General features: G+C 63.0%; 89 protein-coding genes. 45 read left to right on the top strand and 44 right to left on the bottom strand.

The window, feature by feature from the left end:
* Positions 1 to 499: 499 nt before the first annotated feature.
* From tcuB to F758_RS0127400, 8 genes are all read right to left on the bottom strand, one after another.
* The gene (tcuB, locus tag F758_RS0127440) at positions 500 to 1,618 is read right to left on the bottom strand and encodes a tricarballylate utilization 4Fe-4S protein TcuB (protein WP_024510893.1); all 1,119 of its coding nucleotides are present in this window, start codon (positions 1,616 to 1,618) and stop codon (positions 500 to 502) included.
* Positions 1,605 to 2,993, bottom strand: a complete 1,389-nt coding sequence (gene tcuA, locus F758_RS0127435; RefSeq protein ID WP_024510892.1) for an FAD-dependent tricarballylate dehydrogenase TcuA — start codon at positions 2,991 to 2,993, stop codon at positions 1,605 to 1,607. Before tcuA ends, tcuB begins: the two co-directional genes overlap by 14 nt.
* A 59-nt stretch (positions 2,994 to 3,052) precedes the next feature.
* Positions 3,053 to 3,817 carry an IclR family transcriptional regulator gene (locus tag F758_RS0127430; RefSeq protein WP_024510891.1) on the bottom strand — a complete coding sequence of 255 codons (765 nt, stop codon included), beginning with the start codon at positions 3,815 to 3,817 and terminating at the stop codon, positions 3,053 to 3,055.
* Positions 3,818 to 3,825: 8 nt separating this feature from the next.
* Positions 3,826 to 4,716: an NAD(P)-dependent oxidoreductase gene (locus F758_RS0127425; protein WP_024510890.1), complete on the bottom strand. Its 891-nt coding sequence runs from the start codon at positions 4,714 to 4,716 to the stop codon at positions 3,826 to 3,828.
* Positions 4,717 to 4,780: 64 nt separating this feature from the next.
* A complete protein-coding gene (locus F758_RS0127420) occupies positions 4,781 to 5,977 on the bottom strand; it encodes an ABC transporter substrate-binding protein (protein WP_024510889.1) in 1,197 nt (398 codons plus the stop codon).
* Between the two features lie 15 nt (positions 5,978 to 5,992).
* Positions 5,993 to 6,850 carry an alpha/beta fold hydrolase gene (locus tag F758_RS0127415; RefSeq protein ID WP_024510888.1) on the bottom strand — a complete coding sequence of 286 codons (858 nt, stop codon included), beginning with the start codon at positions 6,848 to 6,850 and terminating at the stop codon, positions 5,993 to 5,995.
* A 723-nt stretch (positions 6,851 to 7,573) separates the two neighbouring features.
* Positions 7,574 to 8,908: an MFS transporter gene (locus F758_RS0127405; RefSeq protein WP_024510886.1), complete on the bottom strand. Its 1,335-nt coding sequence runs from the start codon at positions 8,906 to 8,908 to the stop codon at positions 7,574 to 7,576.
* Between the two features lie 152 nt (positions 8,909 to 9,060).
* Complete coding sequence (locus F758_RS0127400) at positions 9,061 to 9,960, bottom strand: transcriptional regulator GcvA (protein ID WP_024510885.1); 900 nt, start codon at positions 9,958 to 9,960, stop codon at positions 9,061 to 9,063.
* Positions 9,961 to 10,076: 116 nt separating this feature from the next.
* Here F758_RS0127400 and F758_RS0127395 point away from each other — a divergent pair, with 116 nt between their 5' ends.
* From F758_RS0127395 to F758_RS0127375, 5 genes are all read left to right on the top strand, one after another.
* Positions 10,077 to 10,280, top strand: coding sequence for a DUF1127 domain-containing protein (locus F758_RS0127395; RefSeq protein ID WP_024510884.1), 204 nt, complete (start codon positions 10,077 to 10,079; stop codon positions 10,278 to 10,280).
* Positions 10,281 to 10,349: 69 nt separating this feature from the next.
* Positions 10,350 to 10,973: a GNAT family N-acetyltransferase gene (locus tag F758_RS0127390; protein WP_024510883.1), complete on the top strand. Its 624-nt coding sequence runs from the start codon at positions 10,350 to 10,352 to the stop codon at positions 10,971 to 10,973.
* Between the two features lie 304 nt (positions 10,974 to 11,277).
* Positions 11,278 to 12,561 carry a glycosyltransferase gene (locus tag F758_RS0127385; protein ID WP_024510882.1) on the top strand — a complete coding sequence of 428 codons (1,284 nt, stop codon included), beginning with the start codon at positions 11,278 to 11,280 and terminating at the stop codon, positions 12,559 to 12,561.
* Between the two features lie 126 nt (positions 12,562 to 12,687).
* Positions 12,688 to 13,896, top strand: a complete 1,209-nt coding sequence (locus F758_RS0127380; protein WP_024510881.1) for a multidrug effflux MFS transporter — start codon at positions 12,688 to 12,690, stop codon at positions 13,894 to 13,896.
* A gap of 25 nt (positions 13,897 to 13,921) precedes the next feature.
* Complete coding sequence (locus F758_RS0127375; protein ID WP_035723222.1) at positions 13,922 to 14,773, top strand: alpha/beta fold hydrolase; 852 nt, start codon at positions 13,922 to 13,924, stop codon at positions 14,771 to 14,773.
* A gap of 14 nt (positions 14,774 to 14,787) precedes the next feature.
* Here F758_RS0127375 and F758_RS0127370 read toward each other — a convergent pair whose 3' ends face one another.
* Positions 14,788 to 15,618, bottom strand: coding sequence for an enoyl-CoA hydratase (locus F758_RS0127370; RefSeq protein ID WP_024510879.1), 831 nt, complete (start codon positions 15,616 to 15,618; stop codon positions 14,788 to 14,790).
* Positions 15,619 to 15,721: 103 nt separating this feature from the next.
* A complete protein-coding gene (locus F758_RS0127365; protein WP_024510878.1) occupies positions 15,722 to 16,423 on the bottom strand; it encodes an SDR family NAD(P)-dependent oxidoreductase in 702 nt (233 codons plus the stop codon).
* Positions 16,424 to 16,714: 291 nt separating this feature from the next.
* Here F758_RS0127365 and F758_RS0127360 point away from each other — a divergent pair, with 291 nt between their 5' ends.
* Positions 16,715 to 18,493 (top strand): acyl-CoA dehydrogenase family protein, encoded by a 1,779-nt coding sequence (locus tag F758_RS0127360; RefSeq protein ID WP_024510877.1) that lies wholly within the window; start codon positions 16,715 to 16,717, stop codon positions 18,491 to 18,493.
* Positions 18,494 to 18,547: 54 nt separating this feature from the next.
* On the opposite strand, the gene F758_RS0127355 is transcribed toward F758_RS0127360, so the two are convergent.
* The 4 genes from F758_RS0127355 to mbfA all read right to left on the bottom strand — a co-directional run bounded on the left by F758_RS0127355 (position 18,548) and on the right by mbfA (position 22,533).
* The gene (locus F758_RS0127355) at positions 18,548 to 20,020 is read right to left on the bottom strand and encodes an amidase (RefSeq protein ID WP_024510876.1); all 1,473 of its coding nucleotides are present in this window, start codon (positions 20,018 to 20,020) and stop codon (positions 18,548 to 18,550) included.
* A 96-nt stretch (positions 20,021 to 20,116) separates the two neighbouring features.
* Positions 20,117 to 20,647, bottom strand: coding sequence for a cytochrome b (locus F758_RS0127350; protein ID WP_024510875.1), 531 nt, complete (start codon positions 20,645 to 20,647; stop codon positions 20,117 to 20,119).
* Between the two features lie 35 nt (positions 20,648 to 20,682).
* Complete coding sequence (locus F758_RS0127345; protein ID WP_024510874.1) at positions 20,683 to 21,549, bottom strand: hypothetical protein; 867 nt, start codon at positions 21,547 to 21,549, stop codon at positions 20,683 to 20,685.
* A 12-nt stretch (positions 21,550 to 21,561) separates the two neighbouring features.
* Entirely contained in the window at positions 21,562 to 22,533 is a 972-nt protein-coding gene (mbfA, locus tag F758_RS0127340) for an iron exporter MbfA (protein ID WP_024510873.1), read from the bottom strand.
* Positions 22,534 to 22,720: 187 nt separating this feature from the next.
* On the opposite strand from mbfA, the gene F758_RS0127335 reads away from it, so the two are divergent.
* Positions 22,721 to 23,446: a hypothetical protein gene (locus F758_RS0127335; RefSeq protein WP_024510872.1), complete on the top strand. Its 726-nt coding sequence runs from the start codon at positions 22,721 to 22,723 to the stop codon at positions 23,444 to 23,446.
* 66 nt (positions 23,447 to 23,512) lie between these two features.
* Here the strand turns inward: F758_RS0127335 and F758_RS48160 are convergent, their stop codons facing one another.
* The 4 genes from F758_RS48160 to F758_RS0127315 all read right to left on the bottom strand — a co-directional run bounded on the left by F758_RS48160 (position 23,513) and on the right by F758_RS0127315 (position 28,340).
* On the bottom strand, positions 23,513 to 23,917 hold the full coding sequence (locus F758_RS48160) for a hypothetical protein (RefSeq protein ID WP_084305671.1): 405 nt from the start codon (positions 23,915 to 23,917) through the stop codon (positions 23,513 to 23,515).
* Positions 23,918 to 24,032: 115 nt separating this feature from the next.
* The gene (locus F758_RS0127325) at positions 24,033 to 25,196 is read right to left on the bottom strand and encodes an alpha/beta hydrolase (RefSeq protein WP_024510870.1); all 1,164 of its coding nucleotides are present in this window, start codon (positions 25,194 to 25,196) and stop codon (positions 24,033 to 24,035) included.
* Between the two features lie 123 nt (positions 25,197 to 25,319).
* On the bottom strand, positions 25,320 to 26,864 hold the full coding sequence (locus F758_RS0127320; protein ID WP_024510869.1) for an acyl-CoA synthetase: 1,545 nt from the start codon (positions 26,862 to 26,864) through the stop codon (positions 25,320 to 25,322).
* Between the two features lie 303 nt (positions 26,865 to 27,167).
* Positions 27,168 to 28,340, bottom strand: a complete 1,173-nt coding sequence (locus F758_RS0127315; RefSeq protein ID WP_024510868.1) for an acetyl-CoA C-acetyltransferase — start codon at positions 28,338 to 28,340, stop codon at positions 27,168 to 27,170.
* 160 nt (positions 28,341 to 28,500) lie between these two features.
* Between F758_RS0127315 and F758_RS0127310 the strand changes: the two genes are divergently transcribed.
* The 6 genes from F758_RS0127310 (at position 28,501) to F758_RS0127285 (ending at position 34,892) form a co-directional block, all read left to right on the top strand.
* Positions 28,501 to 29,175 carry a TetR family transcriptional regulator gene (locus tag F758_RS0127310; RefSeq protein WP_035723219.1) on the top strand — a complete coding sequence of 225 codons (675 nt, stop codon included), beginning with the start codon at positions 28,501 to 28,503 and terminating at the stop codon, positions 29,173 to 29,175.
* Positions 29,176 to 29,278: 103 nt separating this feature from the next.
* Positions 29,279 to 30,037, top strand: coding sequence for an SDR family NAD(P)-dependent oxidoreductase (locus F758_RS0127305; protein WP_024510866.1), 759 nt, complete (start codon positions 29,279 to 29,281; stop codon positions 30,035 to 30,037).
* A 232-nt stretch (positions 30,038 to 30,269) separates the two neighbouring features.
* A complete protein-coding gene (locus F758_RS0127300) occupies positions 30,270 to 31,397 on the top strand; it encodes an acyl-CoA dehydrogenase family protein (protein ID WP_024510865.1) in 1,128 nt (375 codons plus the stop codon).
* A 118-nt stretch (positions 31,398 to 31,515) separates the two neighbouring features.
* A complete protein-coding gene (locus F758_RS0127295) occupies positions 31,516 to 32,760 on the top strand; it encodes an acyl-CoA dehydrogenase (RefSeq protein WP_024510864.1) in 1,245 nt (414 codons plus the stop codon).
* A 116-nt stretch (positions 32,761 to 32,876) separates the two neighbouring features.
* Entirely contained in the window at positions 32,877 to 34,124 is a 1,248-nt protein-coding gene (locus F758_RS0127290) for an acyl-CoA dehydrogenase (protein ID WP_024510863.1), read from the top strand.
* Positions 34,125 to 34,184: 60 nt separating this feature from the next.
* Positions 34,185 to 34,892 carry a nitroreductase gene (locus tag F758_RS0127285; RefSeq protein WP_024510862.1) on the top strand — a complete coding sequence of 236 codons (708 nt, stop codon included), beginning with the start codon at positions 34,185 to 34,187 and terminating at the stop codon, positions 34,890 to 34,892.
* 88 nt (positions 34,893 to 34,980) lie between these two features.
* On the opposite strand, the gene F758_RS49855 is transcribed toward F758_RS0127285, so the two are convergent.
* The 3 genes from F758_RS49855 to F758_RS0127270 form a co-directional block, all read right to left on the bottom strand.
* Positions 34,981 to 35,364, bottom strand: a complete 384-nt coding sequence (locus tag F758_RS49855) for a hypothetical protein (RefSeq protein ID WP_024510861.1) — start codon at positions 35,362 to 35,364, stop codon at positions 34,981 to 34,983.
* Between the two features lie 349 nt (positions 35,365 to 35,713).
* Entirely contained in the window at positions 35,714 to 36,511 is a 798-nt protein-coding gene (locus F758_RS0127275; protein ID WP_024510860.1) for an enoyl-CoA hydratase/isomerase family protein, read from the bottom strand.
* Positions 36,508 to 37,620 (bottom strand): cyclic nucleotide-gated ion channel, encoded by a 1,113-nt coding sequence (locus F758_RS0127270; RefSeq protein ID WP_024510859.1) that lies wholly within the window; start codon positions 37,618 to 37,620, stop codon positions 36,508 to 36,510. The genes F758_RS0127275 and F758_RS0127270 overlap by 4 nt, the downstream gene beginning before the upstream one ends.
* 325 nt (positions 37,621 to 37,945) lie before the next feature.
* Between F758_RS0127270 and F758_RS0127260 the strand changes: the two genes are divergently transcribed.
* The 6 genes from F758_RS0127260 (at position 37,946) to F758_RS0127235 (ending at position 45,183) form a co-directional block, all read left to right on the top strand.
* Positions 37,946 to 38,611: a Crp/Fnr family transcriptional regulator gene (locus F758_RS0127260; RefSeq protein WP_024510857.1), complete on the top strand. Its 666-nt coding sequence runs from the start codon at positions 37,946 to 37,948 to the stop codon at positions 38,609 to 38,611.
* Positions 38,612 to 38,626: 15 nt separating this feature from the next.
* Entirely contained in the window at positions 38,627 to 39,496 is an 870-nt protein-coding gene (locus F758_RS0127255) for a DUF6537 domain-containing protein (RefSeq protein ID WP_024510856.1), read from the top strand.
* Between the two features lie 971 nt (positions 39,497 to 40,467).
* Positions 40,468 to 42,210, top strand: coding sequence for a tetratricopeptide repeat protein (locus tag F758_RS0127250; protein ID WP_024510855.1), 1,743 nt, complete (start codon positions 40,468 to 40,470; stop codon positions 42,208 to 42,210).
* A gap of 692 nt (positions 42,211 to 42,902) precedes the next feature.
* On the top strand, positions 42,903 to 43,739 hold the full coding sequence (locus F758_RS0127245; RefSeq protein WP_024510854.1) for an SDR family oxidoreductase: 837 nt from the start codon (positions 42,903 to 42,905) through the stop codon (positions 43,737 to 43,739).
* A 518-nt stretch (positions 43,740 to 44,257) separates the two neighbouring features.
* A complete protein-coding gene (locus F758_RS0127240; protein WP_084305673.1) occupies positions 44,258 to 44,605 on the top strand; it encodes a DUF3307 domain-containing protein in 348 nt (115 codons plus the stop codon).
* A gap of 188 nt (positions 44,606 to 44,793) precedes the next feature.
* Positions 44,794 to 45,183: a hypothetical protein gene (locus F758_RS0127235; RefSeq protein WP_024510852.1), complete on the top strand. Its 390-nt coding sequence runs from the start codon at positions 44,794 to 44,796 to the stop codon at positions 45,181 to 45,183.
* Positions 45,184 to 45,340: 157 nt separating this feature from the next.
* Here F758_RS0127235 and F758_RS0127230 read toward each other — a convergent pair whose 3' ends face one another.
* Together F758_RS0127230 and F758_RS0127225 are read right to left on the bottom strand one after the other, a co-directional pair.
* Positions 45,341 to 45,664 (bottom strand): YkgJ family cysteine cluster protein, encoded by a 324-nt coding sequence (locus F758_RS0127230; RefSeq protein WP_024510851.1) that lies wholly within the window; start codon positions 45,662 to 45,664, stop codon positions 45,341 to 45,343.
* Entirely contained in the window at positions 45,657 to 46,355 is a 699-nt protein-coding gene (locus tag F758_RS0127225) for a helix-turn-helix transcriptional regulator (RefSeq protein ID WP_024510850.1), read from the bottom strand. The genes F758_RS0127230 and F758_RS0127225 overlap by 8 nt, the downstream gene beginning before the upstream one ends.
* 102 nt (positions 46,356 to 46,457) lie before the next feature.
* Between F758_RS0127225 and F758_RS0127220 the strand changes: the two genes are divergently transcribed.
* Both F758_RS0127220 and F758_RS0127215 read left to right on the top strand, forming a co-directional pair.
* On the top strand, positions 46,458 to 46,721 hold the full coding sequence (locus tag F758_RS0127220) for a hypothetical protein (protein WP_024510849.1): 264 nt from the start codon (positions 46,458 to 46,460) through the stop codon (positions 46,719 to 46,721).
* Between the two features lie 34 nt (positions 46,722 to 46,755).
* Positions 46,756 to 47,484 (top strand): glutathione S-transferase family protein, encoded by a 729-nt coding sequence (locus F758_RS0127215; RefSeq protein WP_024510848.1) that lies wholly within the window; start codon positions 46,756 to 46,758, stop codon positions 47,482 to 47,484.
* Positions 47,485 to 47,649: 165 nt separating this feature from the next.
* Here the strand turns inward: F758_RS0127215 and F758_RS0127210 are convergent, their stop codons facing one another.
* A complete protein-coding gene (locus F758_RS0127210) occupies positions 47,650 to 48,273 on the bottom strand; it encodes a pyridoxamine 5'-phosphate oxidase family protein (protein ID WP_024510847.1) in 624 nt (207 codons plus the stop codon).
* Positions 48,274 to 48,389: 116 nt separating this feature from the next.
* Between F758_RS0127210 and F758_RS0127205 the strand changes: the two genes are divergently transcribed.
* Complete coding sequence (locus F758_RS0127205; RefSeq protein WP_024510846.1) at positions 48,390 to 49,283, top strand: LysR family transcriptional regulator; 894 nt, start codon at positions 48,390 to 48,392, stop codon at positions 49,281 to 49,283.
* A gap of 122 nt (positions 49,284 to 49,405) precedes the next feature.
* Here the strand turns inward: F758_RS0127205 and F758_RS0127200 are convergent, their stop codons facing one another.
* Positions 49,406 to 49,822 (bottom strand): PaaI family thioesterase, encoded by a 417-nt coding sequence (locus F758_RS0127200; RefSeq protein ID WP_024510845.1) that lies wholly within the window; start codon positions 49,820 to 49,822, stop codon positions 49,406 to 49,408.
* Positions 49,823 to 50,064: 242 nt separating this feature from the next.
* Positions 50,065 to 51,234: a 4-hydroxybenzoate 3-monooxygenase gene (gene pobA / locus F758_RS0127195; RefSeq protein WP_024510844.1), complete on the bottom strand. Its 1,170-nt coding sequence runs from the start codon at positions 51,232 to 51,234 to the stop codon at positions 50,065 to 50,067.
* A gap of 174 nt (positions 51,235 to 51,408) precedes the next feature.
* Between pobA and F758_RS0127190 the strand changes: the two genes are divergently transcribed.
* The 9 genes from F758_RS0127190 to F758_RS0127150 all read left to right on the top strand — a co-directional run bounded on the left by F758_RS0127190 (position 51,409) and on the right by F758_RS0127150 (position 60,563).
* Positions 51,409 to 52,425, top strand: coding sequence for a TRAP transporter substrate-binding protein (locus F758_RS0127190; protein WP_024510843.1), 1,017 nt, complete (start codon positions 51,409 to 51,411; stop codon positions 52,423 to 52,425).
* Positions 52,426 to 52,563: 138 nt separating this feature from the next.
* On the top strand, positions 52,564 to 53,073 hold the full coding sequence (locus tag F758_RS0127185) for a TRAP transporter small permease (RefSeq protein ID WP_024510842.1): 510 nt from the start codon (positions 52,564 to 52,566) through the stop codon (positions 53,071 to 53,073).
* Positions 53,074 to 53,081: 8 nt separating this feature from the next.
* Positions 53,082 to 54,398 (top strand): TRAP transporter large permease, encoded by a 1,317-nt coding sequence (locus F758_RS0127180; protein WP_024510841.1) that lies wholly within the window; start codon positions 53,082 to 53,084, stop codon positions 54,396 to 54,398.
* Positions 54,399 to 54,482: 84 nt separating this feature from the next.
* Positions 54,483 to 54,938, top strand: coding sequence for a DUF3237 domain-containing protein (locus tag F758_RS0127175; protein ID WP_035723211.1), 456 nt, complete (start codon positions 54,483 to 54,485; stop codon positions 54,936 to 54,938).
* Between the two features lie 240 nt (positions 54,939 to 55,178).
* Entirely contained in the window at positions 55,179 to 55,985 is an 807-nt protein-coding gene (locus F758_RS0127170; RefSeq protein WP_024510839.1) for a crotonase/enoyl-CoA hydratase family protein, read from the top strand.
* Complete coding sequence (locus tag F758_RS0127165; RefSeq protein WP_024510838.1) at positions 55,982 to 57,883, top strand: feruloyl-CoA synthase; 1,902 nt, start codon at positions 55,982 to 55,984, stop codon at positions 57,881 to 57,883. The genes F758_RS0127170 and F758_RS0127165 overlap by 4 nt, the downstream gene beginning before the upstream one ends.
* A 178-nt stretch (positions 57,884 to 58,061) precedes the next feature.
* Positions 58,062 to 58,823, top strand: coding sequence for an SDR family NAD(P)-dependent oxidoreductase (locus tag F758_RS0127160; protein WP_024510837.1), 762 nt, complete (start codon positions 58,062 to 58,064; stop codon positions 58,821 to 58,823).
* Positions 58,824 to 58,922: 99 nt separating this feature from the next.
* Positions 58,923 to 59,342 (top strand): acyl-CoA thioesterase, encoded by a 420-nt coding sequence (locus tag F758_RS0127155; RefSeq protein ID WP_024510836.1) that lies wholly within the window; start codon positions 58,923 to 58,925, stop codon positions 59,340 to 59,342.
* A gap of 75 nt (positions 59,343 to 59,417) precedes the next feature.
* Complete coding sequence (locus F758_RS0127150; protein ID WP_024510835.1) at positions 59,418 to 60,563, top strand: ABC transporter substrate-binding protein; 1,146 nt, start codon at positions 59,418 to 59,420, stop codon at positions 60,561 to 60,563.
* A gap of 426 nt (positions 60,564 to 60,989) precedes the next feature.
* On the opposite strand, the gene F758_RS0127145 is transcribed toward F758_RS0127150, so the two are convergent.
* The 8 genes from F758_RS0127145 to F758_RS0127110 form a co-directional block, all read right to left on the bottom strand.
* Positions 60,990 to 61,364, bottom strand: a complete 375-nt coding sequence (locus tag F758_RS0127145) for a hypothetical protein (protein ID WP_157450179.1) — start codon at positions 61,362 to 61,364, stop codon at positions 60,990 to 60,992.
* A 94-nt stretch (positions 61,365 to 61,458) separates the two neighbouring features.
* Positions 61,459 to 61,962, bottom strand: a complete 504-nt coding sequence (locus tag F758_RS0127140) for a DUF6644 family protein (protein WP_024510833.1) — start codon at positions 61,960 to 61,962, stop codon at positions 61,459 to 61,461.
* Positions 61,962 to 62,465: a DUF6644 family protein gene (locus F758_RS0127135; protein ID WP_024510832.1), complete on the bottom strand. Its 504-nt coding sequence runs from the start codon at positions 62,463 to 62,465 to the stop codon at positions 61,962 to 61,964. The genes F758_RS0127140 and F758_RS0127135 overlap by 1 nt, the downstream gene beginning before the upstream one ends.
* Before the next feature lie 7 nt (positions 62,466 to 62,472).
* Entirely contained in the window at positions 62,473 to 62,877 is a 405-nt protein-coding gene (locus F758_RS44645; protein WP_024510831.1) for a DUF6152 family protein, read from the bottom strand.
* 3 nt (positions 62,878 to 62,880) lie between these two features.
* Positions 62,881 to 63,648 carry a hypothetical protein gene (locus F758_RS0127125; protein ID WP_024510830.1) on the bottom strand — a complete coding sequence of 256 codons (768 nt, stop codon included), beginning with the start codon at positions 63,646 to 63,648 and terminating at the stop codon, positions 62,881 to 62,883.
* 111 nt (positions 63,649 to 63,759) lie between these two features.
* Positions 63,760 to 64,491: an ABC transporter ATP-binding protein gene (locus tag F758_RS0127120; RefSeq protein WP_024510829.1), complete on the bottom strand. Its 732-nt coding sequence runs from the start codon at positions 64,489 to 64,491 to the stop codon at positions 63,760 to 63,762.
* Positions 64,488 to 66,257: a branched-chain amino acid ABC transporter ATP-binding protein/permease gene (locus F758_RS0127115; RefSeq protein WP_024510828.1), complete on the bottom strand. Its 1,770-nt coding sequence runs from the start codon at positions 66,255 to 66,257 to the stop codon at positions 64,488 to 64,490. The genes F758_RS0127120 and F758_RS0127115 overlap by 4 nt, the downstream gene beginning before the upstream one ends.
* A gap of 4 nt (positions 66,258 to 66,261) precedes the next feature.
* A complete protein-coding gene (locus F758_RS0127110; RefSeq protein ID WP_024510827.1) occupies positions 66,262 to 67,302 on the bottom strand; it encodes a branched-chain amino acid ABC transporter permease in 1,041 nt (346 codons plus the stop codon).
* A 173-nt stretch (positions 67,303 to 67,475) separates the two neighbouring features.
* Here F758_RS0127110 and F758_RS0127105 point away from each other — a divergent pair, with 173 nt between their 5' ends.
* The 8 genes from F758_RS0127105 (at position 67,476) to F758_RS0127070 (ending at position 75,618) form a co-directional block, all read left to right on the top strand.
* Positions 67,476 to 67,982, top strand: coding sequence for a MarR family winged helix-turn-helix transcriptional regulator (locus F758_RS0127105; protein WP_024510826.1), 507 nt, complete (start codon positions 67,476 to 67,478; stop codon positions 67,980 to 67,982).
* Positions 67,983 to 68,203: 221 nt separating this feature from the next.
* Positions 68,204 to 68,482, top strand: coding sequence for a helix-turn-helix domain-containing protein (locus tag F758_RS0127100; RefSeq protein WP_024510825.1), 279 nt, complete (start codon positions 68,204 to 68,206; stop codon positions 68,480 to 68,482).
* Positions 68,483 to 68,516: 34 nt separating this feature from the next.
* Positions 68,517 to 70,520 carry a hydrogenase 4 subunit B gene (gene hyfB / locus F758_RS0127095; RefSeq protein WP_024510824.1) on the top strand — a complete coding sequence of 668 codons (2,004 nt, stop codon included), beginning with the start codon at positions 68,517 to 68,519 and terminating at the stop codon, positions 70,518 to 70,520.
* Positions 70,517 to 71,473, top strand: a complete 957-nt coding sequence (locus tag F758_RS0127090; RefSeq protein WP_024510823.1) for a respiratory chain complex I subunit 1 family protein — start codon at positions 70,517 to 70,519, stop codon at positions 71,471 to 71,473. The genes hyfB and F758_RS0127090 overlap by 4 nt, the downstream gene beginning before the upstream one ends.
* Before the next feature lie 3 nt (positions 71,474 to 71,476).
* Positions 71,477 to 72,139, top strand: coding sequence for a hydrogenase-4 component E (locus F758_RS0127085; protein ID WP_024510822.1), 663 nt, complete (start codon positions 71,477 to 71,479; stop codon positions 72,137 to 72,139).
* On the top strand, positions 72,136 to 73,575 hold the full coding sequence (locus tag F758_RS0127080) for a hydrogenase 4 subunit F (protein WP_024510821.1): 1,440 nt from the start codon (positions 72,136 to 72,138) through the stop codon (positions 73,573 to 73,575). The genes F758_RS0127085 and F758_RS0127080 overlap by 4 nt, the downstream gene beginning before the upstream one ends.
* A 5-nt stretch (positions 73,576 to 73,580) precedes the next feature.
* Positions 73,581 to 75,086: a hydrogenase large subunit gene (locus tag F758_RS0127075; protein ID WP_024510820.1), complete on the top strand. Its 1,506-nt coding sequence runs from the start codon at positions 73,581 to 73,583 to the stop codon at positions 75,084 to 75,086.
* Between the two features lie 10 nt (positions 75,087 to 75,096).
* A complete protein-coding gene (locus tag F758_RS0127070; protein ID WP_024510819.1) occupies positions 75,097 to 75,618 on the top strand; it encodes an NADH-quinone oxidoreductase subunit B family protein in 522 nt (173 codons plus the stop codon).
* A 101-nt stretch (positions 75,619 to 75,719) separates the two neighbouring features.
* Here the strand turns inward: F758_RS0127070 and F758_RS0127065 are convergent, their stop codons facing one another.
* The 9 genes from F758_RS0127065 to F758_RS0127020 form a co-directional block, all read right to left on the bottom strand.
* Entirely contained in the window at positions 75,720 to 77,003 is a 1,284-nt protein-coding gene (locus F758_RS0127065) for a glycerate kinase type-2 family protein (protein WP_024510818.1), read from the bottom strand.
* A gap of 297 nt (positions 77,004 to 77,300) precedes the next feature.
* On the bottom strand, positions 77,301 to 78,533 hold the full coding sequence (locus tag F758_RS0127055; protein WP_024510816.1) for an ABC transporter substrate-binding protein: 1,233 nt from the start codon (positions 78,531 to 78,533) through the stop codon (positions 77,301 to 77,303).
* 178 nt (positions 78,534 to 78,711) lie between these two features.
* Positions 78,712 to 79,941, bottom strand: a complete 1,230-nt coding sequence (locus F758_RS0127050; RefSeq protein ID WP_024510815.1) for an ABC transporter substrate-binding protein — start codon at positions 79,939 to 79,941, stop codon at positions 78,712 to 78,714.
* Positions 79,942 to 80,183: 242 nt separating this feature from the next.
* Positions 80,184 to 81,422: an ABC transporter substrate-binding protein gene (locus F758_RS0127045; RefSeq protein WP_024510814.1), complete on the bottom strand. Its 1,239-nt coding sequence runs from the start codon at positions 81,420 to 81,422 to the stop codon at positions 80,184 to 80,186.
* Positions 81,423 to 81,555: 133 nt separating this feature from the next.
* Positions 81,556 to 82,575, bottom strand: coding sequence for a branched-chain amino acid ABC transporter permease (locus F758_RS0127040; RefSeq protein WP_024510813.1), 1,020 nt, complete (start codon positions 82,573 to 82,575; stop codon positions 81,556 to 81,558).
* 2 nt (positions 82,576 to 82,577) lie between these two features.
* Positions 82,578 to 83,456 (bottom strand): branched-chain amino acid ABC transporter permease, encoded by an 879-nt coding sequence (locus F758_RS0127035; RefSeq protein ID WP_024510812.1) that lies wholly within the window; start codon positions 83,454 to 83,456, stop codon positions 82,578 to 82,580.
* Between the two features lie 150 nt (positions 83,457 to 83,606).
* Positions 83,607 to 84,320, bottom strand: a complete 714-nt coding sequence (locus F758_RS0127030) for an ABC transporter ATP-binding protein (RefSeq protein ID WP_024510811.1) — start codon at positions 84,318 to 84,320, stop codon at positions 83,607 to 83,609.
* Complete coding sequence (locus tag F758_RS0127025) at positions 84,317 to 85,114, bottom strand: ABC transporter ATP-binding protein (protein ID WP_024510810.1); 798 nt, start codon at positions 85,112 to 85,114, stop codon at positions 84,317 to 84,319. Before F758_RS0127025 ends, F758_RS0127030 begins: the two co-directional genes overlap by 4 nt.
* 72 nt (positions 85,115 to 85,186) lie before the next feature.
* Positions 85,187 to 86,065, bottom strand: a complete 879-nt coding sequence (locus tag F758_RS0127020) for an IclR family transcriptional regulator (RefSeq protein WP_024510809.1) — start codon at positions 86,063 to 86,065, stop codon at positions 85,187 to 85,189.
* Between the two features lie 173 nt (positions 86,066 to 86,238).
* Between F758_RS0127020 and F758_RS0127015 the strand changes: the two genes are divergently transcribed.
* The 6 genes from F758_RS0127015 to F758_RS0126985 all read left to right on the top strand — a co-directional run bounded on the left by F758_RS0127015 (position 86,239) and on the right by F758_RS0126985 (position 95,090).
* A complete protein-coding gene (locus F758_RS0127015) occupies positions 86,239 to 88,338 on the top strand; it encodes a 3-hydroxyacyl-CoA dehydrogenase NAD-binding domain-containing protein (RefSeq protein WP_024510808.1) in 2,100 nt (699 codons plus the stop codon).
* A gap of 139 nt (positions 88,339 to 88,477) precedes the next feature.
* Positions 88,478 to 90,169 carry a dicarboxylate--CoA ligase PimA gene (gene pimA, locus F758_RS0127010; RefSeq protein ID WP_024510807.1) on the top strand — a complete coding sequence of 564 codons (1,692 nt, stop codon included), beginning with the start codon at positions 88,478 to 88,480 and terminating at the stop codon, positions 90,167 to 90,169.
* Positions 90,166 to 91,353: an acetyl-CoA C-acyltransferase gene (locus F758_RS0127005; RefSeq protein ID WP_024510806.1), complete on the top strand. Its 1,188-nt coding sequence runs from the start codon at positions 90,166 to 90,168 to the stop codon at positions 91,351 to 91,353. Before pimA ends, F758_RS0127005 begins: the two co-directional genes overlap by 4 nt.
* 195 nt (positions 91,354 to 91,548) lie before the next feature.
* Complete coding sequence (pimC, locus tag F758_RS0127000; RefSeq protein ID WP_024510805.1) at positions 91,549 to 92,736, top strand: pimeloyl-CoA dehydrogenase large subunit; 1,188 nt, start codon at positions 91,549 to 91,551, stop codon at positions 92,734 to 92,736.
* Between the two features lie 196 nt (positions 92,737 to 92,932).
* Positions 92,933 to 94,075, top strand: coding sequence for a pimeloyl-CoA dehydrogenase small subunit (gene pimD / locus F758_RS0126995; protein ID WP_024510804.1), 1,143 nt, complete (start codon positions 92,933 to 92,935; stop codon positions 94,073 to 94,075).
* Between the two features lie 241 nt (positions 94,076 to 94,316).
* Entirely contained in the window at positions 94,317 to 95,090 is a 774-nt protein-coding gene (locus tag F758_RS0126985) for an SDR family NAD(P)-dependent oxidoreductase (protein ID WP_024510803.1), read from the top strand.
* A 71-nt stretch (positions 95,091 to 95,161) separates the two neighbouring features.
* Here F758_RS0126985 and F758_RS44640 read toward each other — a convergent pair.
* On the bottom strand, positions 95,162 to 95,495 hold a 334-nt coding region (locus F758_RS44640), incomplete at its 5' end, for an integrase core domain-containing protein (RefSeq protein WP_035723205.1).

Genomic DNA, 95,495 nt, shown 5'->3' with positions numbered 1-95,495 from the left:
CGGCGAAGCCGCGTGGTCCTGGCGCCCCAAGGCTGGCGCTAAACTCGCGACGATGCGTCTCGCATCGCGCGGGTGACGGTGACAACAAAGTCTGGCTCACCGAGGAGAGCGCGGAGTAAGCCGTAAACCACTGCGCAGGGAAGGCCGGAGTGAATCCGCCTGTACCTGTGGTCAACGCGCGCTTCGCGCAATTTCTTTGCGCGGAGGCCCCGGGTGCAGCGGCCACCCGGCCTTCCCTGCGCCCTCTGTTTCCGAAGAGGGCGATGGTGACGCAAAGCTCGGACGCGAAAAGCGCCGCGAGGATGCTGAAACCTGTTTTGCTGCCGTCATTCCGGGGCGCCTCGAAGAGGCGAACCCGGAATCTCGAGAATCTCAGGTGCGCAATTGCATCGTTCGATGCGGAGCCTGTCATCCGGCCGCGCTTCGCACGGACCGGGTGGGATCGCCCCGGAATGATGACGGAGAAGGTATTTGACGATTGAATCGAGAAGCTGGACGCCTATTCCTCAGCGCTTCCGCTCCCCATCATCTTCCGCTCGCGCGCGTAACGCACCAGGGCAGCGAAGCGATAGAGGCCGTGCACGAACTTGCCGTAGGGAAGGGTGATGAACAGCGCGAATACGAAGCCGAGATGCAGCGCCAGCAGTGGTCCCATCGCGGCTGTCTCGCGCCAGAAGAGCAGCGCGAGTCCGGACAGGCCGGTCAGGAACAGCATCGCGGTGAATGCGGCATCCATGCCGTAACGCGCCTCATCGACCAGCACCGGGTCGCGCCGTCGCTTCGACACGAGCAGGCCAATCGGCCCGATCACCAGCCCGATGCCGCCGAGCGTGCCGAGCAAGACCGGCAGATCCCACCAGGCATACGGCGCCTCGCGCCCGAGCAGATAATGGTAGAGCGTCGCGACGCAGGTCGCGGCGAAGCACAGCAGGAAGCCGTAGAAAGTGAAGTGATGATAGACCCTGCGCCGGTCGGTCGGTTGATCGTTCTCGTTGAAGCAGCCGACGCCGCCGCCGTCGAGATAGCGCAACTCACCAGCATCCCGCACCGCCTGCCAGAGTGAGGGCGCATCGGCGCGCGCGCCGACGGGCTCGCTGACGTCGCGCCAGAAAGCGCGCAGGCTCATCGCAAGCGCCAGGATCGCGTAGAGAAAAACGATGCCGAACAGCGCGACCATCGCATTATGCGGCATCAGCGCATAGAACGCGCCCGGCCCGGTATGGATGCCGTAAAGCACCTGCCTGTCGCTGACAGCGGCGAAACCGAAAATGAAGGCGGCGACGCTGAGCGCAGCGATAATGCTGATGGCAAGGCCATTGCGCGAGAACAGCCCGGAAAACGCCCGCGGCCAGGCATAGGCGGCATAGGACTCCGCGCGCGCGATCGCCAGCGTCTTCGGCACATTGACATTGAACTCATGCGGCGGCGAGAACTGGCAGTCGACATAGCAGGCGCCGCAGGCGTGGCAGAGATTGGCGAGATAGTTCAGGTCGCCGTCAGAAAGGGCGCGCCGCATTTCCATCGCCGGAAACACCGCGCACAGCCCCTCGCAATAGCGGCAGGAGTTGCAGACCGTCATCAGCCGGTCGGCTTCGTCGAGTATCTTAGTTCCGTGCATGCTTCGCTGCTTCCCGTCCCGCGATACGTCCGAACACGCTGCCAATGGTCATGCCGATGCCGGCGGCGTAGCCGCGCCCAAGCACATTGCCGGCCATGATCTCGCCGGCGGCGAACATGTTGGCCGAAGGCTTGCCGTCCTTCATCAGCATGCGCGCCTGTTTGTTCACGCGGGTGCCGAGATAGGTAAAGGTGATGCCCGGCCGCACCGGATAGGCGTAATAAGGCGGTGTCGCGATCTTGCGCGCCCAATGCGTCTTCGGTGGCGTGATGCCTTCGGTCCGGCAATCGTCGAGAATGGTATGGTCGAAGGTGCCGGGCCTGACCGCCGCATTGAAATCGGAAACCGTCTTGTCGAGTGCGCCGGCATCGAGCTCGAGCTTGGCGGCGAGTTCGGCGATCGAGTTCGCCTGGATCGGCGGAAACAGCGACGGCATGAAGCTGGTGAGCACGGTCGAGTCGAAAATGATGTAGGCGATCTGTCCCGGCTGGCCTGCCACCAGCCGTCCCCAGATCGCGTAGCGCTTGGGCCAGATGTCCTCGCCTTCGTCGTAAAAACGCTGCGCATCGCGGTTGACCACGATGCCGAACACCACGCAGTCCAGCCGCGTGATGATGCCGCCGTCGAAGCGCGGCGCGCGCGCGTCGATCGCGACCGCATGGCATTGGGTGGGATCGCCCACCTCCTGCACGCCATTGTCCAGCAGCATTTTCAGGATCGAGCCGCGGTTATAGGGCGTTCCGCGGATCAAGAAATTGTCGGCGGCCTCGCCCCAATATTGCTTCAGCCACTCGATATTGGCCTCGAAACCGCCGGCCGCGGCGACCAGCGCGCCGGCGCGCACGCTCACTGTTCCGCGGCCCTGCCTCACGGTTGCCGAGAGAAACATGCCGTTCTCGATCTCGATGTCGACGACCTCGGCGTCGTAGAGAATGTCGACGCCGAGCTCTTCTGCGGTCCGATACAGCGCGTTGAGCATGGCGCGGCCGCCGCCGAGAAAAAAGGAGTTGGTGCGGCCGAGACTGAGCGTGCCGCCGAGCGAGGGCTGCCAGCGCACGCCCTGTTGGACGATCCAGTTCAGGATGTCCTTGGATTCGGCGATCATGTAGCGCGCGAGCTCTTCGTCGGTCTCGCCGCCGGTGACGCGCAGCAGGTCCTCCCAGAACTCCTGCTCGGTGTACGGCCCGGTCAATATCTCTGTCGCCGTGTCGTGGGCGCAGCGCATGTTGCGGGTGTGGCGGGTATTGCCGCCGCGGTAGAATTTCGGCGCGCCCTCCAGCACCAGAACCGAGGCGCCCTGCCGTCGCGCGCTGATCGCGGCGCAAAGCGCCGCGTTGCCGCCGCCGATCACCAAGACGTCGTGAGGTCGGCTCAACAGCGCGGCCGCTCCGGCATCCGTCCTATTCATCGCACGTTCCACAGCGCTTCACTCATTCACTTCCCTACTCGCCGAGACATCTCTCGAGAGTGGCCCTCGACCGGCGCTGAAGTCGACATCTTCTCCAACAGCTCGCTAGAGCCGCCAAGTGATCGTGTCAGTCGCGTGGCCGCCGTCAGCAGCAGGGAGGACATAGCCCTGATATTTTCCTTGGTGAAACGGGGCTTGGGCCCGGAGAGCGACAGGGCTCCAGCGAGCTTGCCGTTCGGTCCAAATACCGGGCAGGCAAGCCCTGCGCAATCGGGATCGCGTTCTCCGAACGAGGTCGCTATGCAATTCTTGCGGATCTCACCGAATGTGTCGCCCATTTCGCCGTCGAACGCCAGGATGACCTTGCCAGCGGCACCGCGATCGAGCGGCAGCAGCATTCCGGCTTCGACGCGGTCCAGCGTCGAATGCTGGGAATCGACGCGAAAGACGCAGAGCCGCTGCTTGGCATCGTGTCTGACGTGGAACGACGCGCTCTCCGTGCCGGCAGCAACGAGCTGTCGCAGCACAGGCATCACCTGATCGTGCAGGTTGTTGACGCGCTGATAGACCGCGCCTAAGCGGAAGGGGGTCGGTCCCAGATGATAGCGGCCGTCCGCGAGCTGGACGAGGTAGCCGAATTCCTGCAGCGAGGTCATCAGCCGCAACAGCGTGCTCTTGTACAGGCCGGTGCGTCGCGCGAGGTCGGCCAGAGAGAGTGGCGTCGGCTCGCCTTCGAACGCCGCCAGAATCGTCAATGCACGATCGACGGCGGCGACTCCGGGCGAAGGCATGTGGTCTCCTATTTGGGGGATTCGTGCGGATCAATGAGCTTGGCGATGACCGGAAAGTACGCATCGCCCAGTCCCTTGTCGATGGCCTCGGTAAAGACGGTGCGGACGAGGGCCGCACCCCGCGTCTGCAGGCCGGCTTGCGCCGCAAGGTCGAGAGCGTAACCGAGATCCTTCAGGGCATACTCGGTTGAAAACGCCCGCAACGGAAACTCGCCCGGGACGATCGCCTTCAGGCCATGGTTGCGCAGCGCGAAACTGTCGGCCGATCCCTTGGAAAGGGTCTCTAGCAGCAGCTTCGGTTCAACGCCGCTGTGCCTTGCGATCGCGACCGCCTCCGCAAGCGCGTTGACCGTCTCGAACAGCACCATGTTGTTGAGGATCTTCGTTACCTGTCCGGCGCCGGTGCCGCCGCACAGCGTGATGTCGGTGGCAAAATGGCGGATCAGCGGCTCGACCTTGGCAAAGTGCTCCGGCGAAGCGCCGACCATGACGCTCAGCGTGCCATCCTGTGCCGCCTGGCGGGTGCGCGCGATCGGCGCGTCGATCCACGCCGCGCTCTTCTCCGCGAGCCGGCGCGCGAAGTCGCGGGTAAGGCCGACCTCCGATGTGCCGAGGTCGATGATCATTTGCGCGCCTTGCACCGCATGCAGGATGCCGGCCTCGCCCTCGAAGGCAGACGAGACGTGCTTGGCGCTCGGCAGGCAGAGGAAAACGACCTCGCTGCCAGCAACGACCTCGGCGACGGAGTTTGCGATCCTCGCACCTTCTGCGGCAAGCCGGGCCAGCGGTTCCGGTGCGAGGTCGAACGCCACGACCGGCCGGCCGCTCTTGCGCAGAAGATTGCGGCAGATCGGTTCGCCCATGACCCCGAGCCCGATGAATCCGATCGCAGCGGACATGCTGATATTCTCCCTTGATTTCCTTCGCCGGCAGCGCAGCCGCCGCGCGGATGGATAAGCGTTCTTACTTGACGAGCGGACAGCCGCCTTCACCGAGCGGACGGAACACCTCTTCGCCCGGCGCAGACTTCACGATCTTGTAGTAGTCGTATTTGTATTTCGACTCGTCGGGCTTCTTCACCTGAACGAGATACATCGTGTGCAGCACGCGTCCATCGGCACGGATGGCGACGTCCTTGTTGTACATATCGTTCACCTTCATCTCATGCATCTTGGCCGCGACGATTGTCGGATCCGTCGTGCCCGCCGCCTTCACCGCCGCGAGATAATGATGAACGCCGCTGTAGACGCCGGCCTGCACCATGCTGGCGACCTTGCCGTTCATCTGCGCGGCATAGCGCTTGGACCATGCGCGGGTCTCATCGTTGAGATCCCAATAGAAGGAGGTCGTGACCTGCAGTCCCTGCGTCACCTTCAGGCCGAGCGCATCGACGTCGGTGATAAAGACCAGCAGGCCGGCGAGGCTCTGTCCGCTGTCGACGATGCCGAACTCGCCGGCCTGTTTGATCGCGGTCTGCACGTCGGCGCCGGAGGTCGCCAGCCCGACGACGTTTGCCTTGGACCCCTGCGCCTGCAGCAGGAAGGAGGCGAAATCGGCTGTGCCCAGCGGATGCGCGGCCGAGCCGATCACCTGGCCGCCGGCCGCCTCGATGAACTTGGTGGCGTCGCGTTGCAGGGCGTGGCCGAAGGCGTAATCCGCAGTGATGAAATACCAGGTCTTGCCGCCGGCGCGCGTAATGGCATCGCTGGTCAGTTTCGCCAAGGCATAGGTGTCATAGTTGAAATGAAAGCTCGTCGGCGAACAGGCCTTGCCGGTGAAGTCGGATGAGCCCGGGCCGCTGATGATGAAAATCTTGTTCTTCTGCCGCGCGACTTCGAGAATCGCAAAGCCGGCCGAGGAGGCCGCGCCGTCGGCGATGACGTCGACGCCTTCGTTGTCGAACCATTTGCGGGTCGTGGCGGCTGCAATATCCGGCTTGTTCTGATGGTCGGCGGAAATGATCTCGATCTTCCTGCCGAGAATCTCGTTGCCGAAATCCTCCGCCGCCAGCCGCGCCGCCGCCACCGAACCGCGGCCGCCATTGTCGGCGAATACGCCCGACTGGTCGTTGAGCACGCCGATCTTGATGACGTCATCGGCTGCCCAGGTGGCACTTGCCTGCACCGCAAACAAAGCTGCCGCAACCAAACGCAATTTCATGAACTCAGCCTCCCGTTAAACCTTTTCTCTGTCACGAATGTCATTAAGCACCGGTGCGATGTAGCGACGGAACTGAGCGGGATTCTCGCTCATCGGAAAATGACCGAGTTGCTCCATGGCAATCGCCTTCGCGCCCGGAATGCTCGCGGCCGTCCGCATCGTGTCCTCCACGGTGCAGGAGAAATCATATTCGCCGGTCAGGAGATAAAGCGGGCAGGCGCGGACATCGATGCTGCCCATGCGGCCGCGCAGGTCGCCATCGACTCGGTAGAAGTAGAGGTCGCCCTTGAAGATGCCGGGCCCGCCCTGCTTGTAGGCCCACAGCGTTTCGTCGCGCGATGCCTCAGGTGATTGCGGCGCGACCAGGCCCGAGACCAAGGCGGCGCAGACCTCGCCGCCGTGCACGTCAGGTCGGTTCAGCCAGGCGGTGTCGTACCAGGGCTGCTGGAAGTCGGCAGCCTCGAGGCCGATCAGCGCGCGGAATTCGCTTGCATGATCGATCGCAAGGTTGAGGACGATGCGGCCGCCGATCGAGCAGCCGATCACCACCGGCTTCTCCAGCGCCAGCGCGCGGCAGAAGGCGCGGATGGTCGCGGTATAGCTTGCCGTCGTCAGCCTGTATTCGCTGTCATACTGACTGTCGGGCGGGTTCGACTTGCCGTGCCAGGGCAGGTCGAAGGCGATGATGCGAAAATGCTTCGTGAACTCCGCGTCGCTCAGCAGGTGCCGCCACTGCCTGTTATCGGAGCCGGCGGTGTGCAGGCAGACCAGCGGGATGCCTGTGCCGTTCTCCTCGAAATAGATGCGGTTGATCTCGCCGTCGATCTCGACATGCACATAGCGGCCGACGATCGGCTCGATAAAGCCGTTCATGCGGCGCCTCCGATGCGTTCGCGGCGCGGCAGGGCCAGCAGGTCCTTGAAGAACTGCAGATGCGTCATGAACGGATAGAGATCGCCCTCCAGCACTGCCTCGCCGCGCTTGGTCAGCGCCAAAAGGTCGTGCCAGCCGGGACGCGGCACCGCTTGCCAATGGGCCGCAAGCGCCTGGGTGCTGGCGCGGTAGGAGAAACGCCAGGATCGCATCAGCAGGGGTGCCGGCGTCATCTCCACGATCCGCCCGGCGCGGATCGCGACGTGGAACGGATGCGCCGTCGGTCCGAGCAGACAATCGACGTCGAGCCATCGCCCGCGCGNGACGAGTGCCTCGTCGCGCGCGAGAAGGTCGGGAAGGGATCTGAACGTCGCGATCACGCCTTGATCGGCTGAGGACGCGGTCCGCTCGTCTTTCTCCGGTCGGTCAGCAGGCTCCATCCTCGATCCTCCCTGGTTACGGATTTGAAGAGAGCGATCGGGCCCTCTTCGCGCGCGTTCCGCAGAATAGAACGATATTCTATTATTATAGCAGCGTTCTACACGGCCCCCGGGCGGGAGCTCAAGGGGTCTCTACGCGAAACGGCCAGAGAGCTTCGCGAGCGTAATGTCAGGAAATGGCGGATTGCGCAGGTCCGTCTCTAGCCGCCGACGCAGGTGGCGGGCTTCAAGGCGGAACTGCTAATCCAATGCTCTGACTTGCGCTCAACGTCTGTCGGGCCGCTCAGGCCGCGACGACCTCGCGGCTCTCGACGGCTTGGCGGCCGCCCCGGTACACGGTGAGGGCGGCGATGATGCCGAGCACGGCCGCGAACATCAGCCAGAAGCCGGGCGATGCCTTATCGCCGGTCCGATCGATCAGCCAGGTCGAGGCGAAGGGTGTAAAGGTGCCGAACAAAGCGGCTGCGAGCGCGAAGGCCAGCGAGAAGCAGGTGGTGCGGACATGCTTCGGAACGATCTCGACCAAGCAGCCCAGCATGGTTCCGCTATAGGTGCCGAAGTAGAACGAGAACATCATCTCCACTGCCAGCATCTTGCCGAAAGTCGGCGCGCTCACCAACCAGTGCAGTGCGGGATAGGCTGTCACCAGTGAGAGGCCGGCAATGGTGAGGAGCACCGGCTTGCGGCCGACGCGGTCGGACACGGCGCCGCCGACCGGATTCCAGATAAAGTTGGTCACCGCGACCAGAAGCGTCACCAGCAGAGCATCGGCCGTGGACAGTTTCAGCACGTTCCTGCCGAAGGTCGGGGTATAGACGGTGACAAAATAGAAGGTCGTCGTGGTGAGGATTGCGATCATCATGCCCAGGATGACGATGCGCCAGTTTGCGACCGCTGATGCGAAGACCTCGCTTGCGGTGGGATGTTTCTTCATCGCCAGAAACTCCGGCGTTTCCTCAAGCGTCCGCCGCAGGAAGAAGATCACGGGAATGATCAGGCAGCCGACGAAGAAGGGGATACGCCATTTGGCAACTCCGTCGCCTCCGAGGAAGCCCATAACCGTATCGCCAGGCACGGCTTCACTAAGTACGTAGCCCAAGATCGCAGCCACAAAGATCGCGACCTGCTGGCTGGAGGACTGGAACGAGGTGTAAAAGCCGCGGTTGCCGGGCGTGGAGATCTCGGCGAGATAGACCGAGACGCCGCCGAGCTCGACGCCGGCGGAAAAGCCCTGGAGCAGTCGTCCGAGCAGCACGATGACGGGTGCGGCGATACCGATCGTCGCATAGCTCGGACAGAATGCGATCACCACCGTACCGATGGCCATGATCGAGAGCGTGACAATCAAGCCCTGCCGCCGGCCAATCTTGTCAATGTAAGCGCCGAGCACGATCGCGCCGATGGGACGCATCAGAGCGCCGAGCCAGAACACGCCGAAGGTGTTGAGCAGCGAAGCGGTTTCGTTGGTGGAAGGGAAGAACGCTTTCGCGATTGCGCTGGCGTAAAAGCCGAACAGAAAGAAATCGAACTGCTCGAGGAAGTTGCCGCTGGTGGCCCGCAGGATCGCGCCAATGCGCGACTTGATCGTTGGTACCTGCGCGGTGGACGCTTGTGACATCGTGAGGTTCCTCTCCGTCTGAAATGGCCGGTTGCGGAGAAAACCTCACGCCAGCCCCAACTACCCCAGCCGGCAATCTGCCATGACGCGCGCTGCCGACCAACTGGAGACCGCCTTATATTTTCGGCGATGGCCACGCGGAAGCACAGATTTCAGGATTTGTTTTGCACTGCAGCGAGGAGCCAGTCGCGGAACACGCGAAGCTTGGGCGGATCATCGGCTGCCTCGGGCGACACCAGATAGAAGCCGGCATCAGCAGGCAGCGCGATCTTGAACGGGACGACCAGGCGGCCCTTGGCGATGTCGTCCTGCACATAGGTGGTCCGGCCCATGGCGACGCCGATTCCATCGATTGCGGCCTGCACGGTCATGAAGATCAAGTCGAAGCTGATGCCGCGCTGCTTGGAAATATCTGCCGGCAGACCTGCCGCCGTCAGCCATAGCCGCCAGTCGTCGTCATAGCCGCCGCTGGTGTGCAGGAGCGTGTAGTACGCCAGGTCCTGCGGACAGCGCAGCGGCTTATCGCCCTTGAGCAGGGCCGGGCTGCACACCGGAAACAGTTCGTCCGCCGTCAACCATCGCGCGCGCACGCCAGGCCAGTGCCCGCGTCCATAGCGGATCGCAGCATCGACATCGCCGCTCCTGAAATCGACCAGGCTGTTGGAGGTGGTGATGCGCACGTCGATGCTGGGATGCGCCTCCTGGAAAGTCGATAGGCGCGGCAACAGCCATTTCGCCGCGAACGACGCCAGCGTCGAAATCGTCAGGACGCTATCGTTGTCCTTGCGCAGCAGGCGGTCGGTCGCGAGCCGCAGATCGTTGAAGGCGGCGCGCACGCCAGGAAGATAATCCTTCGCTTTCGGTGTGAGCGCGAGCGCGCGGTTCTTGCGGATGAACAGGCGAAGGCCGAGTTCCTCCTCCAGCCGCCGGATCTGGTGACTGATCGCGGTTTGCGTCACGTTCAGTTCGGCGGCGGCCTGCGTGAAGCTCAAGTGCCGGGCGGCTGCTTCGAAGGCCCGCAAACCGTTGAGCGATGGCAGTCTGGCCGTCATCCGGAAAAGCTCCGATACATGAATTTATCTCATCCAACCGGGTACAAAGTGTCGTTTGCCGAACGGCCGAATAGCGCAGATATTCGCTGCTGAGAGCTTAGCTTTAGGAGCTAAACATGTCTACCATCACTCAGGAAGTGATGAGAAATCATCATGTTGCGGGGTTTTGGGCCAGCTTGAGCGACACCTTCCATCTCTGGCGGCAGCGCTACCGCACCCGCCAGGAGCTTGCACGCTGGACCGACCGCGAGTTGCACGATGTCGGCGTCTCCCGGAGCGACATCGCGCATGAGGCCGAGAAGCCGTTCTGGCGGGCTTGAGCAGCAGCCGGGCCGGCGTTGCCTCAAGGGAACACCGGCCCACGGCCTTTTCGGACAACGGAGTTGGCGATGGCGACGCTTCGGCTCAAGGAGCTCTGGCAGCACTCCGATAGTCTGCGCACGCGCAGCGGCGAGACGGTAACTGTGCGCTTCGTCGAGCCGGGCGATGCGGAGGAATTGCAGAACTATTATCGCGCGCTCTCGGCCCGCTCCCGCTACAACCGCTTTCTCGGCGCGATGAGCGAACTGCCGAAAACACTGCTTGATCGTTTCACCCATGTCGGCCGCGACGACGGCTTCACGGTCGTGGCGACCGTAGAGATCGATGGATTTGCGACAATCATCGGTGAAGCGCGCTACGCGTATCACGCCGAGACCGGCAGTTTCGAGTTCGGCATGTCGATCGATGATCACTGGCAGGGCCACGGCATCGGCGCCGTGCTCATGAAGAATCTGGAGTGCCGTGCGGCCGCCTTCGGTGCGGCCAGCGTGTTCGGCGACACGCTGCGCTCCAATGACGCCATGATTGCGCTGGCGCGCAAATCAGGTTTTTCGTTCGCCCGTCACCCCGAGGATTGGAAGCTGGTGCGCTTCGAAAAACAGATCGACCTCGCGCCGAAGGACATTCCCTGCGCGAGTTGGCGGATCGCGGCGACGACACGAGAAGCCAGAATGGCAATCTCTGGCCGTTGAACTGCTGGCCGCGCCCCAGCGCATTCGCACGAACGCTTGAATAGAAGCGGCTTCGACTCACGAGTCCGTGACGTGAAGGCACACCTAGCAGCGAAATCTCGCGTCGCGCCACAATCCTCTCGCCGATGCTTACGGCTGTAACCATTCCATTCTGAAACGACATCGTTCGGTAGCCGCCGCGGCGCAATCCTTCGCGTGGCTCGCGCGAATACGCGCGCGCCGGCGCATCCGTCCGCAAGCCTGTGTTGGTCGCCGAGGACGGATTGCGTCCGTGAGTTCGCGACCGTGACAGAAAGCTTCTCGGATGTCCTACCGTTTTCTCCTGGCGTCGTGGGGTACATTGGGCAATCTCAGTCCGTTGCTGACCGCAGGCCGGCGGTTGCGCCGGCGTGGCCACCACGTTCGTGTGATGGCCGATCCGGTTATGCGCGCCGAAGTCGAGGCCGCCGAGTTCGAGTTCGTAACATGGCGCCGGGCTCCGATCGGCGAAGCGGCCGACCCAACCGATGTCTCTGATATGCAGGATTGGGTGCACAGGGCTGTATTTGAGCCTTGCTCGGCTTACGCCGCCGATATCCGCGATGAGATCGAACGGGTGCCGACGGATGCTGTTCTCGTGCTCGACATCCTCTTTGGCGCTGCACTTGGGGCAGAAGCATCCGGTGTGCCCTTCGCGCTTCTTTCGCCTCATGTCAGCATCAAGCCCCTGCCGGGAATGCCGCCGGCGACCAGCGGATTGGGCCAGCCGAAAACACCGAAGGAGCGCGCCGAAGTCGAAGCCGCCAGTGCCGCTCTTGCCGCTATGATGAATGTGTCTCTTCCCATTCTGAACGGAGCCCGCGCCGAGCTCGGCCTTCCCGTTCTCGCGGACGTCATGGATCTGTTCGATCGGGCCGACCGGCTTCTGCTCGCGACCAGTCGGGCGTTCGACTTCCAGGCCGATTCTCTTCCGGATAATTTCCGCTATATCGGGCCGCTGCTCGATATGCCGAACTTGTCCAAGTCGTGGCAGGCGCCATGGTCGGCGCAGGCGGATCGTCCTCGCGCGCTGATCGCCAGCAGCACAGGCGCGCAAGGCCAGCGTGATCTAGTCCAACGTATCATCGACGCGGTCGGAACGATGGAGATCGATGCGGTGGTCACGACCGGTCCGAACCTGGACGTGGCCGAGCTTCGCGCTTCGACGAACGTGCATCTGCTGCGCGGCGCCCCGCATGACTCGGTCATGAAGGAGGTTTCGCTGGTGATATCGCAGGGCGGCCACGGGACCGTCACCCGCTCGCTGATCAATGCGTTGCCGCAGCTTATCTTGCCGATGGGGCGGGACCAGTCGGCCAACGCCGCGCGAGTCGAGGCGAGAGGGGCCGGGCTTCGCCTGCCCCCGATGGCTTCCGAGGCGGAAATCGCGGCCACAATCAACCGGCTGATCACCGAGCCGCAATTCAAACTGGCGGCCCGCAAGATTGGCGAGGCGATCAAGGCTGACATCGAAGGATCCGGCCTGGTCGAGGAGATGGAGGCCATCGCGGCCGTCGGCCACGCGGCCGGCCATCAGCCCGTGAAGCGGCCGCGTCGAGGCGCGGCCTGACGAAGAGCGAGGCCGGCGACCGGCCGATGCATTGGGGCCGTCACCGTTCGCCGACCCTGCAAAGCCTCTGCCCCTACGGCGGCATGGCGTGAGCTTTGACGCCGACCTCAATAGAGAAATCTCGCCTTGCGCATCCAACCCAATTCGTTTGCCTTCACCCTCCTGCTTGGACTTTTGGCTTCGTTGCCGACGTTCGGCATCGACATGATCCTGCCGAGCCTCTCGGCGACGGGAGCCGATCTCGGCGCGACACCGGCCGAGGTCGGCTTGGCGATGAGCGTTTATCTCGTGAGCCTGGGCGCGGCGCTCCTGATCTATGGGCCGATATCGGATCGCTTCGGCCGCAAGCCGATCGCAGTGTTTGGCAGCGTACTCGTCGTCATCGCGAGCTTGGGCTGCATCTTTTCTCGTTCACTCCCGCAGCTTCTATTCTTTCGTGCGCTCCAGGGAGCCGGCGCTTCGGCTCCCGGGATTGCCGCGGTTGCCATTATCAGCGATCTCTTTGACGGCGAGGTCGCGGCCGAAAAGATGGCCAACGTGGTGCTGGCGATCAACATCGTTCCGATGATTGCTCCCACCGTGGGCGCAGCGCTGCTTGTGCTGAGCGGCTGGCGGGCTATCTACGTCGTGCCGATTGCGGGCGGCCTGCTGCTACTTGCGGCGCTACGCGGCTTCAGCGAGAGCGCGAGGATCGATCCAGACGTCCGGCTGAGCCCGGCGGCCGTCGCCCGGGATTATCTTCGCATTTTGCGGCAACCTGTTTGCGTGGGATATATCCTTTGCAACGCCGCGGCTGCGGGAGCGGTGTTCGCCTACATCACCGGCTCGTCACTGTTCTTCATCAATGCGCTGGGGCTCAGCCCGTATCAATACGGCCTGATCTTCGGATCAAGTTCGCTGTCGGTGATGGCCGGCACCCGCGTCAACAGGATACTCGACCGATGGGGACTGTCGCCCGCGCAATTGATTGCGATCGGCCTCGCAGTCTCGACCATCCTGGCAACCTCCCTGCTTGTCATGTCGATCGCAGGCGGCAAGTCGGCCGTCCTCGTGGTGCTCGTGATGGTCGGTGTCGCGCTGTCGTTCGGGCTGATCTCGCCCCATGCCATGAATGGTGCACTGCAGCCGATGCCGGAAATCGCGGGATCGATCAGCGCCGTGATGGCCTTCGTGCAGATGATCGGCGCCGCGTCGTCCAGCGCGTTGGTCGCTGCGCTTTTTGACGGTCACTCGGTGCTTTCGATGGCGGTGGTGATGCTCACGTTCTGTCTGCTCGCGATGGCCGCCTATATCGGCGTCGTCAGGCCCGCCAAACGCTTCGCCCCAGTCGCATGAGTTATGAGATCCAGGAGGAAAGATCGTGATTTCTTGTACTTTAGAGCCTGTTCTGTTGAGCCGCGACGGCGTGCGACTGGCGCATTTCGAGGCCGGACCTGCAGCCGCACAATATCCTCCGCTGCTCCTGATCAACGGCTGGACCGGCGACCACGGCATCTTCACGCCCCAGATCGCCCATTTCGCGGCAAGCCGTCGCGTGGTCGCCGTCAATCTGCGCGGCCACGGCGCCAGCGACGCGCCGGAACAAGACTACACCATCAGAGGTTTCGCGGACGATATCGCCTGGCAATGCGGCCAACTGCAACTGCATAAGCCCCTCGTGATAGGCCACAGCCTGGGCGGCGCGATCGCGCTCGAACTGTGCGGCCGCTATCCGGATCTGGCTTCGGGCGTGGTGATGATCGACTCGATCATCATGTCGCCTCCGAGCTTGCGCGAAGCTCCCGAAGTCCGAGCGCTGCTGGAAGGCATCGGCGGGCCCAACTATCTGACCGTTTCGAGGGCGAACGCATGGGAGATCGGTTGCGATTTCGATGATCCGGCGCGACGCAAGATGATCTACGAGACCTATATATTGCCGCCTTGCGAGAAGACGGCGCAGCACGTCGCCTATTCGACGATCAAGAATTTTGCACTGGACTATGATCCGGTCCCAGCCGCGGAGGCCTGCAAGATTCCCATGGCCTATATTTCCGCTGATGTCCCACTGGTGAACATGGCGCGCGACCTCGACCGCCTGCAGAAGATCTGCCCACAACTGGTCATAGCAAAGACAATGCTCGCCGGCCATTTCAATACGATCGAGGTTGCGGATCAGGTCAATGCGATGCTCGATCGTTTCCTGGCTGTCGGTCTTCGCCGGCGCGAGGGTTGATTTTGGAAATCTGCTCAGCTTCCCCTGAACACCGGCTTGCGCTTCTCGATGAACGCCTGCACCGCCTCGCGGTGATCGTCGGTGGTAGTGAGCATGATCAGCCTCTCGGCCTCGCGGTTGCGGGCGGCGTTGAAATCCAGCGACAGCGCCTCGTCCAGATTGTCCTTCATATAATGCAGTGCCAGCGCCGGCCCCTCGGCCAGCGACTTGGCGAGCGCGAATGCTTCATCCTCCAATTGCACGTCCGGCACCACGCGGTTGACGAGCCCGATCGCCTCGCAGCGCACGGCATCAACCCGCTCCGAAGTGAACATCAATTCGCGCGCCCGCGCCGTGCCGACCAGCCGCGTCAACAGCCAGGCGATGCCGTAATCGCCTGACAGCGCGATGCGCGCATAGCCGGTGGAAATGAACGCCGATTGCGCGGCGATGCGGATGTCGCAGGCCATGGCAAGCGCGAGCCCGGCGCCGACCGCAGGCCCGGGCAGCGACGCGATCGTCGGCTTGCGAACAGCGACCAGCGCACCGGTCAACAGCCGCTGCCGCTCCTGCAGATCGGCGACCTTGGCATCAAACGACATTTCGCGCTTTTTCTGATCGCGATGGGCGCCCATGCCTTTGACGTTACCGCCGGCGCAGAACGCCTGGCCGGCGCCGGTGATCAAGAGCGCGCCGACATCTGGATTGTCGCCGCAAGCCTTGATCATGCTCCGCAGCGCCGGCGTCAGGTTGTCCGACAGCGCATTGCGCGCGTCCGGGCGGTTGAGCGTGATGAGCGCGACGCGGTCGCGGATCGTGCAAAGGAGTTCGTCGGTGCCGGTGTCGATGCTGGTTTCGGTTGTCATGGTGTTCCCCCTTTGGCCCCGTCACTCCGGGGCGGTGCGTCGGCACCGAACCCGGAATCTCGAGATTCCGGGCTCGCCCTTCGGGCGCCCCGGAATGTGTTCATCAAAACTTCTCAACCCAGGGCCGCAATTCCATTTCCCAGGTCCAGGCGCTACGCGGCTGGCGCAGTACATTCCAGTAGCTGAGCGCAATGGCGTCGGGATCGAGCATCGAATCCGGGCGGTCGGAGGCTTCCGTGCGCGCCGCGCTGCGGATGCCGCCGTCGATGACGAAATGCGCGACATGAATGCCCTGCGGGGACAATTCGCGTGCCAGCGACTGGGCGAGACCGCGCAGGCCGAACTTGCCCATCGCAAACGGCGCCGACTGTGCATAGCCCTTGACGCTGGCGGAAGCGCCGGTGAACAGGATCGCGCCGTGCCTGCTGGGCAGCATCCTTTTTGCCGCTTGCTGCGCCACGAGGAAGCCGCCGAAGGCGCTGATCATGATGGATTGGGCGACGTCGGCCGGCACCAGATCGACAAAGGTGCCGCGCGCCCGCGCGCTGGCGTTGTAGACGACGAGATCGGGCGCGCCGAATTCGCGCTCGACAAGGCCGAACAGCCGTTCGACATCGTCGGCTTCTGCCGCATTGCACGCGTAGGCTCGTGCGCCGGTCTCGTGACAGAGCGCGCCGAGCTTCTCGATTTTCCGCGCGGCGAGCGCGACCTGGATGTTTTCGCGGGCGAACAGGCGGGCGAGCGAGGCGCTCAAGCCTTCGCCGGCGCCAACAATAAGTGCGATTTTGTACGACGGAATATCCATGGCGCCGTCCTTAGCAAGGTTGGTGGGAATCCTTATCTAGGCGCGCAAAGCAGCGCGGCAACCGCGCGCGTCGATCTTGCGCAAAATCCCGATTGATGCGGGATGGCTTTATGGCGAGAATGGCGGCGAACCTTGGCGGAAGAGGGCGACATCCTCGCTCCGGCATATGCAAGAGATCCGCCATGGCATGACGTCTTCCTGGCGGCGGCCCATCAGCCGTCTCCTGCGGAGCATGACGTATATCATCCAAAGCTGGCAAACGGGACGGAAACCAACACGAGTCTTCACAAAATGCATCAGCCTATCAAAGACGAAACCACCGCCCGCGCGGACCGCTCCGAATTGCTGGCGCCTGATACCACGGGCATGAATTTCTACCGGGCCGATCCCGCGCTCGCCGATCTCTTGCGCATTCATCTGCCGGATCCGTTGTTCCGTCACATCGAGCCGCATCTCGACAGGTTGGGCGATCTCGCCGGCGGCCATCTCGACGACTGCGCCCGGCTTGCCGATCGCCACGTTCCGGTGCTGCATCAGCGCGACAAGTTCGGGCGGGACGTGCAATCGATCGAATATCATCCAGCCTATCGCGAACTGGAGCGCGTCGCCTTCGGCGAGTTCGGCATTCACGCCATGTCGATCCGCAAGGGAATTTTGGGCTGGCCCGACAAATATCCGGTGGTCGCCAAACATGCCTTCACGTTCCTGTTCAATCAGGCCGAGTTCGGTCTCGGCTGCCCGATCAACGTCACCGATGGTTGCGCAAAGCTGCTGGCAAATTTCGGCAGCGAGGAGCTGAAGGCCAAATATCTCGACGGCCTGGTCCAGACCGATATGAGCAAACTCACCCAGGGCGGCCAGTTCATGACCGAAAAAGAAGGCGGCTCCGACGTCGGCACGCTGACCACCACCGCCGTCCAGGAAGGCGACCATTGGCGCCTCCATGGTGAGAAATGGTTCTGCTCCAATGCCGATGCTAAAGTGGTGATGCTGTTGGCGCGGCCGCAAGGCGCGCCCGCTGGGACACGCGGCGTCGGGCTGTTCCTGATGCCGCGCTTCCTCGACGATGGTTCGCAGAATCACTACCGGATCGTCCGGCTGAAGGACAAGCTCGGGACGCGTTCGATGGCCTCGGGCGAGATCAAGCTGGAGGGCGCAATTGCCTATGCGGTCGGCCGCCTCGATCGCGGTTTTGTGCAGATGGCGGAGATGGTCAACTCTTCACGCCTTTCCAACGGCGTCAAGTCGACCGCGCTAATGCGGCGCGCCTGTCACGACGCCATGACGGTTGCCAAAAACCGTGTTGTGTTCGGCAGCCGCATCATCGACCTGCCGCTGGGACGGCGGCAGTTGATGAAGATCATGCTTGCCACCGAGCAGGCGCTGTCGATGAGTTTTCTCACCGCGGATGCACTCGATCGCGCCGAAGCGGGCAGACAGGATGCCGCGGCATTGTTGCGCATTCTGACCCCAACGCTGAAATTCCGCGCCACGCGCGATGCGCGAAAGGTGTGCGGCGATGCGTTGGAGATGCGCGGTGGCATCGGTTACATCGAAGAGTTCGCCACCGCGCGGCTCTTGCGCGACGCGCATCTCGGCTCGATCTGGGAGGGCACCGGCAATATCGTTGCGCTCGATGCGCTGAAGCGCGCAGTCGGCCGCCACGGCGCGGAATCCGCGCTGTCAGCCGACCTGCACGCCCGGCTCGGCGAAGCTGTGGCAGTGCCGCAGGCTTGGCGCGACCGCCTGCGTTATCTCGTCGACCGCGCAGTCGGTTTTGCCCGCGAGGTCGCCGCGTGCGCCGACAACGAGGCCGAGGCGCGGCGCGCGACCAGCCTGCTTTATCATGTCGCAAGTGCGGTCGCGCTGGCGTGGGAGGGGGCGCGCATCAACGATATGCGCGGGGATGCACGACGGCTGTTATTGTCGCGGCTGGTGCTCGATCATCGCCTGTCCTCCGGCGACCCGTTCCGGCTGACGAACAATGCCACGGAAAGTGCGATCGCAGGTCTCCTGCTTGGCGAGCGCCCGGCTGGCATGGCCGAGATTGGCGAATTGCTGGCAGCATAACATCATTCCGGGTTCAGCCCTGCCGGCTGCCCCGGAATGACGGCGAGCTAATCATCAATCATTAAACATCGGCGGCGGCACGAAGCCGCCGAACTCGCGCTCCATCAGCTCGGCCAATTTGATCGGCGTGCGATCCTCGAGCCAGGGGCCCAGGATCTGCACGCCGATCGGCAGGCCGTCCGAGGCGAAGCCGGTCGGAATCGCGGTGGCGGGAAGGCCGGGCAGCGTCGCAATGCCGGGCCAGGACAATTGATCAGGATAGACGTAATCCCTGCCATCGATGTTGACACGGCGCTTCTCCTGCTCCGGCGAGTGATCGTGCGGATAGGCCTGCGTCGGCATAATTGGACAGATCACGGCGTCAAAATTCTTGAACAGCTCGCGCCACTGCGCGCGCAGCCGGCCGCGGGCGCCCTCGTCCAGCACCCAGTCCCGATGGCTCACTGCTATACCGCGCAGCCGTTCGGCGGGGAGGCTGGTGTCATCGGGCTTGAGCTGTACAGCAGCCGCTTTGGCGGCCTCATATTGTTCGGCTGGCCAGAACGAGGCGAGAAAGGCCATCAGCATTCGCATGTAGAGACGCGACGATTCCACGAAATCGGGCAGCAGTGGACTTTGCCGCGCAATGCTCGCGCCGGCCTTTGCAAGCTTGCCCGCGAGCTTCTCAATGCTCTCGCGGATCTCCTTGTTCGGCGGCAGCATGGGATGGCCGTCGATGACCAGCACGCGGAAATCGGCGAGCCTGCTGTGACGCGGCGGCGGCAGCGCCAGCTTATAGCCGACGCCAGCTTCCAGCGGGTCGGGGCCTGCGATCACGTCGAGCAGGAGGGAAAGATCGGCCGCGCTGCGGGCCATCGGGCCGAGCACCGACATGTCGCGATCAAGCGGCATTGGCGGCACCTGCGGCGGCGTGTGGCCGCGCGTAGCGACCAGGCCAAAGGTCGGCTTGTGCGCATAGACGCCGCAGTGAAACGCCGGCACGCGCAGCGAGCCGCCAATATCCGAGCCGATCGAGAGCGGGCCATAGCCCGCCGCAAGCGCCGCCGATGATCCGCCCGAGGAGCCGCCGGGGGTTCGACCGAGGTCGTAAGGGTTATTGGTGGTGCCGTAGATATCGTTGTAGCTCTGCCAGTCTCCCAAACCCACGGGAACGTTGGTCTTGCCGATGATTACGCCGCCGGCGTCCTTGATGCGCGTGATCGCCAGCGCGTCCTGCGTCGGCCTAAAGTCCTTCTGCGGGACGAACCCCCAGGTCGTGGGAAGCCCGGCAACATTGAAGGACTCCTTGACTGTGAGGGGGATACCGAGCAGCGGCTTCTTCTCGCCGCGCGCAAGGCTCGCGTCCGCAGCGCGCGCCGCCTGCAGGGCGCGTTCGAAATCGCGCACGCAGATGGCGTTGATCCTGCCGTCGTGACGCTCGATCCGCGCGATCGCGTCTTCGGTGAGTTCGACCGCGGAGATCTGACGTGCCGCGAGCGCGGCCGACAGTTCGGTCGCGGTCTTGAAGCTCCATTGCGATTTGGCCAAAGCGTTTTCCCCTTCTGATCCTTCCGAGATGATCGAATGATGATCAGAATGTGCGGCGCCCGCAAGGTGTGGCTTGACCCGAATTGCTAGAGAAGACTAGCCGGGCAGCATGCGCTGCATGATGCGATCGCGATAGATAAACATATGCGCGAACGCCGCGACCACGTGAAATCCGATGAGAACGAGCAGTGTCCACTCCGCGGCCTGATGCAGGCCGTCGATGGCTTTGCCTGCCGCCGCATTGTCGGAAGCGAGCATCGGCAGCGGAAACAAATAGAAATAGGAGACCGACCAGCCGCGGAACGATGCGAACAGCCAGCCCGTCAACGTCGTCGCCAGCACCAGGAAGTAGAGCATCCAATGCACCAGCTCCGAGCTCAGGCGCTGCCAGGGTGGCAGCGTGCTCTCGGGCGCAACAGGATGGGTCAACCGCCAAGCCAAGCGCAGCACGATGAGAATGAGAATCGAGATGCCGAACGAGATGTGAAGGATCATGCCGACGCCGGGCTGCTGGCCGCGGTGAATGTCAGGCATCAGCCAGCCGATCGGGTATTGCACGACAAGCAGCGCAACGATCAGCCAATGAAAGATTTTGGCGGTGGTGCCGTAATGCAGGCGAGGGATCATGGATCGACTATATCTCAGAGCTCGTGACGGGAGGATTACCAGGTCCGCTGTGTCGAATGCGACATCGGATTGACAGGGCCGACCGTAGCGTGCTCGGTCGCGTCGGATTTTCCGGGGACCGGAAAGGCGTAGCCGATAATGGTCTTCACTACCCAGCGGTCGGATTGGGGAGTTAGGCCGTAGCCGATGCCAAGGTCCACATCAAAGACCCCGAACTTGAAATCGGTGACCGCAAACAGCGTGTGTTGCTGGTCGGCGAGCTTGGGGAAGGCCCCGATCCTTCCGAAGTCGGCGTAATATTCGAAGCCGGCGTAGAGATCATCTCCCAGCTTTCGCGCGACGCGGACGGCCGGCGCGAAATCGGCCTCGCCGTATTTTCCGAAGCCGACATCGACAATCGGATTGACGATGAATTCATATTCGCTGTTGCGGACGCCGATGATGGGACGGATTTCCAGGGCCCACCGGGTCTGCGCGAAAGGCGGCGTCTCGTTGCTCAACTCGAAATTCACACCGTAGAAGAAATTGCGTTGATCGGCATGCGGGGTGACGAACAGCATCCTGACCTTGAACGCATCCGAGTAAAATTGCTCGTGCGCAATCGAGAAGGGCAGATAGAGCCCGACCTCCCACCAGTCGGTCACGCCATAGGCGAATTCCGGCGTGCCGTTGAGGCTGTGGTTGGACACGAGGCCGCCCGGAAACGGTGGATTGGTCAGTCCGCCCGGGATGTAGTTGAGGTGCTGCTGGATCGTGAACTGGCCGACCTCGGCAATGGATGCGTTGTAGACCTGGATTTCGTCGGTTGCCTTCGCAGGCATGATGATGAAGGGCACGATCGCGGCGGCTCCAGCCGCGGCGAAGCCGGAACGCCGCATGAGGTCGAAAACACGTTTCTCCATCGCCCAGCCCGCCTAGGCGGCCCCGATCAGAATGCCGACCCCGAGTACGATGACGCCGCCCAGCACGATCTGGAATACCGCCTGCAGGAATGGCGTATCCATGTAGCGTGCGCGGATAAAGGCAATCGCCCATAGTTCGAAGAATACCACCACGGAGGCGATCGCGGTCGCGATCCAGAAGGCGTTGGGCCAGGCGTCCGGCACCAGATAGGGAAGGGTGTGACCGAGGCCGCCGAGCGTCGTCATGAATCCGCAGGTGAGGCCGCGCAGCCAGGGCGAGCCGCGTCCGGTCAGTGAACCATCGTCGGACAGGGCTTCCGCAAAGCCCATGCTGATGCCCGCGCCAATCGAGGCGGCAAGGCCCACCACAAAGGTCTGCCAGTTGTGATGCGTGGCAAAGGCGGCCGCGAACAGGGGAGCCAGTGTCGAGACCGAGCCGTCCATCAGGCCGGCGAGTCCGGGCTGGACATATTGCAGGACGAAGACGCGCCGGCGTGTGCGGTCTTCGGCGGCGCGCACGTCGGGGCTCAGAATCTCGTGGGTGAGTCGTGTCGCGACCTTTTCGTGACCCTTTTCCGCCTCGGCAAGGTCACCAAGCAGCCGCCGCACGGCAACGTCCTGCGCCTGTTCGGCAGCCTTGGTGTAAAACCGCTCGGCCTCGAACTCCATGGTCTCCGCCTCTTTGCGGATGGTCTCGAGCGGCAGGTTCTTGGTGAGCCACACCGGGCGACGGCGCAGGAAGCCCTTCACGTCCTCCCTGCGGATCGGCGGCAGATGCGGGCCGAAGCGCTGCTCATAAAGCTCGAGCAGCATGTGGCGATGGCCGCGTTCTTCTTCGGCCATCTCCTCGAACAGCTTTGCCGAATCAGGGTAGCGGTCCTTCAGGTCTTCGGCGAAGGTCATGTAGATGCGGCTGTCTTCCTCCTCCGCGGAGATCGCCACCGCCAGCACCTCGCGCTCGGTTAGATCCGCGAAATTCTTCATCAGAAAGCGTCCAGGACATAATTTAGAACGGTTCTAAACGATCTATAGAGGCTCGTTTGCGCGCGGTCAAATCGGCCGCAATTCACGACTACGCCAGCGAGCCTTGTGCCGTGGCGCCTGTCGTGGGAACCGTTCGCACGAGCTGTCGGTTTCCGTTAGCCGAGCATTGGTCAACCACGGGGGAAGTATGGAAAAGGTCAAATATCGTCTCAACGATCCGCGGCTCGCGCCGCGGCGAACCAAGCTCGAAATTCCCGGTTGGGCCGGCAAGCGCGAACCGCGCGCCGACGGGTCACGCGAACAGGTATGGCATTGCGTGCCGTTTTCGGAAGGCGCTCAGTACGGAATCGAGCTGTTTTATCCATACGACTTTGAGCTGCATGTCTCGACCAAAGACGGCCATTTGATCCTGGAAGGTGATTGGGGCGAGCCGCCGCCGGACAGCACCTTGCAATGGCCGCCTTTCCGCAACTTCGGCGATACGTTCTACACCTACCAGCTTCTGCTCGATCTGAAAGTGCCACCGGGGTTCGCGATCAGGACCGAGCCGCATCCGCGCTTCTATGCGGATGCGACCGGCACCGTGCCGATCGCCGTCCCGGCGCTGATTCGCAATTGGTGGCCGATGGTGTTCTTTTGCGTGTTCAAGGCACCCCCGGAGGGCGGCACGCATATTTTCCGGCCAGGCGAGCCGTTCATGCAGATCATCGTCATCCCCGAAGAAGCGCCGTTCGAACTCGAGCCGATGGGGCGTGACGAAGCCGCCGAGCGCGAACTGCAGTCGCGCCGCATCTATGCCAACCGGCCGACCTTGGGTAAGGGCACCGAGTGGACATCGTCGACCGATACCGTGTTTGACGGCACCTACCGGCATCTTCATCGCGCCGCGAAAGAGAAGGCGCGACAGACCTAAAACAATTACCGGGCTCTCCATAGAGAACCCGGCGACTCGTCACGCCATCACAAGGTCACAAGGCGATCAGTAGCGATCGTAATACCAGTGATGATGGTGGTGATGGTGATGATGGTGGTGGTGGTGATACCAGCGGCGGGGCGGCACCACATAGACGCGGGGGCCGTAGTCATAGTCATAGCCCCGATAGCCGTAGTGATGGTGGTGGTGGTGATGATGGTGGTGATGGTGATACCACTGCGCCACCTTGACGTTGGCGTCGGTCGAGCCTTCGTTCGGCTTGGGAGGCGCCTGTTCATCCAGCGCCTGCAATATTTTGGCGGCGTTCGGGATCGGCTCTAACAAGTCGGCGTAGGAATTGGCTTTCAGCGCGTCCGATGGGTTCGGTGCCGGCGCGGGCGAGGCCTGCGCGGCACCCAGCGTGCCGAGCGCAGCGACCGCTCCCAATAGTCCAGCGATTCTCTTCTCCATACATCTCCTCCAAATGCGCATTGCCCGGGATCGCAACGCAAGCATCAAACGATCGTTCCCCCAGCAATCCCGCGTTCGCCGACGATAGAGTTTTGATTCTGAACGGCTGATGAAGCTAGCGGACTTGTCTTGCAGCCGCCTGCTTCAGGAATTGGAGCAGAAGCCGATTGATCTCCGCGGGCTGCTCCTGCTGCACCCAGTGGCCCGCGCCATCCACCAGATGACAACCGATCATCGCTGTGCACGCGCTCGATTGCATCGTCTCGAATGCGCCGGCGCGCTGATAGATGCCCCAATCCTGCTTGCCCGCAATGAAGCAGGAAGGCACGTCGATGGTCTTGCCCGACCATAGCTGCAACTCCGCATCAAATGCGCCCGACGTGCCGCAGCGATACCATTGCAAGCCGCCCTGGAATCCAGTGCGCGCATACTCGCTTGTGTAGAAGGCAAGCTCGCTGTCCGGCAGCCACTTATTTGCGGCGATCTCCGTTGAAGACGGCATTTCCTCCGCAACCGTCTCAGGCATCGTCTTGTCAACATCCATCACATAATAGGTCGGCAGCTTCGCGAGCTCTTCCGCAGACCAGGACTTGAGCGGCGAGGGCTGGTTGTGTTTCCAGTCCGCGCTCTTGTGGTGATAGTAGGCGCGCAGGAAATCGTGCAGGCCCTGCGGCGCCTGCGTCATGTCGGCATTCGCCTCGCGCGTTGAATAGTACCATTGATAATGCTTGCGCGGCCGCGGCAGACGCGCGAGTTCGCGATGCACGGGGTCTTCCGCCGGCGGCAACGCAGGCCTGTCCGCGGTGTCGAAGGGCAATTTCGGCGCACCTGCGAACGGCGCGCTCATCATCACCACCGAGCGGAATACATCTGGTCGCAGCAATGCACACCACGCCGCGACCGGACTGCCGAAATCGTGTCCGATCACGGCATCGACGCTGCGATAGCCGTACGCCGACACCAGGCCCAGCGCATCACGGACCAGATTGGTTAGCCGAAATGGCGCGAGATCGCCGTCATACTCCGCACTCCACCCGGTGGTGCGGCCATAACCGCGCTGGTCCGGTGCGATCACATGATAGCCGGCTTGCGCAAGTGCCGGCATCACCTTGCGCCAGGAAAAGGCAAGTTCGGGGAAGCCGTGCAGTAGCAACACGCACGGGCGGCCGCGTGTCTCGAAGCCGGCCTCCAGCACATGCATGGTCAGGCCATTGATGCCCTCGACATAGCGGGAGCGGATGCCAGGCGGAAGCAGGATCGAAGGAAGAGAGATGGCCATGGTTGTTTCCTCGTCATGGCCAGGCTCGTCCCGGCCATCCACGTGCTTTTTCCGCCGCCATTTTCTAAGACGTGGATGTTCGGCACAAGGCCGGGCATGACGGCTCTTGTTTGGTTTTGGCGCCTAAATCCGCACCGAAGTCTTCGGCCAATAGCGGTCGCGCAAGTGGCGCTTCACCAATTTCCCTGTCGGCGTGCGCGGCAGCTCGGCTTCGAAGTCGATGCTGCGCGGGCATTTGATCGGGGAAAGATGCTGTTTGCAAAACTGGATCAGCTCGGCCTCGAATGCCTTGTTCGCACGCGCCATGTCGTTCGGCTGCACCACCGCCTTGACCTCTTCGCCCATTTCTTCATTCGGCACGCCGAACACCGCGACATCGGCGACCTCGGGATGCGTGATCAGCACATCCTCGGTCTCCTGCGGATAGATGTTCACCCCGCCGGAAATGATCATATAGGACTTACGGTCGGTCAAATAGAGATAGCCGTCTTGATCCAGATAGCCGACGTCGCCCAGCGTCGACCAGCCCTTCGAGTTGTAGGCGCGTTTCGTCTTCTCGGAATCGTTGTGATAGGAGAAGCTAGGTGCATCGGCAAAATAAATGGTGCCGATCTCGCCGATCGGCAGCTCCTCATCGTCCTCGCCCAGAATCTTGACCTTACCGACCACGGCGCGGCCGACACTGCCGCGATGCTCGAGCCATTGCTGCGAATTGCAGACCGTGACACCATTGCCTTCGGAGCCCGCGTAGTACTCGACCAGGATTGGCCCCCACCATTCGATCATCCTGGCCTTCACGTCGATTGGACAGGGGGCCGCGGCATGGATCGCGCTCCTGAGCGACGACAAGTCGTGCTGCTTGCGTACCGCTTCCGGCAGCTTGAGCATGCGCACGAACATGGTCGGTACCAACTGCGAATGCGTGATCCTGTACTTCTCGACCAGGCGCAAAAAGCCTTCCGCATCGAAGGACTCCATGATGATGGAGGTGCCGCCGAGCACGGTCACCATCATGTTGAAGCGAAGCGGCGCCGCGTGATAGAGCGGCGCCGGCGAAAGATAGACGGTCTCTGATCCCATCCCGCACATGTTCGCGCAAAGCGTCAGCAGGAACGGGTTCGGCGAATCAATCGGTTTGCCCTCGAACTGTTTTTTGATGCCCTTGGGCCGGCCGGTGGTGCCGGACGAATAGAGCATGTCGTAGCCGGCGATTTCGTCGGTGATCGGCGTCACCGGCTGCGCGATCGCTTCCTTGTCCCAGGAACGAAAACCGGCCTGCGGCACGTCCAGCATGAAGAACAACGGCTCGCCGGGTGCGCCCGTGATGAGGCTTTTCACCTGCTCAGCGCATTTCGGCGAGGTGATCACGACCTTGGCGCCGCAATCCTTCACGATGTAGTCGATCTCGTCGTGCGTGAGATAGCGGCTGATCGCGGTGTAATAGAGCCCCGCCCGTTGTGCGGCCCAGCAGATCTCCATGAAGGCGAGCCGGTTCTCCATCAGGAAGGCGATGTGGTCGCCCGCCTTCAGTCCCAATGCGCGAAACAGATGCGCACCCTGGTTCGACAACTCGTCAAGCTCGCGATAGGTGATCGCCTTGCCCGTTCCTGCCATCTGGTAGGCAATCTTGTCCGGATGGGTGCGCGCGTGGATGGAGGGATGGGTCATCGGGATTACCGGTTGGATCGAATATCCTGACCAAATGGAGGCTGTCATCCGGGGGGAAGCCAGGACCATAACCCCTGGGCTTGAGTTCGTGGCACCTTAGAGCAACTCGTCATTCGAGGAGCGGAGCGGACGAAGCAATCCAGCGCACAATTCGAGACTCTGGATTGCTTCGCGGAGCCTGTCATCGGGCCGCGCTACGCGCGGACCCGTTGGCTCGCAATGACGGAGGCCTATGCGATGCAACAGCATCTGCCTGTGGTTATGGGCTCAAGGCCGGGACGACAGCATTCGTGTAGACGCTTGTTACAGCCGCTCGATGATCGTCACGTTGGCCATGCCGCCGCCTTCGCACATGGTCTGCAGGCCATAGCGCTTGTTGCGTTGCTTTAGCGCATTCACCAGCGTCGTCATCAGCTTGGTGCCGGACGAGCCGAGCGGGTGGCCGAGCGCGATCGCGCCGCCGTTGACGTTGAGCCGTTCAGGATCCGCCCCTGTCGTCTTCAGCCAGGCGGTCGGCACGGAGGCGAAGGCTTCGTTGACCTCGAACAGGCCGATGTCGTCGATCTTCATGCCCGTTTTTTTCAGCGCGCGTTCGGTCGCGTGCAGCGGCGCGTCCAGCATGATCACGGGATCGCCGCCCATCATTGTCATGTGATGAATACGCGCGAGCGGCTTGGCGCCAAGCGACTTCAAGCCGCGCTCGTTGACCACCACAACGCCGGAGGCGCCGTCGCAGATCTGGCTGGCGGAGGCTGCGGTCAGCTTGCCATTCTCCGCGATCAACTTGACGCCCTTGATGCCTTCAAGGCTCACATCGAAGCGGATGCCTTCGTCGATATGGTGGGTATCGGTCGTGCCGTCGGCGCGCGTGATTTCGACCGGGACGATCTCGTCATTGAAGCGGCCGGCTTGTGTTGCCGCGATTGCGCGCTGATGGCTTCGATAGGAATATTCGTCGAGCTCGTCCTTCGAGAGCCCGTATTTTTCCGCCATCATCTCCGCGCCGGTGAACTGGCTGAACATGATGTTGGGATAGCGCTTCTCGATGTTCGGGCTTTTGTAGTGGCCGAAGCCGTTCTTCGCCGGCAGCGCGGAAGCGAGTCCCATGGGCACCCTCGTCATCGATTCCACGCCCGCGGCGATTACGACGTCCATGGCGCCCGACATCACCGTCTGGGCCGCGAAGTGCAGTGCCTGTTGGGATGAGCCGCATTGCCGGTCGATCGAGGTGCCGGGCACGCTCTCGGGGAGTTTTGAGGCCAGAACCGCGTTGCGCGCGACGTTGTTGGACTGCTCGCCGGTCTGCATCACGCAGCCCATGATGACGTCCTCGATCTGCTCGGGAGCGGCACCCGACCGCTCCACCAGCGCATCCAGGACGGTGGCGGCGAGATCGGCCGGGTGCCAGCCCGCGAGACGTCCCCCCTTGCGGCCGCCGGCAGTGCGCGCGGCGGCGACGATATAAGCCTCGGCCATCTCTTTAATCTCCCTAGATCTTGTTTTTCGCTTGGTCTGGACGACGGCGCGGATTTAAGAGGCGGAAGGCAGTTTAGTCAATCGTTCAATTAACTCTTGAGATGGGCCGCGGCTTCAGCTTATCTGCGGGCCAGGCCCTCCGTGAAGGATCTGATCGCCCTTGAGTACCAGCGCCCCCAACAGGCTCCAGAGCGGCAGAAATACCACCGCCGACAAGTTACTCGTAGCGGCGAGCGAGTTGATGATCGAACGCGCCTCGATCGACGTATCCTTGAGCGACATCGCGCAGAAGTCCGGGGTCAATGCTGCGCTGGTGAAATATCACTTCGGCAACAAGGACGGGCTGCTTCTAGCGCTGCTCGCGCGCGATGCCGCGACCGAAATGGACAATCTCGAATATCTGCTGGCCCAGCCGATCACGCCGACGGCGAAGCTAAAGCTGCACATCGCCGGCATCATCCGCGCCTATCACCGCTTCCCCTATATGAACCGGCTGATCCATTACCTGCTGCATGAAAGCAGCGCGGAGTCGGCCGATGCAGTTTCGAAGTTCTTCGTGGCGCCACTATTGGACTTTCATCGCCGCCTGCTCGCAGAAGGCATCGCCGCGGGCGAGTTTCGCGACGTCGACCCGGTGCTGTTCTACACCAGCCTGATCGGCGCCTGCGACCACCTGTTCTTCGGTCGCCACGCGATGTCTCGCGCCATTGGCGTCGGCCCGGTCACGGACGAGGTTTGCCGCAATTACATCAAGCATATGGAAGCACTGATCTGCGGCGGCATGCTGGAACGCAAGGAGACGCAGCGTGAATTGGAAGAAGCGAATAGGGAGTAGCGAATAGCGAGGTTGTGGCCGGGAACGTCGGCGTGGCGCCATCCCCATTTGCTACTCGCTATTATCCAAACAAGCTCAGGAAACGCCCAAGGAGAAAATCAAAATGCAGTTGAAAGACGTTGCCGTTGTCATCACCGGCGGTGGTTCGGGCCTGGGGGCCGCTACCGCGCGCGCCATAGCCGCCAAAGGCGCGAAGATCGGCGTGCTCGATCAGAGCAGTGAGAATGCGGAAAAGATCGCAGCCGAGGTGAAGGGCGTCGCGCTGCACGCCGACGTCACCGACGAAGAACAGGTCAAGGCGGCGCTGGCCAAAGCGGAGGTCGCACATGGCGTCGCGCGCGTGCTGGTCAATTGTGCCGGCATCGGCGGCTCGCAACGCATCGTCGGCAAGGACGGCGTGTACCCGCTCGCGAAGTTCACCCGCGTCATTCATGTCAATCTGATCGGAACCTTCAACTGCCTGCGGCTGTTCGCGGAGCGGCTCGTGCCGGCCGAGCCGGTCGGCGAAGAGCGCGGTGTCATCATCAACACCGCCAGCGTCGCGGCCTTCGAAGGCCAGATCGGCCAGATCGCCTATTCTGCATCCAAGGGCGGCGTGGTCGGCCTCACGCTCCCTGCTGCGCGCGACCTCGCCCAGCACAAGATCCGTGTCAACACCATCGCGCCGGGCCTGTTCTTCACGCCCCTTCTGATGGGTTTGAGCGAAGAGGCGCGCAAGAGCCTGGGTGCGCAGGTGCCGCATCCGGCGCGGCTGGGCGACGCGTCCGAATATGGCGCCCTCGCCGTGCACATCGTCGAGAACGCGATGCTCAATGGTGAGACCATCCGTCTCGACGGCGCGATCCGCATGGCGCCGCGCTAGTTATTATGGCGCCGCGCTAGTTATTGTCGTCCCGGCGAAAGCCGGGACCCATAACCATCGGGCGCCATTGTTGCGAAGATCAATTGACACCGATCGCTTCGCAGAGAAGTTCCGCAGCATGGATCCCGGCTTTCGCGGGGACGACGAAAAAGAAGCCTCCGAGGTTAGCGCCGCTTCGAGGCGCCGCGGAATGACGGAGCCAATTCACGCACACCAACGCGAGTAACGCCCCATGAATTTCGATTTCTCCGACGAGCAAAAGCAACTCCGTGACGAAGCACGAAAATTCCTCGCTGAGAGATGTCCGCCGAAAGCGGTGCGTGCCGTGCTCGATGGCAAGGCGCCCTACGATCGCGAACTGTGGCAGGGCCTCGCCGAGATGGGCTTTCTCGGGGTCGCGATTCCGGAAAACTATGGCGGTGCCGGTGCCGGCCATCTCGAACTCTGCGTGATCGCTGAAGAGATGGGGCGCTCGCTCGCGCCGGTGCCATTCTCTTCGACCGTCTATCTTGCCGCGGAAGCGCTGCTGCTCGCGGGCAGCGAGGCGCAGAAGCAGAAATGGTTGCCGAAGATCGCTTCAGGTGAAGCGATCGGCACGCTCGCGCTGTTCGAAGGCAAGGGCAATCCGTCACCACGGGCAATCAGGCTAGCCGCATCGGGCGGTACGTTGAGCGGCGTGAAAATGCCTGTGCCCGATGGCGCGATCGCCGATTTTGCGATTGTTGCCGCCCGCACGGGGGTGAGCGGACGTGACACCGATATCTCGCTCTTTCTGACGGAGCTGAAGGGCGAGGGCGTCGAGGTCAAGTCGCTCTCCAACATCGATCCCACCCGCGGCCAGGCCGAGATCACCTTGAAGAATTGCAGGGCCGAGCCGCTCGGCCGCGCCAGTGAAGGCTGGAGCATTCTCACGCAACTGCTCGACCGCGCCGCGGTGTTGATGGCCTTCGAGCAGGTCGGCGGCGCCGATCGCGCCTTGGAAATGGGCCGCGACTATGCGCTCGACCGCATCGCCTTCGGCCGGCCGATCGGCTCGTTCCAGGCGGTCAAGCACATGCTCGCAGACATGTATGTGTCGGCAACGCTGGCGCGCTCGAATTCCTACTACGGCGCCTGGGCGCTTTCGACCAATTCGTCGGAATTGCCGGAAGCCGCCGCCGCGGCGCGCATCAGCGCGACCCAGGCGTTCCAGCACTGCGCCAAGAACAACATCCAGGTCCACGGCGGCATGGGTTTCACCTGGGAGTTCGACTGCCACATGTTCTACCGCCGTGCCAACGCGACGGCACTTGGCCTGGGCAGCCTCTCTTATTGGGAAGACGCGCTGATCGACCGCATGCGCAAGCGAAATGCGGCTTGAGTTGCAAGGACGTCATTCCGGGGAGCATCGAAGATGCGAGCCCGGAATCTAGAGGTTTGGATCGAGATTCCGGGTTCGCGCTTCGCGTACCCCGGAATGACAGGAGAGAGGATTCGTCATGAATTTCGACGACACTCCGCACGAAGCCGCCTTCCGTGCCGAAGCGCGCGCCTGGATCGCGGCCAATGCGCCCAAGCAATATGAAGACGAGCTGCGCAGATCCTCGCTCGGCCGCACCCAGCTCACCGGCGCCAACGTGCTCGAGGTCGCCAAGGCCTGGCAGAGGAAGAAGGCCGAAGCCGGCTGGGCTTGCCTGCATTGGCCCAGGGAATGTGGCGGCCGCGGCGCCTCTCCGATCGAGCGGGTGATCTGGCAGCAGGAAGAAGGGCCTTACGGCAGGCTCTCCGCGATGTTTATCATCGGGCACGGCATGTGCGGGCCGACCATGATGGCCTTCGCCAGTGAAGAGCAGAAGCGGCGCTATCTGCCGCCGCTGGCCTCTGGCGAGAAGATCTGGTGCCAGTTGTTCTCCGAGCCTTCCGCAGGCTCGGACGTCGCGGGCCTGCGCAGCCGTGCGGAGAAAAGCGGTGACGAATGGATCGTCAACGGCCAGAAGATCTGGACGTCGGGCGCGCATTATTCCGACTACGGCATTCTGCTGACACGGACTGACCCTGCCGCGCCAAAACACAAGGGGCTCACCATGTTCTTCCTGGACATGAAGAGCCCGGGCATTGAGGTGCGGCCGATCAAGCAGGCGAGCGGACAATCTGATTTCAACGAGGTCTATTTCACCGACGTTCGCATTCCGGATGCCCAGCGTCTAGGCGCTGTCAATGACGGCTGGAATGTCGCGCTGACCACCTTGATGAACGAGCGCATGTCGATCGGCGCCGGCGTCGCTACCGGCTTTCCGGAACTGTTCGAGTTCTGCAGCAATCTGGTGCTCGAGGACGGCCTCGCCATCGACGACCGCAATGTGCGCTCGAAACTGGCGAATTGGGCTGTGAAGGCGAGCGGGCTGAAATATACCAGCTTCCGCGCCATCTCCGCGCTCTCCCGCGGCGAGCGGCCGGGGCCGGAAAATTCCATCGGCAAGCTCGTGGCGGGCTCGATGATCCAGGAGGTTGCGATGTTTGCGCTCGATCTGCAGGGCGCGGCGGGTGTGTTGAACGGACCGGAGGCGGAACTCGCCGGCAAGTTTCAAGCGATGCTGCTGCGCGCGCCGGGCACGCGTGTCGAAGGCGGCACCGACGAGATCATGCGCAACATCATCGCCGAGCGCGTGCTGGGCCTGCCCGGCGACATCCGTGTCGACAAGGATGTGCCGTTCAACCAGATACCGACGAAGGGGCGGAGCTAGAGATTACGACGTCATTCCGGGCGCGCGAAAGCGCGAAGCCGGAATCCAGAAGTTTGGGATCGAGATTCCGGGTTCGCGATTTCGCCGCGCCCCGGAATGACGAGGAGAGAGACACCATGAACTTCGATGACACCCCGCAGGAAGCCGCTTTTCGTGCGCAAGCGCGCCAATGGATCGATGCCAATGCGCCGAAAGAGCTGGAAGCCGAGCTTTCGCAATCCTCGCTGGGGCGGATCAAGCTCAAGAACCACGACATCGTCGAGGTGGCAAAGCGCTGGCAGAAGAAGAAGGCGGATGCGGGATGGGCCTGCCTGCAATGGCCGAAGGAATATGGCGGTCGCGGCGCCTCGCCGGTCGAGCGCGTGATCTGGCAGCAGGAAGAGGGCCTCTACGGCAAGCTGACCCAGCCCTTCCAGATTGGCGAAGGCATGTGCGGGCCGACCGTGATGGCCTATGGGTCAGAGGCCGACAAGCGGCGCTATTTGCCGAAGATCGCGTCAGGCGAGGAAATCTGGTGCCAGCTCTTTTCCGAGCCCGCGGGCGGCTCCGATGTCGCGGGCCTGCGCACCCGCGCGGAGAAACGCGGCGGTGAGTGGATCATCAACGGCCAGAAGATCTGGACGTCGGGCGCGCATTATTCCGATTACGGCATCCTGATCACCCGCACCGATCCCACCGTGCCCAAGCACAAGGGGCTCACGATGTTCTATATCAGCATGAAGAGCTCCGGCGTCGAGGTGAAGCCGATCAAGCAGGCCAATGGCCTGCAGGAGTTCAACGAGGTGTTCTTCACCGACCTGCGCATTCCTGATTCGCAGCGGCTGGGCGCAGTCGGCGACGGCTGGAACGTGTCGTTGACGACCTTGATGAACGAGCGCATGTCGATCGGCGCGCGGCTCACCACCGGTTTCTCGGAAATCTTCGCCTTCTGCAACAGCCTGATGACTGAGGATGGCCCCGCCATCGACGATCGCGCCACGCGTGAGAGGCTTGCGAATTGGGCTGTGAGGAACAGCGGCCTGAAATACACCAGCTACCGCGCGGTCTCGGCGCTGTCGAAGGGCGAGCGTCCGGGACCGGAAAATTCCATCGGCAAGCTGGTGGCGGGCTCGATGCTGCAGGACATCGCCGCTTACGCGATGGACCTGCAGGGCGCGGCCGGCGTTCTCAACGATCCGGACGTGGCGGAGGCGGCCGGCCAGTTCCAGCAGATGCTGTTGTCGTCGCCCTCGATGCGCATCGCCGGGGGCACCGACGAAATCCTCCGCAACATCATCGCCGAGCGGGTGCTCGGATTGCCAGGGGATATTCGCGTCGACAAGGATGTGCCGTTCAACAAGATTCCGACCAAGGGACGTGGTTGACACCCCTCATTCCGGGCGCGCGAATGCGCGACCCCGGAATGATACCGGAGAGAGTTGCTCATGACTTCCATCGCAGCCGACAAGGCGCAACAACAGCCGATCGAGATTCTGGAGGAGCTGCTCGCCGCGCGCTTCTCCTGCCGCGCCTTTCTGTCCAAACCCGTGCCGGGTCCGACCATCGAGCGTATCCTTGCTGCCGCACAAAGGACGGCATCCTGGTGCAACAGCCAACCCTGGCGGCTGGAGATCACCTCGGGCGCGGCCACGCAGAAATTCCGCGAGGTGATGTATGCGGCGGCCTCGAGCGGCAAGCCCACTGCCGGCGACTTTCCGTTTCCGCGCGAATATCGCGGCGTCTATCTGGAGCGCCGGCGCGAGAGCGGCTTCCAACTCTACAATTCGCTCGGCATCGCGCGCGGCGACAAGGCGGGCTACGCCAGGCAGTCGCTGGAGAACTTCAATTTCTTCGGCGCGCCCCATGTCGCCATCGTCCACAGCGACGAGGCGCTCGGCGTCTATGGCGCGATCGACTGCGGCGGCTACGTCACGAGCTTCATGCTGGCGGCACAGGCGCTCGGGGTCGCCACCATTCCACAGGCGGCGCTGGCGTTTCATTCCGACGTGGTCCGCGCCCATTTCGGCCTTGCCGATGACCGCCACGTCGTCTGCGGGATTTCGTTCGGCTATCCGGATCTGGCGCACAAGGCCAACAGCTATCGCACCACGCGTGCCGAGATCGCCGATGCGGTCAGGTTCTTCGACGACTAGGCGCTGCCATTAACTTAGGACACGCGTCATTCATATTGATGAACCGGACCGGCGTTGTGCGCCTTCACGTTGCCGCGCCCGCATCGGCCTAGATGGGCCCGTCGTCGCGTCCGTTGGCGGATTTCTCCCGAGTTTCATAGGCTTCCAGCAATGCTATTGACAAAAGCCGTTCCAACATCTTGAGTTGCAAGGCCCTCGCATCCACGATGCACAATTGTAGCTGGGCAATGATCTTGTCGAGTGCAGGTTCGGTCACGGCTATAAACCCGGAATAGCAGCGAGTCGCATGCAGATGCCGCCCAAGCCCGCCGCATTGAAGGCCGATGAAACGACGGCTTTCGGCCTTCGGCTTATGAGGAGCTTTCTTGCGTTGCGCAGCATGCGGCACCGTGAGGAGCTGATTGCGTTTGCCGAGCGGCTGCTCGAAGAAGAACGGAAGTCCCCGGTCGAGCCCGCCGACTGACCTCGGCAATCCTCCGCCAGGTTGATGGCGAGCAGGTCAGTGGCGAATCGCTTGGTCCGATCCGACCGGAAGGCGCTTCCCGGCATTTCTTCGAATTGCAGAGTAACGCGCGGGCTTTTCACCAAGCCTGCGATTGCGTCGACAAAGGCCGGAGCGCGCCATCTCCAGTCCGATTCCCCGTTTTGCACTCAATGCCTCCCGCGCAACGAGCAGGTTAATATTGAACAACCTTTAGTCAATCGCAAACAGGCCGCTCGGGAACAAAATCGCAGTAGCGTGATCATCAATCGCCGAGGATTGAGCGGCGTCGTTGATCCAGGTCCAATCGCCTCCGGAAAACTGCGCGGGATGATGCCCGTCAGAATCGCGGCGGACGTTTTTCGGCGAAGGCCTTGACGCCTTCCTTGATCTCCTCGCCATGCATGCTGTCGCGATGGCGCTTGTCGGCGGCGGCCTCGTCCAGGCTGGCGCGCGCGAACTCGTTGATGGTCCGCTTCATGCCGCGCATGGCGATCGGCGCATTGGCGGCGAGTGCGGCCGCGAGCCGGTCGACTTCCTCGTCCAGCGCTTCGGCTGACGCCAGCGCGGTGAGATAGCCGATCCGCAGCATCTCGGCGGCATCGATCTTCTGTGCCGTCAGGAACAGTTTCTTGGCATTATCGACGCCGAGCCGGGACACGTAGCGCTTGATGCCGCTCTTGTAGTAGTGCAGCCCTAATCGGGCCGCCGGCATGAACATCTCGCAGGTGTCGACGCCGATGCGGAAGTCGCAGGCCAGCGCGAGGTCGGTCGCGCCGCCATAGACGCCGCCATTGAGGCGGCAGATGGTCGGCAGGCCTAAATCCTCCAGGCGGTCGACGACGACCTCGAACGCCGATCCCGCCGTCTGCTCCTGCGCGGTCGCCGTGCGTTCGGCGATCGAGCCGAGATCGTAGCCGGCGCTGAAGGCACGGCCGGTGCCGGTCAGGACGACCACGCGTATGGCAGGATCCGCCTCGATCGCATCGAACAGCTTCAAGAGTGCATCGAGATCCTCCGGCTGCAGCCGGTTCAGGTGCCGGGGGCGGTTGAGGCGGATGGTGGCGCGCGTGCCATCGCGCTCGAGAAGGGGCGGGCTCGCCGCTTCGCTGTCTGCGGCAGGTTGAAGTCGGGTCATTGATTCTCCAGCGCGCGCCGCTTGGCCTCGGCATCGATGGTCTGAGCGAGATCGGGATGACGCGCCACTAACAGGCGGAAGTCGACAAGGTCTAGCACCAGGAGCTTTGACAAGCGCGTGGTGGTGATATTCGCGGAGCGCAGGTTGTTGCCGAGCAGGGCCATCTCGCCGAAGAACGCACCTTCGCCGAGCCGCACTTTCTTGCCGGGCAGGTCGACCTCCACTTCGCCCGAGGCGATGAAATACATGCAATCGCCGCGCTGGCCCTTGCGGATGATCACGACGCGCGGCGGCAGGTCGAGCGTGCGCAGCATATGCGTGACGTCGGCGATCGCCGCGGGGCCGAGATTGGCGAAGAACGGCACCTTGGTCACCGATTCCCATGTCCTCAAGAAATTGTCGCGCCGGGTCTCGGCGGCAAAGCCGGTCGCGAGGATACCGGTCCACAGGCCGAACACGCCAAGCCCGCAGATCATCACCACGCCCGCGACCAGCCGGCCGAGTGGGGTGATCGGCACCGCGTCGCCATAGCCCGTGGTGGTCAGCGTCACCACCGCCCACCACAGCGCCGAGGGCAAATTGCCGAACACCGCCGGCTGCGCCTCGCGCTCGAGGGCGTAGACCGCGGCCGAGCCCAGAAACAGCACCATCAGAAACAGCACCAGCACACTGAGCAGCGGACCGGATTCCAGCACCAGCACCCGGCGCAATTGCCGCAAACCGGGAACGCCCGGAAAAACCTTGACGATCCACAGCACCGCGAACAGCCATGCCGTCCTGTCGCCGGCACCACACAGCAACGCGATGGGCACGGCGATCGCGCAGACGGCGTCCACGAGTCCCCGGCCGGACAGCAGATATCGCGTGCCGCCGCCGGTGCTCGCGGCGCGGCGAATCCGCACCAGCCATTCGAAGGCAAAAAACGCGAGGCACCCCCACAGCACGCCTTCGATCCAATGCCGCGCCGCGGCGTAGGCCTCATCGATGGTGAGCAGCACGACCATGAGAATGCCAATCGTGACGGCTGCATAGGCCGCCTTGGTCATGTTCCGGCCGGCGGTGGCGGTCACAAATTCTGCCAGACCCGGAAAAGCTTCTGGCTTGGACATTCGACGGCGCTGCCCGCTATCAGAGAAAAAATGCGATCCGGCCGCGACTTGGCCGGGGACGACAAGGTGCCCGGACGGGACAGGGCCGTCAACGAGGCTTGCGGCAGCCGGAAATCCGCTCCCCGTCCGCAGCGCGCGCTTCGACCTCAGAAAAGCGATGCGGCGAGCGCGGGCGGAAAAACCGCTACCTGCGAAATATTCCCCGAAAACGGCCCAAATCGCGGAGAAAACTTCGCTTTTTGGCCGTATATCAACCAGGGTGACGGACACTATATGGAATTTTGGATCCGCTGAACCCTTCATTTCTTAAAGTCTGGTTGGCCCGATGGATACCTCACATCTTGCCGAACACGCAGGCGCTGCCGGCAGTTTCTTTGCCTCGATCTTCGTAGTGGCCACGCTCTCGATGCGGACCATGATCCCGCTCCGCGTCTTCGCGATCCTTACCAACATCGTGCTGATCGCCACCGCGATCCCGATCCACAACTACCCGACCCTGGTGCTGCATTCGGTGCTGCTGCCGCTCAACGTCTATCGGCTGCACCAGATGCTGCAGCTGGTGCGCGACGTCAAAAAATCCGTCAGCAGCGATCTCTCGATGGAATGGCTCAAGCCGTTCATGACCGAGCGCAAATGCAGGGCGGACGAGGTGCTGTTCTACAAGGACGAGAAGGCCGACAGCATGTATTACATCGTCAGCGGCCGCTATCGCCTGGTCGAGTCCGGCATCGAGCTGCCGGTCGGCGCCATCGTCGGCGAGTTCGGGATGCTCTCGCCCTCCAATGTGCGCACCCAGACCCTGGAATGCATCGAGGACGGCCTCGTCCTTTCCGTCAGCTACGACCAGGTGGAGCAGCTCTACGTGCAGAACCCGGCGTTCGGCTTCTATCTGTTGAAGCTCGCCAGCGCGCGCCTGTTCGAGAACATCGGCAAGCTCGAGGAGCGGCTGGCGCAGCAGACGCCGCCGACCGTCGCGGCCGAGACCGCTTGAGGCGGGGCGCAACAGGTGACCGGCATCCTCTCTTCGCTGCGCTATCTGCTCGCCGACTTCATCGGCGAGGAAGACGGCACGCCGCCCTGCCTGCCAGAGGGCCTGCCGGAGGGTGCCGCATGCGTCGTGAGCGAGGGCATCCATCTCTTGACCGATTACCAGAGCGCCGCTTACGCCCAGCTTTATGTCGAGCGCCTGCGCCGCTTCATGGGCCGGCCCGGCGTCGATGCCGCGCTGTTTCGCGAGATCGCGCGACTCATGGCGATGCGCATGAGCTACCAGGATGCGATCCGCATCGCGCAGCTCAAGCTTGCCGAGTTCGAGAACGGGGCGCCGCCGTCCACCGACATCCTCCGATTTCGTTTCGACGAGCTGATCGGCGCGCTGCCCCAGTTGGCGGCCGATCCGGTTTGGATGGTGCTCGGCGAGCTTGGCTGGCTGCACAGGCGCGTCGCGATCCCGTTTTCGACCAGGAGCCGCTGGGGCATTCGCCGCCTGAAGCTCGAAGCGGGCTTGCGGCGCTGGCGGCTGTTCTCGGCGCGATACGAGCAGGAGCGGGTCTGGGTGGAGCGCTGGCTGCATATGATCAGCCGCGCTTTGGTCAAGCAGCCGAGCGCGGCATTCGCTATCGTGCAGACCGCGACCATGGTGCAGGGTTTCGGCGATGCCTACCGCCACGGCCTTGCCGATTGGCACGCGATCATCGACGGACTCGTCAAACCGACCTTCGACGGCACCCTGCCGCTCTCCGATCTCGCCGGCGCGATCGGAGAGGCGCGCGCCGCCGCGATGCCCGATCCGCGCCAGGCCTCCTTGAAGCGCGCCATCGCCGAGATCCGCGCCCGCGCATTGGCCGATGCCGCCGAGGCGAATGCGGCGGAGTGAGGGCTCTCCACTCGTCATGGCCGGGCCTTCGCCTCGCCGAAGGGGCTTCGGCCCCGCAGGCGGGGCAAGCCCGGGCCTGACGAGCAAGGGGTGAGGACCTTCGCTTCGCCATCCAGATTCATTTTCAGTAGCCGTCCCGTCATTGCGAGCGTAAGCGAAGCAATCCAGAGCCCAGCCCGTGATTCTGGATTGCTTCGTCGCGTTGCTCCTCGCAATGACGTCGAGAAAGACACACTTCCACATTCCCGCGGCACAATCGCGCCCGGGTGGATGCGTCGAGACGCGTCCCTCGGAAGATCGAGGGCGCAGGGAAGACCGGGTGCCCGCAGCACACCCACGGCCCCCGCGCAAAAAAAGGTTGCGCGAGCGCGCGTTGACCACAGGTGAGCGCGGCAATCACGCCGGCCTTCCCTGCGCGATGGCTTTACGGCTTATACGGGCTCTCCCCGGTGAACCAAGCTTGTTTGCCACCGTCATTGGCGCGATGCGCGAGGCAGCGTCGCCAACTTGGCGCCTTGCATGGGCGCGCCAGGACCACACGACTTCGCCGTCCGCGAGTGCACCGCTCGTCCATCGGCACAGTCCCGCGTCCACCGCATTCCACCCCACGTCCGTGACGATCGCGATACGTCCCTCGATAACGGGTTGGAACAAAACGAGAACATAGAGGAGGAGCTGGGGGGAGTCAAGAGGGCGAGGGTGCCCGGGCTGCCGTTCGCGTTTGGTGAGGCTTCGATCCCGAGTCACGAAAGCCAAACGTCCAAATTGGGGTTTGGACAACCTGCATATTGGAATCCCTCCGATTCCGTTTTGCATAGCTTTCACGGACGTCCCTTTAGATGTGGTGCTGGGGATAACTCGTGAAAGTTGCCGTCCTGGTTGTAGGGACGTGTATGCCTACGACACCCACAGCGGCCGACCTATTTGATACGCACGAACACCGCGGAACATAGCGAACCGGAACAACTTTGATGACGACAGGGTATGGTCGCCAATACGAGTACGATTTCTTCCTGAGCCGTCGTGGGTCCGTGGGTCGAATCGCCCAGGAGGTCGCCGACGTTTTGCGCGAGAAGGGTTACAGGGTCATTGTCCAAGACTACGATTTTCAGCTAAGTGACAGCGTGATTGAGAGGATGCACGAGGGTGTGAAAACCTCGCGCGACCTTATCATCCTCTTTACGAGTGACTACGAAAAGTCCGCTTACACCCGCAAGGAGTTCACCAGTTTCGAGGCGCAAAGGCTGAGACAGCCGGATGAGCGGCACACGATCATTCTCCGCTGCGAGGATGTCTCGCCAGACGGTCTTCTAGCAGATGTGATTTACCAAGACCTTGTGGGGATTGAGGACGCTGATGAGCGTAGGCGTCGCATCATTGCCGCCGCCGAGCGCCAAGCGACGGCAACCCCACCTCCGCCGCGACCATTCATCGGTGTGCCCCCGCGTATTCCGAGTTTTACTGGACGTGAGGACCAACTTTCTCGGCTTGATGCAATCCTGATCCACAATAAGCCCGCCGTCGTCACCCAAGCTGTTCAGCGCGTCGCGGTGCAGGGCATGGGAGGCGTGGGTAAAACCTCGCTGGCCGTTGAGTACGCATACCGCTACCGCAGCTTGTACGCGGGCGTTTGCTGGTGTCCGGCTGAGACGCGCGAGGGACTCTGTGCTGCTCTCAAGGACCTCGGGGTCGCTCTTGGTTGTGATGCCTCGAACGCGGCTAATCCAGAGGACATGGCGAAAGCAGTGCTCCACCGCCTCGCCGAACAGCGCGCAAATTGGCTGCTGGTGTATGATAACGCGGTGAGTCCAAACGAAATTGCCAAGTTTCTCCCTTCTGCAGGCGCCCGGGTGTTAATCACGTCGCGTTTTTTTGACTGGATCGGGCTGGCCGATGAAGTGGCGCTTACTGCACTATCGCCTGAAGAAGCGGTGTCGTTCCTTCAGAGCCGCGCAGGATGGCAGGATGTAGCAGGCGCGAGAATACTCGCGGAGGCCTTGGGATACCTGCCGCTCGCCCTCGATCATGCAGCCGCTTATTGCAAACGTGCTCAGGTAAGTTTTGGAGAATATGCGAAGAAGGCAGCGACCCTCATGGCGAGCGCGCCGCGTGACGTACTATACCCCCGGAGCGTCGCGGCGACTTTCGACCTCGCTCTCGCTGAGGCCGAGGCGCGCTGCCCTGCCGCAGAAGAGGTCATGGCGTTTCTCGGCTATTGCGCGCCAATGCGCGTTCCTATTTATTTTCTGGAAGCCTTGCCCAATCGGGAGCAGGCCATATCGGTGCTCGCCGAACTGTCACTCATAAAACATGATCCATATGAGGATGGGGTTCCGGCAATCACGACGCACCGCTTGGTGCAAGCGGTTGCGCGTCGCCGGACCGAAGCCAGAGGCACCGCCAAAGCAACTTTAGAGCGCGTCTCGAAGGCGTTATCAACGAAGCCCCCGCCGAGTCCTCGAAAAGGCGGTTTTCTGAACCTCCAACAAGTCATTCCGCTGGTGCGCTCCATGGCTCATCAGCGGCACTGGTTTCGGCACAACGTTTGGCACCTGATTCGTGAGTTCGCGCATTACGCCGAAAGATACGAGCGCGGCGCTGACCAGTTCGACGCGGCTGGCCATCCGGACAAAGCGAAACAGGCGCGCGAAAAAGCTTCCGAGTTGCGCGAGAAAGCGTCGCGGCTTGAAAGCAGATTTGGCCGCCCTCTTTAGCTGATCTGCAGGCACCTTCTTCGGGCTGCTGAGTAGAAGCAGCGGATGGTAGTATTACCGAGGCAGCGAAGCTGATTTGTGCTTGTCTTACAAGCGTTTGCCGAAGCGCTCGGTCCTCCCCTTGGGAGCGCCCAAGCCTGAGCCGCGTGTGCGGGGTCATGAGACCCGACGCACTCCTTGCCGCCTTAATCACTGCGATATTCTCTTGCGCGACACTATCCCCGCGTGCCGTATTGGATAACACCGCCGCTCGTCACCCTTGTCGCGCACGTACTCGTGGCCGAGCTTGAACGTAATCCAGCCGTCGCGCAGACCGATTGCGGGACCGCGCTGATCGTCCCACGCATAGCGACGAACCGGGTAAGAATGTAGCTCCATAACTTCGAGATTCCGGGTCCGCGCTGGCGCGCGCCCCGGAATGACGAATGCCTGGGTAGAGAGACGAGGACCGCTCATGCGGTTTGCGCCGTAGTCTCGCCGAGGATCAGGATTGCTGCGAAAGTTCGGTTGCACATGGAAGAAGCGCACGCCAGCCGCCAACGCGCCCGTAGCTGAAATACGTCTAATCCCAACAGAACCGTGCGCGGTCCGCAGGGCCGCAAACACTCACCGCAACTTCTGCCAACCGCGCTCTTGCGCCTTTCCGCGGGATCGCCGATGACCCTGTGTGGGCAGGCATCCCGGAGCAGTGCATGCAGCAATCCGAACGTTCACCTCAATTTTCATCCCGCCTCATCGATCAATACGCGCTCGTAACTGGCGCCCCTCAAGGCATCGGACGCGCGGTCGCTGTTCGCTTCGCTCAGGAAGGTGCCAACGTTGCCATCAATTTCATCGGATCGCGGGCGGTCGCTGAGGATGCGCTGGCGCGCGTGGAGGCGGCGTCGCGCGAGCGGGGGCATGGCAAGCGGGACCATTTCGTTATCGAGGCGGATATCGGTAGCGAAGCTGAGATCGCGCGGATGTTCGAGGCGGTGCTCGCACGCTGGCCGCGGCTGGATTGCCTGGTCAACAATGCGGGCTTCCAGAAGGAGTCGCCGAGCGAGGCGCTGGATGTCGAGACCTATCGTCGCATTCTCGAGGTGAACCTGAACGGGGCCGTGCTCTGCGCGAGGCATGCGCTTGCGCACTTCGTCGCGCGCGGCGGGGGCGGCAACATCATCAACTGCTCCAGCGTCCACCAGATCATCCCCAAGCCCGGCTATCTCGCCTATTCGATCAGCAAGGCGGCGATGGCCGGTCTGACGCGGACACTGGCGCTCGAATTTGCCGGCCGCGGCATTCGCGTCAATGCCGTCGGCCCCGGCGCGATCGACACGCCGATCAATGCGGCGTGGACGGGCGATCCCGCCAAGCGCGCAGTGGTCGAGGGGCACATTCCACTCGGGCGTGTCGGCAGGGCCGAAGAGATCGCCGCCGTGTTTGCATTTCTCGCCTCTAGTGAGGCGAGCTACATCACCGGGCAGACCATCTACGCCTGCGGCGGCATGACGCTGTTCGGCGAATTCCGCGAGAATTGGGCGAGCTGACCGACGCGCTGTGACCCGTCATCCCGGCGCAAACGGCTTTGCCGTTTTGTCGCCAGAGGGCGTTCGCGCAAGGGAGCCTCGAAGGATGCACGGCCCCGCTCGTGCAGCGCTGAGCGCGGCGGCACGTTGGCCCGATTTTGCGCGGCTGAATAGCCGCCGGCTGTCCGCCGAAATACCAAAGCCTTAAAAAGGCGCGGCAATTCAGGGTTGGCGGCAAGGTGCCCACCGTCGTGGCGATTGCAAAAACCAGCGCGAATTCACCTTTGTTTCCAGCCGCTCGCAAGGTCGGCGGTGGGATGGCACCGTTCGGCCACACCTGCCGTTTTTCAGGTTCCCGACAGGTGCAATCTGCCTGCGGAGATGCCATAAAAGGCCATAGGGGCTTATTGGCCGGGTTTGAGAACAAGTTGCGCTGAACGCCTCCATTTCCCGCGTGCCAAGCTTGCTAGTCAAGGGACGTCAGCTTGTCGCTTCCATCTCTTTCGTCGTCGGTTCCTTTGGGCGCGCTGATCGGCTGGATGCTGCTGCTCACCGTGAAGCACATCATCGCCGATTTCGTGCTGCAGACCGGATGGATGGCCCACGGCAAGGACCAGAAGACCGGCTGGGCGCTGCCGCTTCTGGCCCATTGCCTGGTACATCTTGCGGTTGCATTAGCGCTGATCCTGATCGTGGCGCCGCGCTTCTGGTTCGTGGCCTTCATCGATTTCGCCATCCACATCATCATCGATCGCATCAAGGGCCTGGTCTCGTCGCGCTTCGGCCTGACGCCGGAGCATCCGTGGTTCTGGACCGTGATCGGCGTCGACCAGGCGCTGCATCACCTCACTGGTTTCGCGCTGTCGATTTTCATGGCGGCGAATTGAGGGGCTATTTCAGCCAGGGCCGACTCTGCCGAGTTCAGAGGGCATGTTCATCATGATCACGACTGCGCGGAAGCCGCGCTCATTCCGATTCGTGGCTCCCGATCAAGGCATCCGTGAAACTACCGGCGCGCCTGGTTAACCTTTCGTTAGCAGATTGCATTGCATCCTCAGTATCAAGAGGATCTGCGATGTTTTCCAGCCGCGACGCCTACGACAATGAGCGCTGCCCGGTGCGGGAAGAGCTGCTCGGCGAGATGTACCGCGCGAGCGAGCATGGGCTCGCCAGGCTCGTCGAAAGCGTCTCGTCCGACGTGCGGGCGCAACTCGCGCTGTTCTGCTACCGCAGGAGCCATCTGCATTCGCTGGCGCTCGCGATTGCCGCAAGCTGCAGCGAGCGCGAACTGGCCCAGTTGGGCGGCCGTGTCGGTTCGGTCCTCTACGCCCAATCGCGCGCATCCGCCGGCCGCACAAAGCCCTCAACCGGTCGCAAGCCGATCACGCTCTCGACCAAACCACTCGCCACCTTCTCGCCGCTCAGCGATGAGGAGGATGATGTCGGTGAGGCGGTGACGGCCTGATCTCACGCTCGTCGCCCTGGCGAAAGCCAGCGCCCATAACCCCGACATACGACAAGGACTACGTCATTGCGAGGAGCGCAGCGACGAAGAATCCAAAACGTCGCGCATGGCTCTGGATTGCTTCGCTTCGCTCGCAATGACGGTGACTGCAACACGATCAAAGCGCCGGCAGCCCGTGCTTCCGTCGCGCCATGGTGCATTCAGGGTCGCCCGGCATGCAGGTGCGGCACACGTCGGGGCGGATCGCGTAGATCGCGCAGGAGGTGGCGACGCCGATGCGGCCCGTGAGCGCCGCGCAGCGGTCGTTCTCGCAGGCCATGCCGGATCCGCGCGCATTCACCAATTGCTCGGGAATGAGCTCGAGCGCGGCGTCATCCTCGGTCGAGAAACGCGGCCAGTTTTCCGAATAGGCGCAGCAGGCGCCGCAGGTGACGCACGGGTTGTCCGTCGCAGCGGAAGTGCAGTCCAAGCTATCAGACATCCTTCGGATGCTCCCACACCAGGCTGCGCCGCCATTTGGCACGCAGCGCATCGCGCCTTTCGGGGTATTTCTCGTCGAGATATTGCGCATCGATCACGCGGTCGGTGCGGAAGCTGCGAAAATCGCGTCTGAGCTCGCACCAGGCCGCGAGGATGCGCACCGCCTCGTGATAGCCGATCGCGATCGGCCAGATCGTGCGCTCGCTATCGCGGCCCTGCTCGTCGCGATAGTGCAGCGCGATCTTCTTGCCTTCGTGAATCTGGCTGCGCGTCCGCGCCATGTCGATGCGATCGGGCTCTTTCCGCCAATTGGCGCGGGCGCGGCTGGCGGGCTCGAGCACGAAGGGGCGCAGCCGCTCCGGCACCGTGTCGGCGATCTTGGCCATCAGGTCCTCGGCCGCGCGCGCCAGCACCGCATCGGCATTGTTGGCCACCCATTGCGCGCCGAGCACCGCCGCCTCGATCTCGTCCGGTGTCAGCATCAGGGGCGGCAGGTCGAAGCCTTTTTCCAGGATGTAGCCCATGCCGGCCTCGCCGCGGATCGGCACGCGCTGGCCGATCAGCGTTGCGATGTCGCGATAGATCGTGCGCTTGGAGGTCTCCAGTTCGGCCGCGATCGCATCCGCCGTCAGCGGATTGCGCGACCTTCGCAAGACCTGAATGATCTGAAACAGCCGGTCGGCGCGTCTCATGGAATTTCTCGTGTGAAAACGAGGACTTGCTGCTGCTGACAGGATGTTGGCAGCAGGGGTTTTCTATAACGGGACAACGCTTCAAATGAAGGGATCTTGTCCATGACCACTCTCTATAACCTGGATGTCGGCGGCTGTTGGCAGTCGCTGCAGACGAGACTGGGTTGTTTGGCATTCGAACGCCTGGTCACTCTCAATGTCGCCTCCGGTGACCTTCGCCTCGCGCTGATCGGCCTGCTGTCGGCTGCGCTCAGTGCGGCCGCGAACGCCTGGGTCGAAAATATCGCCCGCCGCGCGCTTCAGGGAGCCCAATTCGCCAGGTCCCTGACGGCTGCTGACACCATGGTGGCAGCAGGACGGCGCTAGGGCTTACCGCCATCACGACATCGGGAGCTCGCGCATGATCACCCTGTTTGGCTTTGGCACCGGTTTCGGCCTGCCGGAAATCAGCCCCTTTGTGACCAAGACCGAGGTCCAGCTCAAAATGGCTGGCCTCGCCTATCGCAAGGAACGGGCGATGCCGCCGGCCTCGCCCAAGGGGCAGCTCCCCTTCATCGAGGACGAGGGGCAGGCGATCGCCGATTCTACCTTCATCCGCGCCCATATCGAGCGCAAATACGGCTTTGATTTCGACGAGGGCCTCGACCGGGCGCAGCGCGCGCAGGCCTGGGCCTTCGAGCGGATGATCGAGCATCATGTTTACTGGGCGCTGGTCGGCGCGCGCTGGGTCGATCCGGAGAATTTCGCCAAGGGGCCGGCGCATTTCTTCGATGGCGCGCCGGAACACGCCCGCGAGAAGCTGCGCGAGGACGCGCAGTTCCGCGTCGCCGAGAACTATCTGTTGAGCGGCCTCGGCCGCCACGCGCCGGACGATGATGTCGAGCTCGCGGTGCGCTCGCTGTTCGCGCTCTCGGTGCAGCTCGGCGACAAGCCCTATCTGATGGGCGCGAAACCCTGCGGCACCGACGCCACCGCCTTCGGCGCGCTGGCCGGAATCCTGACGCCGTTCTTCTCATCGCGTTTGCGGGAGCGGGCGGAGCAGTTTGCCAATCTCGCCGCCTATGTCGATCGGATGATGGGCCAATATTATCCGGAATTCGCGTGGAAGGCCGAGCGCGAGGCGGCGTGACTCTCTTCTCCCTCTCCCCGCACTTCGCGGGGAGAGGGGCTGTCTCCACGCACTGAACTCGCGGTGACTCCCCATCACCGGGATCGCATCTTGCGGTGCGATCCGACCTCTCTCCGCAAGCGGGGCGAAGTGGACTGAGCCCGCGGCGAGAGCAATTCTCAAATACTATTGCGACGCCGTCACCCCCTTCAACGCCGCCACTTCCGCTTCCAATTCCGCAATCCTTGCATCGCGCGCGGCGAGCGCTGCGGCAACATCGGCGGCATCGAATTTTTGCGGGATGTGCTGCGGGCAGTTGGTGTCCCAGGCCGCGACCGTGAACAGGATCACCTGCTCAGGCCTCGCGCGATAGCCTTTCGGCATCAGGGATTGCGTCAGCGCGGCATCGTCGTCGACGACGCGGGCTTCGCCCCAGATCTTCACGCGCCGGCGATGCGCGTAATCCATCACGAAGATATACGCCTTCGGGTTTTCCGAGAGATTGCCTTGCGTGATGTACTGGCGATTTCCTGCGTAGTCGGCGAAGGCCAGGGTGTGCCTGTCCAGCACCTTCAAGAAACCCGGAGGGCCGCCGCGGTGCTGGATGTAGGGCTGGCCGCAGGCCGAGGCGGTGGCCAGATAAAAGCTGTTGGCCTCGCCCAGGAACGCCGCGAGGTTCTGGTCGATTTCGGTGCGCCAGCCGCGCTGCTCCATCAGCGCATAATGCTCGCGCGAGCCCTTGCGGGCCTGGATCGATTTGACCGCCGGCGTGAAGGCAACGTCGCTCGGATAGACATGGGTCTCTGACATCGGAAACGTCTCCCGCGGGCTTGCGGCCCGGTTTTGCCGCCCAAGATGGATCTTTTGCCGGCTAAAACAATCAGGCCGATTGACACTTCATCGTTGCAGGATATGCAATAATATCCATGGACCGGATCGAAGCCATGCAGGCCTTTGTGACGGTGGCGGACGCCCACGGCTTTGCGCCCGCCGCCCGCAAGCTCGGCCTGTCGCCGCCGGCGGTGACGCGGCTCATCGCCGCGCTCGAAGAACGGCTCGGCGTGCGGCTGTTGCAGCGGACCACGCGCCAGGTGTCGCTGACCGATGCCGGCGCGCGCTATCTCGAGCGTGCCAGGCGCATCCTCGCCGATATCGAGGAAGCCGAGCTCGCGGCCGAAGGCGAGCGCACCCGCCCGACCGGCCGGCTTGTGGTCTCGGCGCCGGTCGGCTTCGGCCGGCTGCATGTCAGCCCGGTGATGTCGGCGTACCTGAAGCGCTATGGCGAAGTGTCAGGCGAGTTGCGGCTGGAGGACCGCATGGTCAACCTGGTCGAGGACGGCGTCGACCTCGCGGTGCGGATCGGGCATCTGCCGGACTCCTCGCTGGTGGCGCGCCATGTCGGCGACATGCGGCGCATCGTAGTGGCCTCGCCCGCTTATCTGAAGGCGCATGGCGAGCCGAAGACGCCGGAGGCGCTCGCCTCGCACCAGATCATCCAGTTCGGCGCGCTGGCCGCGACGGCGGAATGGCGTTTCGGCAAGGAGGAAAGCGAGCTGCAGGTGACCGTGATCCCGCGCTTTTCCACCAACAACGCCGATGCCGCGATCCAGCATGCCGAAGCCGGCGGCGGCCTGACGCGCGTGCTGGCCTATCAGGCCGCCGACGCGGTGAAGCGCGGCCGGCTCAGGATCGTGCTGCAAAAGTTCGAGCGGCCGGCATTGCCGATCCATATCGTCTATCCGACCTCACGATTGTTGTCGGCGAAGGTGCGCGCCTTTATCGATCTCGTGGTCGAGACAGCTGATTGGCGGTTTGGGTGACACTGCGTCGTGGTTCCGGGGCGGTGCGAGAGCACCGAACTACGGTGCGCAACTCGCGCACCTGAGAATCCCGAGGTTCCGGGTTCGATCCTTCGGATCGCCCCGGAACGACAGTATCCTCATCACCCCTTCTTCGGCACCACGCGAAACGTCCCGTTCGCCCGCGCGATCACCACATCGTCCGCCTTGATCAGGCTTTGCGCGAAGCAGAGGGTGTTGCCGGTCCTGATGACCTCGCACTCGACCGCGAGCCATTGGCCGATTTGGGCGGAGCCGACGAAGTCCACGGAGAGATTGATCGTCACCAGCCTCACCGTCCAGCCCGTCGCCTGGGCGCAGCTATAGCCCATCGCATTGTCGGCAAGCGATGCGATCAGCCCGCCATGGATCAGCCCGCGGGAATTGGTGTGAGGTGTTGCGAGCCGCAGCCCAAGTGCAACAGCTTTCTCCGTGCGCTTGGAATAGAGCGGCTCCCAGGGATCGGTGAACGGGCTCTTACGGAAGTGCGGTTCAAAGCCCGCAGGGATCGTTTCGGTCATGGGCGGCTCGCGTGTTGGCAATACCTGGCGCCATTGAACGCGAAAGGTGTGACGTTTTCACCGCCTACAAAGTTTTAAACGGGGTTTGCGAGGTGCTTGAAGGGAGCGCGCAACGAATCTTGCGTCATTCCGGGATGGTCCGAAGGACCAGACCCGGAATCTCGAGATTCCCAGGTTCGCAATGCGCACCATAGTTCGATGCTTCGCATCGTCCCGGAATGACGGGCGCAAATTACGCAATACTAGAACGGCAGCCCCACATAGTTCTCCGCCAGCGACGTCATCGCCGCTTTGGAGGTGCAGACGTAATCCAGTTCCGCGAGCTGAATACGTGCGCCGAAAGTGCCGGTGTCGGGAAATTTGTGCAGCATCGAGGTCATCCACCAGGAGAACCGCACCGCCTTCCAGACGCGCGCCAGCGCGGTGGCGGAATAATTGTCGATGCCGGCGGATGATTTCTCGTCGTAGTACTCGCGCAACGCTATGGCCAGGTAGTGCGCGTCGCTGGCGGCGAGGTTCAGACCCTTGGCGCCGGTCGGCGGCACGATATGGGCGGCGTCGCCGGCCAGGAACATGCGCCCGAACCGCATCGGCTCGGCGACAAAGCTGCGCAGCGGCGCGATGCTCTTTTCGATCGAGGGACCGGTGACGATCGTGTCGGCCGCTCGCTGGTCGAGCCGCCGCTTCAATTCGTCCCAGAAGCGGTCGTCGGGCCAGTGGTCGATGTGATCGTCCAACGAACATTGCAGGTAATAGCGGCTGCGGTGCATCGAACGCATCGTGCACAACGCGAACCCGCGCTCATGATTGTTGTAGATCAGCTCATGCGAGACCGGCGGGGTCTCGGAGAGGATGCCGAGCCAGCCGAACGGATAGACGCGCTCGAACTCTTCGATCGCTGTTGGCTTGACGCTGGCGCGGCTGATACCGTGGAAACCGTCGCAGCCGGCGATGAAATCGCAACTGATTTCGCGGGTGACGCCGTCCTTCACATAGGTGACGCGCGGGTGGTCGGTATCAAAATCGAGCGGCGTGACATTCGCCGCCTGATAGACGGTCGTCAGTCCCGCCGCTTTGCGCGCATTCATCAGATCCAGCGTCACCTCCGTCTGGCCGTAGATCATCACGGTCCTGCCGGTCAATGCTTTCATATCGATCCGATGACGGGCGCCGCCGAAGGCAAGCTCGATCCCGTCATGGACCAGGCCTTCGCGATGGGCCCGCTCGCCCGCGCCGACCTCGTCCAGCAGCCTGACCGTGCCTTGTTCCAGCAGGCCTGCGCGAATGCGGCCGAGCACATACTCCGCCGATTGTCTCTCCAGGATGATATTGTCGATGCCATAGGTGCGGAGGAGTTGCCCAAGCAACAATCCCGCCGGCCCCGCGCCAATGATTGCGACTTTTGTCCGCAATACTTGTTTCCTCCGATGTTATAGGCTTCAAACGAGCCGGGCTCGGGGCGAAAGCCGCCGCCTTGCAATGATAATTATATCATATAACAATATCTGCAAAGGGCCGTGGAAGCCCGGCTTGCAGAGGGCGCAGCGCGACAAAGCGTAAAGCCTGACTAAAGGGAGAGAGAGCCGATGAGGAAGGCATGGTTGGCGTTGCTGCTGGCGGTTGGCGTGACGCCTGCGTTCGGGGCGGAGCAAACCTTCAATTTGAGAATCTCGCATTGGGTGCCGGCATCGCATCCGCTGCAGAAATCGCTGGAGGACTGGGCCGCGGCGGTCGAGAAGGAGTCCGGCGGCACCATCAAGTCCCAGGTGTTCCCCGCCCAGCAGCTCGGCAAGGCCTTCGACCATTACGACATGGCGCGCGACGGCATCGCCGACATTACCTATGTCAATCCCGGCTACCAGCCCGGCCGCTTTCCGATTATCGGCGCCGGCGAGCTTCCGTTCCTGATCGCGAACGCCAAGGGCGGCTCGGAAGGGCTGGATGCCTGGTACCGCAAATATGCGGAGAGCGAGATGAAGGACGTGAAATATTGCCTCGCCTTCGTCCACACACCCTCGGCTTTCCACACCCGCACCAAGAAGGTGGTGGTGCCCGAGGACGTCAAGGGCATGAAGATTCGCCCGGCGGATGCGACCATCGCCAATTTCGTCACCCAGCTCGGCGGCACCAATGTGCAGTCCTCGGCGCCGGAAGTCCGCGACATCATCGAGCGCGGCGTGGCCGACGGGGTCACCTTCCCGGCGGGTTCGCTGCTGCTGTTCGGCGTCGACAAGGTGACCAAGTATCACATGGATGCGCCGCTCTATGTCACGACCTTCGTCTTCGTGATGAACAAGGACAAGTATAACCAGATGTCGGATCGCCAGAAGAAGGCGATCGACGACAATTGCAATACCGAGGCCGCGGGGCGCGTCGGCGAGCCCTGGGGCAAGTTCGAGGACGCCGGTGTCGACAAGATCAGGGCCGAGTCGGGGCAGGACGTTTATAAGCTGACTCCCGAGCAGACCGCGCTGTGGAAGAAGGCGGCCGAGCCGCTGGTGAAGACCTGGGCCGATGGCGTCAGGAAGACCGGCGTCGATCCGGACAAGGCGCTGGACGAGCTGAAGGCCTCGCTCGCGAAGTATAACGCCTTGGCGCAATAATTCGGCTCTGGCCTCTAGCGTGAGATGAGCTTGGATGAATCGGCGCGAGCCGCGGACTCGGATCACCCCTCTCCCTCCGGGAGAGGTGAAGGGAGCGCGGCAACTCAACCCAAGCTCAAGTCACTTTAAGGAAGCGACATGAACCGCGCGACGATGGATCGCTTTATCGACACGATCGAATGGATCGCGGCGGGCTTCGTTGGCATCGTCGCGCTCGACATTTTCGTCTCGGTGCTGCTGCGCAACACGCTCAACTATGCCATTCCCGATTCCTTCGACATCGGGCGGATGCTGCTCGGAATCCTGATCTTCTGGGGCATCGCCGCGACCTCCTACCGCGGGACGCACATCACCGTCGATCTGGTCTGGGCCAATGTCGGCCCGCGTTATCAGCGCATGATCGACGTGTTCGCAACGCTGGTGCTGCTCTTCGTCGTCACAGTGCAGACCTGGACTTTGTTCGACAAGGTGCGCGGCACCTATAATGACCACGTGCTGACCTTCGACCTGCACATGCCGGTCTGGCCGTTTTTTGCCGTAGCCTGGATCGGCGACATCTCCGCAGTGCTCCTGATCGCGATCCGCACCTACCGGCTGATCTTCCATCCCGAAGACATGCACGATCCCCAAATCAAGGCCACGGAGTGATTGCTTTGCTGAGTACCGACGCCGTTGCGGTCATCGGGTTCGTGGCGCTGTTCGCGCTGATGCTCTTGCGCGTGCCGGTCGGCATGGCGATGGGACTCGTCGGCGTATCCGGCTTTTCCTATCTCGTCGGCGGCACCCAGGCGCTGAAACTGGTCGGCCAGACCTCGATGCGGACGGTGACCGACTACACCTTCGGTGTCATCCCGATGTTTCTGTTGATGGGAACCTTCGTGAGTCAATCCGGCATGAGCCGCGAACTGTTCCGCGCCGCCAATGGCTTTGTCGGTCACCTGCGCGGCGGGTTGGGGATCGCGACGGTGGCCGCCTGCGGCGGCTTCGCCGCGATCTCCGGTTCTTCAGTTGCCACTGCCGCGACATTCTCCGCGGTCGCCTATCCGGAGATGCGGCGGTTCGGCTATCCGCAATCCTTTGCCACCGGCGTGATCGCGGCGGGCGGCACTTTGGGCGCGATGCTGCCGCCGTCCACGGTGCTCGCGGTCTATGGCATCATAACCGAGCAGGATATCGGCAAATTGTTCATCGCCGGCATCATCCCCGGCCTGCTCGCGATGACCATGTACATGATCACGATCGCGCTGATCGGCTATCTGGCGCCCGGCTTTCTGCCCCAGGGCAAGCCGCTCGCCTGGCGCGAGCGATTCATCGGCCTGAAGGATATTTGGGCGCCGGTGTTGCTGTTCATCTTCGTGATCGGCGGGCTCTATGGACTTCCCTTCCTGCCGCGCTTCACGCCCACCGAAGCCGGCGGCGTCGGCGCGACCGGCGCGTTCCTGATCGGTGTCTTCACCGGCCGCCTCGACAAGGAGAAGATTCTGGCCTCGCTCCTGCAGGCGACGCGCACCGCGGCGGCGGTTTTCACCGTCCTGATCGGCGCGCTGATCTTCGGCTATTTCCTAACGGTCACGCAGACGCCGCAAAAAGTCACGGAGTTCCTGACCTCGCTCGGGCTCGGCAGCTACGGCGTGCTCGCGGTCATCATGCTGATGTATCTGGTGCTCGGCTGCCTGATGGACGCGATGGCGATGATCATCCTCACCGTGCCGATCATTTTCCCGGTGGTTTCGCATCTTGGCTTCGATCCGATCTGGTTCGGCGTCATCATCGTGATGACGGTCGAGCTTGGCCTGATCCATCCGCCCGTGGGCATGAACGTGTTCGTGATCAAGAGCGTGGTGAAGGACGTCTCCTTCTCCACCATCTTCAAAGGCGTGTTGCCGTTCGTGGCGACCGACTTGATACGACTGGTGATCCTGATTACTTTCCCGCTGCTCGCGACCTGGCTGCCCCAGCGCATGGCGGGGTAGGTGTGCTTAACTGAAGCGGCGGGCGCCTCTCTCCGTCATCCCGAGGTGCTCGCGCCAGCGAACCTCGGTGAGAGTTGGCTGTCCATGCCGGTGCTCGAAACCAAATACGTCTTCACCATCACCGCGTTGATCGGCGAGGTGGTCAGCGCCGGCGACATCGGCCATGGCGTTCGCCGCGTTATCCCGATTATCGGCGGCGAGGTGCGGGGCGAGATCAATGGCAAGGTTCTTCCGTTCGGCGCGGATTTCCAGATCATCCGCCCCAACGAGCTGATCGAGCTGGAGGCGAAATATGCGCTTGAGAGCGATGACGGCACGGTGATCTATGTCGAGAACAAAGGGATCCGCTTTGGACCCCTGGATCTTCTGCAGAAGCTGAAGCGCGGCGACCCAGTCGATCCGAAACTGATCTATTGCCGGACGTCGCCGAAGTTCGAGACCGGCAGCGACAGATATCGCTGGCTGATGGAGCACCTCTTCGTCGCCTCCGTCGCCCGCCACGCCACGCGCGTGGTGATCGACGTGCACATGGTGTTGTGACCTCAGGCCGAAACCACATCCTCGTCATTGCGAGCGAAACGATCCAGGGTTTTGCCGCGGAAACAGGCTGAATTGCTTCCGCCTACGCGCAAAGGCGCTTCGGCGGGACTCCTAGCCTCGCCATAGGCGACGGCGGGTCGTCGCTTTGCTCCTCGCAATGACGGCGGCAGCAAGGGCCCTGTTGACTCCCCCCAAAATCGTTATACAACATAACTATTCCGAACAGGACACAACAAGCCGATGGGAAACGCCTCTGCCGCCGACGCGGAACATGCCGCGCTGTTGAAAATCGAGAAAAGCGGCGCGGTGCTGACCGTCGGGCTCAACCGTCCGGCCAAGCGCAATGCGCTCAATGACGGCATCATCCTTAGCATCGGCGAGTGCTTTGCGAAGCTGCCCGACGATATCGGCGCGGTGGTCATTCACGGCGTCGGCGATCATTTTTCCTCCGGCCTTGATCTGTCCGAACTGACCGAGCACGACGCCACCGAGGGCCTGCGCCATTCGCAGATGTGGCATCGCGTCTTCGACCGCATTCAATATAGCCGCGTGCCCGTGATCGCAGCGCTGAAGGGCGCTGTGATCGGCGGCGGACTGGAGCTTGCCTGCGCTGCGCATATCCGCGTCGCCGAGCCATCGGCTTATTTCGCACTGCCGGAGGGCCAGCGCGGCATTTTCGTCGGGGGCGGCGGCTCGGTCCGGCTGCCGCGGCTGATCGGCGTGCCGCGGATGATGGACATGATGCTCACGGGGCGGGTCTATTCGGCAACCGAAGGCTCGGCCTATGGCTTTGCCCAATATCTCGTCGAGGCCGGTGGCGCGCTGGCCAAAGCCATGGAGCTTGCCGAGCGTATCGCCTCGAATGCGCCGCTGACCAATTTCGCCGTGCTGCAGGCGCTGCCGATGATTGCGGAGGCCAATCCGCAGACCGGGCTTCTGATGGAGTCGCTGATGGCGACGGTGGCGCAGAGTGACAAGGAAGCAAAGCGCCGCATCCGCGCCTTTCTCGAGCACAGAACCGCAAAGGTGAAACCGGGGTCGACATGAGCGCGCAGCCGAACATGATCGTGTCAACGCCAGCCGGCGAAACCGGCCACGCTGCCGCCCATCATCCACTGCGCGCGATCTCGTTCCGCGATCCGGCCGTCTCGATCGAGCGAAAATCCGACGGCACCATCTATCTGCGCCCGACCCGCACCCTCGACGACTATCCGGCCCGCATCACCGACCGCCTGCATTATTGGGCAAGCGTCGCGCCGGACCGCGTCTTCATGGCGGAGCGCGAGCGCAGCGGCGGCTGGCGGCAGCTCACCTATGCCGAACTGCTCGTCTGCAGCCGGCATATCGCCTCGAGCCTGCTGAAGCGGGGACTGTCGGCCGAAAAGCCGGTCGTCATCCTTTCCGGCAATTCGATCGATCACGCGCTGGTCGCCTTCGGCGCGCTTTATGCAGGGATTCCATTCTGCCCGGTGTCGCCGGCCTATTCGCTGGTCTCGAAGGACTACAGCAAGCTCGCGCATGTGATGAAGCTGTTGACGCCGGGCCTCGTCTTTACCGATGACGCCGACAAGTTCGCCGATGCACTTCTCGCCAACGTGTCGCTCGGCACCGAGATCGCGGCGGCTTACGGCGCCGTGCCGGGCCGCGACGTGACGCTGCTTAAGGACCTGATGGCGACGCCCTTGCATCCGAACCTTGATGCAGCCCATGACAAGATCGGCCCCGACACGATCGCAAAATTCCTGCTGACCTCGGGGTCTACAGGCAATCCCAAGGCGGTCATCAACACTCAGCGCATGATCTGCGCCAACCAGGTCATGCTGCGCGAGACGATGGCTTTCCTCAAGGACGAGCCGCCCGTCATCATCGATTGGCTGCCTTGGAATCACACGTTTGGCGGCAATCACAATGTCGGCCTCACGCTCTATAATGGCGGCTCGATATATCTCGATGCGGGCAAGCCGACGCCTGAAGGCATTGCAGAGACGGTGCGCAATCTGCGTGAGATCGCGCCGACGGTCTATTTCAACGTGCCCAAAGGCTACGAGTCGCTGCTGCCTTACTTCCGCGACGATGCCGCACTGCGCGAAAAATTCTTCAGCCGCCTGCATGCAATGTTCTTCTCGGGCGCGGCGCTCTCGCCCTATGTCTGGAACAGCCTTGATGAGCTTTCCGTGCAGGCGACCGGCCATCGTGTGCCGATGCTGACCGGGCTCGGGGCGACCGAAACCGCGCCGTACTTCATGGCGGCCAATCCGCGCACCAGCCGCTCCGGCCACGTCGGGCTGCCGGTGGCGGGCAACGAGGCCAAGCTCGTGCCGAGCAACGGCAAGCTCGAGGTGCGCGCGAAGGGGCCGAATGTCACGCCGGGCTATTGGCGTCAGCCCGACGTGAGCAAGGCTGCCTTCGACGAGGAAGGCTTTTACAAGCTCGGCGATGCGCTCAAGCCCGCCGATCCCAGTGATCTGCATGCCGGCTTCGATTTCGACGGCCGGATTGCCGAGGATTTCAAGCTCGCGAGCGGAACCTGGGTCAGTGTCGGTCCGTTGCGCGCTCGCTTCATCGCGGCCTGCGCGCCGCTGGTGCGCGACGTCGTAATCGCCGGCATCAACCGCGACGAGATCGCGGCGATCGTCGTGCTCGACCTCGATGGCTGCCGGCTGATCAACGCGACGCTGCCTTTCGACGATCTCAAGGCCACCGCCGCCGATCCGCTGGTGCGGGCGGCCTTCCGCGAGCGGTTTGAAAAGTTTCTGTCGAGCGCGACGGGCTCCTCGACGCGGATCACCCGTGCGATCCTGCTGGATGCGCCGCTATCGATCGACCGCGGCGAGGTCACCGACAAGGGCTCGATCAACCAGCGCGCGGTGCTGGAGCATCGCAAGGAGTTGATCGAACAGCTTTATGCGCCGACGCCGGCGGATTATGTGATCACGCTGAGATAGGGAAGATGAGTGTTGGTTGAAGCAGGCCATCTGTGGATTCGCACTACCTCGCCCCGATGGGGAGCGATGCGAAGCATCGTTGCGATCCGACCTCTCCCTCTGGGAGAGGTAGACCTTCGCCATCGCCCGCAGCTAAGCCTAATCTCATCGCGCCGTAGAGCCAATTAAGGAGACCATCATGTTGTTGAAGGACCAGGCCGCCATCGTTACCGGAGGCGCATCGGGGCTGGGCGCCGCCACCGCGCGGAAGCTCGCCGCCCAGGGCGCGAAGGTCGCGGTCTGCGACCTCAATGCCAAGCTGGCGGAAAGCGTCGCAGCCGAGATCAACGGCACGGCGATCGTTTGCGACGTGTCGGATTCGGCTGCAGCCGAGGCTGCGATCGCGCAGGCCGAAAAGGCGCATGGCCCGGCGCGCGTGCTGGTGAACTGCGCCGGCATCGGTGTTGCTAAACGCGTCGTCGGCCGCGACGGAGCGATGCCGCTGCCTGATTTCGAGAAGGTGATCAAGATCAATCTGATCGGCTCTTTCAATATGCTGCGCGTGGCGACAGCAGCGATGTCCAAGCTCGAGTCGCTGGCAAGCGGCGAACGTGGCGTCGTCATCAACACCGCCTCCGTCGCCGCCTATGACGGCCAGATCGGGCAGGCGGCCTATTCGGCCTCCAAGGGCGGGATCGTCGCGATGACCTTGCCGATCGCGCGCGAGCTCGCGCAGTTCGGCATCCGCGTCATGACCATCGCGCCGGGCCTGTTCCTGACGCCGCTGCTGTCGAACCTGCCGCAGGAGGCGCAGGATTCGCTTGCGACCGCGATCCCGTTCCCGCACCGGCTCGGCCAGGCCGAGGAGTTCGCCTCGCTCGCGCTGCACATCATCGACAACCCCTATCTCAACGGCGAGGTGGTGCGCCTCGACGGCGCGCTGCGCATGGCACCGAAGTGATATGACACGATCGCCGCCACGAACTCGAACTCGCTCTCACCTCTCCCCGCGGGGAGAGGTGAACCGCCGCCTTGGCGGCATAACAGCTAGGTAAACACGATGTTCGTGCACCGGCGCGATGTCCAGATACAGTGGGGCGACTGCGATCCCGCCAACATCGTCTACTATCCGCGTTATTTCGCGATGTTCGACGATTCCACCTCGATCATGTTCGAGGCGGCGGGTTTTTCCAAGCAGGACCTCGTCAAGCGCTACGGGCTGGTCGGCATTCCCATGGTCGACACGCAGGCGAAATTCTACATCCCTTCCACCTACGGCGACTGGATCACGATCGAGAGCCGGATCGAGAGTTTCAAGCGGTCGAGTTTCGAGGTCACTCACAAGGTCTACAAGGGCGAGGCGCTTGCGATCGAGGCCTTCGAGACCCGCGTGCTGGTCGGCCGCGATCCCGATGATCCTGACAAGCTGAAATCGGTGCCGGTGCCGAGCGAGATCGTCGAGAAATTCATGCAGGGCTGATGCACACCTAAAGAGAGGGTTGAACTGCAGGGCAAGTTCTGCTCTGGAACAAGCGAACATTGCAGGGAGGAACGAATGAGGAAAGCCCTTTTGTCTGCCGCGGCGCTGGCGCTCAGCCTTGCGTTGCCGGGCGCGCCGGCGGGCGCGCAGACCAATGAGATCACCATCGGCATCAGCATTTCCACGACGGGGCCGGCGGCGGCGCTCGGCATCCCCGAGCGCAACGCGCTCGACTTCGTGGCGAAGGAGATCGCAGGCCATCCCTTGAAAGTGATCGTGCTCGACGACGGCGGCGACCCGACCAACGCCACAACGAATGCGCGGCGCTTTGTCACGGAGTCCAAGGCCGACATCATTATGGGCTCTTCCACGACGCCACCGACAATCGCGGTGTCCAACGTCGCCAACGAGGCCGGCATTCCGCATATCGGGCTCGCGCCATTCCCGATCACGCCGGAACGGGCGAAGTGGTCGGTGACGATGCCGCAGCCGATTCCGATCGTCGGCAAGGCGCTGTACGACCACATGAAGAAGCATGGCATCAAGACCGTCGGCTATATCGGCTATTCCGATTCCTACGGCGATCTCTGGCTGAACGATTTCAAGAAACAGGCCATCCCGATGGGCATGACGCTGGTCGATGATGAGCGCTTCGCGCGTCCCGACACATCGGTCACCGGCCAGGTGTTGAAGCTTGTCGCCGCCAATCCCGATGCCATCCTGGTCGGCGCCTCCGGCACCGCTGCGGCGTTGCCGCAGACCGAGCTGCGGGACCGCGGCTACAAGGGCCTGATCTATCAGACCCACGGCGCCGCCAGCATGGATTTCATCCGCATCGCGGGCAAGGCCGCCGAGGGCGTGATCATGGTTTCGGGGCCAGTGATGGATCCGGAGGATCAGCCCGACAGCGCGCTCACCAAGAAGCCGGGCCTGGCGCTGGACAAGGCCTATGAAGCCAAATACGGCCCGCGCAGCCAGTTCGCCGGCCATTCCTATGATGCGTTCCTGGTTCTGGAGCGTGTCGTCCCGACCGCGCTGAAAACGGCACAACCCGGCACGAGCGAATTCCGCGAGGCGATCCGAAAGGCGCTGCTGACCGAGCGGGAAATTCCGGCGAGCCAGGGCGTCTATAATTTCACCGAAACCGACCGCTACGGCCTGGACGACCGCTCGCGCATTCTGCTCACGGTGAAAAACGGCAAATACGTCCTGGCGGAGTGAGCGTGACTGCCGCAAGCACCACCGTCATCGCCCGCGACAGCGGGTGATCCAATAGATAGGCCCTTTGATCCAAGCGAGCACCAGCCTCGAACCGTCATCCTGAGGTGCTTGCGGTAGCGAGCCTCGAACGATGAACGGCCTGCTGCGAGGGCCGGGCCGTCGCCCTTCGAGGCTCGTGGAGCCTGTCATCGGGCCGCGCTTCGCGCGGACCCGGTGGCTCACACCTCAGGGTGACGGTACTAACTGGGAGCTGGTCATGTTGTAGAGCAGTCGCCGAGCTGAGCGAATCGAGGGGAGGCGAGCCCAAGGTGCCCGCCTGGCTCTGCAATTTGATCGGCGTATGCTCCTGCGGAACTGCCTCTCACAAGGAGAGAGGGCGCAATAATAAGCGCCGCGCCATAATAAGCACTGCGCCGTGGCCGCAATCTACTCCAGCCCGTAATGACGGTGGCAGGCGGCGCAGATGCTGTCGAGTTGATCGCTGACTTCGGAGATGGATTTCAGATCGTGCGCCTCCGCGGCGCGATAGGCTTTGTCCGCGGCGGCCGCGAGCTTGTTGACGTAGTCGTTCCATTGCGCATCCAGCGCCCGCTGCGGGATCATCAGCGCGTTCGTTGCTTCCGCCAGCGTTGCCGCGCCGCTGACGATCTTCTCCCAGTCGTCATCTGTTTTCGGCGAAAGGTCATGCTCGCCTTTCTCGTCGATGATCGTGCCGTTGGTGCTCCAGATGATCGCCGCGGCCGGACTGAGCACGTGCTCCATGAACGTCTTCATGTCGACATGGGGCTGGAAGGGCGGCATCGCCGCCACATCCTCCGACATTGATGGCGATGCGGCCAAGCCTGTCATGGCGACTGCAACAATCACGCCGCGAGAAAGGCGGAGCCTGCCCATCTCAAAGCACCTGCATGGTGAATCCGATCCAGCGCCCGCAAGCCACGACCGCGATCCAGAGCAGGATCGAGACCGCGCCTGCAAGGCGCGCCCGCAGCGGCGGTCGCGGCTCCTTCTCCCACTGCGACAGATCCCTCGCGCTGATGCCGTGGAAGATCAGCATATTCACGCCGGCGGCACAGATCAGACAGATCTTGGCGACGAAATAGCCGTTCTCCAGATATTTGGTCGCGTTGGAGATGAACAGCAAAAAGCCGGAGGTCGCCGCGATCGCGAATGCACTCCAAGTTACCGGGAGGATGGCACCCGCGAGCCGGCTCACGGGCCGATGAATGGAGGCGAGCCCGAGCAGGCGCAGGTCCAGCACGAGGATCGAGCCGACAACGAGGCAGATCGCGATCACGTGGACGGACTCGATGGATGGAAACAGCGTATCGTTTTCGCGAATGCTTTCCGCCAGCCCGCTGTCCTCGAAATAGGCAATGATATCCTGAAACTGCGACATCAACCGGCCTGCGTGTAGGCGATCCAGCGCCCGGCGAACAGGATGCCGCACCAGACCAGGATCGATACCGTTGCGAGAGCCTTGCCCGCCATCCGGCGGCTTCGATCCTTCTCCCAAGCGACTGGTGCGGAAGCGATCGATCTCTGCAGGCCTGCCGTCAGCAGGATCGCGACAAGCAGCAGGGTCATTTTGAGGTAAAAGGTTGGATTGACCAGCGAGCGGCGCGGCTCGCCGATGATCAGCAGGCCTCCGGTCGCGAGCAAGACGAGCAGCACGGGCCAGATCGCCGGCAGAAAGCGCCGCGCCACCTCGCGCAGCGGCTCGTCGCGCTCAAACAGCTGGAACAGCCGCAAATCAACCAGCACCGCGGATGAGAACACGATGGCGACGCAGAGAATGTGTATGGTCTGCAGCGTTGGAATGATCCAGCCCGCTGTCTGGATGGCATGGCTGAGCGACGTCGCCGACAGCCATTTGGAAAATGCAGTCAGAGCGGCCTCCATCGCCGGACTACTTCTCCATCTCAGGCGTCAGCGTGTAAGTCAGTTCCTGGCCACTTTGCAGCGTCACCTTTCGCAACAGCCCGCCAGGCTTGCCGTCACGAAGCGGAGCGTATTGGAAGGTCGCGTGATCGCCGACCTGCAGCGAGCGCTTGGTCCAGCCGGAGCGCGTCAACACGCCGGGGCTTGAGACCTCGAAAACCCAGGTCTCGGCCTGCTTGCCGTCCTTGGCGTCGGTCTCGACGACAAAAGTGATGTGAGGGTTGGTCCAGTTGACCTGCTTGACCGTGCCCTGCGTGGTCTGCTGATGTTCCTGGTCATAGGCGGCACCCGAATGGTGCGCCGCCGCGAGGGTCGGAAAGCCCAGCATCAGTGCAGCGGCAAGAGAAAAAGCCTTCACCGGCATCTCGATCATTCCCTATTTGTCCGTGCGAACCGTTCCGTACGCGCTTTGCGGGTTGAAGATGAATATGTCGTTGCCGTGCTCGTCCTTGCCTGGGATCAGGTCGCCCTGCTCGCACTCGCCCTCGATGATTTCATAATGGCGATCGGGGTAGCGGCGGAAAATTCGTGTCGTTTTCCAGGTCGTGGTGAGGACTTTCGGCGCGGTGATCTCGAGATCATCATGCATCACGTTCGGCTCGGTGAGATGAATGTGTTCGACGACATGCATGTCGCCATTGTTGGGAATGCCGACCGCTTCGCTGATCGCGATATAGGCTTGCGGCATGATCGCGGTGGTGTCGACCATCAGCGTATCGCCCTCCCAATGGCCGATCGAATGGCCGTGCAATGTCGGATCGGGATCCTCGGGATGCTGGCGGCCATCCGTGTAGATCCGCCGCATCCGGTTGCCATCGACCTCGCCGAGCAGGGTGATGCGACCTGGGGTTGTGAGCCACTCGAACGCATTATGCGTGATCAGCATCCAACTCGGCATGCCGTGCGGCAGACAGTGGCTCAGCACCAGAAACGGGCGCCCGGCCTTTTCCTCGGCAATCAAATGTTGAACCTGGCTTAGAATCTCCGGCTTCCAGGGCGGCATGTTCGCCGTCTCCTGGCGCTTCTGATCCCTTATGTCCGGGAGCCACACGCCGCTGAAATCAGGTTCAGCCCGCGCTCCGGATGCGGTCGACGCTCCGACCAGAGCCAGCACGAAACCAAGGACCGCAAGCTTGTGCGACATGCGACATCCCCAACGGCCCCGTTTGAGGATAGTTTGCGCGGGTGCGAAAGCAAAGCTGCCAAGTCACGCGCTTGCTTCACACTTGCGGGAGGTTCCGCGTGAGTTGAATGTTCAGATTCCGCTCTCGCCCGCGTGCTGGAAGCCGAGATAGCTGGCGGCGACGCCTTCGTGACGCTCGATCTCGGCCGCGCTTCCCTGCAGCACGAACTCGCCGAGCTCCATCACATAGGCGCGGTCGGCGATCTTCAGCGCAGCCTGCGCGTTCTGCTCGACGAGCAGCACGGAGACGCCGGCGCTGCGCAGTTCGGAGACGGTGCGGAAAATATCGGCGACGATGATCGGAGCGAGCCCCAGGCTCGGCTCATCCAGCATCAACAGTTTGGGCGCGCCCATCAGCGCGCGGCCCATGGCCAGCATCTGCTGCTCGCCGCCGGACAGCGTGCCTGCGAGCTGCTTGCGCCGCTCCTTCAGGCGCGGAAACAGCGTGTAGACTCGTTCGAACGCACTAGCCGAACCAGCCGATGTGCCGCGAAAGGCGCCGAGCAGGAGATTGTCCTCGACGCTCATGCTCCAGAACAGCTCGCGATGTTCCGGCACGAGGCTTAGCCCTAAGCCGACACGGTCCTCGATCTCGAGCTGTGTCAGGTCCGCACCCAGAAAGCCGATGCGGCCCTTGAGGGGCAGCACGCCCATGATCGCGTTGAGCAGCGTGGTCTTGCCGGCGCCGTTGGCGCCGATGATGGTGACGATCTCGTTCGCGGCAACCTCGAGCGATACCGAACGTACCGCCTCGACCTTGCCATAGGCGACATGGGCATCAGCAATCGTCAGCAGCGCGCTCATGCGGCGGCTCCAAGATAGGCCCTAATCACTTCCGGATTCGTCTTGATGGCGTCCGGCGTTCCTTCCGCGATCTTGGTGCCGAAATCGAGCACGACCACGCGATCGGCCAAATCCATCACAAATCCCATATCGTGCTCGACCAGCAGCACCGACATGCCGCCGTCGCGCAATTGCCGCAGCAGCGCAGCGAGCCGCTGCTTTTCCATGTGCCGCAGGCCCGCGGCCGGCTCGTCCAACAGCAGCAGCAACGGATCGGCGCAAAGCGCGCGGGCGATCTCGACAATGCGCTGCTGGCCGAGCGAGAGCGAGCCGGCCGGTTGGTCGATCTGCTCGGCAAGACCGACGCGCTCGATCTGGCGCGCGGCTTCCGCGAACAGCTTTGCTTCATCCGTGCGGTCGAGGCGGAACATGCTGGCGAGCGGGCCGGCATGGCCGCGCAAATGCGCGCCGATCGCGACATTCTCCAGCACGCTCATGTCCGGCACCAGCTTCACATGCTGGAAGGTGCGGGCGACGCCGAGCTTGACCACCTCCTGTGGGGGCGGATTGCGCAGCCTTTTGCCGAGCACGGAGATCGAGCCGCTGGTCGCCGTGAGCACGCCGGTGATCAGGTTGAACGTCGTGCTCTTGCCAGCGCCGTTCGGGCCGATCAGCGCGACGATCTCGCGCGGCCGCACGGCAAAGGACACGTCGTTCACCGCCACCACGCCGCCGAACTGCTTGCGCGCCTTCTCGAGCTGCAGCAGCACGCCGCCCTCGTGCGGCGCCCGCTCGCGAGGGCTGAGCTTGAGCGAGACGTCCGGGCGCTTGCGGGCGGCCTTGACCGGGAGCCAGGACATCACGAGCGCCCATACGCCGGTCGGCGCGAGCTGCAACAGCGCCACCAGCAGGATACCGAATACGATGATCTCGAGCTGGCCTTCGCCGTGCAACAGAAGCGGCAGATAGCTCTGCAGCACCTCCTTGAGCACCACCACGATCGCTGCGCCGAGCACGCCGCCCCAGACGTAGCCGGCGCCGCCGACCACCGCGATGAACAGATATTCGATGCCGGCCTGCGCGCCGAAGGGCGTCGGATTCACCGCGCGCTGGAAATGCGCGTAGAGCCAGCCCGAGAGTCCCGCCAGCACCGCGGCATGGATGAAGACGAGAAGCTTGGCGCGCGGCGTCTGCACGCCAAAGGCTTCCGCTGCGATGTGGCCGCGCCGGAGCGCCCGGATGGCGCGACCGGTGCGGGAGTCCAACAGATTCAAGGTGAGCAGCGCCGAGACGAATACCGCGATCCAGATCGCGTAATAGATCGTGCCGGGATCAAGCATCTTCAGCGCACCGATCGACAACGGCGGGATCGCCGAAATGCCGTCATTGCGGCCGAGGAATTCCAGCTTGCTGAACAGATAGAACAGCCCGAGTCCCCAGGCGATGGTGCCGAGCGGCAGATAATGGCCTGATAGCCGCACGGTGACGAGACCGAGCAGGATCGCGGCGATGCCGCTCACCGCAAGCGAAGCCGGCAACGCGAGCCAGGGCGAGACGCCATAGGCCGTGGTCAGTACCGCCGTGGTGTAGGCACCGAAACCGACGAACGCCGCCTGGCCGAAGGAGGTAAGGCCGCCGACGCCGGTCAGCAGCACGAGTCCCATCGCCACCAGCGCGGAGAGGCCGATATTGTCGAGCAGCACGATCCAGAACGGCGGAACATCAGGCACAAAGGGAATCGCCGCCATCAGGGCCGCGAAAACGAGGACGGGCCAGCGCTCGCGCATCGCTTCAGTCCCCCTCTTCCTCGACCGCGGGCGCGGCGAGCGAGCGCAGCAGCAGCACCGGGATCAAGAGCGTAAAGACGATGACTTCCTTGAAGTTGCTGGCATAGAAGGAGGAGAAGGCCTCGACGACGCCGACCAGGAGCGCGGCCATGGCGGTCAGCGGATAGCTGACGAGGCCGCCGATGATCGCGGCAATGAAGCCTTTGAGGCCGATCAAAAATCCGGTGTCGTAATAGAGCGTCGTGATCGGCACGATCAGGATGCCCGACAACGCGCCGATGACGGACGCGAGCAGGAAGGCGATCTGTCCCGACAGCGAGGTCCTGATCCCGACCAGCCGCGCGCCGAGCCGGTTCACGGCGGTGGCGCGCAGCGCCTTGCCATAAACGGTCAAGCCGAAGAACAGCCAGAGCGCGACGATGAAGGCGACGGTGAGCCCGTAGACCGCGATGCTCTGTCCGGTGAAACGCAGCGGGCCCAATGTTGCGGCCGCATCGGCAAGCGCAGGTCCGCGCTGTCCTTCGGCGCCGAAGAACAACAGCCCCAAACCTTGCATGGCGAGATGACAGCCCACGGAGGCGATCAGCAGCACCAGCACCGAGGTGTGCGCGAGCGGCTGGAAGGCGAGGCGATAGAGGAAGACGCCGATCAGCGCCACGATGACAAGCGAAGCGCCAACATTGACCAGAACCGGCGAATGCCGACCGGCCAGCCACGACGTCAGCGCCAGCACCGCGCCCGGCAAAACGACATTGACCGCGAAGGCGCGCGCAAGCTTTTGCCAGCGGAGGAGCCGTCGCGCGGCGAACAGATCGAAGGCAAAGGCGGCAATACCCATCACGAGCGCCAGCTTCGCCGTGCCCGGCATCTGGCCGGCGCTCAGCGAGGCATAGGTCAGCGCGCCATAGGTGACGAACTCGCCCTGTGGGATCAGGATCACGCGCGTTACGGCGAACACCAGCACAAGTGCCAGCCCCAAGAGGGCGTAGATCGCGCCATTGGTGATGCCGTCCTGCACCAGGAACAGCATGATCGTGGAGTTCAAGTGCGGACGCTCCCCCTGATGTCCGGCCTGATTGCAAAGCAAGGCCGGCTCGTCGCGGCAGTTGAAAAGCCGTACCGATATTTGATATGTTGAATAACAATTATCAAATATAATCTCAAGGCTGCCGGCCGGCCTTGCTGTTTCCAACCTGTCGTGATCGCGAGCATGGGGCGATGACCGTTTCCAAGACTGCTGTCGCCGAGGCCGCAAGAGCCCGCAAGGAGCCGGTTGAGCCGGCCGAGACCACAGCGCTCCAGCTTGGCGAGCTTTCCGAGCTGCTCGGCTATACGCTGAAACGCGCGCAGCTCAAAATCTTCGAGGATTTTCTGCGCTGCATGGCCCCCCTGCAGCTCACGCCTGCGCAATTTTCCGTGTTGCTCCTGCTGGAGAAGAATCCCGGCCGTAACCAGACCGAGATTGCCAATACGCTTGGGATCCTGCGGCCGAATTTCGTCTCGATGCTCGACGGCTTGGAAAGCCGCGGGCTGTGCGAGCGGGTGCGCTCGACCAACGACCGCCGCTCGCACATCCTGCTCTTGACGGAGAGGGGCCGCAACATGCTGGTCCGGGCAAAAAGGCTCGTCGCCAACAAGCATGAGGCGCGGCTCAACGAGCTCCTCGGCCCCACCAACCGCGCCGCGCTGCTCGCGATGCTGACCAAGATCGTCAACGAATTCTAGGTGGGCCCGTCATTCCGGGCGATGCGATTGCATCGAACCCGCAAATCTCGCGCCCACAACTTCTGGATTCCGCAGTTCGCTCGCTGTCGCGAGCGCCCGGAATGACGGGATCGGTCCGTCCGAATACGGTGATGCCGTAAACCTTCTAATTGATGCTTGACACATCAATTTGGAGGTATAGTAACTGGATTCTCTCAGAATTCGGCAGAGGGGTGAGTCCCGTGATCACCGCCGCGCAGTTGCGCGCCGCCCGCGCGCTTCTTGGGATTGATCAGCGCGAGCTGGCGCAACGCTGCGGCCTGTCGCTGCCGACCATCCAGCGCATGGAAGCTTCCGAAGGGGTGATCCGCGGCAATGTCGATTCGCTGATGAAGCTGGTCGAGGCACTGGCCGCAGCCGGAATCGAGCTGATCGGCGAGGGGGCCGCGAGCCAGGGCGGCGGCCGCGGCGTCAGGCTGATATCACCGGCGCCAAAAGCCGGAGCGGGCGACTTGGCATGAACGCGCGCGCGGCCATCGACACCCGGACGCGGCCATGATCGCCGCGGCGCTGACTTGCGTCGCGGTGTTGCTGGCGCTGGCGCCAGCGGGAATTGTGCTCGCCACGCATGCGCGCGGCTCGGCCGTGGTTTATGGCGCAAGCTTGGTTGCGACCCTTGCGCTCTGCGTCATCGCGCTTTCGGTTCTGCTCGATCCGGCGCATCCGACGCTGAGCACTACGCTGCCCGTTGGATTGCCCTGGTTAGGGGCGCATTTCCGCATCGATCCGCTTGCCGCCTTCTTTCTCTCCGCGATCAATTTTGGCGGCGCGGCAGCGAGCCTGTTCGCGCTGGGCTACGGCCGGCACGAGCATTCGCCGGGGCGCGTGCTGCCGTTTTATCCGGCCTATCTCGCCGCCATGAACGCCGTTGTGCTGGCGGATGACGCCTTCAGCTTCCTGGTCGCCTGGGAGTTCATGTCGCTCGCCTCTTGGGCGCTGGTGGTTGCCCATCATCGCGAGAGCGAGAATGTCCGCGCCGGCTATGTCTATCTGCTGATGGCAAGCTTCGGCACGCTGACGCTGCTGCTCGCCTTCGGCGTGCTCGCAGGCGGCAGCGGCAGTTATGATTTCGCCACCATCCGCGCCACGCATCTGACGCCGATGCTCTCGACTGCGGTCCTGTTGCTGGCGTTGCTGGGAGCCGGATCGAAGGCCGGTCTGGTGCCGCTGCATGCCTGGCTGCCGCTCGCACATCCCGCAGCACCGAGCCATGTCTCCGCGCTGATGAGCGGCGTCATGACCAAGGTCGCCATCTACGGCTTTGTTCGCGTCGTGTTCGACCTGCTCGGTCAGCCGGAATGGTGGTGGAGCATGCTCGTCCTGGCGATCGGCGGTCCATCCGCCACGCTCGGCGTGCTTTATGCGCTGATGCAGCGCGACATCAAGCGCGTGCTGGCCTACTCGACGATCGAGAATATCGGCATCGTTTTCGTCGGGCTCGGCCTCGCGCTCGCCTTCAAGGCCGAAGGCATGGCCTGGGTCGCGGCGCTCGCCTTCACCGCAGCACTGCTCCATGTGCTCAACCATGCGGCCTTCAAAAGCCTGCTCTTCTTCGGTGCCGGGTGCGTGCTCAACGCCACCGGCGAGCGGGATATGGAAAGACTGGGCGGGCTGATCCACCGCATGCCGCAAACGGCGGTCGCGATGCTGATCGGCTGCGTCGCGATCTCGGCGCTGCCGCCCTTCAACGGCTTTGTCTCGGAATGGCTGACATTCCAGGCGATCTTGCTTAGCCCACAATTGCCATCCTGGGGGCTGAAGCTGATCATTCCCGCCGTCGGTGGGCTGCTGGCGCTGGCCGCGGCGCTTGCGGCCGCCTGTTTCGTGAAGCTCTACGGCATCAGCTTTCTCGGCCGCGCGCGCGGAGAGGCGGCCGGCGGCGCGCAGGAGGTCGATCGCTTCTCGCTGGCCGCCCTGTTCGCATTGGCCGCGTTCTGCCTCGTGGCCGGCATTTTCCCAGGCCTCTTCATCGATGCGCTGGGACCGGTCGCGACCGCAATGGTCGGCAACAGCATGCCGCACCAGGCTGGCCTCGAATGGCTGACCATCGTGCCGATCGCGGAAAGCCGCAGCTCCTATAACGGTCTCCTGCTGTTCGCCTTCGTGCTGCTCTCCGGCTCGATCGCCTCGATCGCAATTCATCGCCTCGCTTCCGATCGCCTCCGCCGCGCACCGGCCTGGGACTGCGGTTTCCCCGATTCCAGCCCTGCGATCCAATACACCGCATCCAGCTTCTCGCAGCCGATCCGTCGCGTGTTCGGCACCACCATCTTTGCCGCGCGCGAGATCGGTGAGATGCCGCCGCCGGGCTCGGCCGCGCCGGCGCGACTCGTGGTCGACATGCATGATCTGATCTGGGATGCGCTCTATGCCCCGATCGCAAAGGCCATCGGCTTTGCGACCGAGCGCATCAACGTCCTGCAATTCCTGACCATCCGCCGCTATCTCGCGCTGGTATTCGTGGCGCTGATCGTGCTGCTGCTGGTGCTCGCGATATGAGCATGATCAACGATCTCATCTCGCAGGGTGCGCAGATGCTGCTCGTGCTCATGCTCGCGCCGCTGCTCACCGGCTTCGTCCGCAAGATCAAGGCGCGACTGTTACGCCGGCAAGGTCCGCCGCTGTTGCAGCCCTATCGCGACCTGATCCGCCTGATGCGTAAGGACGTGGTGCTGGCGGAAAACGCCTCCTGGCTGTTCCGCGTCATCCCCTACATCATCTTCGCCGGCACCTGGGTCGCGGCCTCGCTGGTGCCGACCTTCGGCAGCGGATTGTTGTTCTCCTGGTCGGCCGACCTCATCGCCATCATTGCGCTGCTCGGCAGCGCGCGCTTCTTCCTTGCGCTCGCTGGCCTCGACGTCGGCACCGCCTTCGGCGGCATCGGCTCCAGCCGCGAGGTGATGATCGCTTCGCTCGCCGAGCCCGCGATCCTGATCATGGTGTTTTCGGTGGCAATGATCGCGGGCTCGACCCAGCTCTCGACCATCGCCGAATTCATGGGCTCGAGCGCGGTGGGCCTGCGCGTATCGCTTGGTCTTGCGCTGGTCGCGCTGACGATCGTGGCCATCGCCGAGAACGGGCGAATTCCCGTCGACAATCCGGCGACGCACCTCGAACTCACCATGGTGCATGAGGCGATGGTGCTGGAATATTCGGGGCGGCATCTCGCGCTGATCGATCTCTCCTCGCAACTGAAACTGTTGCTCTACATTTCGATGATCGCCTGCATCTTCATGCCATGGGGCGCCGCCGCGCCGGAGGCCGGCGTGCGGTCGCTGGCGTTCGGCGCGCTCACCTACATCGTCAAGCTTTCGGCCTGCGGCGTCGCGCTCGCGGTCTTTGAGACCGCGATCGCCAAGATGCGGGTGTTCCGGATACCGGAGTTCTTGGGCGCGGCGCTGATGCTGGCGCTGCTGGCAACGCTGCTGCGCTTCGTTTCGGGGAGCCTGTGAGCCATGCACGGCCTTGAATTCGACGTCGCTCATCTGCTCGCGGGCACGCTGGTGCTGGCAAGCTTCATGATGCTCTACCAGGACCGGCTCACCGCGCTCCTCAACGTCTATGCGCTGCATGCGCTGGTCCTGGCGCTGTCGGTCGCCTGGCAGGCCTTTATCCAGGACGCGCCGCATCTCTATGTCACCGCTTTCATCGCGCTGGTCTTCAAGGCCACCATCATTCCGGTCGCCCTGCACCGGATCATCGTCCGCCTCGGCATTCACCGCGAGATCGAGACCGCCGTGGGTGTCGGGCTGACCATGATGGCCGGCATCGGCCTGGTGGCGCTGTCGATGGTGGTGATGCTGCGCGTCACGCCCGGTGCTGATGCGCTGGCGCGGGAGGATCTTGCCTTTGCGCTCTCGGTGGTGCTGCTCGGGCTCCTGATCATGGTGACCCGCCGCAATGCGGTGAGCCAGGTGGTTGGCTTCATGTCGCTGGAAAACGGTCTGGTGCTGGCGGCGACCGGCGCCAAGGGCATGCCGCTGGTGGTGGAGATCAGCGTCGCCTTCTCGGTGCTGATCGCCTTCATCGTCATCGGCATCTTCCTGTTCCGCATTCGCGAGCGCTTCGACAGCGTCGATATCCAGGCGTTGGACCGTTTCCGGGGAGAACGCCGATGACTGTCGACGCGCTCGCCGCCATCCTGCTCATCCCCGCAGTGTCGGCCGCAATCCTCGCGCTGATGCCCGATTACCGGCTGAGCGCAGCAATCAACGTAGTGGCGGCGGTGTTCACCTTCCTGACCGCCTTGTCGCTGTTCGTGGTCGAGCCGGTGTCCGGCCAGTATCTTCTGGTCGACGACCTCAACAAGGTGTTCATCGTGCTCAACACCTTCGTCGGCTTCACCACGAGCGTGTTCAGCGCGAGCTATATCAGCCATGAAATCGCGATCGGGCGGCTGACGCCCGCCTTCGTGCGCTTCTATCACGCGATGTACCAGACGCTGATGTTCGCGATGAACCTTGCGCTGGTCGCCAACAATATCGGCCTGATGTGGGTCGCGGTCGAAGTTGCGACGCTGACCACGGTGCTGATGGTCGGCATCTACCGCACCCATGAGGCGCTGGAGGCGGCCTGGAAGTATTTCATTCTCGGCAGCGTCGGCATCGCGCTCGCGCTGTTCGGCACCATCCTGGTCTACATGGCCGCGCGGCCTGTGATCGGGGAGGGACTGGACGCGATGGTGTGGACGGTGCTGGTGAAGCGCGCCGCCGAATTCGATCCTGCGCTGCTCAATGTCGCCTTCGTGTTTCTGCTGCTCGGCTACGGCACCAAGGTGGGCCTGGCGCCGCTGCATGCCTGGCTGCCCGACGCCCATGCCGAGGGACCAACGCCGATCTCGGCGGTGCTGTCCGGCCTTCTGCTCAACGTTGCGCTCTACGCGCTGCTCCGCTTCAAGATGATCCTCGCGGTTTCCGTCGGCACCATCGCGCCGGGCCCGCTGATGGTGGTGATGGGCCTGATCTCCGTGATCTTCGCGAGCCTGATGCTCTACCGCCGGCGCGACATCAAGCGCATGTTCGCCTATTCCTCCATCGAGCACATGGGCATCATCGTGTTCGCCTTCGGCATGGGCGGGCCGCTCGCGAATTTCGCAGGTCTGTTGCACATGACCATGCATTCGCTGACCAAGTCGGCGATCTTCTTTGCCGTCGGCCATGTCGCGCAGGTCAAGGGAACGCAGAAGATCGCCGATATCGGCGGGCTCACCGTCACCAACCCGGTGCTCGGCTGGGGATTGATGCTCGGCGTCGTCGCCATCGTCGGCCTGCCGCCGCTCGGCATCTTCATGAGCGAGTTCCTGGTCGTGAGCTCGACCTTCGCTCGCGCGCCTTACCTCGCAGCCATCCTGGTGCTCGGCATCCTGATCGCGCTGGGCGGCCTGTTCTTGCGCATCAATGCCGTGATGTTCGGCGAGCCGAAGGGTGCGACGAAGCCGGCCGAAGCCTCTTACGTGCCGATGTTCACCCATCTGGCGCTGGTCTGTATGGCCGGCGTCTATTTGCCGCCGGCCCTGGTGAACGGCTTTCAGAACGTCGCGCGACTGTTGGGGTAAGCTCAATGGCTCTGCTCGACGGCATCCCACATCACTCCACTTCGTCCCCGCATCGGCCCTGGCCACGCGCCGCCGTCGGCGAGGAGGGGTGGCTGAAGGCGATCGAGCTTCTCGCTGGCGGGGAGCTCACGCTGCTCGGCCTGTGGGGCGAGGCGACCGCCGTGCACATGGCGCTGCTCGGCGGGGCGAGCGATGCCGCGGTCATCACCCTGCAATGCGCATCGGGAAAATTCCCTGGCGTCAGTGCCTCCCATCCGCCGGCGCTGCGGCTCGAACGCAGCATTTGCGATCTCTTCGGACTGGAGGCGGTCGGCGCCGGCGATACGCGGCCGTGGCTCGATCACGGCGTGTGGGGCGTGCACGCGCCGCTCGGCAGCAACACGGCCGCGGGCGAGAAGGCTCCCTATCCATTCCTGCCGGCCGAAGGCGAGGCGCTGCACCAGGTCGCCGTCGGCCCGATTCATGCCGGGATCATCGAGCCCGGCCATTTCCGCTTCTCGGCGAATGGCGAGCACGTGGTGCGGGTGGAGCAGCGGTTCGGCTTTGTGCACAAAGGCATTGAAAAGCTGATGCAGGACGCCTCGCTGGAGGCGGCAGCAAAGCTCGCAGGCCGCACCTCCGGCGACAGCACGGTCGCTTATTCTTTTGCGTTTGCACGCGCCGTCGAAGCAGCGCTCGGCATCGAGGCACCGCCGCGTGCGACTTATTTGCGGGCGCTGATGGCTGAGCTGGAGCGGCTCGCCAATCATATCGGCGATATCGGCGGGATCTGCAACGATGCCTCCTTCGCGCTGATGCTGGCCCAGACCGGCATCCTGCGTGAGCGCGTCTTGCGCGCCGCCGACGCCTGCTTCGGCCACAGATTGATGATGGATATGATCGTGCCGGGCGGTGTTGCGCGCGACATCGCCTCCGGCGACCTGGAGCAGGTGCGGGCGCTGCTTGCCGAAATCCGCAAAGTGTTCCCGCGCCTGGTCGAGCTCTATGACAACACCGCCTCGCTGCAGGACCGCACCGTCACAACAGGCATTGTCAAACCCGACTACGCCCGCCGGTTCGGGGCCGGCGGCTATGTCGGTCGCGCGGCGGGCCGCGCCTTCGATGCGCGGCGAAACTTCGCTTACGCGCCCTATGATCAATTGTCGTTTGAAGTACCGGTGCTGAGGGCCGGCGACGTCAATGCGCGGGTCTGGATCCGCATCCGCGAAGTCGAACAGAGCCTTGCGCTGATCGATCAGATCCTCGATCGCCTGCCGCGCGGTGAGATCGGGACAGAGCTCAAGGCGAGCGGCGAGGTGCGCGAGGGCATGGCCCTGGTCGAGGCATTCCGCGGCGACGTGTTGGTCTGGCTGCGGCTCGACGGCGAGAACCGCATCCTGCGCTGCCATTTGCGCGACGCCTCCTGGTTCCAGTGGCCGCTGCTGGAGGCTGCGATCGAGAAGAACATCATCGCCGACTTCCCGCTCTGCAACAAATCCTTCAACTGCTCCTATTCCGGGGTCGATTTGTAAGGCGTATGCGATGCGAAAGACCTTGCTCGAAAGCCTCACGCACGGCCCGCTCACCGAAGCGCCGCCCGCGCCGGATGAAGCGGCGCTCGCTGAGCTGGCGAAGAACGTCGACAAAGCGGCGCAGGCGCGGCTCGGACGTTCGCTGTCGATCCGCGCGGTCGACGCCGGCTCCTGCAATGCTTGCGAGCTGGAAATTCACGCGCTCAGCAACGCCTTTTACGACCTCGAGCGTTTCGGCCTGCGCTTTGTTGCCTCGCCCCGCCACGCCGACGTCTTGATGGTGACGGGGCCGGTGACAAAAAACATGCGCGAGGCGCTGCTTCGCGCCTATAACGCCACGCCCGATCCCAAATGGGTCGTGGCTGTCGGTGGCTGCGCGGCCGATGGCGGCATTTTCAGGGGCAGTTACGCCTGTCTCGGCGGCGTGTCCGATGTGGTGCCGGTCGATCTGCACATTCCCGGCTGCCCGCCATCACCCACCGCGTTGCTCAAGGGCTTGCTGGCGCTGCTGCAGCATGTCGCGGGGAAGTAGCATCCTTGCTCTTTTTGCCGTCATTCCGGGGCGGAAGGACCGAACCCGGAATCTCCGGATTCCGGGTTCGCCTCTTCGAGGCGCCCCGGAATGACGTGCCCTTACCCGACCAAGATCACCCTGATGTCGTTGACGTTGGTCAGCGTCGGGCCGGTCTGCAGGAGATCGCCGGTCGCCGCGAAGAACGCGGTCGCATCGTTGTTGTCGAGATAGCTGCGCGGATCGAGCCCGAGCGATTTCATCTTGGCGAAGGTGCTCGCATCGATGATCGCGCCCGCGGGATCGCTCGCGCTGCCGCCGCCGCCGTCGGCACCGTCGGTATCGCCGGCGAGCGCGGCAACGTCCGGCGTATCCTTCACGAGATCCGCCAGGGCCAGCGCGTATTCCTGGTTGGGACCGCCATGGCCATTGCCGCGCACGGTCACCGTGAGCTCGCCGCCGGAGAGGATCGCGATGCGGCGGCCCTCGCTGCGCGCCTTGAGCGCCAGGCGGGCATGGTCGGCGGCGACCTCGCGTGCTTCGCCTTCCAGATCGGCGCCGAGATCGACGATCTCATAGCCGGCCGCTCGCGCGCGGGCGATCGCCGCATCGAGCGAAGCCTTCGGTTTGGCGATCAATTCGTAGCGTGCGCGGGCAAAGGCGGGATCGCTCGCCTTGCAACTCTCGTTGCGCGGATCATCCAGCGCGCGGCGGATCGCCTCATCCATCTCCAGGCCATATTTGGCGATGATGGCGCGCGCATCCGCAAGCGTGGTTGGATCGGGCACCGTCGGGCCGGAGGCGATCGCGGACGGATCGTCGCGCGGCACGTCGGAGATCGCAAGCGTCACGATCTCGGCAGCGTGCCGGCCGGCGCGCGCCAGCCGCCCGCCTTTGATGCGCGACAGATGCTTACGGACCGTGTTGATCTCGCCGATCGGCGCGCCGGAGCGCAGCAGTGCCCGCGTCAACTGCTGCTTTTGCCCAAAGCTGATGCCGTCGGCCGGAGCGATCCAGTTGGCGGAGCCGCCGCCCGACAGCAGCACCAGCAGGAGATCGTCCGCTTGCGCGGTTTCGGCCAACTGCAGCGTCTCCTCCGCGGCTCTCATGCCTGCTTCGTCCGGCATCGGGTGGCCGGCCTCGATCACTTTGATGCGCCGCGTCGGCACGCCGTGGCCGTGCCGCGTGGTGGCAATGCCGGAAAGCCGCGCCGGATCAAGCTTGAACCCGTCGAGATAGTGCCGCTCGGCGGAGGCCGCCATGGCGGCGGCGCCTTTGCCCGCGGCAAGGCATATCACGCGGCCGGACGGCGGCGGCGACAGATGCGGCGCCAGCACGACGTCGGGGTGGGCAGCGGCCACCGCCGCGTCGAAGATTGCGCGCAGGAGAGGGCGTCGGTCGGTCATTGCTTTCGGAACGATCGGGAGGAGAACATTGCTATTGTTTATCCCTCTTCTCCGCTCAAAAGAAAACCCCCGCAAGAGCATGATCCGGAAGAGTGGGCACCGGTTTTCCGAAGAGATCATGGTCCAAAAAACCCAGAGCACGATGATGTATCGCGCTCCAGGCCTGCGGGGGCAAACTGCAAGCGTCGCGGCGACGCTAAAGCGCGGTGAGATTGGGTTGAATTGTCATCGCGCTTTGGCTCTTTGATTGAGCATGATCTTTTCGGAAAACCGCTACACACTTTTCCTGATCATGCTCTAGCCGCCGACGTCGCCGGAGATGACGTCGCCGAACAGCTCCCACTTCTCGCCCTTGAAACGCTGCAGCTGAAGCTGGCTGATCGGGGCGAAATCGCTCGGGGATGTGTTGATGGTGATGCCGGGCAGCAGCATCTCGACGCGGAAGTTTTTCAGGTTTGCCGCCTGCTTCATCACGTTCTCGCGGGTAAGGTCGTCACCGCATTGCTTGAGCACCTGCACCAATGTCTGCGCGACGCTGTAGCCGACCACTGGTTCGTTGGCGAGCTTGTCGCCCTCGGGGAAATCCTTGGCCATGAAGTCGAGGAATTGCTTCATCCCGGCGTCGTCCTTCCATTGCGGGTCGGAGACGTCCTTCAGATAGGCCGCGGAAATGATGCCTTGCGCGTTCTCAAAGCCGGCCGGCTTCATCACGCTGCCGACCGAGGCCGAGACGTTATTGAGGATGTGCAGCGCATTCCAGTCGATTTCGTGCGCCTTCCTGATCGCTTGCGCCGCGAATTTGGGTGTGGTGATGTCGACGAACACGTCGGCGCCGGTCGACTTCAGCTTGACGATGTGGCTATCGATGGTCGGCTCGGTGGTCTCATAGCTTTCTTCCGCAATGATCATCGAGGCGGCCTTGGCGCCAAGCCCGTCCTTCAAGCCTTTCAGATAGTCCTTGCCGTAATCGTCGTTCTGGTAGAGCACCGCGATCTTGGCGTCGGGCTTCTCCTTCAAAAGGTATTTCGCGTAGATGCGCGACTCGCTCTGGTAGTTGGGCTGCCAGCCCATGGTCCAGGGGAAGTTTTGCGGGTCGTTCCACTTGGTCGCGCCGGTGGCGACGAAGAGCTGCGGCACCTTCTTCGCATTCATGTATTTGTGGATCGCGGAGTTCGGCGGCGTGCCGAGCGAATTGAAGATGAACAGCACCTCGTCGCTTTCGACCAGCTTGCGCGCCTGCTCGACGGTCTTCGGCGGGCTGTAGCCGTCGTCATAGGAGATGAAGTTGATCTTGCGCCCGTTGATGCCGCCTTCGGCATTGATCTTCCTGAAGTAGGCGGCCTCGGTCTTGCCGATCTGGCCGTAGGCGGACGCCGGGCCGCTATAGGGCATGATGTTGCCGATCTTGATTTCAGTGTCGGTGGCGCCGGTGTCATATTTCTTATCCGCCGCCGGCGCGGCTGCAATCGAAGCGGCGAACAGGACAAGGGCGGTCGATGCTACGGCCAGCCTTGTGGCGATAACAGGCATTACGTTCTCTCCCTTTTTTGAAAAATGTCGATCGTGTCGCGGCTCTCTTGACCGGGAGCTCTTTTCTGATCCGCCGTAGTCGATACCATTTTGCGAAAACCGTCAAACGGAAAGCCCCTGCGAAAGAGCCGCAGGGGCTGCCGTCTTAGCGGTCAAGTTCGCGACGGGGCGCTCGGCGCTAACCGCCGACGTCGGACGAGATGACGTCGCCGAAGCGCTCCCAGCTATCGCCCTTGAAGCGCTCGAGCTGCAATTGTGAAATCGGCGCAAAGTCCGTCGGCGACGTGTTGACCTTGACCCCGGGCAGGAACATGCCGAGCTCGAGATCCCGGATGTTCGCCGCCTGTTTCATGACATTGGCGCGGGTGAGATCGTTGCCGCAGGCCTTCAGCACATGCACCAGGCCCTGGGCCACGGTGTAGCCGTAGACCACGTTGATGTCGCTGCGGTTGGCATCAGGGAAGTACTTGTCCAGGAATGCATTCCATTCCTTCATCCCCGCGTCGTCCTTCCACTGCGGATCGGTGGGATCCTTTAGATAAGCCGAGGAGATGATGCCCTGATCATTCTCGAAGCCGGCCGGCTTCATCACGCTGCCGATCGAAACCGAGACGTTATTGAGGAAGTGCACCGGCTTCCAGCCGATCTCGGCGACTTTCCTGATCGCCTGTGCGGCGAATTTCGGGGTGGTGACGTTGAAGAAGATATCGGCGCCGCTCGCCTTCAGCGTGACGATGTGAGAATCGATCGTCGGCTCGGTGGTCTCATAACTTTCCTCGGCCACGATCATCGAGCTGGCCTTGGCGCCGAGCCCGTCCTTCAATCCTTTCAGGTAATCCTTCCCGTAGTCGTCGTTCTGGTACAGCACGGCGATCTTGCCGCTCGGATGGTTCTTCAGCATGTATTTCGCGTAGATGCGCGACTCGCTCTGGTAGTTCGGCTGCCAGCCCATGGTCCAGGGGAAATCCTTCGGGTCGTTCCACTTGGTTGCGCCGGTGGCGACGAAGAGCTGCGGCACTTTCTTCGCGTTCATGTATTTCTGGATCGCCGAGTTCGGCGGCGTGCCGAGCGAGTTGAAGATCAGGAGCACCTCGTCGCTCTCGACCAGCTTGCGTGCCTGCTCGACGGTCTTCGGCGGGCTGTAGCCGTCGTCATAGGAGATGAAATTGATCTTTCGTCCGTTGATGCCGCCTTCCGCATTGATCTTGTTGAAGTAGGCCGCTTCCGTCCTTCCGATCACGCCGTAGGCCGAGGCCGGGCCGCTATAGGGCATGATGTTACCGATCTTGATTTCGGTATCGCTCGCGCCGGTGTCGTATTTGCTTTGCGCCAGCGCTCCGGGGGACATCGCAACGGCTATCGCGACTGCGGCCGAAAAGGCCGCCCATCGCCATTCGAATGCAGGCATGACGTTCTCCTTGGTCGGTGAATGCGTCTCCTTGTGATTATTGGGAGGGTCTGCTCGCGTCCGCTCGTCTCGGGTGCGGGCGTCGACGCTTCCCACGTTTGTTGGGCGCGTCCTCCTGACGCTCCGGCCTGCATTCAACACCCGTTGCGAGGCACCAGCAATATAAAGCCCCCCGCGAGAGCATCACGGGGGGCGTCATTTAGTCTAACGGGCGAGCTGCGGGATTCCCACACTCAAAGGTATCACTGGAAACTGCTTTGCTCGTTGAGCTGGCCGCTCATGATGGGGCCGAACAGCTCCCACTTCTCGCCCTTGAAGCGCATCATCTGTAGCTGCTTGATCGGAGCGAAATCGGTCGGCGACGTGTTGATCTTGATGCCGGGCAGGAGCGTGTCGGGCTCGAAATCATTCAAGCTTGCCGCCTGCTTCATCACGTTCTCGCGGGTCAGCTCGTCGCCGCACTGCTTGAGCACTTGCACCAGCGTCTGCGCCACGCCGTAACCGTACACCGTCGAGGCGTTCAGCCTGTCGCCCTCCGGATAGTATTTCTCCAGGAAAGCATAGAATTTCTTCATGCCGGGATCGTTGTCCCACTGCGGATCGGAGCCGTCCTTGGCGTAGGCCGATGACAGGATGCCTTGGGAGTTCTCGAAGCCCGCCGGCTTGAGCACGCCGCCGACGGAGGCCGACACGTTGGAGACGATGTGCAGGGGGTGCCAGTCGATCTCGGCGAGCCTTTTGATCGCCTGCGCCGCAAATTTGGGCGTGGTGACGGAGATGAAGACATCGGCGCCGGAAGCTTTCAGCCTGACGATATGGTTATCGATCGAAGGCTCCGAGGTCTCGTAGCCTTCCTCGGCGACGATCATGGAGCTCTTGTCCGCGAGGCCGTCTTTCAATCCGTTCAGATAGTCCTTACCGAAATCATCGTTCTGATAGAGCACGCCGATCTTGCCCTCGGGCTTCTCCTTGAGCAGATATTTCGCATAGATATGCGCCTCGCTCTGGTAGGAGGGCTGCCAGCCCATGGTCCAGGGGAAATTCTTGGGGTCGTTCCACTTGCTGGCGCCGGTGGCGACGAAGAGCTGCGGTACTTTCTTGGCATTCAAATATTTCTGGATCGCCGAGTTCGAGGGCGTGCCGAGCGAATTGAAAATCAAAAGGACCTCGTCGCTCTCGACCAGCTTGCGCGCCTGCTCCACCGCTTTCGGCGGGCTGTAGCTGTCGTCGTATGAAATGAACTTGATTTTGCGGCCGTTGATGCCGCCTTCGGCATTGATCTTGTTGAAATAGGCCTCTTCGGTCTTGCCGATCACGCCATAGGCGGAGGCAGGGCCGCTATAGGGTATGATGTTGCCGATCTTGATCTCGGTATCGCTGGCACCGGCATCGTATTTCTTTTGGGCGAGTGCCGCGCCGGAGGTAAAGAAGACGACCGCCGTCGCAAGCGCGGCTAGTCTTAGTTTTTGCGAAAGCATCATTTCTCCTTGTTGAGCGAAGAACGCGTTTCTCCCTCGCCCCCATCCGCCTCCGCTAAAGCTTCGGCGGGCAAGAGGGGCGCGAGGTAAAACGGCTCGCGGATGATTCAGTCCAATCAAGGACGATTCCGCTTCACTACCGCCTCTTGTATTTCGCGAGCGCCTGCTGGCAGACGATCGCAACCTGCCTTGCGCCGTGCGGTACGGCGAAGATGACGAGGAACAGGAGCACGCCGAACACCGCACCGGACAATCCTTTCGAAATGCTTTCGGCGATGTTCGGCACGAAAATGATGAAGGCCGAGCCCACGATCGATCCGGGCAGCCAACCGACGCCGCCGACCACCATGCCGAGGAACAGCGCGATGGCGAGCGTGATGGTGTAGCTGTCGGGCGCGACGAACTGCACCACGATGGCACCGAGCGAGCCGGCAACGCCGGTGATCCCGGCGGAAACGCCGAATGCCAGCGTCTTGTACAATGCGACGTCAATGCCCATGGCGGAGGCCGCGATCTCGTTGTCTCGGATCGCCATGAAGGCGCGGCCCGAGCGCGAGCGCAGCAGATTGACCGAGGCGATGTAGATCGCGATGGTGATCACCAGTGTGAAATAATAGAGCCACATGTCCTGCGACATCGGCAGGCCGAACGGCGCGTCAGGCTTGGTTACGACCAGGCCCTGCACGCCGCCGGTCCAGGGCTCCAGGAAATTCAGCTTCAGGAGCTGCGGCATCGCGGTTGCGAGCGCGAAGGTCGCGAGCGCAAGATACACGCCGGACAGCCGCAGCGCCGGCTGGCCGAACAGGAAACCTGCTGCGAAGCACAACGCGCCCGAAACCGGAAGGGTCAGCACGTAATTGACGTTGTACTGCTCCATCAGGATTGCGGACGTATAGGCGCCGATCGCATAGAACGCGCTCTGGCCCAGCGAGAACTGGCCGCTGCCGCCGGTCAGAATGTTGAGCGCCAGCACCGCGAGCCCATAGACCAGGAGCATCGTCATCTGGAAGATGATGAAGTTCTTGACGAACAGTGGCGCGACGACCAGCAGGGCAAGCACCGTCAGCGATGTGCCGGTGCCGAGCGTCATAGCCCGCTTGGGGACGGCTTCTACCGCAGGCGCCTCGGTTACGACTTCCTCGACAGCAGCGCTCATGCTCAGACTCGCTTCACGATGGGCCGGCCGAACAGTCCGGCGGGTTTGACGACGAGGACGGAAATGATCAGCGCCAGGGCGATCGGCAGTTTCAGTTCATTGCCGATGCCGGGAATGTAGGTGCCGGCGAGGTTCTCGAAGATGCCGACCAGGAAGCCGCCGATCACGGCGCCGAACGGGCTCGTCAGCCCGCCGAGCACCGCGGCCGCAAAGCCGTAGATCAGGACGCCCAGCATCATGTTGGGCTCAAGGAAGACCACGGGCGCGATCATCATCCCCGCGATCGAGCCGATCGCGGCTGCCATGCCCCAGCCGAGGGCGATCATCCAGGATGTATTGATGCCGACCAGCCGCGCCGACTCCGGCAGCGAGGCTGCCGCGCGCATGGCCAAACCCACCCGCGTATACCTGAAGAAGGCGTAAAGCCCGATCAGGAGCAGGATGGTGACGCCGATCATGCCGGCCTGGTGGGTCGAAATGAGCTGGCTGCCGAGGAAAGGCGCCGAGCCGAACGGAGTCGGATATTGCTTGATGGTGAAATCCCAGATCAGCCCCGCGGACGAGTTGATGATCGAATACAGCGCAATGAAACCCGCGACGTTGGTCAGGATCGGCGCTTTTGCCAGCGGCTTGAACATCACGCGCTCGATCGCGATGCCCCCGGCGAAGGACAGCGCAATCGTGATGAAAAATGCCGCCCAATAGGGCATGCCCCATTGCATGAGCTGCCAGGAGATGAAAGTCGAGAACATCGCCATTTCGCCTTGCGCGAAATTGAGATGGTCGATCGCCTGGTAGATCATCACCACCGCAAGCGCCATGCAGGCATAGATCGCGCCGGTGGAGATGCCGGCCAGGATTTGGTTGATGAAAAGCTCCATCGGCCTCGCGCTCCCTAAAGCGTAACGGGTTCAGCTTGAGCTGTAACGGCATGGGAGGTCCACCTCTCCCCGCAACGGGGATAAACCCCGGTTGCGGGGAGAGGTGTACCGAATGCGTGGGCGCACCGATCTCATCAAGCTCACCCCAGCTCAGTAGCCCAGATAGGACTTGCGGACGTCCTCGTTGCTCGCGATCTCCTTCGCAGATCCCGACATGACGATGCGGCCGGTCTCGATCACGTAAGCATGGTCGGCGAGTTCGAGCGCGAGCTGCGCATTCTGCTCGACGACAAGGATCGAGACCTTCTCCTCGCGGTTGATCTTGCCGAGGATCTTGAAGAGATCGCGCACCACCAGCGGCGCGAGCCCGAAGGACGGCTCGTCCAGCAGCATCAGGCGCGGCCGCAGCATCAGCGCGCGGGCAACCGCAAGCATCTGCTGCTCGCCGCCCGACAGCGTGCCGGCCTGCTGGCTGTAACGCTGCTTGAGCACTGGGAAATAGGCATACATCCGCTCGATATCGGCGACGATGCCGGCCTTGTCGGTGCGGGTGATGGCCCCGAGCTGCAGGTTCTCCTCGACGGTCATGGCGGTGAAGGTGCCGCGGCCTTGCGGCACATGCGCGATCCCGAGCCGCACGATGTTCTCGGTCGAGCGGCTGCCGAGCGGCTGGCCGTCGAATTCGATCGCGCCGGTTGATCGCACCATGTTGCAGATCGCGCGCAGCGTCGTGGTCTTGCCGGCGCCGTTGGCCCCGAGCAAGGTGGTGAGGCTGCCCTCGTTGAGCGAGAAGGTGAGCCCATGCAGCGCCTGCACTTGGCCGTAATAGGCGCGCAGGTCCTTGACGTTGAGCAGCGTCGTCATTGGTCCTTGCTCCCGAGATAGGCCTTGATCACGTCGGGATCGGCCTGCACCTCTCCCGGCGTGCCTTCGGCGAGCTTGCGGCCGAAATTCAGCGCCACGACATGGTCGGCGATCGACATCACGAGCCCCATGTGATGTTCGACCAGCAGCACGGTGACATGGCGCTCGTCGCGGATGCGGCGGATCAGCTCGCCCAGCACATGGACTTCCTCGTGGTTGAGGCCGCCTGCGGGTTCGTCGAGAAGAAGGATTTTCGGATCGGCCGCCAGCGCGCGCGCGAGCTCGACGCGCTTTTGCGTGCCGAACGGCAGGCCCGAGACGGTGGCGTGCGCGACGTCCTCGAGATCGAGATAGCCGAGGATTTCGTGGACCTTCTTGTTCACGCTCGCTTCGCTGCGGCGGACCCAGGGGGGCCTAAGCGAATCGCTGATGATGTCGCTGGAGGTGCGGGCGTGGGTGCCGACGCGCACATTGTCGAGCACCGAGAGATTGGCGAACAGCGCGACGTTCTGGAAGGTGCGGCCAATGCCTATCTCGGCGATCCGGTGCGGCGGCCGCTTCAGGATGCTCACGCCTTCCATCAGGATGTCGCCGGCGCTTGGCTGATACAGCCGGCTCAGGCAGTTGAACAGCGTGGTTTTGCCGGCGCCGTTCGGACCGATCAGGCCGAGGATCTGGCCCTTGTGCATGTCGAAAGAGACGCCGTTCAATGCGACAATGCCGCCGAACACGACGCTGACGTCGCGAACCGCGAGCAGGGGATCCTGTCTCTGCGCCAATTGGGCCTGCGTCATGTCGTCTCGCCCGTGCGACTTGCAGGGGCGAGACGGGCGCACGAGCGTCCTCGCACGCGACAACGATGAAGCCTACCTGATCTCCTCGGCCACAACTTTCCCTCCTGGTTTCCCGTTTTTGTTTTGTTGTTTTTGTTGTTTTCTTGATTGCGCTGCCGGCGGTGCGATGCCGCCGAGGGCTGCTTCGATGTTCCTTACCATCGCCACAAGGCGTGGTCCAATATCGTTGCGAAGCCGCTCCTCCGTAAAACGGAACGCAGGCGCTCCGCAGTTAAACGCATATGGCCCCGTTCCGTCATTCAACTTTAGCGCAACGCCGACCGCATGCACGTCGTCTTGCCACTCGCCGGCCGACATCGCGAAGCCGTATTTGGCAACCGTTTCGCCGGAACGTTCGATGCCGTCCCGCATTTTCGGCCAGCGGCTGCCGTAATGTTCACGAAGCTCGCGCAGCAAAGCGGCGCGTTCCTCGTCCGTGAGCGCCCAAATGTAGGCGCGCCCCATCGCGGTGGTTGCAATGGGAATGCGAGAGCCGACGTCAAGTTGAACTCCGACCGTCAGCTCGCTCCGGCTCTGGCCGAAATAGATCATGCTGTGGCGGTCGCGGCCGCCGACCGCGCAGGCGCCGCCGGTCTGCCGCATCAGTTCCTCGCGGTACGGCTCGGACAGGCGGCCGACGCCGAGATTGGCCAGCGCCGCATAGCCAAGCGCCATCACGGCGGGCGCGAGGCGATACTTTTCAAACCGCGGAACCGGCGTAAGATAACCCAGCTTGGTCAAGGTATAAGTCAGCCGGGAAACCGTCGGCTTGGGCAAATTCGTACGGGCCGCGATCTCCTGATTGCCCAGGAGCCCGTCATTGGGTTGGAATGCGCGCAAGACTTCGAGTCCACGGGAGAGCGCGACGACGAAATTGCGATCGGTCGCTGGTTTCTTCCCTGTACGTTTCATTGACGGCTGCTACTTGCGCGGAGTCGTTGACAAGCGACGTGCTTCAAAATAACCCTCGATGTCAAGATGTGGAATTAAATTCCGCAGTGCGAAATTGACGGGAACAATAATCCGCAAGCGAACAAGAAGCCAGCAAACAAGAAGCCCCCAAACAATAAGCCAAGGAGCGTAGCGTGAGCGAAGTGGTCAAGCTCGAACGTCAAGATGTCATCGCCATCATCACCGTCAACAATCCTCCCGTGAACGCGCTGAGCGCCGCGGTGCGCGGCGGCATCCTGGAATGCGTGAACAGCGCGATCGCCGACCCCGAGGTGAAGGCGATCGTCCTGACCTGTGCGGGGCGCACCTTCATCGCCGGCGCCGACATCACCGAGTTCGGCAAGCCGCCGAAGCCGCCGGGCCTGAACGAAGTGCTCGCGGTGATGGAGAATTCGCCGAAGCCGATCGTGGCGGCGATTCACGGCACCTCCCTCGGCGGCGGGCTCGAGGTGGCGCTCGCTTGCCATTTCCGCGTCGCGACCAAGGAAGCCAAGCTCGGTCTGCCCGAGGTGAAGCTGGGCCTTCTGCCCGGCGCCGGCGGCACGCAGCGCCTGCCGCGCGCGGTGGGGCCTGAGCTCGCGGTGAAGATGATCGTCGGCGGCGATCCGATCAGCGCCGCGGAGGCCTTGAAGAACGGCTTGATCGAGGAGATTGTCGAGGGGCCCGCCATCGGTGGCGAGGCCTTTGCCCGCAAGGTGCTCGCCGAGAAACGGCCGCTGCGCAAGCTGCGCGACGACAATTCCAAACTTGCCGCAGCAAAGGCCGACCGCTCTATTTTTACCAACGCGGTCGCCGCGATGACCAAGCGGGCGCGCGGGCTGGAGGCGCCCTTCGCGGCGGCCGATGCCGTCGGCTATGCCATCGATCTGCCCTTTGACGAAGGGCTGAAGAAGGAGCGTGAGGCTTTCCTGAAGCTGGTCGCGAGCGACCAGTCCAAGGCGCAGCGCTATGCCTTCTTCGCCGAGCGCGAGGCCGCGAAGATTGCGGGTGTCCCCGAAGGGACGAAACCGCGCAATGTGGAGCGGGTCGCCATCATCGGCGCCGGCACCATGGGTGGCGGCATCGCGATGTCCTTCGCCAATGCCGGCATCCCCGTGACACTGATCGAGACCGGCGAGGAGCAGCTCAAGCGCGGCATGGGCGTGATGCAGAAGAACTGGGAAGCCACCGCTGCCCGCGGCGGCATCCCGGCTGATGCGCCCGCCAAGCGCATGGCGTTGATCAACGGCGTGGTCGGTCTGGACAACGTCAAGGACGCCGACCTCGTGATCGAGGCGGTGTTCGAGACGATGGCGGTGAAGAAAGAAGTCTTCGGCCAGCTCGACAAGTTCGCAAAGCCGGGCGCGGTGCTCGCATCGAATACCTCGTACCTGAACATCGACGAAATCGCCAAGGAAACCAAACGTCCGCAGGACGTGCTCGGCATGCACTTCTTCTCGCCGGCCAATGTGATGAAGCTGTGCGAAATCGTGCGCGCGGCGAAAACCGCACCCGATGCCTTGGTGACCGCCGTCTCCATCGCGCGCAAGATCGCCAAAGTGCCGGCGGTGGTCGGCGTCTGCGACGGCTTTGTCGGCAACCGCATGCTGGCGCAGCGTGGCAAGCAGGCCGAAAAACTCCTGTTCGAAGGCGCGCTGCCGCAGCAGGTCGACGCCGTGGTTACGAAATTCGGCATGCCGATGGGCCCCTTCGCGATGGGCGATCTCGCTGGCCTCGATATCGGTTGGCGCTCGCGTAAAGACCGCGGCATCAAGAGCGAGATCGCGGATGCGCTGTGCGAAGCCGGCCGCTTCGGCCAGAAGACCGGCAAGGGCTATTACAAGTATGAAGCCGGTTCGCGCGCGCCGCTGCCCGATCCGGACGTCGAAAAGCTGATCGACGAGACCTTGACGCGGCTCGGGCGCAAGCGGCGCGCGGTCAGCGACGAGGAAATCCTCGAGCGTATGATGTATCCGATGATCAACGAGGGCGCGAAGATCCTGGAAGAGAGTATCGCCGCGCGGCCGAGCGACATCGACGTGGTCTGGCTCTATGGTTATGGGTGGCCGATCTATCGCGGCGGCCCGATGTATTGGGCCGACCAGGTCGGGTTGAAGCACATCGCCGATCGTCTCGCCTTCTACGCCAAGGAAACCAACGATCCCTCGCTCGAACCGGCGCCGCTGCTCAAGCGTCTCGTCGCCGAAGGCAAAGGCTTTGCCTCGCTCACGGCGTCGAGCTCGAAAGCGGCTTGATGGGCCATTGCTCTCACCCAGTCATTCCGGGGCGGCTCGCGGAGCCGAACCCGGAATCTCGAGGTTCTCAGATGTGCAATTGTGCATCAGAGTTCGATGCTAGCGCATCGCCCCGGAATGAGGGTGTCTGAAAATTAACATGACCCACCCCGGCGAACAATTTTACCCTGAAGGCGTGCATTGGGACGACCCGATCGCGCAAGGCACGTTGCCCGACCTCCTGTCGCAAGCGGCGCGCGACTATGGCGCGCGCACGGCGATCGAATTCCGCGACCGCCCGATCTCTTACGCCGAGCTTGAAGCGTTGGCCGAGGTTGCGGCCGCCGCTTACTTGCGCGCCGGTTATGGCAAGGCCGCCTCGATCGCCCTGTTCCTCGGCAACACGCCCGACCATCCGATCAATTTCTTCGGCGCGCTCAAGGCAGGCGGTCGGGTCGCGCATCTCTCGCCGCTCGACGGTGAGATCGCGCTGTCGCACAAGCTTACAGATTCAGGCAGCCGCGTCCTGGTCACCAGCAACCTCGCGGCGCTGTTGCCGACTGCGCTGAAGTTTCTGGAGAAGGGGCTGATCGACCGCCTGATCGTCTGCGAGGACGACCATTGGGGCGCGGTCGGCACCAAGCAGGCGCCGATCCCGAAGCATCCCGCCGTCGTCACCTTCAAGCAATTCGTCGATGGCGCAGCGCCGCCGCAGGAGTGGCCGACGGTCTCGCCCGATGACGTTGCGCTCTTGCAATATACCGGTGGCACCACCGGCCTGCCCAAGGGCGCGATGCTCACCCACGGCAATCTCACTGCGGCGGTCTCGATCTACGATATCTGGGGCAGGCCGGCGCGGCAAAAGCGCGAGGGGATCGACCGTGTCATCTGCGTGCTGCCGCTGTTCCACATCTACGCGCTGACGGTGGTGCTGCTCTCCTCGCTCCGCCGCGGCAATCTGATCTCGCTGCACCAGCGTTTCGATGCAGAGGCCGTGATGCGCGACATCGAGATCAAGCGCGCCACCTATTTCCCGGGCGTTCCCACCATGTGGATAGCGATCGCCGCGTTGCCCGATCTCGATAGGCGCGACTTCTCCTCGCTCGTCAGTGCTGGCTCCGGCGGCGCGCCGTTGCCGGTCGAGGTGGCCAGAGTTTTCGAGCGCAAGGTCGGCATCAAACTGAAGAGCGGCTGGGGCATGACCGAGACCTGCTCGCCGGGTACCGGCCATCCGCCTGTCGGTCCCGAGAAGCCCGGCTCGATCGGCTTGATGCTGCCCGGCATCGAGCTCGATGTCGTTGCGCTCGACGATCCCAAAAAGGTGCTGCCGCCGGGCGAGGTCGGCGAGATCCGCATCAAGGGGCCGAACGTCACCAAGGGCTACTGGAACAAGCCGAAAGAAACCGCGGAATCCTTCGTCGGCGATCGCTTTCTCACCGGCGACATCGGCTACATGGACGCGGACGGCTATTTCTATCTGGTCGACCGCAAGAAGGACATGATCATCTCCGGTGGCTTCAACGTCTATCCGCAGATGATCGAACAGGCGATCTACACCTACCCGGGCGTGCAGGAAGTGATCGTCATCGGCATTCCCGATGCCTATCGCGGCGAAGCCGCGAAAGCTTTCATCAAGCTGCGCGAGGGCGCCAAGCCGTTCACGCTGGAGGAGCTGCGCGAGCACCTGACCGGCAAGCTCGGCAAGCACGAATTGCCCGCGGCCGTGGAGTTCGTCGCCGAATTGCCGCGCACGCCGGTCGGAAAACTCTCGCGCCACGAATTGCGCAAGCGGCAACCATCGTCACACCAAACAGAACCAAAACAGCAACTCGCAACAGGAGGTCGTCCATGACCGATGCCGTCATCGTTTCCACCGCCCGCACGCCGATCGGCAAGGCCTATCGCGGCGCGCTCAACGTCACCGAAGGCGCGACCCTGCTCGGCCACGCCATCGGCGAGGCGGTGAAGCGCGCCAACCTCGATCCGGCGGAGGTCGAGGACGTGGTGATGGGTGCGGCGCTGCAGCAGGGCGCGACCGGCGGCAATATCGCGCGCAAGGCGCTGCTGCGTGCAGGTCTGCCCGTGACGGTGGGCGGCACCACCATCGACCGCCAATGCGCGTCGGGCCTGCAGGCGATTGCGCTCGCGGCGCGCTCGGTCCTGTTCGACGGCGTCGAGATCGCGGTCGGCGGCGGCGGCGAGTCGATCAGCCTGGTGCAGAACGACAAAATGAACACCTTCCATGCCCAGGACCCGGCGCTCTTGAAGATCAAGGGCGAGGTCTACATGCCGATGATCGACACCGCCGAGGTGGTCGCAAAGCGCTACGAGATCTCGCGCGAGAGGCAGGACGAATATTCGCTGGAGAGCCAGCGCCGCGTCGCGGCGGCCCAGCAGGCCGGCAAGTTCAGGGACGAGCTGGCGCCGATCACCACCAAGATGGCGGTGACCGACAAGGCGACCGGCGAGGTTTCCTACAAGGAAGTCACGCTGTCGCAGGACGAGGGCCCGCGGCCCGACACCACGGCGGAAGGTCTCGCCGGCTTGAAGCCGGTGCGCGGCGAAGGCTTCACCATCACCGCCGGCAATGCCAGCCAGCTCTCGGACGGCGCCAGCGCCTGCGTGATCATGAGCGACAAGCAAGCGGCGAAGCGCGGCCTCAAGCCGCTCGGCATCTTCCGCGGCTTCGTCGCCCATGGCTGCGAGCCGGACGAGATGGGCATCGGCCCGGTCTTCGCCGTGCCGCGGCTGCTCAGCCGTCATGGCCTGAAGGTCGATGACATCGATCTCTGGGAGCTCAACGAAGCCTTCGCCGTGCAGGTGATCTATTGCCGCGACCGGCTCGGCATCGATCCCGAGAAGATCAACGTCAATGGCGGCTCGATACCAATGGGCCATCCCTACGGCATGTCGGGCGCGCGGCTGACCGGCCACGCGTTGATCGAAGGCCGCCGCCGCAAGGCGAAATACGCCGTCGTCACCATGTGCGTCGGCGGCGGCATGGGCGCGGCCGGCCTGTTCGAGGTGGTGCATTAAAAAGGGTTGCACGTCGTTGCGGACAGGAAGCGCCTGATCCGGAATCTGGAGATTGTGGCGCAAAATTCCGGGTTCGCGCATCCAAGTCGGCTGTTGCCGACTTGGACAATAAGATCGCCGAACTCGGGTAGGCCCGAGTTCGGAGCGCCCCGGAATGACGTGGTCGATAACTAAATTCGTTCACAGGAGGATCCGATGGATCTCGCATTCACTAAGGAAGAGCAGGCGTTCCGCGAGGAAGTGCGGCAATTCTTCCGTGACAACGTGCCGCCGGAGACGCGGCGCAAGCTGGTCGAGGGCCGCCACGTCTCGAAGGAGGAGATGGTCGTCTGGTGGCGCATCCTCAACAAGAAGGGTTGGGGCGTCAGCCACTGGCCGAAGGAATATGGCGGCACGGGGTGGAGCTCGGTGCAGCACTACATCTTCAACGAGGAACTGCAGATGTATCCGGCGCCGGCGCCGCTCGCCTTCGGCGTCTCCATGGTCGGCCCGGTCATTTACACTTTCGGCAACGAAGCGCAGAAAAAATACTATCTGCCGCGCATTGCAAACGTCGACGACTGGTGGTGCCAGGGCTTCTCGGAGCCGGGCTCGGGTTCGGACCTCGCTTCGCTGAAGACGAAAGCGGAGCGCAAGGGCGACAAGTGGATCATCAACGGCCAGAAGACCTGGACCACGCTGGCGCAATATGCCGACATGATCTTCTGCCTCTGCCGCACCGATCCAGCTGCGAAGAAGCAGACCGGCATCTCCTTCATCCTGGTCGACATGAAGAGCAAGGGCATCACGGTGCGCCCGATCCAGACCATCGACGGCGGCCATGAGGTCAACGAAGTCTTCTTCGACGATGTCGAGGTGCCTTACGAGAACCTGGTCGGCGAGGAAAACAAGGGCTGGGATTACGCGAAATTCCTGCTCGGCAACGAGCGCACCGGCATTGCGCGCGTCGGCGTCTCCAAGGAACGCATCCGCCGCATCAAGGAACTCGCCTCGAAGGTCGAGTCAGGCGGGCGTCCGGTGATCGAGGATCCCGCTTTCCGCGAGAAGCTCGCGGCTTGCGAAATCGAGCTGAAAGCGCTGGAGCTGACACAGCTCCGCGTCGTCGCCGACGAAGGCAAGCACGGCAAGGGCAAGCCCAATCCGGCCTCGTCGGTGCTGAAGATCAAGGGCTCGGAAATCCAGCAGACCACCACCGAGCTTCTGATGGAAGTGATCGGGCCGTTCGCGGCGCCTTACGACGAGCATCCTGATAGCAGCAATGAGGCGATGGATTGGACAGCGCAGATCGCACCGAGCTACTTCAACAACCGCAAGGTCTCGATCTACGGTGGCTCCAACGAGATCCAGCGCAACATCATCACCAAGGCGGTGCTGGGGCTTTAGCTTCATTCCGGGGCGCGCGCCCGAACTCGGGTTTACCCGAGTTCGGAAATTTTCGATTGTCCAGGTCGGCAACAGCCGACTTGGATGCGAGCCCGGAATCTCGCGCCGCAACTTCCAGATTCCGGGTTCGCTCGCTGTACGCGAGCGCCCCGGAATGACAGAGAAAAATTGGACCGGGTATGAGGACATAGAACACATGGATTTCGATTTGTCCGAGGAGCAGCGGCTGCTCAAGGAAAGCGTCGACGGTCTGTTGACCGACGCCTACGATTTCGAGCAGCGCAAGAAATACATGAAGGAGAAGGGCGGCTGGAGCAGAGCGATCTGGGGCCGCCTCGCCGAGCAGGGCCTGCTCGGCCTGCCCTTTGCGGAAGCCGACGGCGGCTTCGGCGCCGGCGCGGTGGAAACCATGATCGTGATGGAAGCGCTCGGCAAGGCGCTGGTGGTGGAGCCGTATCTCGCCACCATCGTGATCGGCGGCGGCTTCCTGCGCCACGGCGGCTCGGCCGCGCAGAAGGCCGCGCACATCCCGTCCATCATCGACGGCAGCAAGACCTTTGCGTTCGCGCAGCTCGAGAAGAACTCGCGCTATGATCTTCATGACGTCACCACCTCGGCGAAGAAGAAGGGCGCGGCTTACGTGATCGACGGCGAGAAATTCGTCGTCACCAATGGCGAGAACGCGGATACGCTGGTGGTCACCGCGCGCACGCAAGGAGGGCAGCGCGACAAGACCGGCATCGGCGTCTTCCTTGTCCCCGCAGATGCCAAGGGGATTTCTAAAAAGACTTATCCGACCCAGGACGGCCTGCACGCCGCCGACATCAGCTTCACCGGCGTCGAGGTCGGCGCTGATGCTGTGATCGGCGATCCCGAGAACGGGCTGCCGCTGATCGAGCGCGTGGTTGACGAGGCCCGCACCGCGCTGTGCGCGGAAGCGGTCGGCGCCATGGATGAATCGCTGAAGACAACGGTCGAGTATCTGAAGACCCGCAAGCAGTTCGGGGTCCCGATCGGCAGCTTCCAGACTCTGCAGCATCGCGCCGCCGACATGTTCGTGGCGCTCGAGCAGGCGCGCTCGATGTCGATGTTCGCCACCATGGCGGCCGACTTCGACGATGCGGCCGAGCGTGCGAAGGCGGTCGCGGCCGCGAAGTGCCAGATCGGCAAGTCGGGTAAGTTCATCGGCCAGCAATCGATCCAGCTCCACGGCGGCATCGGCATGACCATGGAGGCCAAGATCGGCCACTATTTCAAGCGGCTGACGATGATCGAAAACACTTTTGGCGATAGCGAATATCACCTGCGCCGCGTCAGCGAGAGCGGCGGGTTGGTTTAGCTCGTCATTCCGGGGCATTCGCGGAACGCGAATGGACCCGGAATCTCGCGCCGCAATCTCTGGATTCCGGGCTCACGCGCTCACCCGCGTGCCCCGGAGTGACGAACAAGAAAATGCCCGTCATGCCCGGGCTTGTCCCGCCCATCCACGTTTTCGCTGGCCTGATGAAAGACGCGGATGGCCGGGACAAGCCCGGCCGTGACGAAGAGAAAACAGCAAACGAAGGAAGGGAGCACACGCCGTGACCAACACCCCATTCGATCTCTCCGGCCAGGTTGCCGTGATCACCGGCTCCAGCCGCGGCATCGGCCGCGCCTCCGCCGAACTGCTGGCGCAGCTCGGCGCCAAAGTGGTGATCTCCAGCCGCAAGGCCGAGCCGTGCCAGGAAGTGGCTGATGGCATCAGGAAGGCCGGCGGCGATGCGCATGTCATCCCTTGCAACATCTCCCGTCGCAACGAGGTCGAGGCGTTGATCGAAGGCGCCACCAAGCACTATGGCAAGATCGACATCCTGGTCTGCAACGCTGCCGTGAACCCGTATTACGGACCGCTGCTCGACATCTCTGACGAAGCCTTCGACAAGATCATGGGCTCCAACGTCAAGAGCAACCTCTGGCTCTGCGCGCTCGCGATTCCACAAATGGCCGCGCGCGGCAAAGGCTCGGTGGTGATCATCTCCTCGATCGGGGGGATGCGCGGTTCGACCGTGATCGGCGCCTACGGCATTTCCAAAGCCGCCGATTTCGCGCTGTGCCGGAGCCTCGCCGGCGAGTGGGGTCCGAAGGGCGTGCGCGTCAACTGCGTCGCGCCGGGCCTGGTCAAGACCGATTTCGCGCGTGCGCTGTGGGAAGACGAGGAGCGCTTGAAACACCGCTGCGCCACCACGCCGCTGCGGCGGATCGGCGAGCCGCACGAGATCGCCGGCGCTGTGGCCTATCTCGCCTCCGACGCCTCCACCTTCATGACCGGTCAGACCATCGTGGTCGACGGCGGCGTGACGACGGCGGCGGCCTGACGCGGTCTCCGATCAAGTTACAGAGTCGGACGAGCGCCCTCAACCAAGCCCGTCATTGCTGTGCATGTTCACTAATTCGCTGATCGAATGGTTTGAGTCTGGGCGGCGGCGAAGTCCTTTGGGGTCTTGCCGCCGAGGGCCTGATGAGGTCTGAAATTGTTGTAGTAGATCAGGTACTCGAACAGTTCATTGGCGAAGTGCTCGAGGTTATCGAAGGTTGCGCCTTCGATGACGTCGTCGTCCAGTGTTCGCCAGAACCGCTCGACCTTGCCATTGGTCTGCGGCCGGTAGGGCCTGGTGTAGCGGTGCTTGATCCCGAGCTCGATCAGCATGGCTTCGAAGGGGTGCTCCTCGGGTTTATTGCGGGAGGCGAACTCGGCCCCGTTATCGGAGAGGATCTCGGCG

Source organism: Bradyrhizobium sp. ARR65, assembly GCF_000472385.1.
Taxonomy (GTDB): domain Bacteria; phylum Pseudomonadota; class Alphaproteobacteria; order Rhizobiales; family Xanthobacteraceae; genus Bradyrhizobium.
The sequence above is the reverse complement of the archived record's forward strand: the minus strand, read 5'-3'. Positions and strand labels throughout refer to the sequence as shown.

Bases quoted from the DNA above. Each gene is read 5' to 3' on its own strand.
- tcuB (WP_024510893.1), bottom strand. From the start codon at position 1,618: ATGCACGGAACTAAGATACTCGACGAAGCCGACCGGCTGATGACGGTC.
- F758_RS0127430 (WP_024510891.1), bottom strand. From the start codon at position 3,817: ATGCCTTCGCCCGGAGTCGCCGCCGTCGATCGTGCATTGACGATTCTG.
- F758_RS0127425 (WP_024510890.1), bottom strand. From the start codon at position 4,716: ATGTCCGCTGCGATCGGATTCATCGGGCTCGGGGTCATGGGCGAACCG.
- F758_RS0127420 (WP_024510889.1), bottom strand. From the start codon at position 5,977: ATGAAATTGCGTTTGGTTGCGGCAGCTTTGTTTGCGGTGCAGGCAAGT.
- F758_RS0127415 (WP_024510888.1), bottom strand. From the start codon at position 6,850: ATGAACGGCTTTATCGAGCCGATCGTCGGCCGCTATGTGCATGTCGAG.
- F758_RS0127405 (WP_024510886.1), bottom strand. From the start codon at position 8,908: ATGTCACAAGCGTCCACCGCGCAGGTACCAACGATCAAGTCGCGCATT.
- F758_RS0127400 (WP_024510885.1), bottom strand. From the start codon at position 9,960: ATGACGGCCAGACTGCCATCGCTCAACGGTTTGCGGGCCTTCGAAGCA.
- F758_RS0127395 (WP_024510884.1), top strand. From the start codon at position 10,077: ATGTCTACCATCACTCAGGAAGTGATGAGAAATCATCATGTTGCGGGG.
- F758_RS0127390 (WP_024510883.1), top strand. From the start codon at position 10,350: ATGGCGACGCTTCGGCTCAAGGAGCTCTGGCAGCACTCCGATAGTCTG.
- F758_RS0127385 (WP_024510882.1), top strand. From the start codon at position 11,278: ATGTCCTACCGTTTTCTCCTGGCGTCGTGGGGTACATTGGGCAATCTC.
- F758_RS0127370 (WP_024510879.1), bottom strand. From the start codon at position 15,618: ATGACAACCGAAACCAGCATCGACACCGGCACCGACGAACTCCTTTGC.
- F758_RS0127365 (WP_024510878.1), bottom strand. From the start codon at position 16,423: ATGGATATTCCGTCGTACAAAATCGCACTTATTGTTGGCGCCGGCGAA.
- F758_RS0127360 (WP_024510877.1), top strand. From the start codon at position 16,715: ATGCATCAGCCTATCAAAGACGAAACCACCGCCCGCGCGGACCGCTCC.
- F758_RS0127350 (WP_024510875.1), bottom strand. From the start codon at position 20,647: ATGATCCCTCGCCTGCATTACGGCACCACCGCCAAAATCTTTCATTGG.
- F758_RS0127345 (WP_024510874.1), bottom strand. From the start codon at position 21,549: ATGGAGAAACGTGTTTTCGACCTCATGCGGCGTTCCGGCTTCGCCGCG.
- mbfA (WP_024510873.1), bottom strand. From the start codon at position 22,533: ATGAAGAATTTCGCGGATCTAACCGAGCGCGAGGTGCTGGCGGTGGCG.
- F758_RS0127335 (WP_024510872.1), top strand. From the start codon at position 22,721: ATGGAAAAGGTCAAATATCGTCTCAACGATCCGCGGCTCGCGCCGCGG.
- F758_RS48160 (WP_084305671.1), bottom strand. From the start codon at position 23,917: ATGGAGAAGAGAATCGCTGGACTATTGGGAGCGGTCGCTGCGCTCGGC.
- F758_RS0127325 (WP_024510870.1), bottom strand. From the start codon at position 25,196: ATGGCCATCTCTCTTCCTTCGATCCTGCTTCCGCCTGGCATCCGCTCC.
- F758_RS0127320 (WP_024510869.1), bottom strand. From the start codon at position 26,864: ATGACCCATCCCTCCATCCACGCGCGCACCCATCCGGACAAGATTGCC.
- F758_RS0127315 (WP_024510868.1), bottom strand. From the start codon at position 28,340: ATGGCCGAGGCTTATATCGTCGCCGCCGCGCGCACTGCCGGCGGCCGC.
- F758_RS0127305 (WP_024510866.1), top strand. From the start codon at position 29,279: ATGCAGTTGAAAGACGTTGCCGTTGTCATCACCGGCGGTGGTTCGGGC.
- F758_RS0127300 (WP_024510865.1), top strand. From the start codon at position 30,270: ATGAATTTCGATTTCTCCGACGAGCAAAAGCAACTCCGTGACGAAGCA.
- F758_RS0127295 (WP_024510864.1), top strand. From the start codon at position 31,516: ATGAATTTCGACGACACTCCGCACGAAGCCGCCTTCCGTGCCGAAGCG.
- F758_RS0127290 (WP_024510863.1), top strand. From the start codon at position 32,877: ATGAACTTCGATGACACCCCGCAGGAAGCCGCTTTTCGTGCGCAAGCG.
- F758_RS0127285 (WP_024510862.1), top strand. From the start codon at position 34,185: ATGACTTCCATCGCAGCCGACAAGGCGCAACAACAGCCGATCGAGATT.
- F758_RS0127275 (WP_024510860.1), bottom strand. From the start codon at position 36,511: ATGACCCGACTTCAACCTGCCGCAGACAGCGAAGCGGCGAGCCCGCCC.
- F758_RS0127270 (WP_024510859.1), bottom strand. From the start codon at position 37,620: ATGTCCAAGCCAGAAGCTTTTCCGGGTCTGGCAGAATTTGTGACCGCC.
- F758_RS0127260 (WP_024510857.1), top strand. From the start codon at position 37,946: ATGGATACCTCACATCTTGCCGAACACGCAGGCGCTGCCGGCAGTTTC.
- F758_RS0127250 (WP_024510855.1), top strand. From the start codon at position 40,468: ATGACGACAGGGTATGGTCGCCAATACGAGTACGATTTCTTCCTGAGC.
- F758_RS0127245 (WP_024510854.1), top strand. From the start codon at position 42,903: ATGCAGCAATCCGAACGTTCACCTCAATTTTCATCCCGCCTCATCGAT.
- F758_RS0127240 (WP_084305673.1), top strand. From the start codon at position 44,258: ATGCTGCTGCTCACCGTGAAGCACATCATCGCCGATTTCGTGCTGCAG.
- F758_RS0127235 (WP_024510852.1), top strand. From the start codon at position 44,794: ATGTTTTCCAGCCGCGACGCCTACGACAATGAGCGCTGCCCGGTGCGG.
- F758_RS0127230 (WP_024510851.1), bottom strand. From the start codon at position 45,664: ATGTCTGATAGCTTGGACTGCACTTCCGCTGCGACGGACAACCCGTGC.
- F758_RS0127225 (WP_024510850.1), bottom strand. From the start codon at position 46,355: ATGAGACGCGCCGACCGGCTGTTTCAGATCATTCAGGTCTTGCGAAGG.
- F758_RS0127220 (WP_024510849.1), top strand. From the start codon at position 46,458: ATGACCACTCTCTATAACCTGGATGTCGGCGGCTGTTGGCAGTCGCTG.
- F758_RS0127215 (WP_024510848.1), top strand. From the start codon at position 46,756: ATGATCACCCTGTTTGGCTTTGGCACCGGTTTCGGCCTGCCGGAAATC.
- F758_RS0127210 (WP_024510847.1), bottom strand. From the start codon at position 48,273: ATGTCAGAGACCCATGTCTATCCGAGCGACGTTGCCTTCACGCCGGCG.
- F758_RS0127205 (WP_024510846.1), top strand. From the start codon at position 48,390: ATGGACCGGATCGAAGCCATGCAGGCCTTTGTGACGGTGGCGGACGCC.
- F758_RS0127200 (WP_024510845.1), bottom strand. From the start codon at position 49,822: ATGACCGAAACGATCCCTGCGGGCTTTGAACCGCACTTCCGTAAGAGC.
- F758_RS0127190 (WP_024510843.1), top strand. From the start codon at position 51,409: ATGAGGAAGGCATGGTTGGCGTTGCTGCTGGCGGTTGGCGTGACGCCT.
- F758_RS0127185 (WP_024510842.1), top strand. From the start codon at position 52,564: ATGAACCGCGCGACGATGGATCGCTTTATCGACACGATCGAATGGATC.
- F758_RS0127175 (WP_035723211.1), top strand. From the start codon at position 54,483: ATGCCGGTGCTCGAAACCAAATACGTCTTCACCATCACCGCGTTGATC.
- F758_RS0127170 (WP_024510839.1), top strand. From the start codon at position 55,179: ATGGGAAACGCCTCTGCCGCCGACGCGGAACATGCCGCGCTGTTGAAA.
- F758_RS0127165 (WP_024510838.1), top strand. From the start codon at position 55,982: ATGAGCGCGCAGCCGAACATGATCGTGTCAACGCCAGCCGGCGAAACC.
- F758_RS0127160 (WP_024510837.1), top strand. From the start codon at position 58,062: ATGTTGTTGAAGGACCAGGCCGCCATCGTTACCGGAGGCGCATCGGGG.
- F758_RS0127155 (WP_024510836.1), top strand. From the start codon at position 58,923: ATGTTCGTGCACCGGCGCGATGTCCAGATACAGTGGGGCGACTGCGAT.
- F758_RS0127150 (WP_024510835.1), top strand. From the start codon at position 59,418: ATGAGGAAAGCCCTTTTGTCTGCCGCGGCGCTGGCGCTCAGCCTTGCG.
- F758_RS0127145 (WP_157450179.1), bottom strand. From the start codon at position 61,364: ATGCCGCCCTTCCAGCCCCATGTCGACATGAAGACGTTCATGGAGCAC.
- F758_RS0127140 (WP_024510833.1), bottom strand. From the start codon at position 61,962: ATGTCGCAGTTTCAGGATATCATTGCCTATTTCGAGGACAGCGGGCTG.
- F758_RS0127135 (WP_024510832.1), bottom strand. From the start codon at position 62,465: ATGGAGGCCGCTCTGACTGCATTTTCCAAATGGCTGTCGGCGACGTCG.
- F758_RS44645 (WP_024510831.1), bottom strand. From the start codon at position 62,877: ATGATCGAGATGCCGGTGAAGGCTTTTTCTCTTGCCGCTGCACTGATG.
- F758_RS0127125 (WP_024510830.1), bottom strand. From the start codon at position 63,648: ATGTCGCACAAGCTTGCGGTCCTTGGTTTCGTGCTGGCTCTGGTCGGA.
- F758_RS0127120 (WP_024510829.1), bottom strand. From the start codon at position 64,491: ATGAGCGCGCTGCTGACGATTGCTGATGCCCATGTCGCCTATGGCAAG.
- F758_RS0127115 (WP_024510828.1), bottom strand. From the start codon at position 66,257: ATGCGCGAGCGCTGGCCCGTCCTCGTTTTCGCGGCCCTGATGGCGGCG.
- F758_RS0127105 (WP_024510826.1), top strand. From the start codon at position 67,476: ATGACCGTTTCCAAGACTGCTGTCGCCGAGGCCGCAAGAGCCCGCAAG.
- hyfB (WP_024510824.1), top strand. From the start codon at position 68,517: ATGATCGCCGCGGCGCTGACTTGCGTCGCGGTGTTGCTGGCGCTGGCG.
- F758_RS0127090 (WP_024510823.1), top strand. From the start codon at position 70,517: ATGAGCATGATCAACGATCTCATCTCGCAGGGTGCGCAGATGCTGCTC.
- F758_RS0127085 (WP_024510822.1), top strand. From the start codon at position 71,477: ATGCACGGCCTTGAATTCGACGTCGCTCATCTGCTCGCGGGCACGCTG.
- F758_RS0127080 (WP_024510821.1), top strand. From the start codon at position 72,136: ATGACTGTCGACGCGCTCGCCGCCATCCTGCTCATCCCCGCAGTGTCG.
- F758_RS0127075 (WP_024510820.1), top strand. From the start codon at position 73,581: ATGGCTCTGCTCGACGGCATCCCACATCACTCCACTTCGTCCCCGCAT.
- F758_RS0127070 (WP_024510819.1), top strand. From the start codon at position 75,097: ATGCGAAAGACCTTGCTCGAAAGCCTCACGCACGGCCCGCTCACCGAA.
- F758_RS0127065 (WP_024510818.1), bottom strand. From the start codon at position 77,003: ATGACCGACCGACGCCCTCTCCTGCGCGCAATCTTCGACGCGGCGGTG.
- F758_RS0127055 (WP_024510816.1), bottom strand. From the start codon at position 78,533: ATGCCTGTTATCGCCACAAGGCTGGCCGTAGCATCGACCGCCCTTGTC.
- F758_RS0127050 (WP_024510815.1), bottom strand. From the start codon at position 79,941: ATGCCTGCATTCGAATGGCGATGGGCGGCCTTTTCGGCCGCAGTCGCG.
- F758_RS0127045 (WP_024510814.1), bottom strand. From the start codon at position 81,422: ATGATGCTTTCGCAAAAACTAAGACTAGCCGCGCTTGCGACGGCGGTC.
- F758_RS0127040 (WP_024510813.1), bottom strand. From the start codon at position 82,575: ATGAGCGCTGCTGTCGAGGAAGTCGTAACCGAGGCGCCTGCGGTAGAA.
- F758_RS0127035 (WP_024510812.1), bottom strand. From the start codon at position 83,456: ATGGAGCTTTTCATCAACCAAATCCTGGCCGGCATCTCCACCGGCGCG.
- F758_RS0127030 (WP_024510811.1), bottom strand. From the start codon at position 84,320: ATGACGACGCTGCTCAACGTCAAGGACCTGCGCGCCTATTACGGCCAA.
- F758_RS0127025 (WP_024510810.1), bottom strand. From the start codon at position 85,114: ATGACGCAGGCCCAATTGGCGCAGAGACAGGATCCCCTGCTCGCGGTT.
- F758_RS0127020 (WP_024510809.1), bottom strand. From the start codon at position 86,065: ATGAAACGTACAGGGAAGAAACCAGCGACCGATCGCAATTTCGTCGTC.
- pimA (WP_024510807.1), top strand. From the start codon at position 88,478: ATGACCCACCCCGGCGAACAATTTTACCCTGAAGGCGTGCATTGGGAC.
- F758_RS0127005 (WP_024510806.1), top strand. From the start codon at position 90,166: ATGACCGATGCCGTCATCGTTTCCACCGCCCGCACGCCGATCGGCAAG.
- pimC (WP_024510805.1), top strand. From the start codon at position 91,549: ATGGATCTCGCATTCACTAAGGAAGAGCAGGCGTTCCGCGAGGAAGTG.
- pimD (WP_024510804.1), top strand. From the start codon at position 92,933: ATGGATTTCGATTTGTCCGAGGAGCAGCGGCTGCTCAAGGAAAGCGTC.